This window comes from Ruminococcus sp. HUN007 (assembly GCF_000712055.1).
Classification (GTDB): Bacteria; Bacillota; Clostridia; order Oscillospirales; family Ruminococcaceae; genus HUN007.
Window position 1 is genome coordinate 1,903,164 of sequence record NZ_JOOA01000002.1, and the last position, 115,343, is coordinate 2,018,506.

At 40.4% G+C, this 115,343-nt stretch carries 108 protein-coding genes and 3 tRNA genes (1 of these 111 only partly in view); 58 read left to right on the forward strand and 53 right to left on the reverse strand.

The window, feature by feature from the left end; all coding sequences use genetic code 11:
• The 3 genes in view from CC97_RS12400 to CC97_RS12410 are tightly spaced (each overlapping or abutting the next) and all read left to right on the forward strand, a layout consistent with a single transcriptional unit that may run on beyond the window.
• Positions 1–1,133, forward strand: the 3' portion of a protein-coding gene (locus CC97_RS12400; RefSeq protein WP_044974455.1) for a site-specific integrase. It extends 103 nt beyond the left edge of the window; 1,133 of the gene's 1,236 nt are visible here — the last part of the coding sequence; the start codon falls outside the window, past its left edge; the stop codon is at positions 1,131–1,133.
• Positions 1,126–2,091 (forward strand): tyrosine-type recombinase/integrase, encoded by a 966-nt coding sequence (locus CC97_RS12405; protein WP_044975237.1) that lies wholly within the window; start codon positions 1,126–1,128, stop codon positions 2,089–2,091. Before CC97_RS12400 ends, CC97_RS12405 begins: the two co-directional genes overlap by 8 nt.
• Positions 2,088–3,098, forward strand: a complete 1,011-nt coding sequence (locus CC97_RS12410; RefSeq protein WP_044974458.1) for a site-specific integrase — start codon at positions 2,088–2,090, stop codon at positions 3,096–3,098. Before CC97_RS12405 ends, CC97_RS12410 begins: the two co-directional genes overlap by 4 nt.
• Here the strand turns inward: CC97_RS12410 and CC97_RS12415 are convergent.
• Entirely contained in the window at positions 3,087–3,818 is a 732-nt protein-coding gene (locus tag CC97_RS12415; protein ID WP_242848172.1) for a reverse transcriptase domain-containing protein, read from the reverse strand. The genes CC97_RS12410 and CC97_RS12415 overlap by 12 nt on opposite strands.
• A gap of 883 nt (positions 3,819–4,701) precedes the next feature.
• Here CC97_RS12415 and CC97_RS12420 point away from each other — a divergent pair.
• Both CC97_RS12420 and CC97_RS12425 read left to right on the forward strand, forming a co-directional pair.
• The gene (locus tag CC97_RS12420) at positions 4,702–4,992 is read left to right on the forward strand and encodes a hypothetical protein (protein ID WP_242848173.1); all 291 of its coding nucleotides are present in this window, start codon (positions 4,702–4,704) and stop codon (positions 4,990–4,992) included.
• A 2-nt stretch (positions 4,993–4,994) separates the two neighbouring features.
• Positions 4,995–5,210 carry a DUF3791 domain-containing protein gene (locus tag CC97_RS12425; protein WP_044975238.1) on the forward strand — a complete coding sequence of 72 codons (216 nt, stop codon included), beginning with the start codon at positions 4,995–4,997 and terminating at the stop codon, positions 5,208–5,210.
• Between the two features lie 139 nt (positions 5,211–5,349).
• Here the strand turns inward: CC97_RS12425 and CC97_RS12430 are convergent, their stop codons facing one another.
• A complete protein-coding gene (locus CC97_RS12430; RefSeq protein WP_156036899.1) occupies positions 5,350–7,212 on the reverse strand; it encodes an IS1634 family transposase in 1,863 nt (620 codons plus the stop codon).
• A 118-nt stretch (positions 7,213–7,330) separates the two neighbouring features.
• On the opposite strand from CC97_RS12430, the gene CC97_RS12435 reads away from it, so the two are divergent.
• The 4 genes from CC97_RS12435 to CC97_RS12450 all read left to right on the forward strand — a co-directional run bounded on the left by CC97_RS12435 (position 7,331) and on the right by CC97_RS12450 (position 10,356).
• Complete coding sequence (locus CC97_RS12435) at positions 7,331–7,504, forward strand: DUF3791 domain-containing protein (protein ID WP_242848219.1); 174 nt, start codon at positions 7,331–7,333, stop codon at positions 7,502–7,504.
• An 81-nt stretch (positions 7,505–7,585) separates the two neighbouring features.
• Entirely contained in the window at positions 7,586–7,843 is a 258-nt protein-coding gene (gene secG / locus CC97_RS12440; RefSeq protein WP_044975243.1) for a preprotein translocase subunit SecG, read from the forward strand.
• A 160-nt stretch (positions 7,844–8,003) separates the two neighbouring features.
• On the forward strand, positions 8,004–10,130 hold the full coding sequence (gene rnr, locus CC97_RS12445; protein WP_049962886.1) for a ribonuclease R: 2,127 nt from the start codon (positions 8,004–8,006) through the stop codon (positions 10,128–10,130).
• Positions 10,131–10,280: 150 nt separating this feature from the next.
• Positions 10,281–10,356: transfer RNA gene (locus CC97_RS12450), tRNA-Thr, on the forward strand.
• A gap of 182 nt (positions 10,357–10,538) precedes the next feature.
• Here CC97_RS12450 and CC97_RS12455 read toward each other — a convergent pair.
• The 5 genes from CC97_RS12455 to CC97_RS12475 all read right to left on the reverse strand — a co-directional run bounded on the left by CC97_RS12455 (position 10,539) and on the right by CC97_RS12475 (position 16,012).
• A complete protein-coding gene (locus CC97_RS12455) occupies positions 10,539–10,844 on the reverse strand; it encodes a hypothetical protein (protein WP_044975244.1) in 306 nt (101 codons plus the stop codon).
• A 214-nt stretch (positions 10,845–11,058) separates the two neighbouring features.
• Complete coding sequence (locus tag CC97_RS12460; protein ID WP_044975245.1) at positions 11,059–12,528, reverse strand: DUF4340 domain-containing protein; 1,470 nt, start codon at positions 12,526–12,528, stop codon at positions 11,059–11,061.
• On the reverse strand, positions 12,525–14,108 hold the full coding sequence (locus tag CC97_RS12465) for a GldG family protein (protein WP_044975247.1): 1,584 nt from the start codon (positions 14,106–14,108) through the stop codon (positions 12,525–12,527). Before CC97_RS12465 ends, CC97_RS12460 begins: the two co-directional genes overlap by 4 nt.
• 12 nt (positions 14,109–14,120) lie before the next feature.
• Entirely contained in the window at positions 14,121–14,825 is a 705-nt protein-coding gene (locus CC97_RS12470; protein WP_044975248.1) for an ABC transporter permease, read from the reverse strand.
• Complete coding sequence (locus CC97_RS12475) at positions 14,825–16,012, reverse strand: ABC transporter ATP-binding protein (RefSeq protein ID WP_081850112.1); 1,188 nt, start codon at positions 16,010–16,012, stop codon at positions 14,825–14,827. Before CC97_RS12475 ends, CC97_RS12470 begins: the two co-directional genes overlap by 1 nt.
• A 247-nt stretch (positions 16,013–16,259) precedes the next feature.
• Here CC97_RS12475 and CC97_RS12480 point away from each other — a divergent pair, with 247 nt between their 5' ends.
• Positions 16,260–17,462 (forward strand): hypothetical protein, encoded by a 1,203-nt coding sequence (locus CC97_RS12480; RefSeq protein WP_044975250.1) that lies wholly within the window; start codon positions 16,260–16,262, stop codon positions 17,460–17,462.
• A 68-nt stretch (positions 17,463–17,530) separates the two neighbouring features.
• Here the strand turns inward: CC97_RS12480 and CC97_RS12485 are convergent, their stop codons facing one another.
• From CC97_RS12485 to rimP, 11 genes are all read right to left on the reverse strand, one after another.
• Positions 17,531–19,576 (reverse strand): class I tRNA ligase family protein, encoded by a 2,046-nt coding sequence (locus CC97_RS12485; protein ID WP_044975251.1) that lies wholly within the window; start codon positions 19,574–19,576, stop codon positions 17,531–17,533.
• A 17-nt stretch (positions 19,577–19,593) separates the two neighbouring features.
• Positions 19,594–21,252 carry a glutamate--tRNA ligase gene (gltX, locus tag CC97_RS12490; RefSeq protein ID WP_044975253.1) on the reverse strand — a complete coding sequence of 553 codons (1,659 nt, stop codon included), beginning with the start codon at positions 21,250–21,252 and terminating at the stop codon, positions 19,594–19,596.
• Positions 21,242–22,144 (reverse strand): bifunctional riboflavin kinase/FAD synthetase, encoded by a 903-nt coding sequence (locus tag CC97_RS12495; RefSeq protein WP_044975254.1) that lies wholly within the window; start codon positions 22,142–22,144, stop codon positions 21,242–21,244. The genes gltX and CC97_RS12495 overlap by 11 nt, the downstream gene beginning before the upstream one ends.
• Positions 22,145–22,269: 125 nt before the next feature.
• Positions 22,270–23,163 (reverse strand): tRNA pseudouridine(55) synthase TruB, encoded by an 894-nt coding sequence (truB, locus tag CC97_RS20225; RefSeq protein ID WP_044975255.1) that lies wholly within the window; start codon positions 23,161–23,163, stop codon positions 22,270–22,272.
• Positions 23,164–24,120 (reverse strand): bifunctional oligoribonuclease/PAP phosphatase NrnA, encoded by a 957-nt coding sequence (locus CC97_RS20590; RefSeq protein WP_044975258.1) that lies wholly within the window; start codon positions 24,118–24,120, stop codon positions 23,164–23,166. It lies immediately after the preceding gene.
• 34 nt (positions 24,121–24,154) lie between these two features.
• A complete protein-coding gene (gene rbfA / locus CC97_RS12510; protein ID WP_044975259.1) occupies positions 24,155–24,520 on the reverse strand; it encodes a 30S ribosome-binding factor RbfA in 366 nt (121 codons plus the stop codon).
• Positions 24,521–24,682: 162 nt separating this feature from the next.
• Positions 24,683–27,340, reverse strand: a complete 2,658-nt coding sequence (gene infB, locus CC97_RS12515) for a translation initiation factor IF-2 (RefSeq protein ID WP_044975260.1) — start codon at positions 27,338–27,340, stop codon at positions 24,683–24,685.
• Positions 27,341–27,371: 31 nt separating this feature from the next.
• Positions 27,372–27,701: a ribosomal L7Ae/L30e/S12e/Gadd45 family protein gene (locus tag CC97_RS12520; RefSeq protein ID WP_049962887.1), complete on the reverse strand. Its 330-nt coding sequence runs from the start codon at positions 27,699–27,701 to the stop codon at positions 27,372–27,374.
• Positions 27,676–27,948 carry a YlxR family protein gene (locus tag CC97_RS12525; RefSeq protein ID WP_044975262.1) on the reverse strand — a complete coding sequence of 91 codons (273 nt, stop codon included), beginning with the start codon at positions 27,946–27,948 and terminating at the stop codon, positions 27,676–27,678. The genes CC97_RS12520 and CC97_RS12525 overlap by 26 nt, the downstream gene beginning before the upstream one ends.
• Before the next feature lie 3 nt (positions 27,949–27,951).
• Positions 27,952–29,109: a transcription termination factor NusA gene (nusA, locus tag CC97_RS12530; protein WP_044975264.1), complete on the reverse strand. Its 1,158-nt coding sequence runs from the start codon at positions 29,107–29,109 to the stop codon at positions 27,952–27,954.
• Between the two features lie 26 nt (positions 29,110–29,135).
• Complete coding sequence (gene rimP, locus CC97_RS12535; protein WP_049962888.1) at positions 29,136–29,615, reverse strand: ribosome maturation factor RimP; 480 nt, start codon at positions 29,613–29,615, stop codon at positions 29,136–29,138.
• 249 nt (positions 29,616–29,864) lie between these two features.
• Between rimP and CC97_RS12540 the strand changes: the two genes are divergently transcribed.
• The gene (locus CC97_RS12540) at positions 29,865–31,727 is read left to right on the forward strand and encodes an IS1634 family transposase (RefSeq protein WP_156036899.1); all 1,863 of its coding nucleotides are present in this window, start codon (positions 29,865–29,867) and stop codon (positions 31,725–31,727) included.
• Between the two features lie 434 nt (positions 31,728–32,161).
• On the opposite strand, the gene CC97_RS12545 is transcribed toward CC97_RS12540, so the two are convergent.
• The 9 genes from CC97_RS12545 to CC97_RS12585 all read right to left on the reverse strand — a co-directional run bounded on the left by CC97_RS12545 (position 32,162) and on the right by CC97_RS12585 (position 39,633).
• Complete coding sequence (locus tag CC97_RS12545; protein ID WP_044975267.1) at positions 32,162–32,734, reverse strand: hypothetical protein; 573 nt, start codon at positions 32,732–32,734, stop codon at positions 32,162–32,164.
• 3 nt (positions 32,735–32,737) lie between these two features.
• Positions 32,738–33,559 carry an ImmA/IrrE family metallo-endopeptidase gene (locus CC97_RS12550; protein WP_044975269.1) on the reverse strand — a complete coding sequence of 274 codons (822 nt, stop codon included), beginning with the start codon at positions 33,557–33,559 and terminating at the stop codon, positions 32,738–32,740.
• Positions 33,552–33,896, reverse strand: a complete 345-nt coding sequence (locus tag CC97_RS18980) for a helix-turn-helix transcriptional regulator (RefSeq protein ID WP_049962889.1) — start codon at positions 33,894–33,896, stop codon at positions 33,552–33,554. Before CC97_RS18980 ends, CC97_RS12550 begins: the two co-directional genes overlap by 8 nt.
• Positions 33,897–34,063: 167 nt before the next feature.
• On the reverse strand, positions 34,064–34,321 hold the full coding sequence (locus tag CC97_RS12560) for a hypothetical protein (RefSeq protein WP_049962890.1): 258 nt from the start codon (positions 34,319–34,321) through the stop codon (positions 34,064–34,066).
• A 16-nt stretch (positions 34,322–34,337) separates the two neighbouring features.
• Complete coding sequence (locus CC97_RS12565; RefSeq protein WP_044975273.1) at positions 34,338–34,574, reverse strand: hypothetical protein; 237 nt, start codon at positions 34,572–34,574, stop codon at positions 34,338–34,340.
• Between the two features lie 24 nt (positions 34,575–34,598).
• Complete coding sequence (locus tag CC97_RS12570; RefSeq protein ID WP_044975275.1) at positions 34,599–35,198, reverse strand: hypothetical protein; 600 nt, start codon at positions 35,196–35,198, stop codon at positions 34,599–34,601.
• 83 nt (positions 35,199–35,281) lie between these two features.
• Positions 35,282–35,992 (reverse strand): DUF6273 domain-containing protein, encoded by a 711-nt coding sequence (locus CC97_RS12575; protein ID WP_044975276.1) that lies wholly within the window; start codon positions 35,990–35,992, stop codon positions 35,282–35,284.
• Positions 35,976–37,514, reverse strand: coding sequence for a leucine-rich repeat domain-containing protein (locus CC97_RS12580; RefSeq protein ID WP_044975278.1), 1,539 nt, complete (start codon positions 37,512–37,514; stop codon positions 35,976–35,978). Before CC97_RS12580 ends, CC97_RS12575 begins: the two co-directional genes overlap by 17 nt.
• A gap of 427 nt (positions 37,515–37,941) precedes the next feature.
• Positions 37,942–39,633 carry a GGDEF domain-containing phosphodiesterase gene (locus CC97_RS12585; protein ID WP_049962891.1) on the reverse strand — a complete coding sequence of 564 codons (1,692 nt, stop codon included), beginning with the start codon at positions 39,631–39,633 and terminating at the stop codon, positions 37,942–37,944.
• A 414-nt stretch (positions 39,634–40,047) separates the two neighbouring features.
• Here CC97_RS12585 and CC97_RS12590 point away from each other — a divergent pair, with 414 nt between their 5' ends.
• From CC97_RS12590 to CC97_RS12605, 4 genes are all read left to right on the forward strand, one after another.
• Positions 40,048–40,815: a Fic family protein gene (locus tag CC97_RS12590; protein WP_044975280.1), complete on the forward strand. Its 768-nt coding sequence runs from the start codon at positions 40,048–40,050 to the stop codon at positions 40,813–40,815.
• 313 nt (positions 40,816–41,128) lie between these two features.
• Entirely contained in the window at positions 41,129–42,442 is a 1,314-nt protein-coding gene (locus tag CC97_RS12595) for an ATP-binding protein (protein ID WP_347493659.1), read from the forward strand.
• Between the two features lie 233 nt (positions 42,443–42,675).
• The gene (locus CC97_RS12600; RefSeq protein ID WP_044975284.1) at positions 42,676–45,417 is read left to right on the forward strand and encodes a dockerin type I repeat-containing protein; all 2,742 of its coding nucleotides are present in this window, start codon (positions 42,676–42,678) and stop codon (positions 45,415–45,417) included.
• A 237-nt stretch (positions 45,418–45,654) separates the two neighbouring features.
• On the forward strand, positions 45,655–46,323 hold the full coding sequence (locus CC97_RS12605; RefSeq protein WP_044975285.1) for a hypothetical protein: 669 nt from the start codon (positions 45,655–45,657) through the stop codon (positions 46,321–46,323).
• A 208-nt stretch (positions 46,324–46,531) separates the two neighbouring features.
• Here the strand turns inward: CC97_RS12605 and CC97_RS12610 are convergent, their stop codons facing one another.
• From CC97_RS12610 to CC97_RS12635, 6 genes are all read right to left on the reverse strand, one after another.
• Positions 46,532–47,227, reverse strand: coding sequence for a hypothetical protein (locus CC97_RS12610; protein ID WP_044975286.1), 696 nt, complete (start codon positions 47,225–47,227; stop codon positions 46,532–46,534).
• The gene (locus CC97_RS12615; RefSeq protein WP_044975287.1) at positions 47,224–47,757 is read right to left on the reverse strand and encodes a DUF1629 domain-containing protein; all 534 of its coding nucleotides are present in this window, start codon (positions 47,755–47,757) and stop codon (positions 47,224–47,226) included. The genes CC97_RS12610 and CC97_RS12615 overlap by 4 nt, the downstream gene beginning before the upstream one ends.
• Before the next feature lie 731 nt (positions 47,758–48,488).
• Positions 48,489–48,695: a helix-turn-helix transcriptional regulator gene (locus CC97_RS12620; protein WP_044975288.1), complete on the reverse strand. Its 207-nt coding sequence runs from the start codon at positions 48,693–48,695 to the stop codon at positions 48,489–48,491.
• A gap of 18 nt (positions 48,696–48,713) precedes the next feature.
• Positions 48,714–49,163 (reverse strand): DUF2975 domain-containing protein, encoded by a 450-nt coding sequence (locus CC97_RS12625; RefSeq protein WP_044975290.1) that lies wholly within the window; start codon positions 49,161–49,163, stop codon positions 48,714–48,716.
• 366 nt (positions 49,164–49,529) lie between these two features.
• Complete coding sequence (locus CC97_RS12630; protein ID WP_044975292.1) at positions 49,530–50,693, reverse strand: MalY/PatB family protein; 1,164 nt, start codon at positions 50,691–50,693, stop codon at positions 49,530–49,532.
• Positions 50,694–50,713: 20 nt separating this feature from the next.
• Positions 50,714–52,198, reverse strand: a complete 1,485-nt coding sequence (locus CC97_RS12635) for a DUF4214 domain-containing protein (protein ID WP_044975294.1) — start codon at positions 52,196–52,198, stop codon at positions 50,714–50,716.
• A gap of 644 nt (positions 52,199–52,842) precedes the next feature.
• Here CC97_RS12635 and CC97_RS12645 point away from each other — a divergent pair.
• On the forward strand, positions 52,843–53,166 hold the full coding sequence (locus tag CC97_RS12645; protein WP_044975298.1) for a hypothetical protein: 324 nt from the start codon (positions 52,843–52,845) through the stop codon (positions 53,164–53,166).
• Between the two features lie 112 nt (positions 53,167–53,278).
• On the forward strand, positions 53,279–55,675 hold the full coding sequence (locus CC97_RS12650) for a glycosyl hydrolase family 65 protein (protein ID WP_044975299.1): 2,397 nt from the start codon (positions 53,279–53,281) through the stop codon (positions 55,673–55,675).
• A gap of 107 nt (positions 55,676–55,782) precedes the next feature.
• Here the strand turns inward: CC97_RS12650 and CC97_RS12655 are convergent, their stop codons facing one another.
• The gene (locus CC97_RS12655) at positions 55,783–57,075 is read right to left on the reverse strand and encodes an ATP-binding protein (protein WP_044975301.1); all 1,293 of its coding nucleotides are present in this window, start codon (positions 57,073–57,075) and stop codon (positions 55,783–55,785) included.
• 415 nt (positions 57,076–57,490) lie between these two features.
• Between CC97_RS12655 and thiS the strand changes: the two genes are divergently transcribed.
• The 8 genes from thiS (at position 57,491) to CC97_RS12695 (ending at position 63,472) form a co-directional block, all read left to right on the forward strand.
• On the forward strand, positions 57,491–57,691 hold the full coding sequence (thiS, locus tag CC97_RS12660; protein ID WP_044975303.1) for a sulfur carrier protein ThiS: 201 nt from the start codon (positions 57,491–57,493) through the stop codon (positions 57,689–57,691).
• 157 nt (positions 57,692–57,848) lie between these two features.
• Positions 57,849–58,619, forward strand: coding sequence for a thiazole synthase (locus tag CC97_RS12665; RefSeq protein WP_044975305.1), 771 nt, complete (start codon positions 57,849–57,851; stop codon positions 58,617–58,619).
• 124 nt (positions 58,620–58,743) lie between these two features.
• The gene (locus CC97_RS12670) at positions 58,744–59,814 is read left to right on the forward strand and encodes a hypothetical protein (protein ID WP_044975306.1); all 1,071 of its coding nucleotides are present in this window, start codon (positions 58,744–58,746) and stop codon (positions 59,812–59,814) included.
• Between the two features lie 70 nt (positions 59,815–59,884).
• Positions 59,885–61,039 carry a 2-iminoacetate synthase ThiH gene (thiH, locus tag CC97_RS12675; protein WP_242848174.1) on the forward strand — a complete coding sequence of 385 codons (1,155 nt, stop codon included), beginning with the start codon at positions 59,885–59,887 and terminating at the stop codon, positions 61,037–61,039.
• A gap of 3 nt (positions 61,040–61,042) precedes the next feature.
• The gene (locus CC97_RS12680) at positions 61,043–61,609 is read left to right on the forward strand and encodes a thiamine phosphate synthase (RefSeq protein ID WP_044975307.1); all 567 of its coding nucleotides are present in this window, start codon (positions 61,043–61,045) and stop codon (positions 61,607–61,609) included.
• A 37-nt stretch (positions 61,610–61,646) separates the two neighbouring features.
• Complete coding sequence (locus CC97_RS12685; RefSeq protein ID WP_044975309.1) at positions 61,647–62,093, forward strand: MarR family transcriptional regulator; 447 nt, start codon at positions 61,647–61,649, stop codon at positions 62,091–62,093.
• 13 nt (positions 62,094–62,106) lie between these two features.
• Positions 62,107–62,655: a glutathione peroxidase gene (locus CC97_RS12690; protein ID WP_044975311.1), complete on the forward strand. Its 549-nt coding sequence runs from the start codon at positions 62,107–62,109 to the stop codon at positions 62,653–62,655.
• A 25-nt stretch (positions 62,656–62,680) separates the two neighbouring features.
• Positions 62,681–63,472, forward strand: coding sequence for a nitroreductase family protein (locus tag CC97_RS12695; protein WP_044975312.1), 792 nt, complete (start codon positions 62,681–62,683; stop codon positions 63,470–63,472).
• A 69-nt stretch (positions 63,473–63,541) separates the two neighbouring features.
• On the opposite strand, the gene CC97_RS12700 is transcribed toward CC97_RS12695, so the two are convergent.
• The 6 genes from CC97_RS12700 to CC97_RS12725 all read right to left on the reverse strand — a co-directional run bounded on the left by CC97_RS12700 (position 63,542) and on the right by CC97_RS12725 (position 69,279).
• On the reverse strand, positions 63,542–65,581 hold the full coding sequence (locus CC97_RS12700; protein WP_044975313.1) for an ABC transporter permease: 2,040 nt from the start codon (positions 65,579–65,581) through the stop codon (positions 63,542–63,544).
• On the reverse strand, positions 65,571–66,341 hold the full coding sequence (locus tag CC97_RS12705; RefSeq protein WP_347493663.1) for an ABC transporter ATP-binding protein: 771 nt from the start codon (positions 66,339–66,341) through the stop codon (positions 65,571–65,573). Before CC97_RS12705 ends, CC97_RS12700 begins: the two co-directional genes overlap by 11 nt.
• The gene (locus CC97_RS12710; protein ID WP_044975315.1) at positions 66,341–66,544 is read right to left on the reverse strand and encodes a hypothetical protein; all 204 of its coding nucleotides are present in this window, start codon (positions 66,542–66,544) and stop codon (positions 66,341–66,343) included. Before CC97_RS12710 ends, CC97_RS12705 begins: the two co-directional genes overlap by 1 nt.
• Positions 66,545–66,750: 206 nt before the next feature.
• Positions 66,751–67,746 (reverse strand): sensor histidine kinase, encoded by a 996-nt coding sequence (locus tag CC97_RS12715; RefSeq protein ID WP_044975317.1) that lies wholly within the window; start codon positions 67,744–67,746, stop codon positions 66,751–66,753.
• Positions 67,743–68,408, reverse strand: a complete 666-nt coding sequence (locus CC97_RS12720) for a response regulator transcription factor (protein ID WP_044975319.1) — start codon at positions 68,406–68,408, stop codon at positions 67,743–67,745. The genes CC97_RS12715 and CC97_RS12720 overlap by 4 nt, the downstream gene beginning before the upstream one ends.
• Entirely contained in the window at positions 68,386–69,279 is an 894-nt protein-coding gene (locus tag CC97_RS12725; RefSeq protein ID WP_044975320.1) for a metallophosphoesterase, read from the reverse strand. The genes CC97_RS12720 and CC97_RS12725 overlap by 23 nt, the downstream gene beginning before the upstream one ends.
• Positions 69,280–69,468: 189 nt before the next feature.
• Between CC97_RS12725 and CC97_RS12730 the strand changes: the two genes are divergently transcribed.
• The gene (locus CC97_RS12730) at positions 69,469–69,882 is read left to right on the forward strand and encodes a VOC family protein (protein ID WP_044975321.1); all 414 of its coding nucleotides are present in this window, start codon (positions 69,469–69,471) and stop codon (positions 69,880–69,882) included.
• Between the two features lie 378 nt (positions 69,883–70,260).
• Here the strand turns inward: CC97_RS12730 and CC97_RS12740 are convergent, their stop codons facing one another.
• From CC97_RS12740 to CC97_RS12770, 7 genes are all read right to left on the reverse strand, one after another.
• Positions 70,261–72,522 (reverse strand): dockerin type I repeat-containing protein, encoded by a 2,262-nt coding sequence (locus tag CC97_RS12740; RefSeq protein WP_044975323.1) that lies wholly within the window; start codon positions 72,520–72,522, stop codon positions 70,261–70,263.
• Positions 72,523–72,831: 309 nt separating this feature from the next.
• Entirely contained in the window at positions 72,832–73,218 is a 387-nt protein-coding gene (locus CC97_RS12745) for a hypothetical protein (RefSeq protein ID WP_044975325.1), read from the reverse strand.
• Between the two features lie 503 nt (positions 73,219–73,721).
• A complete protein-coding gene (locus CC97_RS21365; protein ID WP_278245332.1) occupies positions 73,722–73,856 on the reverse strand; it encodes a hypothetical protein in 135 nt (44 codons plus the stop codon).
• A 37-nt stretch (positions 73,857–73,893) separates the two neighbouring features.
• Complete coding sequence (locus CC97_RS12755; RefSeq protein WP_049962892.1) at positions 73,894–74,328, reverse strand: Fic family protein; 435 nt, start codon at positions 74,326–74,328, stop codon at positions 73,894–73,896.
• On the reverse strand, positions 74,328–74,528 hold the full coding sequence (locus tag CC97_RS12760; RefSeq protein WP_044975327.1) for an antitoxin VbhA family protein: 201 nt from the start codon (positions 74,526–74,528) through the stop codon (positions 74,328–74,330). The genes CC97_RS12755 and CC97_RS12760 overlap by 1 nt, the downstream gene beginning before the upstream one ends.
• 733 nt (positions 74,529–75,261) lie before the next feature.
• Positions 75,262–76,539 carry a hypothetical protein gene (locus CC97_RS12765; RefSeq protein WP_044974923.1) on the reverse strand — a complete coding sequence of 426 codons (1,278 nt, stop codon included), beginning with the start codon at positions 76,537–76,539 and terminating at the stop codon, positions 75,262–75,264.
• The gene (locus tag CC97_RS12770) at positions 76,505–76,765 is read right to left on the reverse strand and encodes a hypothetical protein (protein ID WP_044973949.1); all 261 of its coding nucleotides are present in this window, start codon (positions 76,763–76,765) and stop codon (positions 76,505–76,507) included. The genes CC97_RS12765 and CC97_RS12770 overlap by 35 nt, the downstream gene beginning before the upstream one ends.
• A 421-nt stretch (positions 76,766–77,186) precedes the next feature.
• Between CC97_RS12770 and CC97_RS12775 the strand changes: the two genes are divergently transcribed.
• The 15 genes from CC97_RS12775 to CC97_RS12845 all read left to right on the forward strand — a co-directional run bounded on the left by CC97_RS12775 (position 77,187) and on the right by CC97_RS12845 (position 92,892).
• Positions 77,187–79,262, forward strand: coding sequence for a S8/S53 family peptidase (locus tag CC97_RS12775; RefSeq protein WP_044975329.1), 2,076 nt, complete (start codon positions 77,187–77,189; stop codon positions 79,260–79,262).
• A gap of 19 nt (positions 79,263–79,281) precedes the next feature.
• A complete protein-coding gene (locus CC97_RS12780) occupies positions 79,282–80,229 on the forward strand; it encodes a dockerin type I repeat-containing protein (RefSeq protein ID WP_044975331.1) in 948 nt (315 codons plus the stop codon).
• Between the two features lie 276 nt (positions 80,230–80,505).
• The gene (locus CC97_RS12785; protein ID WP_044975334.1) at positions 80,506–81,411 is read left to right on the forward strand and encodes a YafY family protein; all 906 of its coding nucleotides are present in this window, start codon (positions 80,506–80,508) and stop codon (positions 81,409–81,411) included.
• 158 nt (positions 81,412–81,569) lie between these two features.
• Positions 81,570–81,983, forward strand: coding sequence for a VOC family protein (locus tag CC97_RS12790; RefSeq protein ID WP_044975336.1), 414 nt, complete (start codon positions 81,570–81,572; stop codon positions 81,981–81,983).
• Between the two features lie 320 nt (positions 81,984–82,303).
• Positions 82,304–82,543 (forward strand): hypothetical protein, encoded by a 240-nt coding sequence (locus CC97_RS12795; RefSeq protein ID WP_049962893.1) that lies wholly within the window; start codon positions 82,304–82,306, stop codon positions 82,541–82,543.
• Between the two features lie 230 nt (positions 82,544–82,773).
• Positions 82,774–83,334 carry a sigma-70 family RNA polymerase sigma factor gene (locus CC97_RS12800; RefSeq protein ID WP_049962894.1) on the forward strand — a complete coding sequence of 187 codons (561 nt, stop codon included), beginning with the start codon at positions 82,774–82,776 and terminating at the stop codon, positions 83,332–83,334.
• Positions 83,334–84,302 (forward strand): hypothetical protein, encoded by a 969-nt coding sequence (locus CC97_RS12805; protein WP_044975338.1) that lies wholly within the window; start codon positions 83,334–83,336, stop codon positions 84,300–84,302. The genes CC97_RS12800 and CC97_RS12805 overlap by 1 nt, the downstream gene beginning before the upstream one ends.
• Before the next feature lie 96 nt (positions 84,303–84,398).
• A complete protein-coding gene (locus tag CC97_RS12810; RefSeq protein ID WP_044975339.1) occupies positions 84,399–85,697 on the forward strand; it encodes a dockerin type I repeat-containing protein in 1,299 nt (432 codons plus the stop codon).
• A 170-nt stretch (positions 85,698–85,867) separates the two neighbouring features.
• Entirely contained in the window at positions 85,868–87,019 is a 1,152-nt protein-coding gene (locus CC97_RS12815) for a trypsin-like serine protease (protein WP_044975341.1), read from the forward strand.
• A gap of 25 nt (positions 87,020–87,044) precedes the next feature.
• A complete protein-coding gene (locus CC97_RS12820; protein ID WP_044975343.1) occupies positions 87,045–87,773 on the forward strand; it encodes a hypothetical protein in 729 nt (242 codons plus the stop codon).
• A gap of 46 nt (positions 87,774–87,819) precedes the next feature.
• Positions 87,820–88,047 (forward strand): dockerin type I repeat-containing protein, encoded by a 228-nt coding sequence (locus tag CC97_RS12825; protein WP_044975344.1) that lies wholly within the window; start codon positions 87,820–87,822, stop codon positions 88,045–88,047.
• Between the two features lie 170 nt (positions 88,048–88,217).
• Positions 88,218–89,297, forward strand: coding sequence for a trypsin-like peptidase domain-containing protein (locus CC97_RS12830; protein WP_044975346.1), 1,080 nt, complete (start codon positions 88,218–88,220; stop codon positions 89,295–89,297).
• 405 nt (positions 89,298–89,702) lie between these two features.
• Positions 89,703–90,074, forward strand: a complete 372-nt coding sequence (locus CC97_RS12835) for a hypothetical protein (RefSeq protein WP_044973469.1) — start codon at positions 89,703–89,705, stop codon at positions 90,072–90,074.
• Between the two features lie 20 nt (positions 90,075–90,094).
• Complete coding sequence (locus CC97_RS12840; protein ID WP_044975347.1) at positions 90,095–91,852, forward strand: transposase; 1,758 nt, start codon at positions 90,095–90,097, stop codon at positions 91,850–91,852.
• Positions 91,853–92,046: 194 nt separating this feature from the next.
• Positions 92,047–92,892 (forward strand): PD-(D/E)XK nuclease family transposase, encoded by an 846-nt coding sequence (locus CC97_RS12845; protein ID WP_044975348.1) that lies wholly within the window; start codon positions 92,047–92,049, stop codon positions 92,890–92,892.
• A gap of 509 nt (positions 92,893–93,401) precedes the next feature.
• Here CC97_RS12845 and CC97_RS12850 read toward each other — a convergent pair.
• Positions 93,402–94,397 carry an IS5 family transposase gene (locus CC97_RS12850; protein ID WP_044973980.1) on the reverse strand — a complete coding sequence of 332 codons (996 nt, stop codon included), beginning with the start codon at positions 94,395–94,397 and terminating at the stop codon, positions 93,402–93,404.
• Positions 94,398–94,632: 235 nt separating this feature from the next.
• Here CC97_RS12850 and CC97_RS12855 point away from each other — a divergent pair, with 235 nt between their 5' ends.
• The 12 genes from CC97_RS12855 (at position 94,633) to CC97_RS12910 (ending at position 106,111) form a co-directional block, all read left to right on the forward strand.
• Positions 94,633–95,478, forward strand: coding sequence for a PD-(D/E)XK nuclease family transposase (locus tag CC97_RS12855; RefSeq protein ID WP_044975349.1), 846 nt, complete (start codon positions 94,633–94,635; stop codon positions 95,476–95,478).
• Between the two features lie 237 nt (positions 95,479–95,715).
• Positions 95,716–96,276 (forward strand): sigma-70 family RNA polymerase sigma factor, encoded by a 561-nt coding sequence (locus CC97_RS12860; RefSeq protein WP_242848175.1) that lies wholly within the window; start codon positions 95,716–95,718, stop codon positions 96,274–96,276.
• The gene (locus tag CC97_RS12865; protein ID WP_044975351.1) at positions 96,276–97,169 is read left to right on the forward strand and encodes a hypothetical protein; all 894 of its coding nucleotides are present in this window, start codon (positions 96,276–96,278) and stop codon (positions 97,167–97,169) included. Before CC97_RS12860 ends, CC97_RS12865 begins: the two co-directional genes overlap by 1 nt.
• Positions 97,170–97,233: 64 nt before the next feature.
• Complete coding sequence (locus tag CC97_RS12870; RefSeq protein WP_044975352.1) at positions 97,234–97,428, forward strand: hypothetical protein; 195 nt, start codon at positions 97,234–97,236, stop codon at positions 97,426–97,428.
• A gap of 324 nt (positions 97,429–97,752) precedes the next feature.
• A complete protein-coding gene (locus CC97_RS12875) occupies positions 97,753–98,253 on the forward strand; it encodes a DUF6431 domain-containing protein (protein ID WP_197021841.1) in 501 nt (166 codons plus the stop codon).
• Positions 98,254–98,295: 42 nt separating this feature from the next.
• Entirely contained in the window at positions 98,296–99,630 is a 1,335-nt protein-coding gene (locus tag CC97_RS12880; RefSeq protein ID WP_049962895.1) for a DDE-type integrase/transposase/recombinase, read from the forward strand.
• The gene (locus CC97_RS12885; protein WP_044974499.1) at positions 99,623–100,435 is read left to right on the forward strand and encodes an AAA family ATPase; all 813 of its coding nucleotides are present in this window, start codon (positions 99,623–99,625) and stop codon (positions 100,433–100,435) included. The genes CC97_RS12880 and CC97_RS12885 overlap by 8 nt, the downstream gene beginning before the upstream one ends.
• A 382-nt stretch (positions 100,436–100,817) precedes the next feature.
• On the forward strand, positions 100,818–101,333 hold the full coding sequence (locus tag CC97_RS12890) for a dockerin type I repeat-containing protein (RefSeq protein WP_044975354.1): 516 nt from the start codon (positions 100,818–100,820) through the stop codon (positions 101,331–101,333).
• Positions 101,334–101,592: 259 nt separating this feature from the next.
• On the forward strand, positions 101,593–102,012 hold the full coding sequence (locus CC97_RS12895) for a hypothetical protein (protein WP_044975356.1): 420 nt from the start codon (positions 101,593–101,595) through the stop codon (positions 102,010–102,012).
• Complete coding sequence (locus CC97_RS12900) at positions 101,987–102,619, forward strand: dockerin type I repeat-containing protein (RefSeq protein ID WP_044975358.1); 633 nt, start codon at positions 101,987–101,989, stop codon at positions 102,617–102,619. Before CC97_RS12895 ends, CC97_RS12900 begins: the two co-directional genes overlap by 26 nt.
• 440 nt (positions 102,620–103,059) lie before the next feature.
• On the forward strand, positions 103,060–104,616 hold the full coding sequence (locus tag CC97_RS12905; RefSeq protein WP_044973606.1) for a transposase: 1,557 nt from the start codon (positions 103,060–103,062) through the stop codon (positions 104,614–104,616).
• A gap of 163 nt (positions 104,617–104,779) precedes the next feature.
• Positions 104,780–106,111: a leucine-rich repeat protein gene (locus CC97_RS12910; RefSeq protein WP_044975360.1), complete on the forward strand. Its 1,332-nt coding sequence runs from the start codon at positions 104,780–104,782 to the stop codon at positions 106,109–106,111.
• 105 nt (positions 106,112–106,216) lie between these two features.
• On the opposite strand, the gene CC97_RS12915 is transcribed toward CC97_RS12910, so the two are convergent.
• Entirely contained in the window at positions 106,217–107,224 is a 1,008-nt protein-coding gene (locus tag CC97_RS12915) for a hypothetical protein (RefSeq protein WP_044975361.1), read from the reverse strand.
• Between the two features lie 298 nt (positions 107,225–107,522).
• On the opposite strand from CC97_RS12915, the gene CC97_RS12920 reads away from it, so the two are divergent.
• From CC97_RS12920 to CC97_RS12945, 5 genes are all read left to right on the forward strand, one after another.
• Positions 107,523–108,983: a YfjI family protein gene (locus CC97_RS12920; protein ID WP_044975363.1), complete on the forward strand. Its 1,461-nt coding sequence runs from the start codon at positions 107,523–107,525 to the stop codon at positions 108,981–108,983.
• Positions 108,984–109,085: 102 nt separating this feature from the next.
• The gene (locus tag CC97_RS12925) at positions 109,086–109,382 is read left to right on the forward strand and encodes a helix-turn-helix domain-containing protein (protein WP_044975365.1); all 297 of its coding nucleotides are present in this window, start codon (positions 109,086–109,088) and stop codon (positions 109,380–109,382) included.
• Positions 109,383–109,803: 421 nt separating this feature from the next.
• Positions 109,804–110,997: a plasmid recombination protein gene (locus CC97_RS12930; protein WP_044975366.1), complete on the forward strand. Its 1,194-nt coding sequence runs from the start codon at positions 109,804–109,806 to the stop codon at positions 110,995–110,997.
• A 123-nt stretch (positions 110,998–111,120) separates the two neighbouring features.
• Positions 111,121–112,416, forward strand: coding sequence for an ISL3 family transposase (locus tag CC97_RS12935; RefSeq protein ID WP_044974904.1), 1,296 nt, complete (start codon positions 111,121–111,123; stop codon positions 112,414–112,416).
• 308 nt (positions 112,417–112,724) lie between these two features.
• Positions 112,725–113,909 carry a tyrosine-type recombinase/integrase gene (locus tag CC97_RS12945; protein WP_044975369.1) on the forward strand — a complete coding sequence of 395 codons (1,185 nt, stop codon included), beginning with the start codon at positions 112,725–112,727 and terminating at the stop codon, positions 113,907–113,909.
• 116 nt (positions 113,910–114,025) lie between these two features.
• Here CC97_RS12945 and CC97_RS12950 read toward each other — a convergent pair.
• From CC97_RS12950 to CC97_RS12965, 4 genes are all read right to left on the reverse strand, one after another.
• A tRNA-Glu gene (locus CC97_RS12950) sits at positions 114,026–114,100 on the reverse strand.
• Between the two features lie 6 nt (positions 114,101–114,106).
• Positions 114,107–114,180: transfer RNA gene (locus tag CC97_RS12955), tRNA-Met, on the reverse strand.
• A gap of 292 nt (positions 114,181–114,472) precedes the next feature.
• A complete protein-coding gene (locus tag CC97_RS12960; RefSeq protein ID WP_044975370.1) occupies positions 114,473–114,910 on the reverse strand; it encodes a HEPN domain-containing protein in 438 nt (145 codons plus the stop codon).
• Positions 114,894–115,211 carry a hypothetical protein gene (locus CC97_RS12965; protein WP_044975371.1) on the reverse strand — a complete coding sequence of 106 codons (318 nt, stop codon included), beginning with the start codon at positions 115,209–115,211 and terminating at the stop codon, positions 114,894–114,896. The genes CC97_RS12960 and CC97_RS12965 overlap by 17 nt, the downstream gene beginning before the upstream one ends.
• Positions 115,212–115,343: the final 132 nt, after the last annotated feature.

Consider the following 115,343-nt stretch of genomic DNA (forward strand, 5'->3'; position numbering starts at 1 on the left):
AGCAGCTGATAAATTATGCTGAAGAGCATAATGAAGAATACTTTACTGAACAACTTGGAATCGCTTTTCTCAAAGATAAATTTGGAATAGCTCAAGATGATTTTGCCAAAGTACTTCCTCAAAAAGAAACTCAGGAAATACGCGTTATTCGTATGATAGGCGATTTTCAAATACATCATGCGGTACTTCGACGTTACATGAAGCATAAAGAAATCCTTACAGACCCGGTATTTGTTGAAGCCAGAGTGAAATTTAAGGATTTCTGTATTGAAAAAGGCTATTCCAAAGTTACAATCGGACATTACGTTAAGCAGTCAGCATACATGATGGATTACCTGTCTGCAAATGAAATAAGTGATTTTAATGACGTAACTATAGATATCATCTTTGCATATATACGTACTCTTGCGGGATTTACTTACAAAACAATTGAACAGAATATGTGTTCACTAAGAGCTTTCTTCAGATTTCTTTATCAAAATGAAATGATAAACCATGATCTGGCAAGTGAAATGCCAATGATCAAGGCGCGTAAGCAGACAAATATTCCTTCAGTATGGACACATGATGAATTGAAAAAACTTATCGGAGCAATTGATCGTGGAAATCCGAAAGGAAAACGAGATTATGCAATTATTCTTATTGCCTGCCGGCTTGGTTTAAGATGCAAGGACATTAAAGAGCTTCGGTTTGAAAACTTTAACTGGTCAGAAAAAAAGCTCTGTTTTACTCAGTCTAAAACCAAACAGCCAATGGAATTGCCTCTTGTTCCGGATGTCGGATGGGCTGTAATTGATTATCTTAAATATGGAAGGCCTAAGGTGGACAGTCCGTATATTTTTGTGCGTCATCTTGCACCGTTTCTGCCTTTTTCAGATGAAGATCATCTTAATCAGTTAATCAAAACCTATATGATTAAGGCTCATATTTCAACAGCAAACAAGCATAGAGGTATGCATAGTTTAAGGCATACTATGGCAAGTGTACTTCTTGAAAAAGAAACACCTCTTCCGGTGATTTCAGATATCATAGGTCACATAGATACAAATTCTACTGCCGTTTATCTTAAAGTTGATATGAAGCAGCTCTCTGAATGTCCATTGGATTTTGAGGAGGCGATTGATCTTGGCTGAAAATGAATTTTCCGGACCATTTGCTAAAGAAATGAGCGATTTCGTTGAATTAAAGATGGCGCTTGGTTACAAATACACTACCGAAAGAGGCATATTAAAACGTTTCGGAAGCTTTCTTTCATCAGAATACGATGATTTAGATTCATTATCAAAAGAAGCTGTGACGAAGTGGTGCTCAAAAACACTGCATGAAACAGACAACAACCATTGTTCGCGCGCTTCTTTAGTAAGGCAATTTTCAAAGTATTTGAATAGCATTGGTATTAAAGCGTGGGTATTGCCTAATAAATATTATCCTAAAGGCAATAAATACATACCGCATATTTATACTCCTGATGAATTAACACGCTTTTTTTCAGCAACTGATAAATGCACATACTGCTCTGAAGTTCCATATCGTCATTTAATTATGCCGGTTTTCTTCAGGCTTCTTCTTTCCAGTGGATTACGATGTTCCGAAGCTCGAATGCTAACTGTTGATGATGTGGATTTGGATCTTGGCATACTTAAAATATCTGATTCAAAGAACCACAATGACCGATTAGTACCACTTTCAAAAACAATGCTTATCAGACTTCAAAGGTATTCAGAACAGGTTCATTCTTCAGGTTCACATGAATTCTTTTTTCCAGGATACAAAGAAAAACCTATGACGTTAGGAAATGTGTACAAGAATTTTAGACGTTTTCTATGGAAGGCTGGAATATCACATACTGGAGACGGTCCAAGAGTTCATGATTTCCGTCATACGTATTGTGTTTTTAAATTGCGGGAATGGGCTGAACAGGGAAAAGATCTGATGGTATTAATTCCTCTTATGCGAACATATCTCGGTCATCAGACATTCAATGAAACGGCTTACTATCTCAAATGGACTGCTGATGTATTTCCTGATATCAGACTTAAACTTGAAAGATATTGTGAAGGTATCATACCTGAAATGGAGGAATTTCAATGACTCCAACAGATTTCTCTAAACATCTTACCGATTTCTTCTCGAATTACCTTCCACTGCAGAAAAATGTCAGCAAAAACACGATAAAGGCTTACAGAGACACTTTTAAACTTCTCTTATACTTTTGCGAAAGCGAAGAAAAAATCAAACCTGAAAAACTTTCCATGCATCATTTATCATCGGATCTCATAGAGCGATTTTTGCTATGGTTGGAAACAGAAAGAAATTGTTCTGTTTCTACAAGAAATCTAAGATTAGCTGCTCTTCATGCTTTTTTCAGATATGCTCAGTCTGAGTCACCGGAGTCGTTATTTCATTACCAGAAAGTTATTGCTATTCCTGTGAAGAAAAAGAAACAATCTATTGTTGAACACCTTTCTCCTGAAGCGGTTAGATTACTTTTGGAACAACCGGACAGAACAACTACACAAGGAAGACGAGATCTGGCTTTACTCAGTCTTTTGTATGACAGCGGCGCAAGAGTGCAGGAACTTATTGATCTTTCTGTCTCCGATTTTGTTGCCGGTTCTAATCCCATACTTATACTAACAGGAAAAGGAAACAAAATCCGGCGTGTACCGATAATGAACAATACAGCAGTTCTGGTTCAAAAGTATATATCTGAAAACAAGCTTGATTTACCTCATAAATGCAATTATCCTCTTTTCACAAACAAACAGCATAGTAAACTTACAAAAGAAGGCGTTGCATATATTCTCAATAAATATGCAGTAATGGCTCGAGAAAAGACTGATAAAATACCGGTTAAAGTTAAATGTCATATGCTCCGCCATTCAAAAGCTGTTCACCTTTTACAGGCTGGCGTAAACTTGATTTATATCCGCGATTTTTTAGGCCATAGTGACATTAAAACTACTGAAATTTATGCAAGAGCAGATTCCGAACTCAAAAGAAAAGCTCTGGAAAATGCTTATCCCGATTTGGTAGATACTAATTTACCAGACTGGAATGAAAATACTGATCTTATGAACTGGCTTTCAAAACTGTGATTTAAACAGAAGATTATGCAAAGCAACATTCCCATGAATCACGATTTTATTGGTTTTATGCGAATTACTTTGAATAATATTTTTCTTTGCATAAGGTGGATTATGCAAAGCTTCGCATAATCCACCCTGAGGTGTGCCGACACTTGATTCCTCAAATATTTTACCTTTCATGATTCCTGATTTCAGAAATCTGACAATATATCTTAAGAAATTCTTGTCTGCTATATCATTTTCAAGGAATTTCATCAGCCACTTGTGGTCAACATTATCAAAGAATCCTTTAATGTCACAGTCAAGTATGTAATTTACTCTCTTGTACATTATCAATTCATCAACTCTCTTGACTGCATCATGCATTCCTCTGTTTGGTCTGAATCCATAGGAAACATCCAGAAACCTTGGCTCGTATACATCATTCAGTATATCTGCCATTACTCCCTGTACAAGTTTGTCTTCGTAGCTCGGTATACCGAGTGGTCTTGTTTTGCCGTTGGCTTTTGGTATTTCCACTCTTCTGACAGGCTGAGGTCTGTATGAAAACTTCTTCATTCTTTCAACGAGATTTCTGATGTTTTCATCAAGGTTTTCCTCATACTGTTCTTTGGTTACCCTGTCTACTCCGGTTGCCTTTCTGGCGTTCTGTTTTCTGTGTTTCGCTTTCAGCGTTTCACAATTTACACGGTTGATTAACGTTTCCAGTCTGGAATGTTTTTCTGACAATATTCTTATATCTTGTTGTTGTGTTCCCATGCTTTTCTTCTTTACCTCCAGTGTAATCGCATGTTTCCCTTCAAGAAACGTATCCGTGTTTCGGTCCTTGGCTTCATATGTTTTGCATACTTCACAGCTACTATGACCTCATCGGACTTCTTGGCGGCTCTTTTTGCATCCTTGTGGTGTTTGCACTTGTTTGCAATACCTTGTTATCAGGAAGCCGCAAGATCTCCCGGGTACACAGCTGACCCCTTGATTCCTCGCCCATCTTTCAAACGCCGACGGTGTCTCCCTGTTCTCGCATAACGAACAGTTCTTGCTGACTGCTACTCCAATGAAAGTATCGCCCACCGTATTGTCGAGACTAACGACGCTAAATCGACTCAGCTTTCGCTATAGGGCTCTGAATCTTTCCTACCTACGCTTAGTAATCCACCTCACGATGAATCACCCAAGGCTGGATACCGACTCCTTGCTAGGGTTTGTCGGGACAGGAGTTTCACCTGTCTAGGTCAACTGCGCCGAACCGGCGCACCACTGGTATCATCCCCATCCATATAATTACATGATGTGTAAATCATCTTTTCTTTACGTACATTATAGCACTTCCATTTTCTTTTGCAACAAATTTGGCACGAGTTGCAGTTTTCTGGCACGAACGACGTATTTTTTTATTTACTAAGATATCAAAGCCATGAGCAGCAAAAATCCCGAACTTATTTTATTTCATAAGCCCGGGATTTTTCATTAGTTCATATTTATTATGCTGCCTGAAGGCAGCTTATCGATAGCATTTTATATCCGAAGGATATAAAATACCTTTTTTATCTTGAATATGGCCCTCTGACATGGTAAAATATTAATATAGAATCTACACAAGGAGACCGCCATGATACTGTATGATGATGTGATTGCAGAACTCAAAAAGGGGGATCTGGCTATGAATGAAAATCAGTTCAATTCACTGCTTACACTCATCGTACCCCAGATAATCGAACTTATAACCCAGAACAGCAATATTGCTGAAGCTGCTGCAATCGACAAATTCTACAGTTCCAGACTTTACAGTGAGTTGTCAGATGAATCATCGAAGCTCTGGCACTACAGTCCGCGGCTTCTTTATACATTGTTTCAGGATGAACTTCTGACTGGAACCTATGACTATCCGGAGGAGGCATAAATGTGAGCAGAGAAGGCGAATTTCTTGTATATTGCATGGAACGATACCGCTATTACAGGCACCTTACCGGCAAAGAAGTATCTGAACTGTTCAAAAAAAGCGGTGCGAACAACTATATACTAAAATGCTTCGGCGCACTGCATACAGTAGGCGAAGAATATCTTATCAATGACCTGGATGAATACATTGCTCATACGATCCGCGCCAATAATCTTTGAAAAATCTATTGATTTTAATAATTATCCGTGTTATAATAGATCCCGACTTTAACACTTCAAGAAAACAATCGAGGCGTAACTAACGCAAATGCGTTGATTACGCCTCTTTTTTCGTTTTTCAAAAATGTTGTATGAGCAATTATTTGGAAATTAATTTTATTTTTCCATTCAAAGTCTTTGGCAGATAGTATTGTTTGTCTAACTCAAGTCCCGTAATTTCGTTCAAAGCAGTACACACCTGAGAGCAAGTATAATTGGACATGTAGCACATATCCTGGATATTTGAAACGTTCATATTCCGGATTGTTTCAATGATATTGTATACTGAAAAATGATATCCTTTTTCTTCAAGCAGTTTTTCAAGAATACGATAAATCAAAAGCGCAGTATAGCATATCATAAAATGAGCAATAATTCTGTTCAGGGTACTATGGTAAACAGGTCTTGCGTCAAAATTGGTTTTCATGATTCGAAAACAGTCCTCTATTTTGTAGCGGTTCATGCTGATTTCAAGAATAGATTTTGCGTCATCATCAAGATTGGTTGCTACGGCATAAAAGCCATCGTATTTTTCTTCTTTTTCAATTGCTTCTTTGTCAAGAATGTAGGTGTCGGAACCGTTCTCTTCAGCTTTGGACTTAGAGATTCTTTTGATGAATCTGGTAACATCATGCGGCCCCTTTTTGTAAGTTTCAGGATCGATATTTTCAAGCAGCTTTTTCGCTCTTTCAATTTGCCTGTTGCGTATGTAACGCTGATATTCCATCATTTTTCTTGAAAATGAGATAATGATTTTCTGTTTAAGCGTTGCTTTGGATTTAACTTTTTTTACCTTTCCGTTTTTGCAGATTTTTTCTTCGTAAAGTCCTACATCGAACGCTTTATCCGCGTCAATTATTTTGTAGGCATGGTCGTTGTAAAGATTCAGATTATCAGGATCTTTTCTGTCGAATGTCTTCATATCGTTCAGTGAAATATGCTTATTGCTGGAAAGCAGCTTGTAATCACAATCGTTAAAAACCGCCTCCTGTAACATTGAGGAAAGTTTCTTTACGGACTGTGTAACGATAAACGCACGACCACCCATAGAATTGAAATTACGGATATTCAAAGATCCAAGACCTGCATCGGCACAGTATATGAACTTTTTCCCCTGAAGCATTTTAGTAAGTTTCTTTTCCAGCGGAATAGCAGTAGTCTGCTCATTATCAGAACCTGATGAAATACACATGGATAAAGGGATACCTTCTGCATCCATGAACAGTCCCATTTCGCAGATAGGATTTGGACGATGTTCTTTTGAAGGACCATATTTACGAAGCCCTTTGATGAATTCTCCTGTTACTTCATCAACATAGTCTTCGTCTTCACATTCGGTTTCAAAGTAATAATTTGTACAGTCGTAATAGCACACCGATGTATTCCTTTTGATAATACTGCAGCTTTTTTCATACAGGTAGCTGATATATTCGTCGTAATGGTCTTTCATCAGATCCATGGTACGCATTATATGCATGTAATCAAAATCAGGCTGTTCGTAATAGTTACTCATTTTCTGGAAAGAACCGAGTTTTGAATCCGGATCAATAATTCTTGAAAACGTAATAAATCTGTTTACAAGATTAGGGTTGAATTCAATTTTTCTGTCTTCAGTGATGTTTTTGAAAAATGAACTTATTTCAAGTTTTCCGTAGATATACTGAAGAAAGAAATAGCCTATATTTTTGTCTGTGGATAATGAAGTAACAGCATCGGTAGCTTTGATCTTCTCATTAAAGTCGATTTTCAGATCAAGTGCAAGTGTTTTATTTTTCTTATGCTCCTCGTTATATATTCTGACCTGTTCTTTCGCATATGAAAGAGGATCGTCTGTAATCTTAAGAAGTTCTGAATGCTTACCGATACGAGCTACATTTTTGGTTGTTGTCTTTTTACCGTTTCTGATTCCCATCTGGATAAAATAGGTGGGATCTTTGGATTTTTTATCGTAATTAAGCTTCATATTTATATTATACCATATTTGAAATAAAAATACAACACCATACAACGAAAAAATTCAGAAAATTTGACACAAAAAAAGCCGCAATTATGCGGTTTGAATTGGTTATATTGATTTGGAAGTGTTAAAGTGCCGGCACCTTACCGGCAAAGAAGTATCTGAACTGTTCAAAAAAAGCGGTGCGAACAACTATATACTAAAATGCTTCGGCGCACTGCATACAGTAGGCGAAGAATATCTTATCAATGACCTGGATGAATACATTGCTCATACGATCCGCGCCAATAATCTTTGAAAAATCTATTGATTTTAATAATTATCCGTGTTATAATAGATTAGATATTACTAAAAGAATTTATAATAAGGAGGGTATTCCATGTCCATCGCAGAGATCGTTATGGGTGTTATTCTGCTTCTGTGTTGTCTTATACTGATATTTCTTTGTCTCAGTCAGGACACCAAGGCTCAGAACAGTATGACTTCCGCTATAACAGGTGCCTCTTCAGAATCATTCTACGGAAAGAATGAAGGAAGAACAAAGGAAGCTAAACTTATCAAAGCTACAAAGTTTGGTCTTATCGTATTCTTTGTACTCACTCTTGCTATAAACATAGTACCGCTTTTCTTTAACTAAGAAACAATGCGTTTATCCTGCTTATTGGTCAACAGGCTTTTTCCGTTAAAAAAGCTGCCGATATGCAGGGTTATTTTTTTATAGGAACATTGATAAAGCATATCTGTGCGATACCGGAACACCGGTCAGTGTTTCCTCATATATATGAAAGGAGAAAAATATGGCGAACACCAAACATTCAACCAGCTACTACAAGAACAAAATACTGCTCGTACTGAACCAGGCCGGAAAAAAGCCTCTGACACGAAACGATATGATCGCCAAATCAAAGTGCAAGAAAACTGAAAGCGACGTTTTCAAAAAAGCACTTGATGAACTTAAATCCGAAGGACTTATCTGCGACCAGAAAAAAGGCTATGTCCTCTGCTCACGCATGGGATATTTCAAGGCCACTGTAAAGAGAATAAGCAAGACTTTCGGCTTCATAGAAAAGGACGAGGATCAGACTGAAGTTTTCATTCCGGGTAAATTCCTTATGGGTGCAATGCCGGGAGACAAGGTAATCGCAAATCTCATTCCTTCAAGAACGGGAAAGCCGGAGGGTGAGGTTATTTCAATAGTCGAAACCGCTGATGCAACAATAACCGGTGTACTTGATCAGGAATACAGGGAACTGTTCATAATTCCTGATACAATGTCGAAGACTGCTGTAAGAGTAGTCGAAAACGAGTGCGGTGCAAAGCCGGGCGACAAGGTAATCGCACGTATAATTGCAAGGGGTACGAGTCACTCAGCCCACAAGGCTGCGATCGTTTCAACCTTCGGAAGTTCGGAAAAGGCAAGCAGCTGTGCAATGGCACTTCTTAAGGTAAGCGGTATTTCACTCGAATTTCCGGCAGATGCACAGGCTGAAGCGAAGAAGCTTTCCGAAGACGGCATAAGACCGGAAGATCTGAAAAAGCGTCTTGATCTCCGTGACGAGATCATCTTCACGATAGACAGCGCAGAGTCGAAGGACCTTGACGATGCTATTTCCATCACACGCACTGACAGCGGATACCAGCTGGGCGTACATATTGCAGACGTTTCACACTACGTAAAAGGCAATTCACCGCTCGACAAGGAAGCTCTTGTCCGCGGAACCAGTGTTTACTATGCCGACAGAGTTGTTCCTATGCTTCCGAAGGAGCTTTCAAACGGCATCTGCTCACTCAATCCGGACGAAGACAGACTTGCTTTCTCATGTCTTATCGACCTTGACAAGCAGGCAAAAATAAAGGGATACAAGTTCCACAAAACAGTCATCCGCTCCGCGGTAAAAGGCGTTTACAAGGAGATCAACACAATCCTTGACGGCACTGCCACTGACGAGACAAAGCAGAAATACGCCCGCGTAAACGACAATATCTTCATTATGAACGAACTTGCCGACATACTCATGGAAAACCGTGACAAGCGCGGTGCTCCGTCACTTGAAACAAGCGAAAGCAAGCTTATCATCAACGAGAACGACATCTGCGTGGACGTTGTTCCGAGAACGCGCGGCAAGAGCGAAATGATCATCGAGGAATTCATGCTTCTTGCGAACCAGTGTGCCGCAAATCTTGCAAGAACTTCAAAGATACCGTTTGTTTACCGTATCCACGAAGATCCTTCGCTCGAAAAGCTCGCTGACATGAAGGATTTCCTCACACGTATGAACATCGAATTCCCGCATTTTTCAGAAGTCAAGCCGGCTCATTTTGCTGAGATACTCAAAAACAACCGCGACAGCGAAAAGTTCCCGGTCATCAACAACATCCTTCTCCGCTCGATGGCGAAGGCGAAGTACGCTCCGGATCCGGTGGGACATTTCGGTCTTGCCCTGGAGGACTACTCACACTTTACATCTCCTATCAGACGTTACCCGGACCTTGCCATTCACAGAATACTGACCGATCTTGTTTCCGGATGTGACGCTGAATGGCTTACAAAGCGTTACCAGTCGTTCGTTACAAACGCATCCGAGCGCTCGACTTCTACGGAAATAACAGCCGTAAAGATAGAACGCGACTGCGAAGCCTGCTACATGGCGGAATACATGAAGGCACATCTCGGTGAGGAATTTGAAGGTATCATTTCATCTGTTACAGACTTCGGTTTCTACGTTGAGCTTGACAATACCGTTGAAGGACTTGTTCACATCAACACACTTGAAGACGACACATACGAATACGACGGACTGGTTTCACTCAAAGGTGAACGTTCCGGAAAAATTTTCGCCCTCGGCGACAAGGTAAAAGTTCAGTGCACCGCTTCAAACGTAAACAGCGGAAACATTGATTTCAGCATTGTAAAGGAAGCATAACTAAGGATATCGGAAATACGGCTTCGCCGTATTTCCGGAGGGATAGAATGCGGGATTTTTCCCGCCCGCTGCGTGGCAGAAACAGATTTCTGAAAAAAGATCTTCTTGACAAATTCTCTGTTTCGTAGTATAATTGAATAGTTGACGGATGCTGTCTTAGCTCAGCTGGCAGAGCACTTCCTTGGTAAGGAAGAGGTCGGCGGTTCGAGCCCGCTAGACAGCTCCATCAAAACCCTCCGTACTGACCACGGAGGGTTTTTCATCCTTCCCGCACTGTCCGCGGGAGGGATATTTTTATATGCAGATTCTTTTTGCAGCTCCGGATTCACCGGAGCTGCGTTCTGATTTATATGCCAAATAAAAAAAAATTCGCTGTGTGCATCAAACTGCACACAGCGATATTTTTTATTAAGCGCCTTCGCGTTTAGCTCTTTCAAGCCATGCACCTGCAAGGTCAAGTGCCTCATATAATCCGTTCTTCTCGCTCTGTCTCTTTATGGCTTCGATCGGATTGAGTTTATCGTCTGTTGACATAAGATAAACCTTGATCTTATCAGCCACCTCAAGCTTCGGTGTCTTCTGTTTTGATAATATCTGAAGCATTGCAACGTAATCATCTGTCATGCTTCCGTAGTAGAGAACGTCACCGCATCTGACGAGCTGAAGCCCCTTGTAGGTGAAAAATTTGATTTTTTCCTGTGTTGTCTCACTCATTTTATTATTATCCCCCTTTCCTGGTGTGCAAAAAACATACCGCTAACATTATAACATATACCGTTCCGTTTTGCAAGTCAGTTTTTTCCTCTGAATGCTGCACTGTCCGGTACGCACAGATTTCTGATTTGTCAGAAATGCGGGGGCTTTGCAAACAAGCCCCCGCGTATTCTTTTATACATTGATACGAGCAATTCGTATCCGCACATTCCTGTTACCAGGTGGTAATGAATTCGCCGCTGCCTTCAAGTGCGGAAATATTCGGAAGAAGTGATCTTTCTACAAATGATGCATGGCACTTGAATGAAGCTTTACCATTCTTGGTTATTATCATCTTGTTGGTTTCCGCAGTGTCTGCATAGAAGCAGATCTCCTCATCAGGATCACCGTTATTGTACGTGAGTACAAATGAAGCCTTAAGTTCACCTTTTCCCTCATCAGAAGTATAGATTTCTTCTGCAGGAGCTTTGATAACAGCCTGATAGAAAGACTTGTACCTTTCGGTATCCAGATCCTTTCCGTTGAGCATTACCTTGTAGCTGTCAGCGTCATTTCCGGTAAACTCTAATTTTTCAGTCTTATCCCCGGCCTTTACTGTCATGCTCTTAAGGTCATAGATATATGAACCGAACACAAGAGAAGAGGTAATGTCCTCAGGTTTAAGTGTCACCCACGGAACTGCACTCTTATCGAATTTCCAGAGCACATCAGTTCCTTCGAAATAACCCGTATATCCTTTTTCCTCGTCCTCTGTTCCGCCGTATTCAATACCGGTCTTAAGTACATAGGTTTTGCCGTTGTCAGTTTCCATTGTTACCGTACACGACGGTGTTTCAATACCTGCTACAGCAAGTTCTTCCTTTGAAGGAGAAAGGCTGAGCACGTTTTCAGCTGTAAGTCCGAAAAGTCCGTGTGTGTAATCGGCAGATCTGCTGACATCGAGATATGCATCAACAGGCGAGATCATTTTATGAGCTGCCGCTGTTCCGCCGGATTTGTCTTCTCCTGTGTACTGAAGGATTATCGGCTTTTCAAGATCCGGTCTTTCGATGGTTATTTTCTTTACGACCGGCATATCCTTGTCTTCAGGCTTTTCAAGCACTGACTTTGACACGAAGTATTCCTTCTCGTAAAGATATGATTTAGCAAAGCTTGCCGACACAGTGTAAACTGCCGGAGAATCTTTGAGTTTAAGATAGATAGAACCGCCCGGCGAGTCATTGCCTACGAGAAATTCCGTGCTGCCTGCGCTGTCACCGTCAAATGTGATCTTTACTTCAGCCTTCGGTTTGTCAAGTCCGAATATTGAAAGATCAGACGGATTTTCATCGACAGTCATAACCGGTACAAGTTCCTTTGCCTGAGGAGCGAATCCGTCAACAAGGTTTGTATCGAGTGTTACATTTTCAAGGCCGTCGACAGTGAAAACCGCCTGGGCACTGTCAGTCGCTTTTGTCTTTCTTTTAACAGTATATCCGCCGGCATCATTCTTTACTTCGACTGTAACTATATCGTCACTGGATCCTGTATAAAGAGGTTCCTGTGTATTTTCACCGACAGCGGATGACTCTGAATTTTCCGCCTCCTTTTTTGAAGGATCGGTCATATTCATTGCAACTATTCCGCCGACAAGCAGTGCTACTGCTGAAAGGCCGGCGATAAGATATTTTACACTGCTGCTCATCGGTTACGTCTCCTCAGATAAACTGCAAGGCCTGTCAGCGCAATTGCAAGAGGAATGCATACTTCAACAAGAAGCACTACTGTACGCATGCTCTTTTCTGAAATATTCAGCGGTTCGATAACAAGGCTCTTTGAAAGTATTGTAACACCTGTATCCTTGCCTGAGCACTTGTTTACAAGGCTTACAGCAAGTTCCTGGTTGTTGAGTGCATTTGTGCTTGTAATATAGTAGTCAATGAAAAATGCTGAACCGCATGCATAAATACTGCTTGAGATCTTTTCCTCGCCGACAAACTTATGCTTGCTTCCGCGTACGAGAACGTTCTGTTCTGCCTGAGGAAGATCATTCATGTTATCCTGTGTTGTGTTTTCATCAGCTACAAAAGAAGTTTCAGATGTCTTGAGAATAACTTCAGTTTCTCTGCCGTCGCCCTCGCTGAAAGTGAGTTCAAGAGGTCTTGCCATCGGCATTGCAACAGGAAGATCGTTTGACTTTACAAGGCTTTCATTTCCTGAAGTAAGCTTTGCCTGCGGCACTACATAATAGTTCTGAAGGCCGGCAATACCGATCTTGAGAAGTTCAGCACTGTTTACATTGCTTACATAGCCCTTGCCGACTTTGATTCCCCATTCCTCGAGGAATGCATCAAGGTTAGGTGTTTCACGCTGGTCAAAGCTTGCAAAGTAAATAAGGTTTTTGCCGTAGTTTCCGCCGTTTTCAAGATAAGTTCTGATCTTTTCGATAACAGTTTCGGTAAGGTCTGAATAAGGTGCTGCAAGAATAAGAGCTGAATATTCAGGCTTTATATCCTGTGTAAGCGGATCGACTGTCTCAACTGTATATCCGTTGTTTTCAAGAATAGTCGGGAGCTGTGAAACTGATGTCCTGACAGCATCTGACTGCTGGCATGAGAGAACAGCCACTGTCGGCGGATTAGGATCAGCAACGAACATTATTGCTGAAGTCAGCTTTTCCTCCGCTGTAATAGCCTTTATGCTCTGCTCATATGTCTGATAGTTTGTTTCTATTTCATAGAAATCTGACAGCTGAAGGACCTTGATTCTGCCATCGCAGAATACTACTACACTGGCTTTTGAAATATTTTCAGTAGTATAAGCTGAGTACTTTGTAACTATTTCAGGATGCTTTTCAATATCGTAGAAGTTTACCTTGATCCTGTCGCTGTTCTGAGCATACTTTTCAGCAACTTCCTTCTCGAGCTTATAGAACTTGCTGCCTGTATCAAGTTCAGCTTCATCGGCCATTACATCGATAGTAACATCTTCCTGGAGTCCCTTCAGGTAATCGATGGTGGTATCAGAGATCTCAAAAAGCTGTTCCTTTGTTGTATCGATCTTGAGACCGTAACGGTCAGTAAGCTGTGAGGCAAATACATTAAGAAGTACAACTGCTGCGATAAAAACTGCAGTGATAGCTGCTGAAAGCGAACCGTACTTCAGCTTTCTTGTATTAAACGGCTTTTTCTCCTTAGCCGGTTTTTCCTTCTTCGGCTTTTCTGAAGTCACATCAGAACCGGCAGCCGTTTCATTATTCTTTATTTCTTTTTCTTCTTTACTCATTTTAGTACCTCCTTAGCTCCAGCGACGCTTTTCAAAAACTCTTACTGAAAGGAAATTAAATACAACAGCAACGCTCACAAAGAAGATCACGCTTGAAAGGTTAAAGAGGCCTGTTACAAATTCGTTGTATCTTGCGTAGAATGAAAGAGTCTTGAGAATTTTTGAAATGAAATCAACATTTACTGAATCTGCGATAGAATCTATAAGGTAAAGAACCAGAAGTGAAAGGAAACCGAGAATAGCAGAAATGATCTGGTTCTCAGTAAGTGTTGAAACAAAAAGTGATACTGCAATGAATGCTGCGCCTAAGAAAAACAGTGCCACGAAGTTTGAAAGCACGGTAGCCCATACAACGCCGCCGAAAAACTCAATGATAAGAGCGAATAAAAGGAATATTGAAATACCGATAGTATAAAGTGTAAGTGCAGCAAAGTACTTGCCGAGCACCATTTCCGTTATACTGATAGGAGCTGTGAGAAGTCCCTGCTCTGTTCTCTGCCTTTTTTCCTCGGAGAACAGCTTCATGGTCATAAGAGGAATAAGGAAGATCAGGAAAAGGAATACCGATCCGAATGTTCCTGAAAGATCAGTTGTTCCGTATGCAAGTGTTCCGTTTACAAAGAAAAATCCGGCGATTTCAAAAAGTACGCCAAGGAAAATATAAGCAATGGCTGAGCTGAAAAAAGCTCCCATTTCACGTCTGAATATAGCGCCCATTATTCTTCATCTCCTTCTTTTTCTTCTGAGTCGCTTTCTGCTTCTGAATTTTCATCTGTTTCAGAAACTTCAGGGGCTGCTGCGGTTTCTTCTGCAGTGTCTTCTTCAGCTGCAGAAGCTTCCGCTTTCTTCTTGGCTTCAATGCCTTCAAGCACTTCTCTCAGATCTCCAGCGGCTGCATCCACTTTTCCCTTAACATCAACAGCTTTGGCTATATTCTGTTTCTGTTCTTCTGAAAGTGCCTGCTTCATCTCGTGTTCGCCTGTGATTATCTTGAGGAAGACATCTTCAAGTGTAAGGATGTTAGGCTGGAGCATGAGAAGATCCCATCCGCGTTCCCTGATGAGTTTGTTGAGTGCTTTTCTGATGTCGGTACCCGGCTTTGTTTCGATCTCGTAGTCGTAGATGTTTTCGCCGCGTTCCATGTCAGCAGCAACTGAAACAACGTCCGGAAGATTTCTTACAGCTGTGTAGACATCCTTTCTCGGGCCTTCGATCTGAGCGATCATCTTGTGGTCGCCTGACATGTTGTTTGCAAGTTCATCTGCAGTACCGTCGGCAACCAGTGTACCCTTGTTGATGATAACGATACGGTCACAGACTGCCTGGATCTCGGAGAGGATATGTGAGGAAAGAATAACTGTGTGGTTCTTTCCGAGTCTCTTGATAAGTGATCTGATCTCGATGATCTGCTTAGGGTCAAGACCAACTGTAGGCTCGTCGAGGATGAGTACAGGCGGATTGCCGATAAGTGCCTGTGCAAGACCTACACGCTGTTTGTAACCTTTAGAAAGGTTCTTGATTATTCTGTCCTTTACATCTGTTATCTTTACAAGGTCACAGACATCTTTTATATGCTTGCTTCTCGGAAGCTTGCATTTTTTCAGATCGTACACAAAGTTAAGATAAGATCCGACTGTCATATCAACGTAGATAGGCGGAATTTCCGGAAGATAGCCGATAAAGGACTTTGCCTTCTTAGGATTTTCCATGATATCAACGCCGTTGATGATAGCTTCACCTGAAGTCGAGGATATGTATCCTGTGATCATGTTCATGGTCGTGGACTTTCCGGCACCGTTAGGTCCGAGGAAGCCAAGGATCTCGCCGTCTTTTACTTCAAATGAAATATTGTTGACAGCCTTTTTGTCACCGTAGTGCTTGCATAAATTTCTTACTTCAATCACCTTGGTAGAACCTCCTTTAATTATATTTATAAATATATTTTAACATATATATAGCTCCGTCTACTAAAATAAACGGAGCATAAACACTTACGGTATAAATAATATCAGACATTTGTGATAATACAATGATAATTCCGAAAAAAAAATTACCGCCGCGGATTTTTTTACAAAAGCGCCGATAAGAGTTGAAAAGCAATTGACTTTATATACATCTTTTTGTATAATATAATCAAAAGGAGGAATGAGTATGACGTTTACTAAACCAACTGATAAAGCGATAATAAACCGCATGGCCGAAAATTTTCTGAAAATGAAAAAACTTCGTTCCCGGTACGGCACACTGTTCTTCATGAGCATTGTGATCCTCACAGTTCAGTGTATTTTCTTCATTGTCGGCGGCTTTAACGTTTACATGCTCGAAGGCATTGTGATGAACTTTCTTGTTTTTTATTTCGGAACGAAAAAGTTCGACAGTGTCACAGCGCAGTACGTTCTTATGGCTTTAAACATAGTCGCTGCCGCTGCGTTCATAATATGGAATCCGGTTTCGGAACTGCTGCTGCGCCTCGGTATCGTACAGCATTTCTATCTTGCACTGGAATCGTATCTTTTCCTGCGTATAGGCGCACAGAAAAAAGAACTATCCATGGAGCTCGGTTATCCGTACTTTAATGAACTTGCGGCCTACCAGCAGGAGAAAAAGGAGTATGAGCCGGAACAGAGGCCGTCCGAATTCGCTCCGGAAGATCCGGTGTCACCGAAGGAAATTGCCGTTCCGAAAGAAGAAATGCCGTACAAAAGGCAGGATCCCGCTGCACTTTCAATGGATGACCTTGATGTGGACGCAGCGATCGCCGGACAGTCAGCGCAGAAATACGAAAGCTGCTATAATGCCAGCGGACGCTTTTCCGAACAGTACATGCGGAAGCCGAAGATCGTTCCTGAAAAAACGGAATATGACAGAGATCTTTTATATAAAAACGCCGCAAGATTCAAGCGTTTCAGGCTTATACAGACCGGCATCTGGATAATCGATATTTTTATGGCATACATCGCAATTACGGATATTATTTCACTGTTAAGCGGAGATTTTATGGGCTTCTTTAAATTCTTCGATCTTTTCGGTGTCATAGTTGCCACCATTGTAACTGTCACATGTCTTGACAACAAAAACAACATCAAATGCGCACTTTATGCGTTCCTTGCAACGGGTGTTTTCCTTACTGTTGTTCTGCTTGATATTTCATATCTCGCTTATTTCATTGTACTTACACTGCAGATGCTTGTAACTTACAAGCTTTCCGATGAAGACAAATACCTCAGAGCACAGTTCGGCTATCCTTACTTCAAGGAAAATATGATACGCCTCCAGTACGCTGATAACAGCTACCATCCGGAACACGCTGTAAACTTCAGAAGCAGCGGTATGGATGAAATAAAGATCAGATAATACCAGACAAAAAAGCACGTCGCAAAGACGTGCTTTTTTTCTATAGTACGCCGCAGGCGTTCCGAGGATTACTCTTCTTCGCTCTGTGCGAACTGACTTGGATGACGTGTGAAGAAATCCACTCTTGGTTCGAGGAACTTAAGCTTGTGATCCTTGCCGTCGGTGAAATCTGCGATTGTGTCGAAGATTCTGTCCCAGCTCCAGAAACTTTCGTCGAGTCCGAGGTATTCGAGGATCATTTCTGCACCCTTCGGAGCCATCGGATGGAGGAGAACGGCTGCTGTTCTGATCATGTGGAACACGTTGATGAGAGTCTTTCTTCTGAGTTCATCGTCTTCCTTCTTATCAGCATCGCCGAGGTTCTTTGCCATGTACTTGCTTGCTTTTCGGATGTATGTATCAAGAACGTATGTTGTCTGATGGAATTCAAAGCGGTACATAAATCTCTCGTAGTCGAGAACTGCCTTCTTTGCTGCTTCGAGAACATCTGCATCAACTTCGCCCACCGGCATAACACCGTCGTAGTACTTCTGTGTTGTGTAGATACATGTACGGATGATGCGGTTGAATACGTTTGAAAGGAGGAAACCGTCCTTGAGAACCGGATCCGCCTCGTCTTCCTTTGCATCAGGATTGAACGGCTTCGGCATGAAACTTACGCTTCTCTGACCGAGACTTAAACCGAGGTAGTGCATTCTGAGCTGTTCAGCTGTGTAGTAGTTCAGAAGATCATCGGCCATAGGAGGCTTTATCGCACCGCTGCTGCTTGCCTTCTTGTCGAGGAAGAGAATGTGGTTGTTGGCCATGAGGATCGGAAGCTGAAGCTCGCCGTCATCAGGATCGGACTTAAGACCGTCCTTACCCTGTGCAGCGATCGCCATTGCCATTTCAGCAACACCGTAGAAGTAGATGTTGTCGGAACCGATAAACTGGTAAACCTGTGAATCCTTTGAGCACCAGAACTTCTTCCAGTCCTCTCTGTCCTTTCCGATCGATTCAAGATAAGTTTCAGTAAATGAGATCGGAGCCCAGAGCGATTCAGGCCATACCCAGATGGTAAGATCCTTTTCGCCTTCGAGAACAGGTGCAGGAACGCCCCATTCGATGTTACCCGTAAGTCTGAACGGAACAAGTGTCTTGCCTGTTCTGTATCTTACGCCGGCATCGGTAAGAACTCTGCACGCCTCGTCACAGTCGTGAAGCTTTTTGAACACGATAGTGAATGACGGCTTCTTCGGCTCTTCAAGATATTCATGCTCCGGCATGGAAGCCTTAAGGTTCTCGTACTGTTCAAGGAAATCCTTCTTGATGTAGATAACAGGAGGCTTTAAAAACTCATCGATAGTCTTTACTACCAGCGGTCTTACGTTCTTCTGTCTCTTTATCTTTTCAACGTATTCCTTAAGATGATCGTTGAATTCAGGAAGATTGAAGTACCAGTTCACAACATCCTTCATGATAGGTGTGTCACCGGTAAGTGTGCTCTTCGGATCGATGAGGTTTTCAGGCATGTACTGATGTCCGAGGTCACATTCGTCGGCATAAGCCTTTTCAGACTGACATCCTTCAACAGGACATTTACCGATTACCTGACGGCCGTTGAGGAAAACGCCTGCCTTTTCGTCGAAGAACTGTCTTGTTGTTATCTTGGAAAGATGACCGTTCTCATAAAGCTTTCTGATTACCTTATCAGATACTTCGTTGTGTATCTCAGCTGAACGGCCAAGGCCTGAAGCACCGAAAAGATTTGTGCTGATCTCGTAGTCTTCGAGTGTCTTCTTCTGCTTCAGATGGTTTCTTTCAACGTAGTCCCTTATAGTGCCTTCAAATTCACCTGCTTCAACGAGCTTTCTGTAGCCCTCGGCGATAGGTGAACCGTAGCAGTCAGTACCGGAAACGAAGATAACGTTGTCCTTACCTATTCTGTCACGTAAAAATCTTGCAAAAACATCGGCAAATACGAACACACCGCCTATGTGTCCGAAATGGAGTGACTTGTTGCCGTAAGGCATACCGCCTGTTATAACGGCTCTTTTCGGGAATACCGGTCTCTCCTCAGCCTTTTTTCTGAATTCGTTTGCTTTACTGTTATCGTTCTTTTTTTCGTTTTCCATTTGCTTTTTCCTCCGGCTTATCTGCCAAGAAATTCAGACGCCTTGTCGAGACGCTTCATGCAGCTGTCATTTCCGAGGATCTGCATGATAGTCCAGAGATCAGGTGTGTTCTTTCTGCCTGTAACGGCAACACGGATTATTTCAGCTATGTGGCTTACGTTGCCCTTGTACTTGTCAGGTTCAGCCTTGTACGCCTTCATGTCGGAAGCGTATCCGAACTTGTCTGCAACTGCTTTGAGCTTGTTGAACCATGTCTGGTTGTCATCATTCGGATCATATGTATTTTTAAATTCAGCTATTATTTCAGTCATGTTCTCATACTTCCCGAACTCGTACTCAGGTGTGAATATATCGTCGAAGAAGTAGCTTAGGAAATCAAACATCTGGCTGCAGTTGATGAAGTCCTTACGTCTTCTCTTCTGACCGACGCCCATGCAGAGATCCATAATGCGGCCCATCTTGTCCGGGTCACCGAAGTAAACAGGAACTGATTCCGGCTTGTACTGCTTCATCCACTTAAGGAAGTACTCGTAAACTTCCTCGCGGTCCTTTGCTGAAATGATGTTCGAGCTTATGTCGTCGAGCTTCTGGAGGTCGAAGAGGATACCGGAAACGCCCATCTTGTTAAGTGAGAACTTGAATTCCTCAATCGGAACGCCAGGGTTCTTCTGATACCATTCCTCGAAGTTTGAGTTGAGGATAGTAAGGAGATATACTCTTACTGCCTCCGGATGGTAGCCGAGCTCTCTGTAGTAACCGAGTGAAAGTTCAGGGTCCTTTCTCTTGGAAAGCTTTCTCTTCTTTCCGTCCTCGATCTTCATGAGCTGTGCTGTGTGTGCGTACTTCGGTCTTCTGAAGCCGAGTACATTAAAGAGCTCAACGTGGATCGGAACTGAAGGGAGCCATTCGCATCCGCGGATAACCGTAGTTGTTCTCATGAGATGATCGTCAACTGCATGTGCAAAGTGGTAAGTCGGAATACCGTCAGACTTGAGTATTACAACGTCCATGATGTTTTCCGGAAGTGAAACCTCACCCATGATCTCGTCCTTAAACTTAAAGGTATTTCCCGGTATGCCCTGTGAACGGAGACGCATGCTGTACGGCTCGCCGTTCTTTATTCTTTCGGCAGCCTCTTCCATGCTTAAGTTACGGCACTTCGCATACTTTCCGTAGTAACCGATGTCGTTTACCTTTTCCTCGCTCTGTTCGTTTCTTATAGCATTGAGTTCTTCCTCACTGCAGAAGCAAGGGTAAGCAAGACCGCGCTTTACAAGATCCTTAACGTATGTCTGGTAGATCTCGGCACGCTGTCTCTGATAGAAAGGTCCGTAGTTTACCTTTCCTGCCTGTCTGTCAACTTCAGCGCCTTCGTCGAACTGTATATTGAAATAATCGAGTGAAGAGATAACTGATTCAACTGCACCTTCAACCTTACGCTTGTTGTCAGTGTCTTCGATACGGAGATAGAAAACGCCGCCGCTTCTGTGTGCAAGACGTTCGCCAGCCATGGCGCTGTAAAGATTTCCGAGGTGGATAAATCCTGTCGGGCTTGGTCCTATACGTGTTACTTCAGCCTTGTCAGGAAGGTCTCTCTGAGGATACTTTTCCTCATAGTAATCAGGTGTATGCTTTATATCCGGGAACAAAAGCTCCGCAAACTCTTCATTTGTCATTTATATTCCTCCTGTTTTCAATATCCATACAAATCTGTTTTTTAAGCGCATCAAGAGAGTCAAACTTTCTCTCCGGACGCAGAAAATCAGAAAAGCTCACTTCCAGCGTCTTACCGTAAAGATCGCCGGAAAATCCGAGTATATGTGTCTCGGCAAGCGGCTTTGCTTCCTTCTCAACAGTAGGCTTCACTCCGATATTCGTGATGCCGTCATACTGTTTTCCGTCAATGGCCACACTCGTCGCATAGACACCGTATGCCGGTATGAGCTGTCCTTCACCGAACGACTGATTTATCGTGGGAAAATCGATCGTTCTTCCTATATGATTACCGTCGGTGACGGTACCTGTTATACTGTAATTATATCCGAGAAGGCGGTTTGCCTTTTTCACATTCCCGGATGACAAAAGTTCACGTATTTTCGATGACGAAACAGTCTCGCCGTCTATAACTACCGGTTCAACTATACTTACTTCAAAACCGTACTTCTGTCCGTATTCCCTGAGGGATGCAACATCTCCTGCAGCACCCTTTCCGAATCTGAAATCACGTCCGCACACTACACGGACAGCATTCATTCTGCCTGCAAGAACGGACTTTGCAAATTCCTCAGCTTCGTAATCCTTAAGCTCTGAAAAATCAGCACAGCAGATATTCCCGATGCCTGCGTTACGTATCATTTCAAGCTTTACGCTGTTCGGAACGACGTAGCGGTAACTCTGTCCGTGCTTTTTCACAAGACTTTCGGAATCAAAGGTAAACACGGCAGCTTCCGCTCCCTGTTCGCTGAAGCTTTCTGCCCTTTCGAAAACTGCACGGTGGCCGTTGTGTACTCCGTCAAACATACCGAGTGCCACAGCAGTCTTCTTTCCTGAAAAATCTTTTATATCCAAATAAAAAACTCCTCTGTCTGCGCTGTAATATCTGTATCTTCGGGAAAACAGGGTTACACGGACCTGCCGCATAACCCGGAGTTTATTTTCTGATCATCATTCCCGTCTGAAAAAAATACGACAGTTTATAAGGCAAAATTTTTAAATACTCTCAGACAGTCATCCTTTACAAATGCAAGTCCCATGAATTTTCCTTCATCGGAAAACACCCTGTAACGTACATTTTCATCACTGTTACGCAGACCGATCTTCCTTGTAAACAGTTTAACGCCGTTCCTATAAAGTTTCGTGCAGTCCGCATCAAGATGAATGTCAGGATAACTTTCAAAAACACTTTCCACCGGCAGAAGTTTTCCTTCAGCAGCACCTTCGTCCGCAAGGGCCTGTACTTCTTCAAGCGTCAGACAGTCTGAAAGTGTGAAACCGTTTGACTGAGTACGGACAAGCGCTGTCATGACCCCGCCGCAGCCGAGCCTTATACCGATGTCGTGTATGATAGTTCTTATGTATGTTCCCTTTGAACATTCTATGTAAAGTACGCCTTCACCCGTTTCCGCGGAATACTCTTCAAGAATGAGTGAAGATACATTTATCTTTCTTGGCTGACGTTCGACTTCAATACCCTGTCTTGCCAGCTCGTAAAGTCTTTTTCCGTTCACCGAGACCGCAGAGTACATAGGAGGTATCTGCATTATATCTCCGGTGAATTCCGGAATGAGTTTTTCTATGTCACCGGCGCTGCAGGTGACCTCACATTTTTTCAGAACAGTACCGGATGAGTCCTGTGTATCGGTCTGTTCGCCGAGCCTGAATGAAGCTCTGTACGCCTTGGCACTGTCCGGCATTATGTCGCAGGCTTTTGTAGCGTTTCCCACGAAAACCGGAAGCACACCTGTCGCCATGGGATCAAGTGTACCGGCGTGGCCTATTTTCCTTGTTTTGAGTATGCCGCGCAGCTTTGCCACCACGTCAAATGATGTAAAACCCTGCGGTTTGTTTATACACAGTATGCCGTTCATTTATTCACCCATTGCCTTTTCGACAGCTGCTACAAGCTGCTTTTCAGCATCCTCAAGTGATGCCTTCACAAGACAGCCCGACGCGCAGATGTGACCGCCGCCGCCGAATTCCTTACAAACCGCAGAAACATTTACTTTTCCTGCGGAACGCATAGAAACCTTGTACTCGCCCGGCTTCTTTTCCTTGATCGTAACAGCGACTTCAACGCCCTGTATCTGAAGCGAAAGTCCTGCAACTCCGTCGAATTCCTCATCAGGAACACCAAGGTTCTGACGAAGTTCCTCAGTAACTGAAATTACTGCGATACGTTCGCCGCAGTACATGTTCATGTTACCGAGCAGATGCTGTTCAAGCTTTATTCTTGCGCGGCTCTTGATGTCGAACATCTCACGGTTGATTCGGGCAAAGTCAAAATCATATCCGCCGATAAGCTTTCCCGCAGTCTCGTGGGCTTCACGCGATGAATTGCTGAACTTAAAGCATCCGGTGTCAGTCGCAATGCCGGTGTAAAGGCACTTTGCTATCCTGTCATCGAGTTCAAGACCTAGTTCCTCAAAAAGTCGGAACAGTACCTCGCATGCCGCTGAGGCTTTTCCGTTCAAAAGCGTATTTTTTGCATACATGATGTTGGAAATATGATGGTCGATGCAAAGATCCACTCTGTCTGCATAAACGTCTTTAAGATCACCGAGAAGATTCGGGTCAGCTATGTCCACAGCGATAACGCTGTCCGGTTCAAAACTCTCCTGCTCCTCATATCCTTCGCCCAGAAAAGCATAGCGCGGAGTTATGCCGTCCGGCATGATGACCGCTGCTTTTTTGTTCATTTTTTTCAAGGCAAAGTAAAGTGCAAATCCGGAACCGATGGTATCGCCGTCCGGGCTCTGATGAGTGAGTATGTGAACATTGTCACAGGCCTTTATGATCTCTGCCGCCTGTCTGTAATCTATCTGCATAATACACTTTCCTTTTCGGGTTTGTCACTGGTTTTTATTCGGCTTCCTTTGTGTCGTCACTGTGACCGAAGTTTTCGATTATCTTGTTGATCTCGCTTGAACGTTCGATCGAATTGTCAGCAATAAATTTGAGTTCAGGGCTCTTGCGCATCTTAAGACGCGCAAAAAGCTCTCTTTTTATATATCCGGAAGCACTTGTGAGTCCCTTTACAGACTCCTTTGCCTTTTCAATACCTTCGAAGCTTGAAACATAGACCTTGCAGTGTGAAAGGTCGTTTGAAAGATCCACTCTTACAATAGTAAGAAATTCTGCAATTCTAGGATCCTTCAGCTCACGCATGATGGCAGTCAGTTCTCTCTTTATATCTTCACCAAGTCGTCCTGCTTTAAAACTCGCCATTATTAAAGCCTCCTTTATATTATGCTCTCCGGGTCATCCGTGTCAGAGAAGTGTGAACCTCTCTCCGGAGAGCATGTATTATTCTTCATTCCTCTCCCTTCGGAGAGCTGTATTCTCCATCTCCCCCCTCCCTCCGGGAGGGGGGCAGGGGGGTGGGGATAATCAATCCTCTCTGTACTCTTCCATTATGAAGGCTTCGAATATATCGCCTTCCTTGATGTCGTTGAAACGTTCAAGACCGATACCGCATTCAAATCCGGAAGCAACTTCCTTTGCGTCGTCCTTGAAACGCTTGAGGCTGTCGATCTTGTCTTCGGCAATAACGATACCGTCACGTACAACTCTGATCTCGCACTGTCTTGTTACCTTACCGTCAAGCACATATGCACCGGCAATAGTACCAACGTTGGAGATCTTGTATACCTGTCTTACCTCGATACGTCCCATGAGGTTTTCACGGTACTTAGGAGCAAGCATACCCTTCATCGCTGTTTCGATCTCTTCGATTGCATCGTAGATGATCCTGTAGAGACGGATGTCGATGCCGTCCTTCTTTGCATTTTCTGCAATTACAGGATCAGGTCTTACGTTGAATCCGATGATGATAGCGTTTGAAGCATTTGCAAGCATGAGGTCACCTTCAGTTACGGTACCTACACCGCCGTGGATAACTCTTACGCGTACTTCGTCATTTGAAAGCTTTTCAAGTGACTGTGTAACGGCTTCAACTGAACCCTGTACGTCAGCCTTGACGATAAGAGGGAGTTCCTTGATGTCGCCTTCAGCGATCTGGCTGAAGAGGTTGTCGAGTGTGACCTTCTGGTAAGCTTTGAAGTGTTCTTCCTTGGCTTCGTGCTTTCTCTGTTCAACGAGTTCACGTGCAAGTCTTTCGTCTTCAACGGCGTTGAATGTGTCACCTGCGCTCGGTACTTCAGCGAGACCTGTGATCTCAACAGGAACTGAAGGACCTGCAGACTTGACTTCCTTGCCCTTGTCGTTTGTCATAACTCTTACACGGCCGACAGATGTACCTGCGATGATGATGTCGCCCTGATGAAGTGTACCGTTCTGTACGAGAAGTGTTGCGATAGGACCACGACCCTTGTCGAGTCTTGCTTCGATAACAGCACCCTTTGCAAGTCTGTTCGGATTAGCCTTGAGTTCACGGAATTCAGCAACGAGAAGTACGTTTTCGAGGAGTTCCTTGATACCTTCGCCTGTCTTAGCTGATACAGGTACGCAGATGACGTCACCGCCCCATTCTTCGATTACAAGGCCGTGTTCAGTGAGTTCCTGCTTAACCTTGTCAGGGTTTGCGCCTTCCTTGTCCATCTTGTTGATAGCAACGATGATGGAAACGCCTGCAGCCTTTGCATGGTTGATAGCTTCAACTGTCTGCGGCATGATACCGTCATCGGCAGCAACAACGAGAATTGCGATATCTGTTACAGATGCACCTCTTGCACGCATTGCTGTAAATGCTTCGTGGCCAGGTGTATCAAGGAATGTGATATGCTTTTCGCCTACACGAACCTTGTAAGCACCGATGTGCTGTGTGATACCGCCGGCTTCCGTATCAGTTACGTGTGCCTTTCTGATGTTGTCGAGAAGTGAAGTTTTACCGTGGTCAACGTGACCCATTACAACAACGACAGGATCTCTTTCGACCATATCCTCTTCTGAGTCGTTGTCATCGATAAGTCTTTCCTCGATAGTAACGATAACTTCCTTTTCAACCTTTGCGCCGAGTTCCTCAGCGATGAGTGAAGCTGTATCGAAGTCGATCTCTTCATTTATTGAAGCCATTACGCCGAGGCCCATGAGCTTCTTGATAACTTCGGAAACTGTTACCTTGAGACGTGAAGCGAGTTCGCTTACAACGATGCTGTCCGGAATGAGGACCTTGAGCTGCTGCTTTCTTGCTCTTTCGAGTTCAAGACGGCGGAGCTTTTCAGTTTCAGTTTCCTTCTTTGAAAGATGCTTGTTCTTCTGAGCAGACTTCTGGTTGATCTTCTGCTTCTTTGTATAGTTGTCCTTGCTGTGGCTCTTCGGAGCTATCTGTTCGTATCTTTCGTTGTACTTGTCGAGTTCAACATAGCTTCCGCGTGTGTCAACTGTTCTTACAGACTTTTCAGGAACAGAGGATGCCATATTTGCATTGAGACTTGTCTTTTCTCCGCGCTGGTTTGATCCGCTCTTTTCTTCCGGCTTGCGTACCGGCTTCGGCTGCTTCTGCTGAAGCGGTCTTGAAAAGTCCTTATGCTTTTTAGGCTGCTGCTTTGGTGATTCAGTATCTGGTATGCTGTTATTCTTTTGATTCATATTCTCTACCGATTCCTTCTTATCATCAGCTTTGCTTTCTTCCTTAACTGGTTTAACCGTTTCTTCAGTTTTCTTTTCAGTCTTCTCAGCCTTTACAGGTTTTTCGACCGGCTTTTCTGCCTGCTTCGGAGCAGCCTTTTCGACCGGCTTCTCTGCCTGCTTTTCAGCTGGTTTTTCTGCAGTCTTTTCTGCAGGTTTTTCCTGAGCCTTTGGCTTCTTGTTCTCAGGCTTTTTATTTTCTGCAGGAGCACTCTTTTCTTCCTTCTTTTCAGGCGCTTTTGCCTCCTGCTTTTTATTTCTCTGTTCAAAGTAGGCATCCAGGCTGGCTACCTGATTCTCCTGTGTGAAATGTTCAAGAACTAAATTTATCTCTTCTTCAGTAAGAGTAGATGAAGGTTTCTTCTTTACATCAGAAAACTCTCCCATAAGTTCTGCAACATCATTTCCTGATACACCGAGATCCTTTGCCAGATCGCTTATCTTGATTTTTTTTAACATTCTATAAGATACCTCCTGATTTTATATATTTTCAGACGTTATTTTCCTCACGTGCCTGTTCTGCGTATTCCCTGAGCTTACGGGCAAATCCCGCATCGCAGACTGCCATAACGCCTGCCTTTCGTCCGATACTGTTTCCTATGTCCTCCATGGTGAAAGGAAGTTCCACAAGCGGCACACTGCCTTTTTCACACATGAAAGCTGTTTCCTTGAGAGTTTTCGGGGAAACGTCTGACGTTACCATAACGCAGGCTGCCTTTCCTCCGGTAACTGATTCCTTTGAAACGTCGAAACCCTTTGCGAGACTGCCGGACTTTGCACACATGGTGAAAAGATTAAAGAATTTTTCCCTGTAATTCATCTTCAAACTCCTTGTACAGCTCGTCGCTTATCTCACATCCGAAGGATCTTGCTATGCGTCCGGACTTTCTCGCCTTCGCGAGACATTCCTTATCGGGACAGATGTACGCCCCTCTTCCGTTAAGGCGGCCTGTAAAGTCAAGCTTTACTTCGTTTTCAGCAGTCCTTACTATTCTGATAAGTTCTTTCTTGGGTTTCATTGTACTGCATCCGCAGCACATTCTTTCAGGTATTTTCTTTACACCCATTTTTTATTCCTCAGAAGTTTCCTGTTCGCTGTCGAGTTCAGGAAGATCGAGAATTGTTTCTTCCTCTGCGGCAGTGTCTTCTGCTAAATCAAGTTCTTCATTCTTTGCTTCTTCAGCAGCCTTTGCAGCTTCAGAAACAGGCTTGATATCGATCTTGTATCCTGTAAGCTTTGCTGCGAGCTTTGCGTTCTGGCCTCTGTTGCCGATAGCAAGTGAAAGCTGGCTGTCAGGAACGATTACTGTACATGCCTTTGCTTCTTCATCGATCATAACCTTTGTTACTTCAGAAGGAGCAAGTGACTTTGCAATGAATTCCTCAGGATTTTCGCTGTATACTACAATGTCGATCTTTTCGCCGTTAAGTTCATTAACGATGTTTGTGATTCTTGATCTCTTAGGGCCGATACATGCGCCGATAGCATCAACGTCAGGATTCTTTGAACATACTGCGATCTTTGTTCTTGATCCTGCTTCACGGGAAATTGACTTTATTTCAACTGTTCCGTCATATATTTCAGGTACTTCAAGTTCGAAAAGTCTCTTTACAAGATCCTTGTGAGTTCTTGAGATCTTAACGATAGGTTTCTTTTCCTTGCTTACTATGCCTGTGATGTAAACCTTGACTGTCTGGCCTTCCTTAAGTGTTTCGCCAGGGATCTGGTCGTTCTTGAAGAGGTAAAGTTCAGTCTTGTCATAAACGAGAGTAGCTGTTCCGCGGCTTGGTTCGATCTGTGTTACCTTTGCACTGATACATTCATTTTCCTTGCTTTGGAACTGGTTGAGAAGATTTTCACGGTTTATTTCACGGAGATCAGTCTTGATCTGCTGCTTTGCAGCCTGTGCAGCCGCTCTGCCGAACTGAGCTGTATCGATCTTCACAGCAACATTTCCGCCGATCTCAGCAGAAGGATCGATCTTTCTTGCATCGTCAATGAAGATCTCGTTGTCGTCGAGTGGTTCGTCGTCAACTACCTGCTTGATAATGCTTATCTCGAAAACCTTTGTGTCAGGATCGATGTTGATGTTGATGTTTTCGCAGTCAGGATAAGCTTTCTTTACAGCCTTCATAAGCGCTGTCTTTATCTTTTCCGCAAGAACCTCAATGTCAACGCTGTTCTCATCTCCGAGCACCTTAAGTGCGTCAAAAAAACCCTTATTCATTTTTTTAATCTACCTCCGGATAATTATTAATCAAAGTCAAATTCTTCGTAAAGTCTGATATATACAACATCGGCAAGTTTAATGCTCTTTTCTTCTTCGCCGGTGTTAAGTGTTACTGTTTCCTTGTCAAATGCAGTGAGCGTACCGATGATATCCTTGCTGCCGTCCACTGCCATGAAGAGATGCGCCCTTACTTCCATACCCATGCAGGCTTCAAAATGTTCTTCCCTCACAAGCTCCCTTTCAAGTCCGGCTGAACCGACTTCAAAAATGTAGCCTTCCTTAATTGGGTCAAGTTCGTCGAGTTTATCGTTAAGGGGCCTTGTCATCGCTTCGCAGTCGTCGATGTCGATGCCGTCCTCCTTGTCAATGAACACTCTGAGATACCATTCAGCACCTTCCTTGACATACTGAATATCCCAGATGTCGTAGCCGAGTTCATCTGCAATAGGTTTAGCTATGCCAAAGATTTTCTGCTCGGTATTACCGTATTTTTTGATCTTCAAACGCATTTACCTCCATACAAACGAAAGGTCGGAAGTAATTCCGACCTTTCCATCTTATCATACTATGCAATATTATACCACACATTTTCGGATAAATCAATAGCTTATTCTTATAGGCGGCACTTTAACACTTCCAAATCAATATAACCAATTCAAACCGCATAATTGCGGCTTTTTTTGTGTCAAATTTTCTGAATTTTTTCGTTGTATGGTGTTGTATTTTTATTTCAAATATGGTATAATATAAATATGAAGCTTAATTACGATAAAAAATCCAAAGATCCCACCTATTTTATCCAGATGGGAATCAGAAACGGTAAAAAGACAACAACCAAAAATGTAGCTCGTATCGGTAAGCATTCAGAACTTCTTAAGATTACAGACGATCCTCTTTCATATGCGAAAGAACAGGTCAGAATATATAACGAGGAGCATAAGAAAAATAAAACACTTGCACTTGATCTGAAAATCGACTTTAATGAGAAGATCAAAGCTACCGATGCTGTTACTTCATTATCCACAGACAAAAATATAGGCTATTTCTTTCTTCAGTATATCTACGGAAAACTTGAAATAAGTTCATTTTTCAAAAACATCACTGAAGACAGAAAAATTGAATTCAACCCTAATCTTGTAAACAGATTTATTACGTTTTCAAGAATTATTGATCCGGATTCAAAACTCGGTTCTTTCCAGAAAATGAGTAACTATTACGAACAGCCTGATTTTGATTACATGCATATAATGCGTACCATGGATCTGATGAAAGACCATTACGACGAATATATCAGCTACCTGTATGAAAAAAGCTGCAGTATTATCAAAAGGAATACATCGGTGTGCTATTACGACTGTACAAATTATTACTTTGAAACCGAATGTGAAGACGAAGACTATGTTGATGAAGTAACAGGAGAATTCATCAAAGGGCTTCGTAAATATGGTCCTTCAAAAGAACATCGTCCAAATCCTATCTGCGAAATGGGACTGTTCATGGATGCAGAAGGTATCCCTTTATCCATGTGTATTTCATCAGGTTCTGATAATGAGCAGACTACTGCTATTCCGCTGGAAAAGAAACTTACTAAAATGCTTCAGGGGAAAAAGTTCATATACTGTGCCGATGCAGGTCTTGGATCTTTGAATATCCGTAATTTCAATTCTATGGGTGGTCGTGCGTTTATCGTTACACAGTCCGTAAAGAAACTTTCCTCAATGTTACAGGAGGCGGTTTTTAACGATTGTGATTACAAGCTGCTTTCCAGCAATAAGCATATTTCACTGAACGATATGAAGACATTCGACAGAAAAGATCCTGATAATCTGAATCTTTACAACGACCATGCCTACAAAATAATTGACGCGGATAAAGCGTTCGATGTAGGACTTTACGAAGAAAAAATCTGCAAAAACGGAAAGGTAAAAAAAGTTAAATCCAAAGCAACGCTTAAACAGAAAATCATTATCTCATTTTCAAGAAAAATGATGGAATATCAGCGTTACATACGCAACAGGCAAATTGAAAGAGCGAAAAAGCTGCTTGAAAATATCGATCCTGAAACTTACAAAAAGGGGCCGCATGATGTTACCAGATTCATCAAAAGAATCTCTAAGTCCAAAGCTGAAGAGAACGGTTCCGACACCTACATTCTTGACAAAGAAGCAATTGAAAAAGAAGAAAAATACGATGGCTTTTATGCCGTAGCAACCAATCTTGATGATGACGCAAAATCTATTCTTGAAATCAGCATGAACCGCTACAAAATAGAGGACTGTTTTCGAATCATGAAAACCAATTTTGACGCAAGACCTGTTTACCACAGCACCCTGAACAGAATTATTGCTCATTTTATGATATGCTATACTGCGCTTTTGATTTATCGTATTCTTGAAAAACTGCTTGAAGAAAAAGGATATCATTTTTCAGTATACAATATCATTGAAACAATCCGGAATATGAACGTTTCAAATATCCAGGATATGTGCTACATGTCCAATTATACTTGCTCTCAGGTGTGTACTGCTTTGAACGAAATTACGGGACTTGAGTTAGACAAACAATACTATCTGCCAAAGACTTTGAATGGAAAAATAAAATTAATTTCCAAATAATTGCTCATACAACATTTTTGAAAAACGAAAAAAGAGGCGTAATCAACGCATTTGCGTTAGTTACGCCTCGATTGTTTTCTTGAAGTGTTAAAGTCGGGATTATACCACACATTTTCGGATAAATCAATAGCTTATTCTTATAGGTATACCAATTTTACAGACTTTTAATGCCCACATAATGAGTAAATTCCACAACCGGACTGCTATATACGCCTAAAAACAGGTTACTGTTCCGACCGCAGGATCGAATGATACAGAATTTTGAATCGTATCGGCTTTTTACTGTAATTCTCCCTCATTCTGTAAAGATTTTCTTTTAAATCAATCTCCATATCCTAAATCCTCATATCTCTAAATTTCAATATAGCACGCCAAAGTCGTACCTTTTCAAATGGTGGTGCCTACGGCACAATTATAAATATAATCAATATATGTCATTCCATAACAGGCCAGATTTTAAAATCAAATAAGTCATTTGCGTCTTTTCTGCCACTTGCAATTCTCCATAACGCTTTTGCATATTTACGAGATAATGGCATCTTTCCGTTACGACACAATTCTATAATATCAATGATTCGAAGGCAATGAATATCATCTATTCCTGTATTCAATAACTTATCTATAATTGGCTGAAGTGTTTTTTCATCAGTTGCAAATATAGGTATACCTGTTGCTTTGGCATAAGCTAATGAACATGTTTCACCTTTGTTTTTATTAGGTCTGGACGGATCAATCATAACTTCAGATAACATTTTATAAGCCATACGATAAATTATTTTTTCTTGTTTGCTGAGATCTTTCTCAGAAACAATTGAAACAAAATCCTTGTCAACTAACTCTTTTAGTTGCTTTTGAGCACTTTCAGGAATTAATACTTCGCTGAAAGCATGTTCATGCATATATATTTTTTCAGATATCAGAGGCAACACTTCAAATAAAAACCTGTACTTTTCACTGCAACCAAGCTTAATGCAAAGATCTGCATCAACTATAATCTTTTCGTACATACTTTATTCTCCCATGATATCATCAAGTTCATCATCTGAAGGGAGCAAATATTCGTCTTCTTTTTTTATACCAACATCATCCGGAACTAGTTTGCTTTTGGCTAAATAATACTCCAGCCTTTCGTACGAAATCAATCCTTTTTCATATGCCTCAATAGAAAGAGCAGTATGATCAGCAATAGCAATACGATTATCAGCTATCATAGTGCTAATGGAATATCGTTTTCTTTCAATTCCGATTTCTTTTTCTGTGATCTGAAGATATTTATATTCCATTTCAGATGAAATAAGTCCCGTTTCATATAATCGCTTCACCATAGTCTTATATGGAACTTCAAATAATTCAGATAATTTCAGAATGTCTTTCAGCATAACATTCTTCGGATCATTAACATAAGATTTAAATTCTCTTTTAAGTAACGATTCACTAACTAAGAACTCAGCAGCAAATCTATTTGCTTTCAGTTCCGTAAGATCACTTTCAGAATCCGATCCTGTAATTATATCCTCTTTTCTGTCATAACAGATATGATACAGTTCATGCGCTGCTGCAAACACCTGACATTCTACTGATACAGATGAATTTAATACAACAAAAACTTTATCGGAATCATTGGTATTTGTACCTTTTACATCTGTGAATCCCCACGGAGCATCTGCACCCAAGGGATAATAGATTACTTTAGCACAAGTATCTAAAATAAAAAAAATCTGTTTTCCAATTATATCTTTTGTTTTATGAAGTTCTTTCTGCTTTTCAAGCGATTTTTGCTTAATTTCTAATATATCATTTTCCGAAAGAGAGCATATATTTGTTTTAACCATTTAGCAATTCCTCCAGGAAATATATATCATCAATTGCAGAACGGATGAAATCAATATTCTGTTGTTCTGTACTGTCGTTGATTGTACCCATAAAATTTACATTTGACACAGAAACAGAATCATTTTCTGTCGATAAAAGATAATCAGCTGAAACTCCAAGAACGTCAGAAATTTTCGCTAGCTCAGTAACATTAATTGCTTTTATTCCTTTAATGATCTTGTTCATTACTTGCTTTGAAATTCCAAGAGCATCGGCAAGCATCTGCTGAGTCATACCACGGTGTTCAATTTCTTTTTTTATGTTATTTCCAACTTGTTTAAAATCTGTTGTATACATAATAACCCTCCGATAATAACCACATAAGAGCTCTTTCTATAATACTATGTTAGCATAAAGCAAAAGGAAAGTCAATGATTTGTTGACTTTCCTTTAAAACAAAAGTTTAAATTCTTATTTATTTACATAATACATCTGTGAAAATGGTGGTGCCTTCGGCACAATAATTATTCTGTTTTTTCACTCTTCCATTTTCTATATTCGTACACTGCCTGAATCAGACCTATAATCAGTATAACTACTTCCATTAAGAAAAATGCATGATAAGAAAAAGGAAAAGATGGTACATATTTTTGGCTTAAATAAAACATCAACGGAAGAAGAATTAAAACTCCAACAATCGTAATCCAAATTGTCCGTATAAATTTTCTTCTATGACTCAGATTAAAATAAATCAGCTCAAAACCTTTATCAACGTTTTTCATTTTAGTCACCTGTTGTTCACACATTTAATATCAAAATCATTCCAAACCATTTGGAAAAACCAGACCACGCACCACATGATATAAAAAACAATACTGCAGCAAGTATTAAAACACATACTCCACCTACTTTTAGAGGTTTTGATTTACTAAAAAATCCGCCGATTATTAATGCTAATCCTAAAACAAGAAATAGAAAAAATAGTACTTCGGCAGCCACTGCAATAAGTCCGCTAAACGGCGAATCAAAAATCATTTAAATCAGTCCCTTTCAATATTCTCAAGGCATCCCCGTCTTCCACGCAGTAAATTCGCCCGTCCAGTATTTCTTCGGAAGGATAATTACCGAATCGCACTTATCAGGCGCTGCTATTATCGGATAAACGCTGCCGTTGATACAGTTTCCCGGAATGTCCTTGCGAAACACCATTACCGACATGAACTTTACCGGTATTTCTTTATCACCTAAGGTCACCGGAAATTCAAGAGAAGTTCTGTCATATTCAGCCGTTACAATTTCAGCTGCTTTTCTGTACTTTTCCGGTATCTCCTTCGAAGGTTTACCTTTATATGAAAAAATAATGTGCGCAGTATCTTTCAGTATCTCCGGATTTTCCTCACCTATCTCATCTGTAGTATAGATGAAATTAGCCGGATGATCTCCCCTGGCCTTCGGATCAAACAACGCCACATTCGCCTGAAGGAGTACTGCATAATAAATCTTACCGTATTTAAAAAGAGTGTTCTTATCCTTATAAATCTGATAAAGTCCGTCAGTTGTCCGTAACCATGTCGGCATAGGAAGAATTTTGAATCGTATCGGCTTTTTACTGTAATTCTCCCTCATTCTGTAAAGATTTTCTTTTAAATCAATCTCCATATCCTAAATCCTCATATCTCTAAATTTCAATATAGCACGCCGAAGGCGTACCTTTTCAAATGGTGGTGCCTTCGGCACAATAATTAAATTGAAATCCACATAGCAGGGCGAACACCAATACTGCCCCAGTTAACAGCCATTCCAAATCCAAAGACCATTCCATCCGGAAATACTGATGCAGCCATAAGATTTGTTCGGCCAGGAGAACGAAGCCACCAGTGACAGGCGTTTTTTTCTTTTACCAGAAAGCCGCTTTTAATAACAGGTTCTGTAGGAGTACAGATTCTGTCTTTATCATTTTTGAAGTATTTTTTCACATCTTCCTCACTGATACAGAATATTTTATCCTGAGTAGCTTCTCCTCCCGATGTCCCGCATACCGGATTAGGATCATTTTTCAAGGTGCTGAGAATAATACGCTGTTGTTCTTCTTTTGTGAAAGCCTCATTTAAAAATTCATCATTTAGCCATTTTCTAAGATCAGATTTATCCCAGGTAATTTCATCAAGTACAGAATAATATTTTTTATCAGCTATAACATGTTCTGCAATAATAAGCATCTTATCATCCTGCTTTTCAAGAACTCGCCATTCTATTGGTTCTTCGTTATAGTTTCCGAACTGGACCACTTCATACTTTACTGTTTCTTCAGTTTCAGATTTCGGATTTACAGGGCCATTATCAGATGGTTCTGTCTTATCATCATCAACGACACTATTTTCAGGCTGTTCCGTTTTATTCTCCTCAGGCTGAACATCAGAACTAATATCTGTATCTTCAGTTATACCAAGCATTTTTTTTCTGAATATCACAGAGTGTTTGATATACTTCCGCAGTATACGGTGATTCAAACACATTGTTATAACGTTTTGCCTCTTTAACATAATCATCTATTTTTTCCTGCGAAATATATCCGTCCAAATCGGCTATAACTGAAATATAATCAGCTTCTTTGGCATTTATAAATTCATGGATTATTTTATCGATATTTTCCTTAATATACTCGCAAAGTGTATCATCATGTTCTTCATTTCTTGAAAGATAGTCAATAAGCGCCCTGTATTTTGTAGTGACATATTCATTATCAAATTCAGTATCATAAGCTTTATTATACAGCATTTCTCTTACAGGAATAACCTGATTAGGATGGTGCATAAATACAGCTGCAGAAAGCGTAATACCAGATTTTCCGAATGTAATGGTTTCAAGATTTTTATTAAAATCATAAGTATCAAAAGCATCATCATCTACTGTTTCTACACTGTCAGGAATATTAATAGAAACAAGTTGCTTAGATCCTGTAAATGCATATTCACTTATATAAGTTACACCTTCAGGTACTTCTGCATTGATCAGTTCAGCATCTGATCTGTAAAGAATATTATTTACGATAATGAATCCGTTCCCTTTGATTATCATTTTTTCGTACCAGGGATTATCGCATATGAGTCCCAAAATGCCTTTAAGAGGTTTTCCGTTCTTCGGGAATCGAATTTCTTCAACTGAAGGACATATATTAAAAGCACCGGCTACAATCTTTAAATCATCATTATCCGGAAGAGATATGGAACGTAAAGCTTTACACTCGCAAAAAGCATCCCAGCCTATATACTTTACACTGTCAGGAATTACTATTCTTTCAAGACCTGAGCGGAAAAATGCTTTTTCATCAATAGAATCAACACCATCTGGAATTACTACCTCACGAAGTTTTTCACAGCAGTAAAACATTTCATTTTCAATTGATTTAAGCTTTTTTGGGAGATGAATTTTACTTAGATTTATACAACACGTAAATGCACCTTGATAAATTTCAGTTACATCATCCGGTATAAATATTTCTTCAAGGTTGTTGCAGCGATAAAAAGTAGCTCCTCCAATCACGGTAACACTTTCAGGTATATTAACTTCTTTAAGGTTATAACAATTATGGAACACTCCTCCCCAAAGCTTTTCAACCCCATCTGGAATAACTACCTTTTTTAAATTAGCGCACTCATCAAAAAGATCATGCCGTAATTCTTTTAATAATGGCGGAAGAACAACTTCTGTCAGACCTGAGCATTTTCTAAAAGCACACCCGCCTATTTCAGTAATGCTATCAGGAAGTTTTAATTTAATAAGTCCCGAACAATTGCGAAAAGCTGATTCTCCGATAATTGTTACCGTATCTGGAATGACAACTATCTTGATTTCAGAACAGTCTCTAAAAGCATCTTCTCCGATTTCCGTAATGCCTTCCGGTATTACAACAAAAATTATCCCTGGTTCTGATTCATATTTTACTAATTTTTTATCTTCAATTATAAATCCCATATTATTTCCTCAAACTTTTTAAAATTACTATAATAGCACGCCGAAGGCGTTCCGCTTAAAATGGTGGTGCCTTCGGCACAATTATAAACAGCAACTACTCAGCTCTTGTTTCAGCCAGATAGATACCCCATTCCTTAAGCTCCTCCGGTAAATCAAAAACATTCTTACCGTTGTAGTCATATCGTCTTGATTGTCCCGGTGTGTATCCCATGCCGTAATCAAATGATCAGTTTTTTCTATCTCATGAGCTTCAAAGAAATCATTCTTTCTGTTTATTTTCATAATGTATCCCCGTTTTCCTAATAACTATAAGACCGTTTTATAGGCACTATTATACCATATGTCTTTTAAATCATCAAGATGAAAAAACAGAAACAGAACATAAAAATCGCTCTTTATGTCCTGTTTCTCTGAATATTAATAAATTTTAATCAATATCATATCTCTGCATATCAAGTCTCTGCTCAAAATCTTCGATTGGAAGCGGCTTATCAAACAGGTAACCTTGTACCTTATCACAGCCAAAATCGCGGAGAATTTTTACCTGTGCATTTGTTTCAACGCCTTCGATGATACATTCAAGGCCAAGTTCCTTCGCCATAGCTATAACATGCTTGAACATTATGCATCGAGCACTGTCTGTAGCTTCATCATCCAGCGGAACGAAAACTCTGTCAACCTTAAGTACGTTCCACGGAACAACACGAATCAGGTTCAGAGATGAATAGCCCATACCAAAGTCATCGACTGTCGTACAAAGCCCGTGTTCCTGCAGATCTTCAACCACACGTTTCAGATCCCTGAATTCCACATCTGTAGTAGTTTCAGTAAGTTCTATTTCTATGTACTCGTGCGGTACACTGTGCCTGTCAATGATTTCAATGATCTGATCAACAAGGTCCGGATTCGCCATATGCCGGCGCGAAAAATTCACCGATATTCTACCGGCTTTCTTTCCGGCGTCAAGCCATTTACGCAGATGACTGCATACCTGATCAAGCATATGGAAATCGACCTTGCATATCTCGCTTGTTCTCTCAAGGATCGGGATAAACTCCATCGGCGACATAATCTGTCCGTCATGGAACCATCGGCAAAGTGCCTCCGCACCGCATATTTCTCCCGTATTAATGTTGACCTTCGGCTGATAGAACACATGGAATTCATTGTTCTTAAGAGCATCAGGCAGCATTTTACAGATCTTTTTTGCCTTTTCTCTCATAGTCAGCATCATATCCGAATAGAATACGATGTGGCCGTTTTCACCTGCCTGGGCGATCTGATATGCCTGAATGATCTTGCCCATAATATCGTTCGGATTTCCTACTGTATATCCGTCAGGAATCTTGAACACACCGGCAGAAGCTGAAATATTAACAGTTTTTCCATTTGGATTTGCCAGTACAACTGCATCATCGAGATATTCAAGCAGTTCAGGAAGATCAGTCTGTCTGCAGACACAGACAAATGTATCGCCGCCTAGCCTTGAAACCATACACCCTTTTCCGATGAGATTTTCAATATATTTATAATGGTTTTTCAAAACCATGTCGCCGCCTGATCTGCCGTATTCCTCATTTACAAGTGCAAAATGGCGCAGGTTATACTGTATGGCAGCCATCCCGTTAAAATCGCCCGGCTTACTGTTCCACGCAAGGAACCTGAAAAAGCTACGTATATTGCGGAAGCCCATATCATCAAAGAAAGCAAGTTCCTCTGCCATGACCTGAAGTCTGTTTCGGCTGATAAAAGCAAGAGCTGTCCTCATTGTAAGATCTACCTTGAACAGTTCCTCCTCTGTCAGCTGTTCTTCATCTTCCGTCATATAAACAGTCATAGTCGTTATGGCCAATAGCTTTGTAACAAATCGAACCGTATGCACAGGCTTGATGTTTTCAGCCCCGATATCATAACTGATCATAGTTTCGCCAACACCGCGCTGTTCATCACCGGGGTTTTTATAGAAATGTGTCACGCCTTTTGCAAGACGAAACATCGAAGAAATTTCATTCAGAAGTTTTTCAATCTGCCTGGTTTCAGGTTTTTGATTAACTATCTGTGTTAATGAAGCAAGCTGCTCGTAAAGCTTTAAAAAGCAATAATCCCTGTCTTTATCCATAATATACTCCTTCCCGTATCCATCCCGAAGGCGATATTATTTTCATTAAATTTCAAATAAATTATATTTTCCTTAAACCGAAAGGAAAATCGGCTTTTATTCATTATAGCATTTTTGAACATATTTTTCAAGGAAATTGCTCAAAAAACTGTAATTGAGTATATACAAATGTTACTATTCACGGCCTGTTTTTTTCAGTACAAAAGAAAACAACACCACTGGACCGTTTTTTTTGTGCTCGCTTTATTTTACAAACACATTTTTCTATAGCAGTCTTCGGCCCGCAGGGGTGAAGACTACATTTTCTCTGACAAAACCTGAATACAAGTTCTGAAAAATCATTTCATTCTTATTGTTTTCATGTTATAATAAAAACACATCAGACAATACACAAAACCATAAGGATGATCTATCATGCCAGAAAATAAACGAACTCTGCTGCCGCTCCTTGTTTCGGAAAAGAAAAACAAAATCAAAGGCAGCATCTATAACCGTATGCAGGTCGATTTTGCCTTCAATTCAAACCATATCGAAGGCAGCAGGCTGACTCATGAACAGACAAGATACATTTACGAAACGCATACCATTGACGGTGCAGTTCCTGTAAATGACGTATTTGAAACAACCAATCATTTCAGATGCTTTGATCATATAATCGATACAGTCTCTGAACCGGTAACGGAAGAATACATAAAAAATCTTCACCGAATGCTGAAAAACGGTATCATGGTCGATGATGCCGACTATGCCGTGATCGGTGAATACAAGAAATATGCCAATGAAGTCGGAGAGATACAGACTGCTTCACCGGATGATGTATCCGGACTGATTAAAGAACTTATCTCTGACTACAACAGCAAACCGGAACACGATCTTTATGATATCGCAGATTTTCATGCACGGTTTGAAAAGATACATCCTTTCTACGACGGAAACGGACGTGTCGGCAGACTTATCATGCTCAAACAGTGCCTTGAAAATGATATCGTTCCGTTCTATATTGATGATCATATCAAGTATTTCTACTACTTCGGGTTAAAGGAATGGCAGACTTCCGGCATGAAGGAACGCCTTCTGGATGTTTTCCTTTCAAAGCAGGATGACATGAAAGCGATACTTGATTATTTCGGCATTGAATATGACAGAACTGAAGTCAGTGCAAAGGATCTGATAAAAAAATGATGCGCCTTTCGGCGCGGTTAATAAACCGGACTGCACCTGCAGTCCGGTTTTTCTATAGCAGTCTTCGGCCCACAAGGGGTGAAGACTACATTTATACGCAGAAACACCGGCTTATTAACCGGTACAACGGAGTTTCAGAAATCGAGTCTACTTTTCTTTACTGGTACAAGTTGTCAAATCAGGTCAGAAAAAATGCGAAAATGCCATCGATTTAGGTCAGAAAAAATGTGAAAACGCCATCGATTCAGGTCGGAAAAAATGCGAAAAAACTATTGATTCAGGTCAGAAAAAATGTTATGATATAAAATGAGAGGTGATAATTTTGGAAAGGTTTGCAATTAACGATCTTCTGAAATGGAAAGAGAAGAGTAACAGAAAGCCGCTTGTGCTGATGGGAGCGCGTCAGGTAGGCAAGACCTGGCTTATGAAAGAGTTCGGACGTAAATATTATAAACACACTGCATATATTTCATTTTACAACAACAGCAGAATGAAACAGGTGTTTGAGACGGATTATGATATCAAAAGAATAATGGCGGCTGTCAGTATCGAAGCGGGATTCACTGTTGACAAGGATAATACTTTGATCATTTTTGATGAGATCCAGAATGCGCCTAAAGCTTTTGAAGCTCTTAAATATTTTTGTGAAGATGCTCCTGAATATCATATCATTGCGGCCGGTTCTCTTCTTGGTGTAGCATTGCATAAAGATGTATCTTATCCTGTCGGAAAGGTAGATATACTATCTCTTCACCCGCTTTCCTTCAGAGAATTTCTATATGCAGTGGGAGAAAAAGAACTTTCTGATGCACTTAAAACGCTGGATTATACTTTGACAGACAGTTTTCGTGACAAATACATTTTTCATCTGAAAAACTATTATTTTGTGGGAGGAATGCCTGAAGCAGTAGAAGCGTTCCGTAAAAACAATGATTATTATGCAGCACGTGAAATACAAAAAATTATCCTGACCCAGTACAGAGGCGATTTTGGGAAACATGCTGATGAAAGACAAATACCGAGAATCAACATGGTATGGGAATCCATTCCTGTTCAGCTTGCAAAAGAAAACAAAAAGTTTTTCTTTGGAAAAATAAAAAAAGGAGCCCGAAGCGCTGATTTTGAGATTGCAGTTCAGTGGCTTACTGATGCCGGTCTGATTTATAAAGTCTACAGAGTAAATGAACCGCATATTCCGCTTGCAGCATACAAGGAACTTACGGTATATAAGATATTTATGCTTGACATAGGTCTCCTTGGAGCTATGAGCGAGCTGGATTTAAGCGCTCTTCTGGACGGAAACAGCTTGTTTGTTGAGTTTAAAGGAGCACTGACAGAACAGTTCGTTCATCAGCAGATCATATGTGAGACAGACTATACGCCTTATTATTACGGTACTGAAAAGTCAACATTTGAACAGGACTTTCTTTTGCAGATCGGTATGAACGCTGTTCCGATTGAGGTTAAAGCAAATGGAAATATACATTCTCAGAGCCTGAAAGCTTTTTATGACAAGTATAAACCCAATAAATCAGTGCGTCTTTCGCTGCTTGGATACAAAGATCAGGATTGGCTGGTTAATATCCCTCTTTATGCGGCATGTAATTTGAATAATATTTTAAAATAGTGCATTTACTAAACAAATAAAACGAGCAGATTCTGCTCGTTTTTTCTATAGCAGTCTTCGGCCCGCAAGGGGTAAAGACTACCTTCGTCCGTTATAATCACCAATTTTCTATCTCTGTATTTATAAAAGCTTACAATATTTATTTTTCGATGTTAGCTGCGAAGATTTTTATACACTATATTGATAAGAGAATCATTCTAAACCATATCTTTTTTTCAGAAAGGGGTTTTACCATGAAAAAAACTATATCATTTATTCTGTGCCTTTCACTGGCGGCAGCGACAGTCATGCCGGCATATGCCCTTGAACAGGATACTACAGAAACAAATTCTACGGCAACAGACGCACCGGAAACTGACAGTACGAAAATAACAAAAGGCGATATTACAGCAGACGGCATTGTTGACGTTACTGATCTCACCGAGCTTTCCCTTGCACTTATCGGAGACAGAGAACTTTCAGATGAACAGATGAAAGCCGCTGATGTTGATGATACCGGTGAAGTCAATCTTGCTGATCTGGCAAAAATCAGACAGTTCCTGTCAAAGAAGATACCATCACTGGAGAATATTCCGGAAAACGATCCGTCTAAAATGCCGTATGATTTCTTTATTACGTCAGGTAGTTCTTCGGAATACAGAGAACTGAAAGAGGCTCTTGAACTCGACAGCGAAGAATTCAGCAAATATCTGATAAAAACAAACAACGGAATCAGAACCAAAAAACAGGCAGAAGAATTCATAAGTGCAGTAGATAAGGTTTCACTGCTCGGGAATATAAAAGGAAACATATACGCGATAATATATGACAAGGGGATATCTGCAGTTACGCAAAAAGAATATGAAAAGATAAACATCAGTATCAAAACCGATGATGAAAAACGTGTATCCTATGAATTTTTACCTTTCAGTGAACCGTCCGAACTGTATCAGGGATGGGCAGATAAAAGGCCGAATAGCAGCATTTATGAAACACCTCTTCAGAACAATGCAGGTAACTTCAGGGTGTATGCTGTTTCTGAGCCGGAACGCAGTACAGATCCATACATAATTATCGCAGGTATAAACGATATCACTGTAAGAATAATGTATTATACTGATAACGCTGATGATATTAATATTCAGTCATGGCTTGACTGGACTTCTCTTGTAAGTGTCGAAGATTACGACAAACCAAACGAGGATCAGCCTGCCGAATCGGTACCACCGCGTTATTATTATGATCTGCATTTTAACGACTACGAAAATCTTTCCGACAATCTTCTGGCATCTATGTACGAAAAAGAAGATGAAAACAAAGCCATCGGCGCTCATTCCGAAGAATTTGAAAAGTTCTTAGAATTACTGAAAGGAAACGGCTCTGTATGGGTTCCTGCCATAGACGGCGAAGAACCGGAATGGCGTAATAAATCAGGCTTTTACAATATTTCTATGGTTGAAGATCTTTTCGGAAAGCCTTGTCTGTTCTTCAATTTTGCCGATGAGAATTCCAACTCATACATCAAAGTCACAGACGTTTCCGAAGAATTCAAAAAACTCGGAACGAAAAGTACGGTCAGATTCCTGAAAGCAATGGATAAAACACCGGATGACGACTTCTTTGCATATGATCAGAGTGAAACGAAAATCATAGAACTCACTGACGGCACATCAGTCGAAGCGATATTCGGAAAAATCACAAAAACAGAAACCTCATGGGACGGAAGCATAATATCCGATACAAGAACCCGTGTTCACTTCCTGTACAACGGTTTATTTGTCTCAGTCTGCTGCAGGCCGGAAACGCTCGAAGCAGGATTGCTGGAAAAACTCAGTCTGAAATCAATTCCTCTTAACAATTACAAATTCGACAGCACTCCTATTTTCCTTATCAGAAACAAAGAAAAGGTAAATACACAATTCGGTGAAAGAGAGCTTTATTTCAATCACGTATTCACAGCAGACGGTAACAGCTATAACGGCGGCGTACCGCAGTACAAACCTGGTGTGACAATGCCAACATACGAAGAAGAAATCTCAACGTTCATAAATCTTGGAAAAAATGATCGCAAACTTACACTCAAAAATAAAACTCTTCTGAAAAAAGCAACCGAACTTGCAAAAAATGCAGCCTTATATAAAGACTGCGAACTTATCAAAATTAATCCGAAACCATACGATGAATGCGAAACAAGTCTTAAACTGATTTACAGAGATGAAAACGGTGAGCTTAAGCCCCTGACTGTTTATTACAATAACGGAGGATCAGCTTCATGGATTGATAATGCTGAGATTCAGGAATTTATCATACTTATGATAGAACAAGGATATCTTGAAGGAACGAACTTTCTTAAAGCCGTAACTACGGTACCGGATAAAACGCCAGTCGAAACTAACCACCCTGATCCGCCACTTGTTTTCGCAGTAAAAAGCATTTCTGAATATAACGGCTTAAAACAGGCAATGGAACAAAGCGATGAAGAACTAAAACAATACATCGCTTCCATGGAAGGTCACTTCTCACTGAACGACAGAGAATCAGCAGAAAAACTCACAGAACAGATTGATAAACTTTCCTTCCCGAAGATCATTTCAGGCAAAGTATCGGACATTGATCTTACCACAGGAAAATCATTATCCGGAGAAACATACGAATACTGGCATGTCTCTGTTAATTCCGAGAACGGCGAGTGGGTAAGATACGATTACTTCCCTGATACTGCTCCTGATTCCTTCGATTATGATAAGATCGGCGAAGCTAAAAATGCCACTGTAGCAATATGGGGTACTCCGTTACAGAACAACGACGGAAGTATAAAGATCTATGCCGACTACATGATCCCTCATCCATCCGGAACAGGTTATCTGGTTACTATGTACACAGCAATTAACGGAGAAACATTCACGGTCAGCTATTATACTCATGATCCGGACAAAGATTATCTGACAATTCTGAAATCCGCTTCTCTCGTTAATATCGATGGGCTTGATGAATAAAAAAGGATGCGCCTTTCGGCGCAGTTAATAAACCGGACTGCGGCTGCAGTCCGGTTTTTCTATAGCAGTCTTCGGCCCGCAAGGGATGAAGACTACATTTTCCCTGACAGAACCTGAATACAAGTTCTGAAAAAAATCATTTCATTCTCATTGTTTTCATGTTATAATACAAACAGAAACACATTTATCCCATTCTTAGGCTAATGATCACAATAATTATTAGAAAGGAGTTGTGCTATGTATAAGTTTTATTGTATACTTTTATTCTCTGTTCTGCTTCTTTCATCCTGCAGTGGTTCATCGACAAATAAATCTGATACCATTGATTCACTGCCAACCACCAACAGCCCAAACATCAATATTGAATGTGAATCTGATATCTTTACAGATACTGAAAATACAAGTGATTTTATTGTAACCGAAAAGCAAGATACAGATAAATCTTATTCTATTGATCACAATGAATTTTACGAAGAAGATAAAGAGACAATATTAAATATCTGCAATGATATATGCAAAGATTTAAAAGAACTATACAGCTATGACCGCATTATTCAATACGACACTTTAAAGGAATATCTGAAGTATTCAGTTACTAACTCCGCCTTTGATGCTATACCTGATGGTACCGGTCTGTACCTTTCCTTACAATCGCTGACTATAGAAACCAAAAATGCTTTAGTTACAGGACTCCTTAAAGATTCAACCGGTGCATATGGCGAATGCACTATTATATTATCAAATAATGCAGGTGAAATACTTCTGAACGATATAGCTTTAGATACTAAAGGTTCTTCAGATACCATATACCGCCCGGATTTTCTCCATTCACCGTATCCGGATTTCTGGCTTGAATACAGCAATTATTCATGGATTGCAGAACAGACCTTGTCAAATATACAATAAGGAGAAAAAGTGACGTGATGGAAATGTTACACTTGCCGACCTTGCAAGACTTCAGCAGTATCTTTCAAAGAAAATAGAGTCACTCTAAAAAAGTATAAAATGATGCGCCTTACGGCGCAGGTTAATAAACCGGACTGCGGCTGCAGTCCGGTTTTTCTATAGCAGTCTTCGGCCCGCAGGGGTGAAGACTTCCTTTTCGATCGTCAGATCAGTCGTATGATGAAGGAGGATTAAGTTCGTATATATCCGTTGTTTCAAAATGCTTCGGTATCTCGTAATCCAGTCGGTTATGCACTCCTGAAATTATGTACTTCAAAGCAGCAGGTTCATACCATTCCGGCACAGACAGAACAACGCAGCTTATCCAGGTCATGAGTCCGTCATCTGCCACTCTATAGCATTTTTCTTCCAGTACATCAGTTATCACGATATCCACATGCGTCTGATCATGGTAATACATCAGCTGCAGCGGATTCAGCGGCTGTTTTGCATTTTCAAGTGATTTCAAAAGTTCGGCTGCACATTTTACCACAAGTGCCTGCATATCTTTGATTACATTGTATTCCAGGCTCCAGAACGATCTGTCTTTCATATATTCGAGATAAATCGGATATTTCGAACCATCACTGCATTTTACAAATACTGATTCAAGATTGTCAGGCATTTCTGTTCCGAAATATTTCATTGGATGACGGTAGTTTATCTCTATAACATCACGAAGATCATCTTTAAAATCATACAGTGATATTTCATTCATACTGTTGGTGACTATCCCTGGACTCTCCAGTTTTACAGTCATTACTTCTCCGTCATAATCCTCCGGTACGGAAACTTCGCCAAGTGCGTATGTACCTCTTTCGTGTCTTATCGGTATCCTGTATTCCTCGATTATTTCATCACTCATATCTCAAATGCCTCCCTAAACGTCCAGCCTTCTATGTGATTGTCTTCGACGAACTTTTTGAAGGTTTCGTCGGCGAAAGTAAGAGATTTAGGGTAATTAAATTTGAATACAGAATACAATACCGCATCTTCAGATACTACATATGAATCTCTGGAATCAAAATTAAGAACAGATTTTTCTTCATCAAAGCCTTCTGTAAATTTTCTGAAAAACAAAAGATAAAAGTTATTATCCAATTCTGAATCCATTACCTCTATTTCTTTAAAGTCAAAATACTCAGCGTAATATTTTTCAAGAAGTTTCTTTACTTTTTCATCGACAGCAAAACTATCACCGCATCCCCAGAAATGCATGATATTTTTAAGAGGAAGATACTTATTCCGCACTTCGCTGTTTACACTAACATTTATAACTACTGAATCATCAAGCAATTCTCCATTATAATATTGCTTTTTGAATTTTAAAGAACTTGCATTTTCCAGGTAACATGATTTATAATTCAGATTACTTCCTAAAAGATAATATTTCATTCGGATTCCTTCTCAATGACATATAGCTTACTTCTTCAGATTCTATTATAACATTTTTCGCTATAATATATCCACTGACATGAACATTATTTCCTGTTAGTTTTACTGTTCCGTTCGGTGCATATAAATGGTTGCACCTGCGGTGCGATTTTATAAAACGAGCTGCCTTTTCGGGCAGCTCGTTTTTTCTATAGCAGTCTTCGGCCCGCAGGGGTGAAGACTACATTTGATCATCTACTTTATTGAGTTCATTTTATGTTGTTGATGTTATTCTGAAACTGTGCTATAATTGTACTTGCGTTGGACTCCTTCCGCGCGGGAGGAGGTGAATAACGTGAGTTTACTTTCTTTTGTGTTATCTGTCACAAGCAGCATAGTCGCAAATATTCTTTGGGACACCTGCAAGTCTTTTTTTCAGAAAAGGCATGATAAACACGAATAACTGAGTCTGACGCTCAAAAAAGAGAGACACCCCTAAAGCTGGCACTTTAGTAGGGTGTCTCTCTTTGCGTTTATAACGCGAGTTTACTTTCAATAAATAAATTATATCATTACCAATAATGCTTGTCAATACGATGTTTGTATTTTTTTAGGGTGCGCCTTACGGCGCAGTTAATAAACCGGACTGCTGCTGCAGTCCGGTTTTTCTATAGCAGTCTTCGGCCCGAAGGGGTGAAGACTTCCTTTGTATTCATCATTCATTGTTTAGTTCCTCGTTTTGCTGTTTTCTTTTATTCCTTGTTATACTCAAGAATATCACCAGGCTGGCAGTCGAGGGCTTCGCATATCTTTTCCAGTGTGGAAAATCTTATTGCCTTGGCTTTTCCTGTTTTGAGTATCGAAAGATTGGCTGGTGTGATCTCTATCTTTTCAGCAAGATCACCTGATGAGACTTTTCTCTTTGCCATCATAACATCGAGATTTACAATTATAGGCATAGTTCATTCCTCCGTTTCTCAGACTGTAAAGTCATTTTCTTCCTTGAGTGCAACTGCTTCTTCAAATACATTCTTCACTACTCTGAGTATAAGGCCGATAAAGCCTGTTATGAATGCTGCAAGGAAGATAATTTCGAGAAATGTAACAATGCCCCATGCAGCAAGAATTGCTGTAACAGCAAAGCAGCACCATGAAATGAATCTGAGATTTCTGACATTCTCCCTCACGAAGACCTTCTTTTTTGAAATGTTGTTGAGAAGGAAGAAAAGAAATACGAGCAGAGCACATGCAAATGCTATTACTGCAAATCCGAGTATACACGAACCCAGATGACTGAACGGTCTGTAGTAGTAGACCTCAATCATGCCAATGCACTGAGCGAACCATCCTACTGAACTTACCGCCATAATGAGTGTTAAAACGATAAGTCCTTTCGACAATAAAACTGACATTTCCTTATTCCACATAAAAATACCGCCTTTCAAAAAATAGTTTGATACGGAAACACGATCAGTTCAGAATGCCGCTCCGCCGGATTTACGGGGTATGATGTCAGCGGCACCGGTTTCTGAATAAAGCAGTGTCCCGATAAATTGGATCTGTGGAAATTCCCATCACTTGTTCCGTGATTTTATTATAGCATGCTTGCTCTTGTTTGTCAACACTTTTTTATCGTTTTTCAATATATTTTTTATTTGATTTAATAATATCACACTTCCGGAGAAAAATTATTTTCCCGCCGGAAGTACATTTCGGTCATAATAATGTGTCACACAAACTTAAAGAAGCCACCCTGCCGGGCGGCTTCTGACATATCAGATGATCCGTATCTGTCACTTTGAAAGAATGATGTTTACCGCTTTTTTCAGTCTCGCAAGTCCGTCTTCAAGCAGCACCCGCGGGCAGGCGATATTCATGCGGAGGAATCTGTCGCCGTTTCCGAACTGCATTCCGTGTGAAAGATATAGTCCTGTTTTGCTTCTGATCTCACTGGCAAGACGCTTTGAGTCATCGGTTATCTCCGAACAGTCGAGCCAGAGAAGATATGTCGCTTCGGAAGGTACAAGCTTTATCTGCGGAATGTTTTCCTTCAGAAAAGTGCTCACCCTCTGCTTGTTCGCGAAAATATACTCACGGAGTTCATCAAGCCACTGTTCACCCTCACTGAATGCCGCCACCGCCGCCTGTACTGCAAAAGCATTCGGCTCACCGCATTCATCTGTATTGAGCTGTCTCCAGACACGGTGACGAAGCCCCGGATCAGATGCCACAACTGCAGATGTCTGAATTCCTGCAATGTTGAACGTCTTGGTCGGTGCAATGCATGTCACGCTGTTCTTCGCGCATTTTTCCGAAACTGATGCAAAAGGGACATACATCTTTCCCGGATCGGTAATATCGCAGTGGATCTCGTCGGAAACAACGACAACACCGTTTTCATACGCCATTTCACCGATACGCGCGAGCGTTTCCCTGTCCCATATCCGGCCGATCGGATTATGCGGATTGCAGAGAAGCATGAGTGTGGTCTGCGGATCGCGCATAGCCCGTTCAAGTTCACTCCAATCAATGCTGTACCGTCCGTCATGGTAAGCAAGAGGACACTCACTGACCACACGGCCGTTGTTGAGTATACAGTTATAGAAAATATTGTACACCGGAGTCATGATAATGACCTTTTCAGCCGGTGATGTAAGCCGGCGCACACAGCTTGAAATGGTCGGTATAACACCGGTGCTGAAGAAAATATCTTTTCTGTCAAAGTGTATACCGTGTCTTCTGTCCCACCAGTTTATATATGCGTCGTACCACTCATCTGTAACGTCTGAATATCCGAAAATGCCGTGGTTTACCCGTTCCGATAAAACGGATATTATCTCCGGAGCCGTTTTAAAATCCATGTCTGCCACCCACATAGGGAGCACATCTTTTCCGACTGCCCATTTGTAAGAGTTCGTCCCTCTTCTGTCAGTCACTGTGTCGAAATCATATTTCATAAATCAGCGTTTCCTTTGTATCACTTGTATTCCGGTCTCACATAACCGAGAAGAATGTAATCTCCGGCTGCCACCATCTGATCCCAGGTGTAGTTGCTCCACCAGTTAGTGACATCGTAATTCGTCCATGTTCCGTTTATATATATCTGGTTCCAGTAATGATCGCCCGATCCGTGTGTGGCATGGACTACACGACACTGATAACCGGCCTGTTCAAGAAGGATATCCATCTGCGCTGCCATATAGTAACATACGGAATAGTAGTTGTGCATCGCATAGTCGGCAAAGTAGGTCCAGCCCTTCTCCTCGAGTTCCTCAAGAGTCTTCGTCTTTTCCATGTACTTGTAAGCCGAATCTGATATACAGAACTTATATATGTCATCCACCGATGTTCCCTTTTCCTTCAGTACTGACTGACAGCTGTCAAGGAGTTTAAGAAGCACGTCATTCGTAACAGGATAGGTCTTTCCTGACGGTTCAAGATGATACCATGCATCATTTTTTCTGTAGTTGGATCCGATGCGGCGTAGATTTCCGCCGAAGCCCATCGATTCAAAACGGCCGAAGAAACCTTCTGATGCCGCCAGCTTTCTGACTGCATCTGCCCTGCTTCCGCCTTCTGAAAGAAGAGTTTTGTAAATGTTCTTTTCGTCGTCGGACGGAGCACGGTCAAGAAGTCCGGTAAAAAGTGCGTTTACAAACTCATCTTCGCTCATTTCCGCCGAAGTGACATCATCATATTCCGCGACTTCAAATGCTGTTTCCTGGAAAGTTTTCTTTCCGTCCTTTATATTCCCAACAAGTTCATTGAGCTTCGTTCCGTCGGCCGGTTTACCTGTCAGACTTACGATCATCGGAGCGACCGCCCTTGTTATACCGTCGTTTACATCACGCGGTTCTGCAAGAGCTACTTCACCCGGCGCCATGCCTGATTCGGAGCAGAGCTTTTTAAACTCATCTGAAGCAGCAAAACCGTGAAGCACATAGGTACGGCTGAAAAGTTTTATACGTCCGCACCAGTTTTTATAACCCTGCTCATCCGGTTCACGTCCGAGAAGTGCTCTGTACATAAGCGTTACATACTCTTCATCGGAAAACGAGTCCTGATCAAAGTCAGGGCGCTTTGCAAGCTGAAGGAAAAGCCCTGACGCTGAAATATTGCCGCTTTCAAGCTGTTTTGCATAATCCTCCGCTACCGCAGGATCAGGATCCTTCCCAAGCATGTTCCTGTACAGCCCGTAAACAAATTTTCCTGCAGCAGTTTCAGGTTCGGTCACAGGGTTGATAATATTGTACTTGTAACGCATCAGGTCAAGCACATTTATCTCACCGTCACCGTTGACATCACTTCCTTCAGCCGGACTCTGCCAGAGAAGAACAACATCCTTGACTGCATCTGCACTGCTTTTTCCGGAACTTTCGGCAGCGGATGCCGGAACGGCAGCAGAAAGTACAGCGACAGAAGAGATCAGTGCCGCAATACTCATTTTTATACCGTTTTTCATAGATACCCTCCGTTTCAATATGTTTTATCCGAATTATTTCTTTGATTATATCATTTTTCAAGAACTAATACAAGCAGGAAAATGCCGTATTGAAAAATCCGTGCAAATCATGTATAATAAATTATGTATGTATAAACAAAACGTCCCGATCAGCATTTTCCTGATCATTCAAGAGGTGTAAATATTTATTATGAAAAAAAAGCTATATTCTCGCTGTCTGTGCAGTACTGGCTTCCACTGTACTTGCCGGATGCGGTCCTGCTGACGAAAACACAGACGTACTGAAGCCTGATCTCACCGAAGCGGTAACAGAGGCTGAAACTACCGAAGAAACTGCTGCAGAAACTACCGCTGCAGAAACTTCAGAAGCAGTAAGCGAAACAACCACCGCAGAAACCACAGCCGTTTCTGAAACTACGACTGCCGAAGAAACTACTGCCGCAGAGGAAACCAAAGCTGCAGAAACAGAAAAGCAGGAAGAAAAAGCTCCTGATAACAACGGCGGCAGTGAAAACCAGGGCGGAGACAGTCAGCCTTCAGGCGGTGAAACACAGAGCGGAAGCTTTGGTGATGACGACCTTACATTCACATTCGGCGGAAGCTCCGTAACTGTAGGCAAGGATCTTTCAGCATTCAAGGCAGCAGTGGCTCCTTCATCAGAGGACACTGCACCAAGCTGTCTCGGCAACGGAGAGGACAGCATATGCACTTTCGACCATTTCACGATCAACGGATACACTGAAAACGGCCAGTGCATCGCAACAGCCATCGACCTTACCGATTCTGAAGTTTCCACTTCAAAGGGCATAAAGCTCGGTTCATCAAAAGATGACGTTATAAAGGCATACGGAACAGGATATACTGAACGCGGTTCTGAAATAGTCTACGTTTCCGGAAAAAGCGAGCTTGCATTCAGAATAAGCGGCGACGAAGTAAAGGGCATCAGCTATAATTTCAGCATATTATAATAGTACTGGAAGATATTTTGCATTTACCCTTGAAATAATCCCCGCAAAATGTTATTATATTTAATATAGTTTAATTTGCTTTATTTTAATTATTTTAAAGGAGAATTATCCAATGAACTACGGCTACTTTGACCTTGAAAACAAGGAATATGTTATAACAAGACCAGACACTCCGGCTCCGTGGGTAAACTATCTCGGTTCACCTGAATACGGCGCTATCATCTCAAACAACGCAGCAGGATACAGCTTCGTTAAGTCAGGCGCAAACGGAAGAATTTCACGTTTCAGATTCAACTCAATGATGTCTCTTCCGGGCAGATATATCTACTTAAGAGACAACGACTCAAAGGACTACTGGTCAGCTTCATGGCAGCCTGTAGGCAAGTCTCTTGATGAATACAAGACAAAGACAGTTCACGGTACTGCCTACACAGTTATCACATCGGAATACTCAAAGATCACTTCAGAAGTAACATACTACGTTCCGCTCGGCAAGACATACGAAGTGTGGAACACAAAGATCACAAACAATGACACAAAGCCAAGAAATCTTTCAGCTTTCGGTTTCATTGAATTCACAAACGAAAACAACTACGAACAGGATCAGGTAAACCTTCAGTACTCACTGTTCATTTCTAGAACAAGTTTTGAAAAGAACAAGATTCTCCAGCACCTCAACGAAAACGAAAAGAAGGACGCTACAGGTTCAAACCACAAGGAACGTTTCTTCGGCATGGTCGGTGCTCCGATCAGCGGATACTGCGGTAACTTCGACAACTTCATCGGTTCATACAGAACATACTCAAATCCGATAGCAGTTGAAAACGGCAAGTGCGACGGCACAATGAACTTCAACTCAAACTCATGCGGTGCTCTCCAGTCAGACATCACACTCGCTCCTGGTCAGTCTGTTACACTCACATACATTCTCGGTCAGAACGACGACGTAAAGGCATCTGCAATTATCGACAGATACAACGACAGAACACTCGCTGACAAGGAAGTAGCAGAACTTAAGAACTACTGGCACGAAAAGCTCAACAACTTCCAGGTAAAGACACCAAGCGAAGAGTTCAACAACATGATCAACGTATGGAACTCATACCAGTGCTTTATCACATTCATCTGGTCAAGAGCTGCTTCATTCATCTACTGCGGTCTCAGAAACGGTTACGGCTACAGAGATACAGTTCAGGATATTCAGGGTATCATCCACCTCGATCCTGAAATGGCTGCCGAAAAGATCCGTTTCATGATCTCAGCTCAGGTAGACAACGGCGGCGGACTCCCGCTCGTTAAGTTCGACCACAACGCAGGTCACGAAGACACACCTGATGATCCTTCATACGTAAAGGCAACAGGACATCCTTCATACAGAGCAGACGACGCACTCTGGCTCTTCCCTACAATTGAAAAGTACATCGGTGAAAGCGGAAACATCGCATTCCTCGATGAAGTTATCGTATATGCAAACGGCGGCGAAGACACAGTTTACGATCACCTCAAGAGAGCTATCAAGTTCTCAATGGATCACATGGGCGACCACAGCATGCCTGCAGGTCTCCACGCTGACTGGAACGACTGCTTAAGACTCGGTGCAAAGGGCGAAAGCACATTCGTTGCATTCCAGCTCTACTACGCTATCAACGTTCTCAGAAGATACGCTGAAAGAAAGAACGATGCTGAATACATCAAGTACCTCGATAAGATTAAAGCAGATCTCGCAGCTTCACTCGACAAGTGCTGGGATGACGACAGATTCATCAGAGGTATCCGTGAAGACGGAACTATAGTTGGTGCAAAGAAAGACCCTGAAGCAAACATGTGGCTCAATCCGCAGAGCTGGGGTATCATTTCAGGCTTCTCATCAAAGGAAAGAGCTGAAAAGTCAATGCAGACTGTTGAAGAACAGCTCAGCACTCCTTACGGCATCAAGCTTCTCGAACCACCGTATGCTGACCACCACTTCAAGGGCGCTCTCATGCACATCTTCAACGCGGACACAAAGGAAAACGGCGGTATCTTCTCACAGCCGCAGGGATGGGCTATCCTTGCTGAATCACTCATCGGCCACGGCGACAGAGCATTCAGGTACTTCATGAACAGCTCACCTGCTGCAATGAACGACAAGGCTGAGATCCGTGTAATCGAACCTTACGCACACGGTCAGTTCACAGAATCAAAGCGTTCACCATACGAAGGACGTTCACACGTACACTGGCTCACAGGTACAGCTTCAACAGTTATGGTAGGATGCGTTGAAGGTATCTGCGGTATGCGTCCTGACGCTGACGGTCTCCACGTAAATCCTTCTATCCCTTCATCATGGGACGGCTTCGAAATAAAGAAGTTCTTCAGAGGCAAGTGGCTCAACATCACAGTTGACAACAAGGCTCACGTACAGAGCGGCGTAAAGGAAGTTATCATCAACGGCACAAAGGCCGAAGGCGACTTCATCGCAGCTTCTGCACTTAAGGATAATAACGATATTACAGTTGTAATGGGATAATAAATGATGCACCTTACGGTGCGGTTATAAAACGAGCTTCCGAATTCGTTCGGAAGCTTGTTTTTTCTATAGTAGTAATCCGAAGTTTTTGGGGTTACCTATGTTTTTCATAACAGTTCTTTCATACGGTCGGCAAGATAAAGCGGCATGTTTGTGAATGCACCGTCTTTTCTGTATCCGAGTTTTGAAAAACGCACTGCATGTTCAGGATTTTTTTCAGAGATGAATCTTCTGAATGACGGCGCAGAGCGGTCTTCGCCGGCTTTGACTTCAACTGGGATTATTTCTGATCCGTTTTGTATAACAAAATCTATCTCGCTGTTTTTATCAGAATAGTACCGCGGACTTACTTCAAATTGTCTTTTCAGCTGCTGCAGAACATAGTTTTCTGTCAGTGCTCCTTTGAACTGATAATCTGATTTTAAGAGTATAGCACTGTTGTCTATTCCGGCCATATTTTTAAGAAGACCGGTATCGAACATAAACAGCTTGAACTGATCCAGCTTATCAAATGCAGCGAGCGGATGTTCGGCTTTGGCAACGTTGCACACCTTGTTAAGCATTCCTGCGGAAACAAGCCATTCTATAGCTTCCTCAAAGTCCCTTGCACGCGCGCCCTCGCGAACTGCTCCGTACATGAATTTTTCATTTGCTTTTGCGAGCTGTGATACTATACTTCTGAATACCATTAATATGCGGCCGCTGTTTACTTTTCCGCTGTGTTTTGAAAAATCATTTTCATATATTTCTGTAAGTTCACGCTGAATAACGGATATACGTGCCGGATCTTTATATCTGATCCATGAATCAACGCATTCCGGCATACCGCCTATTATAAAATAATTATTACACGCATCAGTAAGACGATCATGAAATATCTCTTCGATCTCCTGATCCTTTTCTATTGAGCAGTAATATGAATACAGCGCCTCATCAGTGGCGCACAGATATTCTGAAAAAGTCATTGGATACAGATCAAGAAGATTTACCTTGCCTACAGGGTATGATTTTGGCTGAGCCAGAAGTGTGCCGAGAAGACTTCCGGCGGCAATGATGTGATACTCTCTGGCTTTTTCCATGAAATATTTCAGGGCACCAAGCGCTGACGGACACTCCTGTACTTCATCGAATATGATAAGAGTTTTTTCCGGAAATATCTTTTTCCCGCTTAAAAGTGACAGCAGTTCAATTATCCGGTGAGGGTCTTTGTTTTTTTCAAAAACAGATTTTATGGATTCTTCTTCATCAAAGTTCAGATAAACATAATCCCCGTAGCAGGTTTTTCCGAATTCTTTCATGAGCCATGTTTTTCCCACCTGTCTGGCACCCTTTATTATAAGCGGTTTCCGTTCAGGGTCTGTTTTCCATCGCATTAATTGTTCTATTGATTTTCTGTTCATACAATCACCTGTTTACGTGGTTTGCAATCAGTCAAACACATTTTTCCGGTTTTTTGAGAGCTGTTTCCACACATTTTTCGACTTTTTCAGAGAGGATTTCACACATTTTTCTGAATGATTTACACTTAGTTTAACACATTTTTCTGAAAAAATCAACTCAAAGTGTACCGGTCAGGAACATCAGACTTTGAACGCGCGCGCGTTCAAATTTGAGCTAACCAATCGCGCGCGTGTTCCATTTTTTTATCATTGACATCAGCACTTTTATGTGCTAAACTATAAGTAATTAAATAACATTAATCTTGCAGCGTCAAAGGGGTGCACCACCACGGGTGCATCCCTTTTTCTGTCTTTTTGACGACGGATCACGACGACTGACGCCTGCGGAAAATGCATTTTTGAAAGGAAGATGAAAATGAAACTGACAATAAACGGCGAAAGCGTGACACTTGACAAGCCGACAACAGTAAGCGAATACCTTGCTGCAAACGGATACAAGCCGGCAAGAATAGCTGTTGAAATAAACGAGGTGATCCTCCCGAAGGATCAGTACGAAACACATAATCTCTGCGAAGGCGACCTTGTGGAAATCGTTACCTTCATGGGAGGCGGCTGATATTTACGTGCAAAGACTGACATCAGTAACACTGAACTGTGTAATCCACTGCAGTTTAAGTACACTGATAAATATCAAAACAAAGCTTCTGCTCCGATCCCATCGCTGATCTTGAACCGATCAGCATTCCAGTAATATTTGTAAAGGACTTGAATATATGAACAACGACAAACTTATAATCGGCGGACACGAATTTACATCCCGTTTCATACTCGGATCAGGAAAGTTTTCTGTAAGAGACACAAAGACCGTTCTCGAAAACGGCGGAGTTGAAATGGCAACACTTTCAGTAAGAAGAGCCAACACCGGCGACAAGGAAAACATACTCGATTACATACCTGAAGGCATCACGCTTCTTCCGAATACAAGCGGTGCAAGAACAGCTGAAGAAGCAGTCCGTATCGCAAGACTGGCAAGGGAAATGGGATGCGGCGACTTCGTAAAGATCGAGATCATCCGCGACTCGAAATATCTCCTTCCGGACAACGAAGAAACAGTAAAGGCAACTGAAATACTTGCAAAGGAAGGCTTCATCGTAATGCCTTACATGATGCCGGACCTTGCAGCCGCAAGAAAACTTGAAGCTGCCGGAGCAGCATCCATCATGCCGCTCGCCGCTCCTATCGGAAGCAACAAGGGACTGTGTACAAAGGATTTCATAAAGATCATATGCGAGGAAACTGACCTTCCGGTCATCGTTGACGCAGGTATAGGCAAGCCGTCACAGGCATGTGAGGCAATGGAACTCGGATGCGCGGCAGTAATGGCAAATACAGCTATTGCAACTGCCGGTGATATTGCACTTATGGCAAAAGCCTTTAAACTCGCAGTCGAAGCCGGACGCCTTGCATATCTCGCAAAAACCGGCCGCGTACTCGAAAACCGCGGCGAGGCATCAAGTCCGCTTACGGGATTTCTTCATGACTGATAAGGGAAAATAGCAAAAATATTTGACAAGGCTGGCGCTAAGCTCTACAAAACATCGGATATATTTTCAAACGCTAAAGTAGTGATTGCCTCCGAAGACGTTTGGAGCAAAGGAGGGCTTACATATGAACCCAAAACTTATCAGAGACAAATTTCGTTCAAGGACACCGTTGTGCATACGTATCAGGGATGGTATATTGTATTTAAATACTCAGATTGAAATAGCTCGATCAGATGGACTGCGTGCTGGCACATATTGTGAGTTTACAAGGCTTAACCTTCCTTTAACACCTTCAGAAATAGGTCTTGCCGCAAAAAACTTGATCTCAACATTCAATTCACTATCAGATTTAACTGAAGAACAATTCATATCTCTAAAGGGGATAAAAGTTGAAGAATACAACGCCATCTCTGATGACATATATCTTAAATCTACAAATGCAAAATCTTTTGATGAGCTAAACGAATATTATGAAGAATGTGTAGTTTTTTATAATATTGATTCGGACATTTATGAATTCAATATTTCAAGTATATGCGAACAAGGCAAACGCAAAATCAAAAAGCTATACAAATCTACAGGAACAGAAGATATCCTCACCTTTGAAACACCACTCATTTTTAAAGACAGTATTACTTCTGAAGCACTTGGAACAATGATACTCGAAGCTTTTGACCGCAGTCATAAAATGTCCCTTAAACTATCAGGTAAATACATTCCTCCTAAAACTATTGAAATTTACAACAACATATCTGTTGAATTTACTCCTCCAAATGATAAGCACTTTACTGATCTTGATGACGGAGGGATAGGTGAAATATATCAGCTTTATTCCTATGTACCTAAAGAAGGAGCAAAAGCTACCGATGCTATTGCTCTGACTTCTGCACCTGAATTATTCAAAGAATTAACTGTTCAGAACATACGTGAAGAATGGATAAGAACATATGGTGAACCGGATGAGATCTGTGTTACGGAAAAACAATACGGTATATTCAAATTCCGTGCAGAAATAAAAAACAAAGATTATTACTGCATATCATATATCACTACGATCGATTGCGGTGAATTTACGCAAAATCTGGAATGTGGTATGCAAATAATTTCACCTGCCAGGAAAAAGAAGCTTTGCGCTTCTCTGGCAGAATCAATTGAGCAGTTCGCTCTTAGCTGTAAAATAAAGTATCAGTCTTGAAAACCGCGGTGAGGCATCAAGTCCGCTTACGGGATTTCTTCATGACTGATAAGGGAAAGGATAAATCAATTTGGAAAACAGAATAGACCACATGAAATATCTCGAAGGAATGGAAGTCATCGACAGCGATATTCCGGACAGAGTAATAAAGGCAATGAATGACTACGCCCCGGAAAGCTTCAAAGCGACCGACGTAACGAATGCGCTGAGAAAGGAAGTACTTAGTCCGGCTGATTTCGCCGCACTTCTTTCCCCTGCTGCTGAACCGTATCTTGAACAGATCGCAGCCCGTGCGAAAGAGGAAACGAGAAAGCATTTCGGCAACTCTGTCATGATGTTCACACCGCTCTACATTGCAAACTACTGCGAAAACCACTGCATCTACTGCGGATTCAACTGCATGAACAAAATACACCGTGCAAAGCTTTCACCGGAGGAGATCGACCACGAGATGAAGCTTATCGCTGAAACGGGACTGGAGGAAGTACTCATTCTCACCGGCGAAAGCAGAAAGATGTCTGACGTAAAGTATATCGGTGAAGCGTGTAAGATAGCTTCGAAATACTTCAGAGTCATCGGACTGGAAATTTATCCGCTCAACGTGGATGAATACCGCTACCTGCAGGAATGCGGAGCTGACTATGTAACCGTATTTCAGGAGACATACGACAGCGACAGATATGAGACCCTTCACCTTGCCGGACACAAGCGCATTTTCCCGTACCGTTTCAATGCGCAGGAAAGAGCGATAATGGGAGGCATGAGAGGTGTGGGATTTGCGGCACTTCTCGGACTTTCCGACTTCAGAAAAGACGCCTTTGCAACAGGAATGCACGCTTATCTCCTGCAGAAAAAATATCCGCACGCCGAGATCGCATTCTCATGCCCGCGTCTGCGACCGACTATCAACCATGACGAAATAAATCCGAAGGACGTACACGAACGTCAGCTTTTCCAGGTAATGTGCGCTTACAGAATATTCATGCCGTTTGCGAGCATGACCATATCAACAAGGGAACGTGCCGGATTCAGGGATCACGTAATAGGCGTTGCAGCTACCAAGATATCTGCCGGAGTAAGCACCGGAATAGGCGGACATTCAGGTGAGGAGGAAAAGGGAGATGCACAGTTCATCATCTCTGATCCGAGAACAGTTGACGAAGTCCGTGACGCCATCAAAGCAATGGGATGCCAGCCGGTATTCAACGACTACGTAAGGGTATAAGCTATGAGAATATGTGTTACAAACAGACTCCTGTGCAGGGGTGACTTTTATGAGACTGTAAGGAAAGCATGCGAGACCGCCGGAATGGTCATACTGCGTGAAAAGGATCTTACAGAAACTGAATACACTGAACTCGCCCGTAAAATCAAAGAAATCTGTGCCGAAACCGGCACAGATTTTTGTATAAACAAATACGCAGGGGCTGCAAGGGCTGTGGGATGTGATGCCCTGCAGCTTTCGTACAGTGATTTTCCCGCGCTTCCGGAAAAATTCTGCCGTACAGGAGTTTCAGTCCACTCAGTGAAAGAAGCTGTAACTGCCGCAGAAAAAGGAGCCGACTTCCTTATCGCCGGACATATTTTTGCCACCGACTGCAAGAAAGGAGTTCCGCCCCGCGGCCTCAGGTTTTTAACAGAGATAATCTCAAATGTTGAAATTCCGGTATACGCAATAGGCGGAATAAATGAGGAAAACGAACATTCCGTACTTGAATGCGGCGCTGCCGGAGTATGTATCATGTCCGGATATATGAATTTTCAGAATTCACTTGACAGATCAGTTTATGTGTGATACAATATAATTGTAAACAACAAAAGGCGGTGATCTTATGGATTATGATTACAAAGAAGCAATGAAACTTGATAACCAGCTCTGCTTTCCGCTTTACGCTGCATCAAGAGTCGTTACAGGAGCATACACTCCGTATCTGAAACCACTGGGTCTGACGTACACGCAGTACATTGTCATGCTCGTGCTGTGGGAACAGGACGGTATCACCGTCGGTGATCTGTGCAGAAGACTTATGCTGGACAGCGGCACTCTTTCCCCGCTCATTAAAAAGATGATCTCTCTCGGCTATGTTACCAAAGAGCACAGCAAAGAAGACGAACGTGTTGTTCTTATACATCTTACCGAACAGGGAAAAGCACTGCAGGAAAAAGCAAAGGACATTCCGCAGCAGGTCGGTAAATGCGTAAAAATAGAACCTGAAAAAGCGAAGCAGCTTTACTTACTGCTTTACGAATTATTAAAATCAAACAACGACGAATTCTGAAAGGAGCATAATTATGAAAACAGTATACGACTTCACAGTTAAGGACCGCAAGGGTAACAACGTTGATCTTGACGAGTATAACGGCAAGGTAATGCTTATCGTCAATACAGCAACAGGCTGCGGATTCACACCGCACTACGAACCTCTTGAAGCAATGTACCGTGATCTTCGCGGCAAAGGCTTTGAAATACTGGATTTCCCGTGCAACCAGTTCGCAAACCAGGCACCGGGCAATGAAGATGAAATACATCAGTTCTGTCAGCTGAAGTTCGGTACTGAATTCCCTCAGTTTGCAAAAATAGATGTAAACGGCGAAAACGCTGATCCGCTGTTTGCCTTCCTTGCATCAGAGAAGCCTTTTGCAGGATTCGGCGGCGGTCTTAAAAACGCTGCGCTCAACAAGTTTGCCGACATGAACAACAAGAAGTTCGGCGACAAGGCATACATCAAGTGGAATTTCACAAAGTTCCTCGTTGACAAAACAGGTAAGGTCGTTGCAAGATTTGAGCCGACAGCAGATATGAAAGACGTAAGAAAAGCTGTGGAAGATCTGCTTGGATAATATCAGTCTTAAAGGAACTTTGCCAATGGATATATCAGAAACAATAAAGACCCGAAGGAGCGTCCGGACTTTTGACGATACTCCGCTTTCCGAAGACCATATCGGACAGCTGAAAAGATTCATACCAACAATAACAAACCCTTATAACATTCCGGTTGAATTCATTCTTCTTGAAAAAGATAAATACGGACTTTCAAGTCCGGTAATATCAGGCGAACACATGTATGTCGCAGCCAAAGTCAGACCTGTTCCTCACAGCGAAGAGGCCTTCGGATATGCGTTTGAACACCTTGTTCTTTTTGCATGGTCACTGGGTATCGGAACTACATGGATAGGCGGCACTTTCAAACGTGAACTGTTCGAAAACGCAGCCGGTCTCGGCACTGATGAACGCATGTACTGCGCCAGCCCGCTTGGCTATCCTGCCAAAAAGATGTCTGTAAAAGAGATCACCATGAGAACCGCCATACAGGCTGACAAACGCAGACCAGTATCAGAACTTTTCTTCGAAAACAGCTTTTCTGAGCCGCTGAAGGAATGTGACAGCGAACTGATGAAAGCCATCGAAGCCGTACGCCTTGCACCTTCGGCAGTAAACAAACAGCCGTGGCGCGTGGTAAAGTGCGAAAATGCTTTTCATTTCTACGTTAAGCACAGCAGAGGATTCATCGGCGAACGCACAGGCGATCTTCAGAAGATAGACGTCGGCATTGCCCTGAATCACTTCATGCTTCTGACAGACGGCAGTCTGACCGTACAGGATCCCGGAATATCCGCTCCGGACGGAACCGAATATGTCGCTACAGTTACTTTATAATTACAAAGAACTATAAAAAAACAGCAGTGGTACGTGGCTTTGACCCGTACCACTGCTGTTTCTCTTTTTTTATTTTCTGTCCCTAATAATTCCCCTGCTGCTGAAGTAGGTAATTAAAAAGTAGCCGCCGTAGATGGCAAGGATGACTGCAGATGTTGAGATAACTGACTGCATGATGTTGTCGGTTCCGAAGGCTGACAGCACGCTGATCGCGAATTTCATTCCGAATACTGAATGAAGTGCGCTGAGGAGGAGAGGCAGAAGGAAGAAGATCCCCGTCTGAACGAAAAGTGACTTTGAGATATCATTTTCCTCGGCACCGATCTTGCGGAGCATTTCGTAACGGCCGATGCTGTCAACGCTTTCGGAAAGTTCCTTAAGCGCAAGGATCGCACCGCAGGCGATGAGGAAAACAAGTCCGATGTAGAGTCCTAGAAATGTTGCGATGGCACCGAGACCGACTGATGCTGCTGCAAGAATAGTTCTTGTGAGGTACATGCAGTATGAAATATTACTGTCTTTTTCTGTTGCCTCTGATACTTCAATGCCTTTTTCAGTGAAGAATGCTTCTGTTGCGTCAAGATCTTCTGCTGCTTCAGCATTGTATTTTCCGAAAAAGCGTTCGCCGGCTGAACAGTTTTCATCAACTGCGCCGTCAGGAACAATGATTATTCCCATGTTGCCGCGCTGTGCTGACATATCAACGAATCCGTCTCTGCATTCGCTGTATTTTGGCTTAAGAGTATGTCCGAAGACGTTTATTTCAGTATTTTTCTGAAGTTCCTTATTGCAGAATTCCACCATTGACTGAAGGTTGCAGATCACGATGTATTCGTCGTCATTAAGTTCTGTTCTGTCTTCGAGGCCGTAGAACTCCATGAGCTTGTTGTAGTCCCCTGATTTTATCAGTTCAATACCGGAATCGAATTCGATATAAGGGAAGATCTCTTTGATTTCAGCGCAGTCTTCACCAAAGAATGATTCGTATGTAAGATCAGGTGATCCGTATGATCCGAGTGTGACCGACTTTTCAAAATAATCGTCAAAGTTCACGCCGTAGTCTGCGTAAACATCTGAAACAGTTCTCTTTTCCTCCGCATCATCTGAATATACGACAACTGCTTCAAAATCGGTCGGGCAGTAGTGGTTGAGATTGTAGTTCATGGAGTTGCGGAGCGAGAATGCTGATGTAAGTGCGCAGATAGTAACGAAAAGCATAAGGCAGATGATAGACAGTGAGAAGACCATTGTATTTATCTTGCTGCTTATCTGTCTGAAAGTGAATGCGTTGAGCCCTCTGTGATAAAGGTTTTTTGATGACATCATCACACGGAGAAGCATGCCGGATACTGACCAGAAGATGAGGAATGTTGCGATACATCCGATGATTATGTACATCATAATATCTGACTGGTTCAGTGTGAAAGTTCTGAATCCGACCTTGAAGTAGCTGAAGCCGAGTGCTGCTGTCGAAACAAGGAATATAAGAACGCAGAGAACAGGGTTCTTGAGCTTTACCTGCTCGGAACGCTTTCCTGAATTCATAAGGTCGATAAGCTTCATCTTTGTGATAGCGCCGCCGTTAAAGAGGACCACTACTCCGTACATTACTGCGAAATAGAGGATAGTCTTTGCAACAGACTCGCCTGAAACAGTGAAGCGGTAGCCGGTCATGTCGGCTTCGAAAAGATTTGCCACAAGAGCACTCATAAGCTGGGAAAGGCCGACGCCGATCAGAAGGCCGCATGCCAGTGAGCCGATGCCGGCAAATAAGGTTTCCATTAAGATGATCGATGATATCTTCCACTTGCTCATACCCAGTGTCATGTAGAGGGCGAACTCTCTGCTTCTGCGTTTCATGAGAAAACGGCTTGCATATACTATAAGGAAACCGAGGATTCCGGATACCAGAACGCTTGTTCCGGAAATGAGCATTTTAAAAAGCTCGATTATCTCTCTTGTGCTTGCGGAGACCTTCATCATGGCAGCCTGTCCGCTGGTTGCATTGAAAACGTAGAAGATTGAAACGCCGATTATAAGTGTGAAAAAGTAAATGGCATAGTCGCGGAGACTTCTGCGCATATTGTTAAATGAAAGTTTAAAGAGCATCGCTCATGTCACCTCCCAGAAGAGTAACCACATCGATTATCTTGTCGAAGAACTGCTTTCTGCTGTCGGAACCGCGGCTTATCTCGTTGAAGATCTTTCCGTCCTTGATGAAGATAACGCGTCCGGCATAGCTTGCTGTGAAGCTGTCGTGTGTTACCATCATAATAGTTGCACCGCATTCCGTGTTGAGATAGCGGAAGCGTTCAAGCAGGAGCTTTGCAGACTTTGAATCGAGTGCACCGGTAGGTTCATCGGCAAGGATGAGCTTCGGGTCGGTCACTATCGCACGGGCGGAAGCAACACGCTGCTTCTGTCCGCCGGACATCTGGTAAGGGTATTTCTGAAGCACTTCGGTAATGCCGAGCTGATCGGCAACCTTTTTAATGGCTTTATCTATTTCAGCAGCAGGCTTTTTCTGAATTGAAAGAGCCAGTGCTATGTTTTCATATGCTGTAAGGGTGTCGAGAAGGTTGAAATCCTGAAAGATAAATCCAAGCTTTTCGCGGCGGAAACGGTTGAGTTCCTTGCCCTTAATTGTTGTAATGTCTGTGTTTTCGAGGAAGATGTGTCCTGAAGTTACACGGTCTATGGTCGAAATGCAGTTGAGAAGTGTTGTCTTTCCGCTTCCGGAAGCACCCATTATTGCTACGAATTCGCCTTCGTTTACTGTAAGTGATATGTCGTCTATAGCCTTTGTGAGAACCGACTTGCTTCCGTAGTATTTTTCAATGTGATCTATTTTCAGTAATTCCATTTTCATTATGCCTCTTCTTTTGTTTTGCTGTAAGCTTCAAGTGATGATGCAAGGATAGTTACGTTTGCTGCAAGTATTGTACCTGTTCCGAATGTGAATCTCTTTGTCTGAACAATTTCGATCACAGAGAATATGAGGAGCAGGATAACTGTTACTGATGAGATAGCGATGCTTGTCTTTAAGCTGTTTGTTTTTGAATTCTTTTTCATACTGATCACCTTTTACCTTTATTTTAAATTTAAGATTTACGATTTTGTATCGGGTTTCCCCTTCGATGATCTTAGTATATCATAAAGGCAGAGCATAGTCGTTCGTTTATCATTACAGAACATTACGATTTTGTAATGTTGGGGGGGCATTTCTGCAAACTTAAAAAGTGTCACACGCAAACCGCGCAGATACGTGGGATACACAGTTACTGCACATCGAGAAAATCATTTTTACCGAACGAGATGATTATTTCAGTATATTCACCCTGCACGGACTTCGCACTTACGGAATGGCCGAGTTTCTGACACAGCATGCTTACGATGTAAAGACCCATGCCGGTTGATCTGGTATGGGTCCTTCCGTTTTCACCGGTGAATGACTTTTCGAAAATATACGGCAGGTCGCTTTCCGGTATTCCGATGCCGTTGTCACGGAAATGCAGTGAGATGCTGTCCGGTGTTTCCTCTGCGGTGACGGTTATTTCAGTAGCTTCATACTTCATACTGTTTCCCATGAGCTGGCTGAATATAAAGCCGAGCCATTTCGCATCGGTCATTATATCCATGTCAAGATTTTCGGTACTTAATGTAATACCACGCTCCTGAAGCTCCTCACGGTAACGGATGGCAGTGTCGATGAAAGCACGTTTAAGTGAGGTCTTCTTTATAATGTAGTCCTTTTCCGCATTGCGGCTGCGCGCGTAGTAGAGGACGTTTTCTATGTAGTCGTCGATACGTTTGAGCTGCTCGCTGTATTTTGAATTGCCGTCATTGTGACACATAAGCTGAAGTCCGCCTACCGGAAGCTTGACCTCGTGCACCCACATTTCGATATATTCACGGAATTCCGCAGCTTCACGACGGTGAAGTGCAACGTTGTCGCACATCGAATGGTCACAGTCTTTAAGCACATCTGCAAGAATACGACCTTCCAGAAAATCCGGCGAAGTTACCATTTCAGATATAAGATATTTCTGATCAAGCTCATTTATGCAGTTCTGAAGCTTGTCGTAGAAAGGCTTTTTTCTGAGATAATCCCAGAAGAACACGGAAAATGCACCTGCGGTAAGAATCACACAAAGTACCGCAAGTGCCTCGGTTATAACGTGGTATGCCCTCAGAAAGATGAGAGAAAGAAGTAAAGAAACCACGAAAATGATAATGGCAGGGAGTCTGTCTTTTAAATAAGCGGAAAATCTCATCGCAGTACGTACCCCTGTTTCTTTCTGGTCTCAATGGCATCTTCAAATCCGAGTTCCGCAAGCTTTCCGCGGAGACGGCTTACGTTTACTGAAAGCGCGTTGTCATTTACGAACTCGTTGTTATCCCACAGCGTGGTCATAAGGTCGTCACGGGTGACGATCTCGCCCCTACGGTCGAGAAGAAGCTGGAAGATTATCATTTCGTTTTTCGTAAGTATCATTTCATTTCCGTTTCGTGTAAGGGTTCCCTTTACGCCGCTTACCTCGGCATCGTGGTACATGACTTTGGCCGAACCGCTGCGTTCAAGACGTTTGAGTACTGCGGAAACACGCAGCAGGAGTATGGTCGGATTGTAAGGTTTGGTTATGTAGTCGTCCGCACCGTAGCTCATGGAAAGAACCTCATCTATCTCGGTGGTCCGGCTTGTGAGCATTATCACCGGCTTGTCACTTGTTTTGCGGAATTCCTGAAGAAGTGTTTCTCCGCTGGTGAACGGAAGGTTTATATCAAGAAGAAAAAGGTCAGCGTCAGATGCACGCATCTGATCAGCCGTCGTTTCAAAGTCCGTTACACGGGAAGCTTCATATCCCGAATTTCTAAGCAGGGTGCAAAGCTCCTCGCTGAGTACGTTATCGTCTTCAATAATGAGTATTTTTTTCATTGGCATCTCCTTTGTCTGATCTGAGTTCGCACAATACCACTTCGAATGTATCGAACGTTCTCAATGATATGCTGCTGTTTCCGCATCCGCGGCTGAGGATCATTTCGCAGTCATTGTAAAAGTATTCGCCTTCAGTGTATTCAGGCAGAAATCCCTGCCCCGGTGCGTAGATGCCGGTTCGGGTAAACGGTATCTGCACAAGACCGCCGTGTGCGTGGCCGCTGAATACCAGCGCATGCTCAAAGCCGTCTTTTTTCGCCGACTCTGCAAGAACACTGAAATCTTCCGGATAGTGATGTATCCAGAGAAGCGGAGCACTTTTGTCAAGTTCCTTTGCCGCTTCTGAAATATCAAAAAGTCCGACCGTATCTGTTGTTCCGGCAAGATACATATGTTCACCGTTTTTTTCAAGATCTGCGATCTCGTTGTTCAGTATGCTGATGCCATATTTTCCGGCTGCTCTGTCGTACTGTTCAAGCCCGCCTTCATTTTTCCTTACCCGCAGTTCATGGTTCCCGTAAACCAGATATCCCGGAGCGATCTCCGAGCATTTTCTGAACAGGCTTTCAGCTTTGTCGATGTCGGTAAAATATGAATCAATAATATCTCCGACGTAGAAAATATAATCCGGCGACTGCTCCTTTATCTTATTTACAAGACGGTCCTCATATGCTCCGCCGTGATTGTGGTAATCCGTAACCACGGCGATCTTCACTCCGTCAAAGCTTTCCGGAATATCCGGATCACGGTACTCAAATTTCTCCACGGCAACGTACCCGTTCGACCAGCTGAGCTGAACTGCAGCGAGCATGATCAGCACGAATATTACAGTAAGTATTTTTTTGGGCTTTTTTGGTTTCGCTGTATTCATTTGTTCTCCTTCCGGTTACATCTGTCTTTATCAGACTTAATTGTACCATATGAAAGAGTTGAACGTCAAGGTTTTAGGCTGTGGAAAAATCATGCTGTATCTGATATAATTATAGTAAGCAAACTGTGGTGAACATAAAAATCTGACCACGTTCACTGTAAATAATAACTCTGAAAAGGAGCAGACACTATGAGACTTGACGGATTTGGCATTTTTGTAAACGACATGGCGAAGATGATACGCTTCTACCGTGATGTGCTCGGCTTTGAAATAAAGGAAGATGAGAACACATCAAATGTGTATCTCAAAAAGGACGGCACACTGTTTCTTCTGTACGGAAGAAAAGACTTCGAAAAAATGACTAACCAGAAATACGGTTACGCCGAAGGCAAAAACGGACATTTCGAGCTCGCACTCTACGTTGATACTTTCGACGAAGTAGACAGGGCTTTCGCCGACGTGATAAGCAAGGGGGCAGAACCGGTAATGGAACCGACCACCGAACCATGGGGACAGCGCACCTGCTATATCGCTGATCCGGAAGGAAACATTATAGAGATCGGCTCATTCGGTAAGCCGTTTGATACAAAAGACAACGAATAAAACAGATACCCCTCTGTCGAAGACATACGGCAGAGGGGCTTTCTGTCAAAGAATAAACCATCATGATTCTGACATGCGTAATGGACAAACAAAGGACAAAACCATTTTCGGACAAAAAAGAAAAGCTCAGAAACAGCGTAAAAGCAGTGTTTCTGAGCTTTTTGATTTAGTGACCCGTACGGGAATTGAAAATCTCGGCGCACTTTTCGTGACTTGTCGTGATATGCAGAAAAGCCCGAAAATACGTCATTTTAGGACAATTAACAAAAGTCCGTTTATCCTGTTTTTCGCTAAGTTTTTGCACTCTTAGCGGACAAATAGCAGACAAGAATATACCGACATACCCTTGTACTTATACATTAAAAGCAATGATGCAGATCATGTGGTTTGAGATGCTTTTTTTGCATCTTCTATACCTGTTCCACTTAAATAAACTCCGTTTTCACCTACAAAGAAATAGATGAATTTTCGATCCTGAATGTAAGTAGTATCAGCGAAATATTTTGTGAACTCAAAGTTAATAATACCACAGTCGCCTACATTATATTTTGAAAAATCAAGACTTGCAGTCACGTGACGGTAAGAATCGTAATCATTATAACGTTCACTAATATTGAATACTTTAATTTCTCCTTTTGAATACTCCATTTGATATTTCGAATTAACATTATTTACATAAAATTTTTCATCGTGAATATCTTTGTAATTCACAGGATCACACACATATATTTCCTGACTATAAATCACACCATTGTTGAAATCTTCGGTACTAAAAGACTCATCGCCCAATGCAATATCAACGTCGAATAACTCATTAGGATTGCTAAAAGAATTACATTTTAATGCGATACGAGGAAGTTTTTCTGTTGATTCTGAATTTGTTTTATCATCGTAACCAATTAACAATATATCTTTAGCATCCACGACATTGGTATTGTCTGGATTTGTTACATCTGAATTAATCTGTTCTGAAAGTTCAAGTTCCTTAAGTCTGAAAGAACTAAGTAATCCGGATTCAATATCTTCCTGTGAACAGCATAAAGTCACAAGATAATCATCATATACAAAAACTGCATAAACATTTGAATCGCCTTTATTACTTCCGAATAATACCTCAGCTGTTCTTCCTTTGATTTCAGTTTTTTCAACTCGTACATCATCGTATAAAGGTAAAAGTTCTTTATCTTCGCATATTGAATTCATTTTTTCGATAAATGCTGATGTATCTACCTGATCAAAATCAATACGTTCATTTTCAACATCTGTAAGTTTAACAGATACATTGTTATCATAATTGAAAATCAGAGCAGGTCTTTCATAAAGATCTTTACTGTTTAATACGATTCCGTCTGAATCGATCAGTTTAAGATCATTGTCTGCAAACTTCGGCACTTTAATATAATTCAGCTCTTCTGCTTTGAACATTAATCTGGAAACATAAGTTGTTACTGCTCTCTCCTGAGTCATTTCCTCTTCCCAGTTTGATAATATTCTGACATAGTTTTCTGACAATATTGAATAATCCATAAATGTCGCAGTATGAAAACCAATATCAGCAGCCTTATTTTTATCTGTTATTTCATTGCCTTTAAACTTCTTGAAATCATCGATTTTCATTAAAGATGAAGACGGATTTAACACATCTTTAAGCTCAGCGTACTGTGCTAAGCTTCCTACCTGAAATACAGTAGTATCAGAATCAATTACAGGAGGTGATACCGGCTCTGGTTCATCAATATCATATTTAGCTAAAGAAAACCTGCTCCAAAACGACTCAGTCAAAACACTCTTATCAGCATAAGTACAAACCAATGCGTCTTCATATTTAAACATAATATATACTTTGCTTTTGCTTTTTAGCTCTGATACCATTGCATCAACTTTTTTACCATTTGCAAGGCAGATTTCAGATTCATATATTTTCTGATATGATTCATATTTTGCGTAATTATCAGGATTTGGTGCATCCGGAGCAATTATTTTCAGAACTTCATAATACGTTTTTGCTGAACTGAGGTCAGGGTTTTCGATAACACCAGGATAGGCAATTCTTACACTAACATCGTTATCGCTCGCCTTGCAATGATACCATATCCACGGTAATTTATACAGATCTGTTGTCATTAATGCGATATTTGATACATCTACATCTTCATCAATGGCAGGAACATAAAGATCAACAGTATTATTCTTAAATGCAGCTATGGTCTTGTCAAATAATTCCCCATTATTATCTGTACCAAATACTTTAGAAGAATCCTGTTCTGTTAATGCTTCATAAAGATCATCGTATGAGTCAAACAAAAAAGTATTAGATGCCGGTGGCTCATCTAGTGACAGTATAACCTTTGAAAGATACTGTCGTAGTCTTGCAAGGTCTGCAAGAGTTATTTCGCCGTCACCGTCCACGTCGGCAGCTTTCTTCTGATCATTGGTAAGTTCGGTATCTCCGATAAGTGCAAGTGATAGTTCTGTAATGTCAGAAACATCAATTGTACCATTACAATCAATATCCCCGCGTTTAACTGATGGTGTTGATTTACTTTGTACTTCTTCAGCATTGATTAATGAAAAATTTCCAATTTGTGAAAACACTATCGATAAACCTGTAATAAAAGCCATTATCTTAGTTGATTTCATGTCAATTCGCCTCCATAGATATCAAAAAGAACTAGTTCAAAATATTCCGTCGTTTTTAATTGGTTGTTCATCCAAATTAATTTTGTTCTCTACTTATTATACACACGAAAGTCTGATTTATCGCACTTGATTTTAAAAAAATCTAAAAGTTTGTATATTGTGTGCGTTTTCACACTCAGTTAATGTTAATTTTGTCAATAATCTTTTGATTGCTTTTATGCTCTTTGAGCGTAATATTCTTCCAGAATTATCGATAAGTGCGTGAATATGCGGCATCTGATTTGTCTAAATTTGGTGTTTTGATTCGGATCAATAATTAGCTAATGTAAACCTGCTCCAAAACGTCTCAGTCAAAACACTCTTATCAGCATAAGTACAAACCAATGCGTCTTCATATTTAAACATAATGTATACTTTACTTTTGTTTTTTAGCTCTGATACCATTGCAGTAACTTTTTTACCATTTGCAAGGCAGATTTCAGATTCATATATTTTCTGATATGATTCATATTTTGCGTAATTATCAGGACTTGGTGCATCCGGAGCAATCAATTTCAGAACTTCATAATACGTTTTTGCTGAGTTGAGTTCATGGTTTTCTATAACACTAGGATAAGCAATTCTTACATCAACATCGTCATCGCTAACTTTGCAATGATACCATATCCAAGGTAAATTATACAGTTCTGTCGTCATTAATGCGATATTTGAAAAACCTTCCTTGTTTCTTAAAGTGCATACATCCTGAAGAAAACAATAAAAGAATTATTAGGAACAACAAAATCGAAATAGCAGTTAATTTTATTCGGTTAGGTAAAAATTCATATGATGAAATAGCAGAAGCAACAGGTCTTACTGTAGAAGAAGTTGAAAAACTTGCAGAAACTCTGAACCACAGTGCATGATGGTTGTTTTATAAAACATAACAATAAAATGCGGAAGTCTCATCATAAAGAGATTTCCGCATTTTCTATATGCTGAAAAGGTATCCGGCAGCACGCTGCCGGATACTATCAATTAGCTGCCTTCGGCAGCTCACCATTTGTGAGCCCCCGGCCTGCGTAGCGGACAACCAACGGATAAATAGCGGACAAACAAAGGACAAACGCATTTTTATGCAAAAAGAAAAGCTCAGAAACAGCGTAAAAGCAGTATTTCTGAGCTTTTTGATTTGGTGACCCGTACAGTTTCAAGTCACTCTATTCTTCAACAACACATTTCACGATGATATCATAAAAAGCCATACTGTCAACAACTGATCTGACAGCAGCATCGATCATCGTATCACGATCAACAAGACTCCAGTCCAGCGAAAAGCCATAGCACAGTGCCATGCATCGTATCAGTTCACGGATACTTCGTCCATTGCCCTCACGAAACGGGTGAATGACATTCAGCTCTGACATAATATAGATAGGACAAATGCTCTATCTGACGTTTTTTATCTGTTTCGTGCAGCATTTTCTCTCTGTGAAGCTTTGCAAACACCTTGTCTAACTCCTGGGATATCAGATGCGGTGGAAAGAACATGGTATCGCCCTTGCTGATCTTCTCACGGCGGATATTTCCTGCAAATGGATAGATATCTTCAAACAGAAAGCGGTGGATATTCATAAGCTGTGTCTTAGTAAATCTACCCTTGATCGGCGATTCCATAAGCATATACTGCTTCAGGGCGGTAATCTCCTCCTCAGCATGTTTTAGTTCGTCTCTGTTTCTGATATTAAGCTTATTTTTGAGTACATCGGAATCAGCATAGCAGTAGAGTGACTGTACCGTGGTGTACACATCATATTTTGAAAACATTATTCTGCCCTCTGATATTTTGCTTTCAGCTCTGCAAGAATCTGCTGATAATTTGCCTGTCCACTGGCATATCTGTCGAGATTTCTTCTGCTTGCTTCACTAAGTGTGAGCCCCTCAATCGCCATTGTTCCGGCAACACTTTGCACGCGCTGTTTATGTATTTTATCTGTAACAGTATTTCTATATACTTGAGATTCCATAATCGTACCTCCTTTGCAGGTTTATGGAATGTTGTTTCTTCATCAAACATCATTATATACTAACTTTAGGCTGACATTCGTAAAACTTCACTTAATATTATATCATAACTATAACGAAAAAACAAAGGTATCCGGCCGCGCGATGCCGGATACTATCAATTATCTGCCGAAGGCAGCTCACCTTTTGTGAGCCCCTGACATGCGTAATGGACAAACAATGGACAAAATCCGGGAAAAAAGAAAAGCTCAGAAACAGCGTAAAAGCAGTGTTTCTGAGCTTTTTGATTTAGTGACCCGTACGGGAATTGAAAATCTCGGCGCACTTTTCGTGACTTGTTGTGATATACAGAAAAGTTCGAAAATACGTCATTTCAGAACAATTTACAAAAGTCCGTTTATCCTGTTTTTCGCTAAGTTTTTGCACCCTTAGCGGACAAATAGCGGACAAGAATATACTGACATACCCTTGTACTTATACGTTAAAAGCAATGATGCAGATCATAACAGCGGACAAAATCATCTTGAAATTCTTTATGTTCTGTCCGTGGATTTGCAGGTATAAGTAGGAGTTTTGTTTATGGCAGATATATATGTCGGTTGTGCAAATATACCAAATGTCAAGCGGATAATTGTGGATTTCAACAAACTTTAATGTCTTTTAAAAAAAATTCGAGCTGTGCGGTTGAATTGGCTGAGGTATAATATTCCAGTGTCAAAAGACATAGCTATTCTGTCAAGCGCACGCTATTAAATTTGGAGTTAACATAGGAATAGAATGATTAAAAAACCATTCATATGCCTGATCGTTATGATATAAAAATTCTATCGCAGCAAGCGAAGAACTACCTTTTGGAGTCCAAGCCATTCCGTTATGCTTCTGACGCTTGGCGACAATAATATCATTTGCTTTTTCTACTGGATTGCTTGAATTTCTGAAATCAAGTTTATCTCTCACTGCATAGCATACAATACATTCTCTTTTTCTTTCAAGATAAGCAATGAGTTCATCCAGCCATTTTTGTTTTTTAACATCGCCCTCAGGAATATTTGAGAGATATGAAATTGCAGATGTAACATCTCCAACCCATAAATAGCGAAGCGTTTTTTCAAGGCAGGAATTTCTTTTATCCTTTCCTTTTATCGACATGCTAAGGTATTCCTGACACCGTTTCTTCAAATGGAACCAATCGAGAACGATGCTATAACTATGAAACGCAAACATTTCATTTATGTTGCTTTTTATGTTTTTAGCACCGTCTGTGAAAAATATGATTTCTTTGCTAAGAAAATCATGTGTTAGCAGAAACGCTAAAAGGATCTTGAAAAGATTACGCATTCCTACGGCTGTGAGTATATATGTTTCATCACCGGTTTGGATATGAGCTACTGTATTTTCGACGTATTTGCCGTCTTTTTCATAGTTTACATCCGACTTGCGTACATCTTTCTGATGTTTCACTCCTACATCATCAACAGATATATAGACACAGTTATCTTTTGATTCCAGGTAAATCTCTTCACTTTTGAACGGTATTTTTTCATCCCTGATATCATTGATTGCATTTATAGTATTTTGTATTTCGCCAAGTCGATTTTCTGCATCTTCATTTGAGTTGTATACCTGAGTAACGCTTTCAGAAAGGGTAACACCTTTTTCGACTAACCCCGTTTCGGCATTAAAACCATACATTTTCAGAACTGATTCTGATTTTCGCATTACTTCGTTTGTGATTTCTTTGCCAATACGAATTGCGTTATCTGATAATGTACGAAGTTTTACAGTTTCATTTTCACTTTTATGATATACGAGATTTAGCATTTCTGCTGCTCTGCGATAACTGAGCTGAGTGCACATTTTAGTTTCTATTATCGTCCAGCCAATGGATTGTATTCGTTCCTTTGGCTGCAACGGAAACAAAACGGAATTTATTATTTGTGCTGAAACTTGACCTAATTCAGTATCAACCTTAGTTAACTTATTTTTGGCGATTTTTTTTATAGGCTTTATCAAGATATTCTTCTGCTATAGCTTCGCCGATTTCATTTCGCGCTGAAAGGAGCGCTTTTTCAAGTTTATCAAAATCCTTGAGAAATCCGGCTTTGGTTTCAAGGTCAAAATCCTCAAGTGACGGCAGCTCGTTGTATGATGTAACTGTTTTTTCGATAACCTGACCGTCAGGATTAACTATACGTGCGATAAATTCTACTTTACTTTTATTTGAAGATGATTCACTCATGGTTGATTCCTACCTTATCTTTTGAAATTATGATATTTATATCATACCATATTTCCGTGACACTTGGTAGATGCTACTGATGAATCAAAAAAAATTCAACCGCACAGCTCGAAAAAATTTCAAAATAAGGTGCGATATTTCTGACTTTCGTGTGTCTAATAAGTAGAAGAGGTTGATGAAGCGAAAGGCGGTCTTTTACAGTGAATTAACTCAAAGAGTTTCCAGAAAACTTATCCTCGTAATATGCTTAATTACAAATCACCTTTGTTCGTTTGCACAAAAACTATTGACTTCGCGCAATATTAGTGGTATTATTAACTCGAAACCAACAATAATATGTTTGATTATTCCCGAGAGGAGGGGGATATCGATATAATTGGTTTAAGATTGGGTATGAAAAATAGAGATTAGGAGGAAAATGATGAAAAAGAATAGGGTTTTATCAGTTATCACAGCAATTACTCTTGCGGCATCGACAGGGACTTTTAATTTTGTTAATGCCATTTCTGTTCCAGTAATCAGTTCTGAAAAGGAAAATAAAATGAGTAAGGAGCTCGAAGAGGTATTAAACACAATCGAAGATTCCGAGCTTATTCCTGTAGAGATAATAATCAAAGATCTTGATCATTCTATTATCAATAAGATGATTGAGAATGAATCAGATTATGATACCTTATTATATAAGGATATAGAAACCTACGATACAATAGTTGCTCCAGAAATAATAAGGGAAGAAGAAGAAAAGTTCGGTTTTGAAAATGCTCATCTTCTCACTTTAAAGGATCCTGATACTGACGAAATCATTTATACCGCAGATAATTATTTTGATTCGTCAACAGTTAAAGGGAAAATGTATTCTGCCTTATCAGCTGATATACGTTCAGAATTCATAGTTTCTAAAGTCTCAGAAGAAGATAAAAAGAAATATGCAAGCGATAATTTCGGCATGTCTAAGATCACCAAAAGAATATCGGATGATATTGACGGGTATATGGCTGTTAGAAGAAGTTGCGTAACAAGAGCGTACGAAGATTATAATTACAATATGATTAAGAACTATCTGAATTCTGACCATATTATATGTAACGCTGGATTTGCTCCATATCTGATAGTTGAAGCGGATAAAAATTCAATAAATCGTATTGCGAATGATGAAAGTGTCGTAAGTATAGATTATTTTGTTGATAAAGAACTGGAACCGAGTCTTGCGACTTCAAATTCACTTACAGGGGTAACAGCAGTTCAGAGTAGTGCGTACAATTCAGGAAGTGGATATACCGGTGCTGGTGTAACTGTAGGTGTAATAGAAGCTGCATCTGGAAAGTATAAATCTACTTATTCGATGCTTAATGGATGTTCAAATCTGCAGTTTATTGTTAATGACGGAATTACTGGAAACGATACGCCGTGGCACGCAACATTAGTTACAAGTATCATCAAAGGAAAATCTGTTTATGAAAATGGTGTATATTATAGAGGTGTCGCACCTGATGCTAATGTTTATCAGACATGTTGTAACTATTTATCAAACGTTCCTTCAACAATTCAGCTACTGGCTTCTTATGGTTGTTCAGTTATAAACCATAGCGCAAATTTAAAAACCTCACTATCATATAGTCATGATGATTGGCTGGTAGATAACGCTATTCGTAATTATGGAATAGTGTTTGTGGTTTCAGCAGGAAATGATACGACTAATGTGCAAAGCCCAGCAAATTCGTACGATTGTATTGCTGTAGGAAATCTGAATGTATATGGAGAATCATTGCCGTATGATGTGTACTCTACATCAGCATATGCAGAATCAATTTACATGACCAATAAACCTGATGTAGTCGCTCCTGGAACTCATATAATTATTCCTGATTATTATGATACCGGAACAAGTTTTTCAGCACCTATGGTTGCAGGAATGGCAGCTCAGATATTACAATGCAAACCTTCATTAAGACTTCCGACAAGTACTTATAATAATGCAACATATTATGACGCTGTTAAGGCATGTATAATAGTAGGCGCTGATCCAACTAAAGTTTCTACAACGGATAACTCAGTAAAAGGAGCAGGCACTTGTGCCTCTCTAATAAGGAATAAAACTGGAGCCGGACTTGTTAACGTAAAGAAAACTATTGATGTTTTAACTAATAACGGGTATTATTACGGATTGAAAAAAATCGATTTAAATCCAAATGGAACATCTCCAGAAGGAATGAACTTTTTTACTGGTTTTGAAACAGGAGATAAAATAAGAGCAGTTCTTTGTTTTTCTAAGCTTGGTGAAAACCAAAACAGCGATTTAGATCTCATACTTTATGATTCGAACATGAATGTTATTGCAACTTCAGTTTCGGCAGTTAATAATGTCGAAATAATAGAATATGACGTCCCAATATACGGAAATTATTTCTTAAGTGTAGAAGTCAATCCTAACGGAGATCCAATAACAACTGGTACATTACCAGGTGCAGTTATATATTCGGAAACGTGGAATGACTAATTTTGAACGGAGTGGTGTTATGAAAGCGAAAAAAATGTTATCGATAGTATCAGCAGTTCTCATTTGTACTTTTTCCTGTGCAACATCATTGGTATCTGCCTATACTCCTACAATAGAACAGGTAAATGATTACGATCCTAAAATGCTCGTTAAACACTACCTTGACTCAGGTATGGACAAAAATGAGATACTCGAACAGTTTGATACAGCAACAAAACTACCTTTAGAATTAACTGTTCAAAACAGCTATGAGCCCGAGATTATTGATTTTTATGTAAAGAATAATCTGCACTCAAAAAAAACAATCGATCCAAAAGATGATTTTGTTACGAAAGCTGATAATCCTGATCTCAGTACATGTAAAATATGGACGACAACAGATGTGTTAAAAGAGATCATGAACCAGGAATGGTATGTTTCTTATGAGTTTTCAGTTTCTAACGTTAAAACTGCTGAAGAGATAAAAACAATACATTTAGATGATTATCGTGGAAACGTAGAAAAAAATAAAACTGATTCGATTCAGATATTTGTAGGTTGGAATAGAGAAATGAGTCCTGAGGAAATACAGGAGCATCTCTCGCCGAACGCAAAGATAATTTTTAAGATGGACGAAAATCCAAATAATATTAAGTATTATCAGCTGGAAATACCAAAGAGTGAGGCTGAATATTATGCTGAATTGTATGAGGACGAGAAAAAAGAATATGCAGTTACTTTTATTTCTTGTGCCTCTTTTACAGAAGAAGATTCATTATCGAATTCAGATGATACCGGTGATGTTTTTTCAGACGGTTCAATTGATGTTACAGACCTTACAGCTCTTTCTCTCACACTTTTAGGCGATATGGACTTAACAGCAGAGCAGCAGAAAGCTGCTGACGTTGACGGTGACGGAGCTGTTACACTCGCTGACCTTGCAAGACTTCAGCAGTATCTTTCAAAGAAGATAGATTCTCTAAGATAAAAGCATATCTTATAATTAGGCAAATGGTGTATAATAAGAGTTAATAATCAAATGCGGAAGTCTCCGATAAAGAGATTTCCGCATTTTCTATATGCTGAAACGGTATCAGGCATCGCGATGCCTGATACTATCAATTAGCTGCCTCCGGCAGCTCACCATTTGACAGCGCATACGGGGTATAGAAATCTGTGGAAAAATCATGCTGTATCTGATATAATTATAGTAAGCGAAAACAACATTCACTGTTAATTACGGTTTAAATAAAGAGGACATCAATTGAAAATAGAACGACTGATAGGAATACTGTCAATTCTCCTGCAGAAGGATAAAGTTACATCGTCGGCGCTGGCAGAGAAGTTTGAGGTGTCACGGCGGACTATTCTCCGTGATATCGATACGCTTAATATTTCGGGGATACCGATAGTATCTGACCGCGGAAACGGCGGCGGTATTTCGATAATGGACGGATACCGCATCGACCGGACACTGCTTTCATCGGATGATATGCAGGCAATACTTTCAGGACTCCGCAGTCTTGACAGCGTAAGCGGAACAGGCAGATACCGCCAGCTTATGGAAAGGATCAAAGCAGATGAGACTGCTGTAAATGCAGGAAATCATATAATAATCGACCTTTCAAACTGGGACAAACGTACTGTTGCCGACAAGATAGAGCTCATTAAAACTGCAATGGAGCAGAGAAAAACCATCTCATTCTGTTACTGCTCTCCGAACGGGGAAAGTAAACGCGAGATTGAACCTTATCACCTCATTTTTCAGTGGGCTTCATGGTACGTATGGGGCTACTGCAGAAAGCGCAGGGATTACCGTATGTTCAAACTCACTCGAATGACCGGACTTACACTGACCGATCAACAGTTCGGCGAAAGGGAGGTACCCGAATATACATGCGATAAGCTACGCCATATAAACGGCGATATCAAAGCGACTGTACGCTTCGATAAATCCCAGAAATGGCGGCTTATCGATGAATTCGGTCCTGATCTGATCCGGTATGACGATGGCGGAAACATCATACTCGATTTTTTCTGGTCAGATGTGCCGGCTCTGTACAGTTACGTTCTGTCATACGGTGACACTGCGGAAATAATCTCACCGGAGGAATACCGTACCGGATTTAAAGATCTTCTGAAAAAGACAGAAAAGAAATACGAAATATGACAGCCTTGTGTCACATTTGATATGATATCATAAGCATACCATAAAAACAGGGAGGTATGCTTTATGCATTACGAGATCATTAGAATACCATGCTGTGGTGAACGTAAAAATCTGACCACGTTCACTGTAAATAATAACTCTGAAAAGGAGCAGACACTATGAGACTTGACGGATTTGGCATTTTTGTAAACGACATGGCGAAGATGATACGCTTCTACCGTGATGTGCTCGGCTTTGAAATAAAGGAAGATGAGAACACATCAAATGTGTATCTCAAAAAGGACGGCACACTGTTTCTTCTGTACGGAAGAAAAGACTTCGAAAAAATGACTAACCAGAAATACGGTTACGCCGAAGGCAAAAACGGACATTTCGAGCTCGCACTCTACGTTGATACTTTCGACGAAGTAGACAGGGCTTTCGCCGACGTGATAAGCAAGGGGGCAGAACCGGTAATGGAACCGACCACCGAACCATGGGGACAGCGCACCTGCTATATCGCTGATCAGGAAGGAAACATTATAGAGATCGGCTCATTCGGTAAGCCGTTTGAAACAAAAGACAACGAATAAAACAGATACCCCTCTGTCGAAGACATACGGCAGAGGGGCTTTCTGTCAAAGGATAAACCATCATGATTCTGACTCTTATCCAGGGGAATTACAGTTATGTCCGAAAAAATCATATAATTTCGTATTTTTATTGACTTAAAAATCATAGAAGTCTGCAATGTTTTTTACCTTGATTTATGGAAATCAATATGGTATAATAATGTCAGAAAACATCAAAGAAAGTAAAATATAAATATATAAACGGAGCGACTGACAAAGATGGAGATACATCCGATCTTGCCAAGCTTGTACATGATTTCAGATGTTCACAGGCAAGCGACATGCTTACCAAACCGCTTGCAGATAAAACAAAAATGCTAAAGGAAACACCGGAAGGAGTTGATACTATGTGTAAGGCTATTGAAGAAAACAATAAAAGAATATTGAAAAACAAAGAAATAGAAATTGCGGTTAATCTTATTCGTACAGGTATGATGTCATATAGTGTCATAGCTGAATGTACAGGTCTTGCTGTAGAAGAAGTTGAAAAGCTTGCAGAAACTCTGAACCACAGCGCCTGATGATACGATTTATTCACGATAACGCATTAATCAGTAAACATTACATACCATAGCAACAAAGCTCTCGGAAAACGCAGCCAGCGTCATCTGAGAGCTTTATTGTTATTATTCACAATTGCTGCGTAGGCTATTTATGAGTTTCTACAAACTTCAAAAAATTTTGTTAGAAATCTCTTCGGGAAGACACTGTATTTATAGAAGGATAAATACGAATGATTTGAGGGAGGTGAATGGTTCTGGAAGACGAGAAGATTATTGATCTTTACTGGGAACGCTCGGAAAGAGCAATATCAGAAACCGATAAAAAATACAGAAGCAGATGCATGTATGTAGCCAGATCAATTCTGGAAGATATTTCAGATGCCGAGGAATGTCTGAACGATACATATCTTACAGCATGGAATCTGATGCCGCCGGAAAGGCCGAAATTTCTTTCAGCTTTTTTATTCAAGATAGTAAGGAATATTTCGTATAACAAATTCCGGTTTCAAAATAACAGCAGGCGAAAACGAGACATAAGCTTTTCAACAGAGGAACTGGAAGAATGCATTGACGGCAGTAATAACGTTGAAGAAAAATTCGACGAGGCACAGGTTGTAAATGCTATAAACGAATTTCTTGGAACGCTTAAGAAAGACAAGCGGTATATTTTCGTCAGAAGATACTGGTATCTTGACAGCATTGCCGATATTGCCGGACACTGTTCGCTTACCGAGGAAAATGTAACGGTCATACTTTCGAGAATAAGAAAACAGCTTAAGGATCATTTAAAAAGAAGGATGGGAGAGTAATGAATGTGGAGCAGCTGAGAAATGCTATCTGGGAAATCGATGAGAAGTTTGTAGCAGAAGCGGAAACATACGAACCGGAAACCAGAAGCAACAAATCAATCTGGATAATAACGTCGGCATCAGCTGCAGTGATAGCTTTATGCACATGTATGCATTTCCACAACGAAGCTGAACAGGCACGTTATCCGGAGATAGATAATAGTATTGTCATGACAACGACTGTATCTGAAACTGAATCGTATGAAACAGATGTCATTAAGACTGAAAACGCAGATCCTGTCAATGAACATACAGAGGTTTCGGAAACGGAAGCTGGATATGAAAGCAGTATTCTGTATGCAGCGACAGTTTCGGCGGAAAAAGAATCGCCTCCGTCACCATCTGACGTCAATGAGCACACAGAAGCATATCCGATAACAGAACCGCATATTATTTCAGAAATACCTGTTACCGAAAAAACACAGCAGGAAGGAATCATAACATTGCAATCAGGGGACCGTGAATGTTTAACGGATTCGGCGAATACACCTGAGCCGTCTTCTTCACCTGTAAGTGAAAAAGAAAAACTGACATTACCATCAGAATCAGATCCTGTATTGTCGGTAAACAGTGAAAATAACACTTTTGATAATGCAAAATTCTTTGGAATGGCATACAGCAAGAGAGGCGTTTATGTTTTTGATGAAAGTCGTCTTAACAATAATACTATGAATGCGGAATTTATAAGTATTGCGGAAAATACAGTATTAATTGCCAAGGTTAAATCAATAAGCGGAATAAGCAGTGAAGAACTGCTCTTAGTGAAATGCGGAAATACGGCAGGTAAATATTATATATTTCTGAATGATGGTCTTTCTGAAGAGGATGTAAACAGGATATTTCAAGCGACAGGAATAACAGAAATACCGACATCTGCTCCAGTGACTTCACCGGAAATAGAACAGTCTGTTCCGACACCCGAAACATAAAAAATAGCGCATGAATGCGTTATTATAAACAGCAATTTAAACCAGAGATTATAGACCCCATCGTTTTACGTGGGAATATGAAAGGGATGTATTTTTATGAAAAGAACAAGAATTTTAGCAGCAATCATGTCAGTAACAATGATGTCATCGTTTATGCTTCCGGCAGTTTATGCGGAAGATGCAGGAGTAGAATCCAGAACACCGGGTATCGGTACATATGAAGATGTACTTCCAAGTGGAATAGTAGAGCGGATCAATGGCAATATTAAAGACGTTGTTGATTCATTCGGAGAAGATGCACTGGTTTTTGAGTATCCTGATTATTACGGAAATCAGGACAAGCACAGTTACTTTGTAATCACCAAAGATCTGAATTGCTATTATTTTTATACTGATAGTAAGTATTCAGCAGTAACGATGCGTGAAGGAACAGAACCGCCTGTTAGTAAGATAACCGGAAAGATTAAAGACAGAAAAGAATATCAGGATATGTTCTACAGAATAGAAGGAACAGATCAGTATTTATTCAACTTTTACAGACAGTTTAATGCTGAGGATGTAGATACTGTTTACGATATTCTGAAAAATGATGAGAATGTTCTTGCTATTGAGGAACGTGAAGATGTAGTAAGTGCAGCAATTGACTGCGATACTATTGTTGTCAGATCAGAAATGTCTGTTGATGATTTTATAAGTCAGTATCCTGAATTTGCACTTGGTTATGCTGAAGATGGTTTTGTTCGTGATAACTATAACTACTGTGTGAAAATTAAGAAGCTGCCCCTGGGAATAAAACGTGATCCTTCTTATTATTCCGGAGTGTATGAAGCCTTAAAGCGTCTTACAGAGAGCGGAACGGAATTTGATTTTAATATTGGTATATTAGAGAATACACCAGATAAGATCGCTACTGATTCAAAGGTGATCTATGAAGCTGACGCGTCACAGATAAAACAGCTTATACAAAACTTTATCGATCAGAACTATAAAGGCGATGCCTGGATAACAGAAGCTTCTAAATCAGATAAAGAAGAATATGGTATTCTATATTATGTGCAATTTCGTAGTCCAAGAACAAACGAACCATGGTTTGATTATGATGCAATAACCAGTGAGTTTGAAAAGTTTTTCAAAGAACATAATATTGATCCTTCAAGTGTTCCTGTTGGTTTTAATGAGGGTAATGCTCCTGTTTCTGAAAAAATAGGGGATGTTGATCTTAACGGAACAATCGATGTTACAGACCTTACAGATATTTCACTTGCACTTTTAGGCGATAAGGAACTTAAAGCTGACCAGCAGAAGGCTGCTGACATTGACGGTGACGGAGCCGTAACTCTTGCTGATCTTGCAAGACTTCAGCAGTATCTTTCAAAGAAGATAGATAAACTGTGATAATGAGTTGATTACGACAAAAACTGACCCAGATATATCAAATATTATTTGGGTCAGTTGATACTTTGAAAATGAAAAGGGGATGATACCAGTGAAGTAAGATAATATTTTATTTGTACGCAAATTTATGAGAAAACAGAAGTTAGAAAAATTAACAGGGGGAATTTATTATGAATATCTTTAAGAAAATAACAACAGGAGTTTTAGCATTGACAATTGGGATGTGTGCGATTCCATCTGCTGTTTCTGCAAGTATGAATGAATCATATCGCAAAGGCGATATTGATGGTGACGGTGATGTTGACAATGTGGATTCAGCTTATCTTTCAAACTTTTTAAGCGGTATTAAAGGGTCAGCAAATAATCAGATGTCTCAAAGACTTGATGTTGATCTAAGCGGGATAATTGACAAACTTGACAAAGAATTACTTTCGAATATGTTGGTCAATGGTGCAAGTCCGATCTATTATTGTTATGAAGATTCAAATGCAGGCGTACCGCCTCAGCAAACTTTGAGTTATCGAAAATACGATGCTCAAACTGGAACGAAAGTAGGAGATAACTATACGCTTTCGCCAGTAAGTAATATTTCAACAACTTCTAAAGTTGAGCCGGAAATCGAAAGAGGCACTGATTATACTAACCCCGGAATAGTAAAAATTAATGCAACTGAACCGGGAGTAACAGGTTGGACTGGAACAGGATTTGTTGTAGGATCAAATAAAATATTAACTGCAGCTCATTGCGTTTATAATACGCATACTAATACACCGTTTTGTAATATCTCTATTGATGTTTATGATGGTCCGGGTTATTCAGCAAATAATTATTCAGCTAACTATTACCACATTCCTGAAAATTATCATTTAGCCCCTGATTACGTGAGTTACTGTGATTATGCAATAATTACAGTTGATCATACATTTAGCAGTGACTATATAATGAATCTCGGCGTTGCTAGAGATAAGCTAAAGAATAATACATCGTCATCAGTTTATTATAACTATAATGATAATGGGGTTAATAGACTAGGCATTTTTTACACCTACTATAACCATTGGGCAGAAATGGGATGCTTGAAGCGTAATGATCCAAATCAATCATTGGGTGTGCTTATGACAGATAACGTATTTTATTGCAGTACATTATGTGCGGGAGGATACAGCGGCTGTCCTGCGTATGCCGAAACAGAGGATGATTTTAAAAGTGTTATAGGAATTTGTAGTGGCAGATTTGATACACCTACGTATTACTATAGCGTTTGTAAAAGAATAGATACTAATATTCTTCAGTTTGCACTGAACAACCCGAATTTGACATAACAGTTAGTAGAGAGGAAGATGCATTATGAAAAGTATAATTGGTGCTTTAATTTCAGGTGCTGTTTTGTTTTCAACGCTTATACCGATTTCTTTTGTCAATGCTGAAGCGACAGAACAGTCAAGCACTCCTGGCATTGAGGAGTGGAAAAATCCATCTGGAGTAATCAGACAAATTGAAGGTATAGACTTTGATGATTTTATTAAATCATTTGGAGAGGATGTATATATATATAGCGATAGTAAAAATGTGGTGTTGGTTGAACCTGATGGCAAAAAACATCATTTTAGTACCACTAATGTATGGAACAGAAAATATTCGGTTGTAAAAATGCAGGCAGGTGTAGAACCACCTGTGAAAGATATAAATGAGAAAATAGGCAACGGGGAACCTTTGAATGTGACTTTTTATAGATATCCCGATACCGATGAATACAGATTTCTGGATTTGAATGAAGAAGAGCATGAAAAAATAATTGAAATTCTGAAGAAAAATCCGGATGTTATCTCAATTGAGAATCGTAGTGAAGTAACTGAAGATGTTTTTCGTTTAGAAAACCTAACAGTTAATGGCAATATAGACCCGGATAAATTTATAAAAGATTATCCGGAACTGGATCTTTCGCAGCAAACAGGTGACAGCGGAGTACCGATTAAAACCGGTGACAGTTTTTCTTTTAAATTTAATGAATATGCTACTTCTCATGAATTGTACGATGCTTTGATTAGACTGAACAAAAGCGGTATAGTTTTATGAGATTGGATCGTTAATTGCCTTATCATCAGGTAGTGTTTGTGCAGAAATGGTTGATGTTCTGTATTCGGCTGATGAATATATTGTAGGCGATGTGAATTCAGACTCTGCAATAGATGTTACTGATATTACGGAACTTTCGCTTAGCCTGATTGGTGATAAAGAATTGACGAACAAGCAAGGAAAAGCTGCTGACGTTGACGGTGATGGAGCTGTTACACTCGCTGACCTTGCAAGACTTCAGCAGTATCTTTCAAAGAAAATTGATAAACTGTGATAATGAGTTGATTACGACAAAAACTGACCCAGATATATCAAATATTATTTGGGTCAGTTGATACTTTGAAAATGAAAAGGGGATGATACCAGTGAAGTAAGATAATATTTTATTTGTACGCAAATTTATGAGAAAACAGAAGTTAGAAAAATTAACAGGGGGAATTTATTATGAATATCTTTAAGAAAATAACTGCTGGTATCGTAGCGGGAGCTATGAGTGTGGGAATGGCTAGTACAACTGTCAGTGCAAACAGTACGAATTATCTCAGAGGAGATATTGATGGTGATGGTACGGTAGCTCTTACAGATCTGGCTTATCTGGCTAATTTCCTTAGTGGAAACAAAGGTTCTGCTGATAACCATATGTCACAGCGCCTTGATGTTGATATGAGTGGAATAATCGATATTCTTGATCAGAATATGCTTTCTCAGATTATTTTAGGTAGCATTACTCCAAATACAATCTATTACGAAAGTACAAACAACGGAATCCCAGCACAGAATACACTTTACTATCAGAAGTTTGATGCTCAGACAGGTGGACAGATAGGAAGTGCTTATCCTTTAAGTCCGGTATCAACAATTCCTAATTATGCTCCTAAAGGAATAATCGGAACCGACGACCGATACATTGATTATTCAAATAGTGGAGTTGTTAGAATTACCAGTTCAATTGGTCAGGGGAGCGGATTTATAGTTGATGATAATCTTATTCTTACAGCGGCACATGTTGTTTATGGTGCTACAAATGTTAGTTATACTTTGTTTAATGCTAACGGAACACCTAAAGCTACATATTCAGCTGCAAGTTATCATGTTCCGTCAAACTATATAAGCGGTAGTGATGTTGATTACGATTATGCATTAATAGTTGTTAATCAGGATCTTTCAGATTACAGAGTAATAAATTTAGGTGTTTCAAGAGATAAACTAAAGAATAATATTACGTCTTCAGTTTATCTTAATTATGCTTCAAAGCTTGGAATATATGTTACGGGTTATGTTTCTAATACAGGATATACTGGAATAGGAAACTTAGCAAATAATTATCTTACAAATACTTTGGTGCAATATAATACGGATACCGTTCCTGGTGAGAGTGGTTCACCTGTATATGTTAAAACTTCCAGTGGCGACATGATAGCCATAGGTGTACACAGAGGAGTTGGCGTTGCTAATTCTTATAATCAGGGTAAGAGAATCGATACAGACGTAATACATTTTATTTATAACAATCCAAATATCTAAAACAGAAAACAGTTGTAAAATTTTAGTGTGTTAGATTTTTTTATCATAAAGTGCGAACTGCTTAACTAAACCCTTAACTTAGTAAGAAAGAACTTAATAACGCAAAGGCGGAAGTCTCCGATAAAGAGATTTCCGCCTTTTCAGCATATAAAAGGTATCAGGCATCGCGATGCCTGATACTATCGAATAGCTGGTTACTATTCACGGCCAAATAATGTAAAATAGAATGAATGATAATAGTGCTGAAAACATTGAAAATGCGATGTTTTCAGCACTGTTTTTTTACGTAAAAAAGCACAAAAAAAACAGTGGTATTTGTTTAAATAGATACCAATAAAACTATTGACATTTTTGTTGGTATGTGATATAATAATAAGTACCAAGTATAGAAAGGAAGCTGAAATCATGTCGATTGTACGCTACACAGATAAGAAAACCGGAAGAGTGGTTCTTTATGAATCAACATCACACTACGACCCTGTAACCAAACAATCAAGACCAATACGCAAGTATCTTGGAGTTGAAGATCCGGTAACGGGAGAACTGATACCGTCTACAGGAAAGCCGGGCCGAAAGGCTAAATCAGAATCAAATAGCAATACTGTTGAAACGAAGGTAACAGCAGAACCGGATTACAAGGAAATCATAAAAAAACTAAAAGAAGAAAGTATACAGAAAGATAAAAGAATCAGCGAACTTGAAAAACAAAATGCTATTCTGAAAAATCACTTACTGAACATAAAGGAATCAGCAGAAAGAGCGCTGGAACAGAAATAAAACAGAACAGGAAGCAAGCTATGAACAGGCAGTTTTTTATCAATACATCATTACAATATGAAAATAAAAGACTTAAATGTCTGGTAAAAGAATTTGAAAATGGTGACAGGTATAAAAAACTGCAGCATAATCATCACCTCATATATCTTGGATATCAGAGGCGGATAAAACAGCTTAGCAGAGAAGTTCAGTCATCAAAAAATACAGTGAAGAAAGTACTGGATATCTGGTACGAACAGCTTGTAATTGAATGTGAAAATCATACAAAAGAGCTTAATGAAAAAATAGATACAATCTGTAAATTAAGACAGGAAAACTATGATTTGTACTGTGAGTATCAAAAAAAGCTTGCTAAGAAGGATGAAGAATATCAAAAAGCACTTGACGAGAAAGACGCTACAATAGAAACACTTAAAGCCGAAATCCGGCATATGAAAGCGGTACAGGACAGAGATGGAACCAATACATCTCTGCCTACATCGCAGACACCAATCGGGAAATCAAAAGCAAGACCAAACAGCAGAGAAGAAACCGATAATTTCAAAGGAGGCCAAACAGGGCATAAAAGATCAGAGCTTGAACCACCTGCAGAAGAAGCAATAACTGATATAGCGGAACATTGTTTAACTGAAGATGACTGTTGCCCGAAATGCAAAAAAGATGAGTTTGAATATACCGGAAAAACAGAAAACCGCTATGAAATAGAAGTAGAAGTTAAAGTAAAGAGAGTGAAGCATAAGTATTACGTCTACAAATGTAAGAATTGCGGGACCCTGGTGATCAGCAGAACGGCACCTGAAAAAAGAACTAAAGTAAGATATGGAGCAAACGTACAGGCAATGATACTTGTTTTGCTGAATATTATGAATTCGTCAATAAATAAGGTTCCTGTATTCTTTCAGGGCATAACAAACGGAGAGATCAGTCCGAGTGAAGGGTATGTAGCTAAAGTACAGGCCAGAGCCGCCAAAGCACTGGCAGTTTTTCATAATGATTTGCGAAGGGAGTTACTTAAAAGACTGCTCATTTACTGGGATGATACCGTGGTTTACGCCGATACTAAAAGAATCTGCCTGAGATTTTACGGAGACGAAAGAATCGCGTTCTTTGTAGCCCATGAAAACAAAGATATGAACGGAATTCTTCTGGATGGAATACTTGAAAATCTTTCTGCTGAAACATCTGTTATGCATGATCATAACAGCATCAATTACAATGAACGTTTTGTGTTCATAAATATTGAGTGTAATGCACATTTGCAGCGCGATCTTCAGAAACTTGCAGATGAAACCAATCATGAAGTACTGCTTGAAATAAAAGCATTGATATCAGCAACGATAAAAGACCGAAAGAATCTGATACAAGCAGGAACAACACGATTTGATGATGGATATCTTGAAAATTTTGAAAGCAAGCTTACAGAACTTCTGCAAAGAGCAGAAACGCTGGCAGAAGCGAATACATCAAAATATTCAGGCGGTCCGGAACGCGCTCTGATACGCAGAATCATAAAATATCGCAGCAATTACTTCGCCTGGGTATATGATTTCAGTCTGCCTACAACAAATAATCTCTCAGAACGAGCACTACGTGGGACGAAAACAAAAATGAAGGTGTCAGGTCAGTTCTCATCTTCAAAAACAGCAAATAACTATGCAATGATTCGTACATACATTGAAACATGCCGAAGAAATGGAATCAACGAATATGATGCATTAACAAGATTATGTGATGGTAACCCATATACTGTCGAAGAAATATTTGCTGAATGTGAATAAGAAAAAATACAGCACCATCAGGCCGGTAATAAAACCGGTCCAGTGGTGTTGTTTTCTTTTGCGCTGGAAAAATTAGGCCGTGAATAGTAACAATAGCTGCCGAAGGCAGCTCACCATTTTGTATTTTACCTTGATTTATGGGAATCAATATGGTATAATAATGTCAGTAAACATCAAAGAAAGTAAAAGCAGTTATGAACAATGATTTATTGGAAAAAGCAGCTTCAGAATCTGAAACTGAAAAACTGGAACATGAAAAGAATCTTCAGATAATCGAGGGTTATCGTCCTATCGATGATTCATTTATGAGGGAACTTTTCAGAGATGACATTCCGCTGACGGAATACGTCCTGCGTATAATCACCGGAATAAAAGACCTGAATATAATAAGATCAGAAACACAGTACGATCTGCATCATATTGCCGGAGCACGTTCCTTAAGACTTGATGTTCTTGGAACAGACAGCAAAGGAAGACAGATCAATCTTGAAGTACAGAGAGCTGATGCGGGCGCTACTTCTTACAGAGCACGTTATCATTCCAGCGCTCTTGATATTGAGTTTATCAAACCAAATGAAGAAGTCACCGTTCTTCCTGAAACATACGTAATTTTCATTACCGAAAATGATGTAAAGGGAAAAGGAAAACTCATCTATCAGTACGAACGTCGTGAAAAGGACGGTTCAGAACTCGGTGACGATACACACATAATTTATGTAAATGGAGCATACGACAAAGATGGAGATACCTCCGATCTTGCCAAGCTTGTACATGATTTCAGATGCTCACAGGCGAAAGATATGCTTACCAAACCTCTTGCAGATAAAACAAGAATGCTAAAGGAAACACCGGAAGGAGTTGATACTATGTGTAAGGCTATTGAAGAAAACAATAAAAGAATTATTAGGAACAACAAAATCGAAATAGCAGTTAATTTTATTCGGTTAGGTAAAAATTCATATGATGAAATAGCAGAAGCAACAGGTCTTACTGTAGAAGAAGTTGAAAAGCTTGCAGAAACTCTGAACCACAGTGCATGATGGTTGTTTTATAAAACATAACAATAAAATGCGGAAGTCTCGGCACAGAGAGATTTCCGCATTTTCTATATGCTGAAAAGGTCTCAGGCATCGCGATGCCTGAGACTATCAATTAGCTGCCGAAGGCAGCTCACCTTTTGTGAGCCCCTGACATGCGTAGCGGACAAACAAAGGACAAAACCCTTTTTCGGACAAAAAAGAAAAGCTCAGAAACAGCGTAAAAGTAGTATTTCTGAGCTTTTTGATTTGGTGACCCGTACGGGAATTGAAAATATCGGCGCACTTTTCGTGACTTATCGGGATATGTGAAAATGTACGAAAATACTAGGTTTCAGAACAATTCACAAAAGTCCGTTTATGCTGTTTTATGCTAAGGAAACGCTGAATAAGTCGTGATATAATAAAATATCCTTGTAATATTGGAATAATATTGAAATGCGAATCGCTATTCGAGCATTTACCTCATTTTTTTATTATTTTTTGCGGAATTAATCCGCATTAGGGTACACTTACCCCTTGCAAAATTCTGCAGTTCTTCCTGCACGAGAACACATCAGCAAATTTGCTGATGCGAATAGAAAATTGAATCTATTCATGTTCTTTTTTATTCCTTTGTATGCTACTTTTGAGTATCCAAATGTATTCTTTACAATGAGGAAAGCATGTTCCACTTTGCATCTTACTGATGACTTATCATGCTCCATCTTTTTATCCCAGTTAATACCGTTATAGTCATCTGAGGTTTTTAAACTTGACGGTCTTTTATTGATTTCAAACTTCATGTTTTTATGATGCTCATCCTGTTTTATGGCATTCTGTGCCGGAACACCAAGATAACCAGAATCGCCGTACATTATTTCATCATCATTGCGAATAAGCTTAGATGCTTCAGTGGAATCATGCACATTTGCCGCTGTTCCGGTTATTGTATGCACATATCCTGTTCCAGCATCTACTCCAGCATGTACCTTCATTCCATGATACCACTGATTGCCTTTCTTAGTCTGATGCATTTCAGGATCACGTTCTCCCTTGGCATTCTTTGTTGAACTTGGTGCTGCAATTATTGTTGCGTCAACAATTGTACCACCATGCATGATAAGTCCTGCCTTTTCAAGTCGATCATTAACGTCCTTGAAAATAGCGTCGCCGATATTATGTTCTTCAAGAAGATGTCGAAACTTCAGTAATGTTGTTGCATCCGGAACTTGTTCATGCATAAAATTTATTTTCATGAATTTTCTCATTGCATAGCTATCATAAATAGCATCTTCGACACCTTCATCTGATAGATTGAACCAATCCTGAAGAAGATACATTCTAAGCATGGTCTCGATACCTTTTACAGGTCTGCCATGATTACCTGACGGATAGTAAGGAGCGATTATCTGAATCCATGAATCCCATGGAATTATCTCTTCCATTCTATTAAGAAACGCTTCTTTTTTTCCCTGACGCTTTCTAAGGGAATATTCCATATCGCTGAAACTTAACTGTCCGTTCATATCAAAATACCTCGCATAATATATTTTATTAACTACATTATATCATATATACGATAATTTGTCAATACTAACGTCGATTAAATCAGCGTTTCCCTAAGTTTTCGTATCATTAGCGGACAAACAGCGGACAAAAAACAATTGACATACCCTTGTGCATATTTGTTTTTTACCTTGATTTATGGAAATCAATATGGTATAATAATGTCAGAAAACATCAAAGAAAGTAATAGCAGTTATGAACAATGATTTATTGAAAAAAGCAGCTTCAGAATCTGAAACTGAAAAACTGGAACATGAAAAGAATCTTCAGATAATCGAGGGTTATCGTCCTATCGATGATTCATTTATGAGGGAACTTTTCAGAGATGACATTCCGCTGACGGAATACGTCCTGCGTATAATCACCGGAATAAAAGACCTGAATATAATAAGATCAGAAACACAGTACGATCTGCATCATATTGCTGGAGCACGTTCCTTAAGACTTGATGTTCTTGGAACAGACAGCAAAGGAAGACAGATCAATCTTGAAGTACAGAGAGCTGATGCGGGCGCTACTTCTTACAGAGCACGTTATCATTCCAGCGCTCTTGATATTGAATTTATCAAACCAAATGAAGAAGTCACCGTTCTTCCTGAAACATACGTAATTTTCATTACCGAAAATGATGTTAAGGGAAAAGGAAAACTGATTTATCAGTACGAACGCCGTGAAAAGGACGGTTCAGAACTCGGTGACGATACACACATAATTTATGTAAATGGAGCATACGACAAAGATGGAGATACATCCGATCTTGCAAAGCTTGTGCATGATTTCAGATGCTCACAGGCGAAAGATATGCTTACCAAACCGCTTGCAGATAAAACAAGAATGCTAAAGGAAACACCGGAAGGAGTTGATACTATGTGTAAGGCTATTGAAGAAAACAATAAAAGAATACTTAAAAACAAAGAAATCGAAATTGCGGTTAATCTTATTCGGCTAGGTAAAAATTCATATGATGAAATAGCAGAAGCAACCGGTCTTACTGTAGAAGAAGTTGAAAAACTTGCAGAAACTCTGAACCACAGTGCCTGATGATATGATTTATTCACGATAACGCATTTACCAGTAAACAAACGATTTACATACCAAAGCAGCAAAGCTCTCGGAAAACGCAGCCAGCGTAATCTGAGAGCTTTATTATTGTCATTATCTACAACTATTTTGCGGATTAATTGTGACATCTTACAAACTTGAATTTGATGAGTCACAAACGGTTCGGAACGTACACTATATTATTAGAAGGCCTTCAACAGAGTCACAGGGAGGTGTATGATTCTGGAAGATGAAAAAATAATTGATCTTTACTGGGAACGATCTGAAAATGCAATTACGGAGACAGATAAAAAATACAGGGAACGATGTTTGCATGTAGCAAGGTCAATCCTGAATGATAATTCAGATGCTGAAGAATGTCTGAATGATACTTATCTTACAGCGTGGAATCTGATTCCACCGGAAAAACCTGAAATACTGTCTGCATTTCTGTTCAGAATCATACGGAATCATTCACTGAACAGACTGAGAACTCTTAACCGGGACAAGAGAAAAAGAGATTTAACCTTTTCTCTTGACGAACTCGGTGAATGCATGGACAGCAGGAGTGTTACTGAAGAAAATTTTGATGAGACCGAGGTCTTAAATGCGATCAATGATTTTCTTCGCACTCTTAATAAAGATAATCGGTTTATTTTAGTCAGAAGATATTGGTTTTTTGACAGCATTGCAGATATTTCAAAGCGTTCTTCAATGACAGAGGAGAATGTAAGAGCCAGACTTTCAAGACTGAGAAAGCGGCTTAAAAAGTATCTGAAAAAGAAGGTGGGGCTATAATGACAACAGAAAAGCTCAGAGATATTTTTGGAAAGATAGATGATGAATTTATAGAAGAAGCGGAAAACTATGTGCCGGAACATAAAATCAGAAAACCGATATATATAATTGCACCGGCGTCGGCTGCAGTCATTGCTTTATGTACCTGTATTTATTATCATAATGAAGCTAATCGTATAAAGCAACCTGAGATAAATAACAGTTATGTTGTGACCACTGATTATACCGAAAAAGTGCAGGAAACAGAAATATCAGATACAGTGCCATGTACAGACGATACAGCAGATACAGCAAATGTAAATACTGAAGTATCTAAAATCGGATACGATGAAGGCACACAATACATCGTAACAATTTCTGAAAAATCAGAGCCACAGTCTGAAAGCGAAGGAAGCTATAGCGAAAGGTCTGTAATAACACCAGAATCATTTGAAAATAATCCGGATTCTTTAGAATCGAATACTGAATTCAATTGTTCAACAGAAGCAGCTGAAAACCTTGAAACCGAAAGCCAGGCAGAAAAAACGGTAATCGCATCTCCGGACAATAATATATTTACCGAAGAAGAAACAATATCTTCTTCACCAGTTACAAGTGAGATTACTGTTCCACAATCATCTGATATATCAAGTACAATTTCCAATAGGTTTGATGTCCGTGATTTTCCTTTTATTTTGAAAGATAATGAAGGGCATAAATATTACAGGCAACAAATAGTGGATAAAAATCAAACTGAAAATTTTATTCAGAATAGAATTTTGTATGATCCAGATGATAATGAATACGAGGTCAGTGAATATTATTTTAAAGATAATGTCGATGAAAATATACTGGTCATATACTTTGAAAAAAAGAATAGTTATGTGGTATATTTGAATGTTAATAATGCGTGACTTCTTGTTCCAGCTTAATTATGGTAAAGAATAGCGATATAACTTTAACAGGAGTGTGATTTATATGAAAAAAGGTCTAAGAATTATTTCAGGAATAGCAGCAACGCTCATGTTTTCTCAGTCATTAACTAACATTGCTTTTGCTGCTAGTGATGCTTTTTCGCAATACAGTTTCATATATGATCTTGTGGATGAACTTACAGATTATATGAAAAACAATATGGGTAAGGTTGATATTATTGTTACCGACCACCCATAATGTCGTCCAATAGGCACTGTATCTTGTCACGCAGGCAACAGTTCTGTCAAGGGAAATGTACAAGATTCTGGAAAGTCAGTCCTGCAACTGCGGCCCAGACACGGAATGCTCACGGGAAAACCAACGCGATAAACCCATCCTTCGGGCACGCGGTAACAAATAATAGAAAACGGCATCGTTCCGATTCGAATTTCGGGATGATGCCGTCTGTGTTTTTATCTATAAAAATGATATAATAATTGTATTAACCTTTAGAAAGGAATAAACGATAGCTGTTTTGATCGTCATAACTCGCAATTATGACACAGCTATCGTCCCTCAACAATGAAAAGTATATCATTTTTTCGTGAAAAAGTCAAGGACGGAATCGTCGAAATTACAGGAACAAATTCACCTGTTTGTCCAATTTGCGGCAAACCAATGAAGTCACACGGAAGGTGCAGACGGTATCTGCGCGTATCCGGCGAAGAGCGAATCACTCTGTCTCTCAGAGTTTTCTACTGCCCGGAATGCGACCGTTATCACCGCGAGCTTCCGGATTACGTTGCTCCTTACAAACATCTCAGTACTGAAATAATAGCTGAAATATATGATGGTCTTGACAACTATGATGTTGATGACAGCACGATAATACGCATCCGAAACTGGGTAAGAAAGTTCCTGAATTTTGGTTCTGCGACTGTCAGAAGACTTAAAATTGAGCATCCTGCACTGGTCGTCAGAAGCAGTTTTGAATCAACATTTGACACGCTCACCTATTTTGTCAGAATAGTCGTAAATTCCAATGAATGGAAGTTCATTAGTTCGCCTGTCATTTCAGTCTGACCTGTACTATGATAGAGATATCAACTACAAGGAGGTACCTCTATGGACATGAAAAATCAGAAACTGGCAAAAGAGATAGCTGAACAGCGTGTGATCATGATAGCGCCACTGCTTGATACCACTCTGTCTCAGGATGAGTATTACGGCAAGCGCCGGGAATTAGCTGATACGTTTGAAGTATCAACAAGAACACTCCAGCGCTATGTGGATGCGTATAACGGAAATGGAATCGACGGATTAAAACCCAAAGGGAAAGTACCGGAACAGAATACCGTGATCACTAAGGAGATCCTGGAAGAGGCAATCCGTCTGCGCCGTGAAGTTCCGTCACGAAGCGTCCCTACCATCATCCAGATACTTGAACTTGAAAACAAGGTCGAAGTTGGCATGCTGAAACGAACGACGCTTCAGCGTGCACTATCAAGGGCGGGTTATTCATCTCAGATGATGAAGACCTATCAGGATCATGGATACGGTTCACAGCGTTTTGCCAGAGTTCATCGCTGTGACTTGTGGCAGGGAGACCTGAAATACGGACCAACGCTGACTATCGACGGAAAGCCGCAGCCAACGTACATGTCGTGTCTGATTGACGATGCAACACGTTACATTGTTCATGCTGAGTTTTATGGAGATATGGAGCAGAGCATTGTTGAGGATACACTGAAGAAAGGCATTCAGAAATTTGGACTTCCCCGTCGTATCTACTTCGACAACGGTTCACAGTATCGTACCCAATGGATGAAGCGTGCATGCAGTCTTCTGAGTATTAAACTGCTGTATGCTAAACCGCGTAATCCTCAGGGTAAAGGAAAACAGGAACGCTTCAACCATACCGTTGACTCGTTCATTGAAGAGGTAAACCTGAACCGTCCTGACAGCATAGAAGAACTGAACAGACTGTTTAACGCCTGGCTCTCTGAATGTTACCACAGTAAAATACACAGTGCACTCGGAATAACCCCGGAACAGGCATTCAAATGCGATTCCATGCCATTACGCTATCCGGATGATGCAATACTCTCAACTGCTTTCCTGCACTGTGAAACCCGTAAAGTTAACAAGTCAGGATGTATCAGCTTCATGGGTAAAGATTATGATGTTGGCGTTCTTTATGCCGGACAGCAGGTGGATGTTGTTTATGATCCTCAGAATATTGCACGTGTAAGGATTGAAGCAAAGAATCATGAACCGTTTTACGCTGAACCGGCTAAGGTAGGTACACACGTTGCTAAAAAACCGAAACGTGCTGAAATTGAAAGTATCCCAGCGGATTCTTCAAGACTTCTTGATGCTGTTACAAAGAGCGCCGGGGAAAAGGAACGTCGAGCTATTATTTCGTATTCACAGGTATTGGAGGGTGCTGAAAATGTTTGAAATGTTTTATGGTATGCAGCATACACCGTTTACGCGCGGTATTCCATCTGATCAGCTGCACAGAACACATCAGAATACTGAAGTTTTCAGTCGTCTGATCATCACTGCACAGAAACAGTCATTCGCACTGCTGATTGGTGAACCAGGTACCGGCAAGACAAGTACACTTCGTCGTTTAAAGGATGAACTTCCTGAATCAGAGTACATGGTTCTGTACGTTTCTGATTCAAAACTGACTCCGCGAAGCTTCTACAACTATCTCCTGAACCAGCTCGGATGCAAATCCGAATTTCATCGCAATGCAGCGAGAAACGCTTTGCATAAGCAGATTGAAATAATGAGGAATATGCAGAAACGTAAAGTGGTCGTGATTCTTGACGAAGCACATCTGTTGCCAAAAGAAATGCTTGAAGAGGCCCGCTTTCTTCTGAATTACAAAATGGATTCCGAAAATCCAATGGCACTAATACTTTCGGGTCAGACTGAACTCTGGGACAAACTCCGTCTTTCCGCATACAGAGCCATTCTTGAAAGAGTAGATGTTGAATGCTTTCTTACTCCTATGGATTTTTCAGAAACCAAGCAGTACATTGAATCACAGCTTCATTATGCCGGACAGGAAAATCCTGTCTTCACTGAAGATGCAATGAAATCTATTTTTACTTTTTCAGGCGGAAATCCACGACTCGTAAACCGTGCCTGCAGTCAGTCACTTATCTATGGTGCACAGATGAAACAGACCTGTATCGACAGCAAATCTGTAGATATTGTACTTGAAAACGAAGTAACCGGAGCCGGTCACTGATTATCTGATGTTGCGGTTCAACTTGATTAACGGGCTTTTGCCCACAATGGAGGATAGGGCAACGCTGGGGAGCGACCTGAGCGCCATGTGGGATTTTGCCGAGAGCATAGCTCTCTAGATTGAAATTGACACCTCCGTGCTGGGGGTGTCAGTTTGTTTTTCCAATTCAGTTGACAAAATACTGTCCCTGCCCTGACAAAATACATTCACTTTTGGATGACAGGATAGGTGGGCGCTAACAATTATATCTGTTGGTGATCAGCTTGATCTTAAAGCACCAGAAAACAGTAAAGTAAAAGTTATTGTCGGTGACGAAGAATCAGCTGAAAAAGTTGAGAAATATGTTTGCGATTTAGGTTATGAGAAGGAAATACTGAATATTGTGATTGATTCTAATTTCAGACCAGTGCCTGATGCTGGGGATAATTCTGAAAAGATCACTTTTAATGATTATGAGTTTGTTTACGAAATATTAAATGTAGTGACCGAACTGATGAATAACAATAAAGACGTTGATATTCGTTCAGCTGGTGATAAACTAGATTTGGAAACACCAGAAAACAGTAAAGTAGAGGTAAGAGTAGGAAGCGTAGAATCGTTACAGACTGTAAAGGAATATGTTATTAATCGTGGATATTCAGAAAATAGCCTAAGTGTTATAGTTGACCCAGCATTTCAGCCGGTGCCTGATGGAAACGCTGTATGTTTCGGGGATTTAAATTCAGATCAAACAATCGATGTAACAGATCTTACAGAACTTTCACTTGCACTTTTAGGTGATAAGGAACTTACAGAAGATCAACAGAAGGCTGCTGACATTGACGGGGATGGATCAGTAACACTCGCCGACCTTGCAAGACTTCAGCAGTTTCTTTCAAAGAAAATTGATAAACTGTGATAACGAGTTGATTACGACAAAAACTGACCCAGATATATCAAATATTATTTGGGTCAGTTGATACTTTGAATATGAAAAGGGGATGATTCCAGTGAAGTAAGATAATATTTTATTTGTACGCAAATTTATGAGAAAACAGAAGTTAGAAAAATTAACAGGGGGAATTTATTATGAATATAGTGTTGGCCAAAGAATAAATACGGATGTATTACATTTTGCGTTTAATAATCCATACTTGTAATAATAGGGAGTGATCAACATGACTAAAAAATTTATTTCTATTCTCTTAACAGTTTCGTTGGTATGTGGCTCAGCATTTTCTGCTGCTGATATATATGCTTCCGAAAGCACTTTAACAGCAGGGATAGAGTCGTGGAAGGAATACAGTGGCACACGAAAAAGGATATCCGGGACAGTAGAGGATGTTATAGGATCTCTAAAATCCGGAACGGTAGTTATAGACTGTCAGGGTGCTTACGGAGATGGCTTCCTCGCATTTACACCGGACGAACGTCACAGTTACTATACTAAAGGCTCAAAATACTCCATAGTAACAATGGCTGAAGGAACGGAACCACCTGTTAAAGAGATCAATGAGAAAATCGGTGCATCAGATAACTACGAAGTTAAGTTCTACAGAATAGATGACAGCGATGAATACGGATTTTTTCGTACTTGATAACGAATATAAAGATACTGTTTATGATCTTTTAAAACATAACAGTAATGTGGTGAAAATAGAGGAATGTCAGAGTATTCTTGAATGTGAATCTGCACTCACAAATTTCTGTATAAAAACCGATCTTTCCATAGATGAGGTTTATGAGGAATATCCTGGACTTTTACTCGAAAATGGACGTAAGCTTCGCGAATCAGATAAAGACTGGTGTGATGCTCCGGAAGACTGGAGTTATGTATTTTCATGCAAGGGAAGAAAAGATACCGAGACATATCCTTCGTTTTACAGTTCAATAAAGAAACTTCATGATAATAACATTCCGTTCGGATATGATGTTCTTATCGCTACAGAATATGGTCGTCAGCAGTCTGCAACAAGTTCAGAACTGATTTATAACGCAGCCAATACTGTTATAGTTGGTGATGTCGATTGTAATACATTGATTGACGTAACTGATCTTACCGATCTTTCTCTTGCCCTTATTGGCGATAAGGAACTTACAGAAGATCAGCAGAAGGCAGCTGACATTGACGGTGACGGATCAGTAACTCTTGCCGACCTTGCAAGACTCCAGCAGTATCTTTCAAAGAAAATTGATAAACTGTGATAATGAGCTAATTACAGCTTTGTTATTGCAGAACACACCTAAATCATTATGCTGAAATGGTGCAGGAACAATACAAAGGTACCAAATGCATTAATTATTACATATTTGAATTAGAAAGTAGTGTGGTTTTATGAATAAAAAAACAAAATCAACTGTAACAGCAGTAATGCTTTCCGTTTTAACTATGCTGCGGATTAATTCGCTTACAGTTTATGCAGAAGAAACGGATACTTTTAATTTATCCGAAGGATTCTTTTCATTATACAATAATCCTGAGTTCCCGGGTTTTTCTTAGTCTACATCACAGGATTGTAGTTACAAGCGCATGATAATTCACGCAGATACGTAATTTATTTGAATATCCACTTGATTTCTGACATGAAAAATGATATAATGTAGATATAATAAATTTAGTCTACATCATTTGCTGTGAGGGAATCATGTATATAAACTATAATATCGTAAACGGTAAAGAATATGGAACAGTGACTGCATCTGTTCGAAAAGGAAAAAGTGTTTCAAAAGGCAAACAAATATATCTCGGAAGAGTAATAGACAAGGAAAATGGTATATTCAAAAATCGTGAAAGAGGGTTGTTTAAATACGATCTTGCAACAGATTCATACAGTTCTGTTTCAGCAGATTTTGAAGAGCCAAAAGACCAGCGAAAAACAAAGTATCAAAAACGTCCAGTTCTGATAGTATCTTTCGGAGATATATATTTACTTGATTCATTCATGAACAAAAGTGGAATTATGTCAGCAGTGAATGCAATCAATTATAAAAATCAGGATACCCTTCATGCGCTGGTTGCTTACTACATATTAACAACATACTCCAACTGTCATGCAGAAGACTGGTGGGAACTTACATATGCCAGATATCTTTATCCTAAAGCACAGATGGCATCTCAGAGAATAAGCGATGCACTCGCTGATATAGGCAGTGAAGATGCTAAGCGCCACTTCTTCAAGGAATACTTTAAGTTTCTTTCCTTAAAAAAAGACGCAGATGAATCAAATGAAATTGATGACGGTATACTTATTGATAGTTCAGGGCTTCCAAATTCTATACATTTTCCATTAACCGCCGTAAGCAATCATAACGGAATAATCAGTGAGGAACTGAGGCTCATTTACGTTGTTCAGCAGCACACTGGAATGCCGTTGTTTTTCAGATATGTTGCAGGTAATGTTATCGATGTAAGTACAATAACAAGAACTATAGCTGAACTAAAAGCGAATGGCATAAATACCAAATTTGCGATTCTTGATGCCGGATATTATACAGGAGTAAATGCCGATGCACTTCTTGATTCAGGAATTTCTTTTATGGCTCGAATGAAAAGTAATTTCAAGGTGTACAAACGAATCGTAAGTGAACATCTTAATAATCTGATGATTAAGGAAAATGCAGTGATATTCAACAAACGACTTATCTATATCAAATGCGTTCCATGTGAAATAGGTCAGAAAGAAAATCGTAAAGCATACGCTTTCCTGTGTAAGGATATGACGGCATACAATGAAGGACAGAAAAATGCTATTGCAAGAGCTGAAGATGAAAGTCTTACAGCATCAGATATTTATGATGATTTACAAAGGCAAGGAGTATTTGTGATTGTATCAACCAGAAAAGTTGCAGTCGAAAAAATACTGCCTCTTTATTATATGCGTGATCAGGTTGAAAAAATATTTGAGCTATGCAAACAGGGAGGTAAAATACTTCCGATTAACGTAGAGTCAGAAGCAACATTACGTGGGCATTTGATGTTGACTTTTATTGCAACTGTTGTACTTAAAATGATGAGTGACAAGCTAAGAAATACTGCCTTGACAACTGAATCTGTGTTTATGAATTTACATGAACAGCATGCCATCGTGTATGACAAGGAATTTGTAACAACAGAACCGATTAAGAAAATGAACGATGCATACAAGGCTTTTAAAATTCAATGTCCTGTTTCTATAAAACGTCTGCTTGATAATGTAGACTAAAAAATTCTCGGGAACTTAGGATAATGAAATAAAACCAGCTGACGTTGATTACAGTCTGTTTGATAAATTTCTCAAGTATAGTTTGCTTGTTTCTGACAAAAATACTCTTTCACCGGAACAACTTAATTTATGTGAAAAGATTTTTACGACAGAACGTACATATATGACTGTAACTTGCAACAACGCACGTGAAACTTTAAAAAAAGGAACTTTACCAAAAAGAATAGATCTGAATAGTTCGAGAATCATCAAATCTCTTGCGGATTTACAGTCTATTCCGTATGAACTCACAATGATTTTTCCAGAGTTTAAATATTACTATTTCCGAGGAGCAGGTGGAGATTATTCCTCTTACAGTGAATATTGGCTTGATGAGAATGGCACTGAGCGTATCATATGTTCATCCGATCTCAGTCAACCTGTATATGAAATAACAGTCAAGAGCAAACTCGATCCTTATAAAGAAGATGAATTACTCGAATACTGTTACAACAGATCGATTGAGCTTCATACGGATGCGATTGAATGCAGTGACGGAAGATATAAATATAGTGGTGTTATTAAATCCACTAACTCTTCCGATAATTCTGATATTAAAGTTTTTACTTCGGGCATCTGGAAATATGAAGTGATGGATGATAATACCGCTATTATTGTTGACTGCGACTTGCCTAAATATGATGCAGCAGAATTGATCAAAGAACCATTTGTTCTTCCGGATAAACTGGATGATCATATAGTTTCCGGCTTATACGCTGGCCTGAAAGGCACTGGAATTACTAAACTCGTTGTTCCGGACAATTACAAATATATAAATGAACTTATAGGTCTTGACAATCTTACAGAACTGGTTATTGATTCTCCTGACCTGGTTTTACATTCGTCTAGTATAGTATCATGCAAAAAGCTGGAGAAGCTTACTCTTAACGTTGATTCAATTGAAGAAAATATGCTTTTAGGTTGTTATGCTTTAAAAACGATTGATATAAAAGGCGCAACAGGTATTTCATGTGACGCTTTCCATAATATTGAATCACTTAGCGAAGTCACCCTTCCTGCAAAAGGACTAAAGTATATCGGACAAGATGCATTTGTAGGAACATCATTAAAAGAACTATATGTTCCAGAGGACGTAGAAATTGCAGGCATGTTAAAGACTCCTTATATGACGTCTGAAGGTAAATTGGTAGATCCTCTTACAGAAGATAATATTAAAATAGTTAATGATGAGTGTGTAATATTATCTTATTACAATACAGAGGGACAGAGTTATGCTGTCGCTAATAAATGCAAATTCTCACCAATGGATAATCTGAATTATGGAGATTTAACCGGTGATGGAGCATACAATAGTATTGATGTCTTAACACTTCAGAAATGGCTGCTTGGAAATCAGAACTCCAAATTATCAAATTGGGAATATGCAGATTTCAGTAAAAACGGAAAACTCGATATTGCTGATTTTTGTTTAATCAAGAGTAATCTCGTTAAATAAAAGCATATTTATGTTTTTGCTATGTTTGAAATTTATAAATCAGGCGGAAGTGTCACAATGAATTTCCGCCTTTTTATTTTTGATGCAACTGAAACAATATTAAGTTTACTCAGCCTCTGCTTCCAGCCCGTACACAAAACTCATAACGTCCTGCTTCATCTTATCATAGAATGCATCAAGTTCCTTGTCAGGCAGCCGATGATCCATTTCGTATTCGGACAGCTTTTCGGTCATAAAAGCAGTAAACACCTTGCGTTGCCGGTCGAACCTCTCTACAAGCAGAGGGTTATCAAGAACTCCTGAAGAAAGTTTGGTCTTCTGCTGTCCGATATAGTTACTGAGTCTTGTGCTGTATATTTTATAGGTACTGTTTTCCCTTGAACGCCTTTTGGCATTTTTAATCTCACGCTGATATACATTCTGACATTCCTCGGCATCACAGCATACGCTGTTTCTGATGCCGAGGAATTTTTGGCTGCAGTATTTACAGTCACATACATACAGCTTCAGCTTATGGATAGCAAAGCTGAAATCATAGAAGAAGTTCACAAGTGCGGTGTCGGCTACGGTGTATATATCGTTACGGTCATTTCCGCGTATGATTATCTTATCAAAACTGAGGCGAAATGCTTTTATATCGCTTTCGGAGTTGAAGTCAAAATTCCAGTCGTCACGCATGACCTCGCGAATATGGTTGAAAACTTCACTGACGTGTTCAGTGGACTTCTTCAGGGCACGGGTATTTAAGAATGCTCCTGCCTTTTCTATGTTCTTTCTCGTTTCAGTGAACAAATCACGAAGTGTATCAGAATAATAGCGTGTAAAGAAGTTGAAGCTGTTCAGCCGGTTATCGTCAAAACGCTCCAGTATCTTACTGTAAACTGCAGCTCTGCCGTTTATAGCTCCGATAAGCTCGTCAGTGAGCTGCTCATAGTCAAGGAACCCATTTCGGAACTCCGTTATGTCTCTGAATATATCATCAAAACTGATAACGCTGTATGCATCTCCGGAAATATTTCTCCATACGCTTTCGTTATCTTCAGTAACAACAAATATCACATTTTTAGCCTGCTCGTCAATGCGATAGAGCAGGATTTTTTTATTTTTACTCATATCATGTTCCTTCCCTGTAACGTAAAAGATAAAATACGTTACGATAATTATATCATTTAAACCTTTAGAAGTCAAGATAATAACGGATAATGCAAGATACGTTACAGCAAAATCAAAGTAATTAACGTAATTTACACGAATTATAACGTGTTATTATAGATTGATAAGATGCCGTTATGGTAAACTTGGATTGTCGGGAGAAAAAGACACCTGATAGTGGAACAGCACACCCTATGCCGACCGAAGCCTTTATAGATGCGTATCTGTAAAATTTGAAAAGAAAGGAAATGATGAATCGTTGACTAATGAAATCAGATGGGTTAAACCCACACCGCTCCGTTCTGACGGAGCAAATCTTTTGAAGTTCCCTGTAAACGCACTTCCGCCTGTTATAGCTGATATGGCAGATGCGGTAGCAGCTACAACATCAACAGATGTAGCAATGGCCGGAACTTCAATTCTTTCAGCAGTGAGCTACTGTTTTTCAGGGGTATATCGTATGGCAGCAAAGCGTGATCATACAGAACCGCTTGTGCTTGATACCCTCACGATTGCAGAACCGAGCTTCAAAAAGTCTCCTGTTATTTCTCTTATAAAGAAACCGTACACTGACTTTACCCGTGACTGGAACAAAAAGCACACACAGGAATACTTCACGGCTCAGTCAAAACGTAAACTGCTGGAAAACAAGCTTGAAGCACTTGAAAAGAAGAATGATGTTACCGCTGAGGAGATCGCTGACCTGCAAATAAAACTCAGTAATATCCCTGCAGGTAACTTACGCAGAATAACAGTGGACGATGTTACTCCGGAATCACTTGTAAAGCTGCTTGAAGAAAACGGAACACTTCTTATGATATCTGATGAAGCTGGTATGCTCGGTAATTTCAGCGGACGGTACAGCAATAACATTCCTAACCTTGATTTGCTTTTAAAGACATGGAACGGTGAGACCTATATCAGTGACAGAGCGACCAGATCAAGCATTATTCTTCCGAAGCCTTACATGAGTATTTGTCTTGCGTGTCAGCCTTATGTTTTTGAAGGTTTGATCAGCAATCCCACTTTCCGTGGCAGCGGTCTTACTGCACGTTTTCTATATTGTTTCCCTGAAAGCAATATCGGTTTTCGCAAGTATGATACCCCGGCTGTTCCTGAAGCTGTATCAGAGAATTACAGGGAGCTGATATGCAAGCTTCTCAGTGTAAAATTCGCTTATCATGATGAAACAGAACAGTATCTGCACTTTGACAGTAAGGCTTACAGTGAGTTCGTTGACTACTACAACAACTTTATCGAACCGCATCTCATTACCGATATGGCGTTCTGCAAAGACTGGGGTGGAAAATATCACGGTGAACTGCTTCGCCTGTGCGGTATCATTCACTGTATCAGGTGTGCTCTGAATAATAGCAATCCTGCTGAAACACCTGTTACGCTTGATACGTTCTGCAATGCTGTCGAGATAGGTGAATACTTCCGTGAACAGGCAATATATGCTTACAGTCTCGGTGACGTTGACCTCGGAACGATAAAAGCAGAGAAAGTACTCGCAAAGATACGTTCCAGACACATTACTAATATCCGGCAGAACGATCTTTACAAGCTGTGCAGATGTACTCTGTTCAGGAACGCTGCTGACTTCGGTGAGACTATGGATATGCTGGAGGAATACAATTATCTCCGCCGTGAAAAAGTTGAAGGAGCAAACGGAAACAACAAAAGCGGAACTATGGTTTTTATAAATCCGCTTATCTGAACAATCAGCATTATCGGCATTTTCGGATTTCGATTGTGCTGAAAATGCTGATAGTTCATGAATTCGCAAACGTAAACAAAAGAAATATGGAGGATGGTCAAAATGAATACTACAGAAAAGAAAGCAATCGTAGACAACATTCTGGAACTGCTTATTCAGCTTACAGAAGATGGTGAAAGCACTGCTACGCAGAACGTCAAAGCACCAGTCGAAAATAAAGTCGAAATGCTGACTATAAAAGAAAGTGCTGCACTCATCAGCGGACTTTCTGAACACACAGTTCGTCAGCTTGTGAGACAAGGCAAGGTCAAGTCAGTAAGAACCGGTGCAGGAAAGAACGGAAAAATACTCGTGAACAAAACTGACCTTGTGGAATATTTTCAGGGAAAGGGTGCGTGATAATAAAGTGATGCGGTTTCTGCAGCTGAAACGGTTATGGTACAACGAAAGCATAACCGCAGATCCGGCGGGCGAAGCCGCCGGAAAAAGCCCCGCAGGGCGACATAGTTCTTCTGATAGACTTTCAAGGCTGTCGGAAGTACTATGGAGTTACAAGCGGCGCGTACGCCCTTTGTAATCGGTGCTTCGCACCGTTCTGAAGCTTGCCTGTGCATGCTGTAATGAGAGCCCGTCAGGGCGATTGATCAGCAAAGGCGATGAGCCTTTTGCGTATGATTTACGCCCGACAGGGCGTTATAAAAATGAATCTGCCCTGTTTCAGGGCGTACCATTCTGCCTCTCGTAAGAGGTGGTGATATTGAAAAATCGGTCACGATTTTTTGTTCATATAAAAAAAAGTATAAAGGAAAGGAATTTCAAAATGAAAGAAAAAAGACTGACTTTTAGCCAGGGCAAGGGTTCGATTTCCCATAACAATCGTGAGTTTGTTGCGAACAATGTTGATCTACTCCGTACTCCGGATAATATAACTTTTATCGCACAGCCTATAGCCGAAGCATATGATCAGCTTTTCAGGGAATCAACTGAAAGATACAATGCAAAACAGACCAGAAACGACCGTAAGATTAGTAATTACTATGAACATCTTTTCGGATGCAAGCCATGCAGTACTATAAAAGTCAATGCACTCGATCAGAAAAGTTTTTACGAAGTTATCGTTCAGGTCGGCAAAAAAGAAGATACAGGTATCGGAACCGGAGACGATAAGATTGCAGCTGAAATTCTGAAAGAATACATGGAAGGTTTTCAGAAACGTAATCCTAACTTCTATGTCTTCAATGCTGTTCTCCATATGGATGAAGCCACGCCACATCTTCATTTCGACTATATTCCCGTCGGTCACTACAAGCGTGGTCAGGACACACAGAACGGTATAGCTCAGGCTTTGAAAGAAATGGGATGGGGCGGCGGTAAAATGGCTATTGCAAGATGGCGTGATTCGGAGACCGAAGTGCTTAACAATATCTGCCGTGAACACGGTATTGAACCTCTCCCTCCTGAAGAATCCAGAGGAACGCTTGAAGTAGAAGAATACAAGGAACAGCGCAGGAAGGCTGATGCACTGGCGGCAGAAAACGTTCAGGTTAGTGCAGAACTTAATGAATCCAAATCTGAACTTGAAAAAATTACAAAGAAGAAAGTAGATATAGAGAAGATTGAGAATATTGAAGTTAAAGAATCTGTGTTTGGCAAGAAAGTTACTCTTTCCAGAGAAAACTACGATAAGCTTAATGATGCTGCAAAAAAGTATGTCGCAATGGAGAAGAACACCAAAAAGCTCAGAAAGGAACGTGACAATGCCGTTCAGGAATGTATTGCTGTAAAGAAGCAGCTTGAAACGGTTTCCTCGGAACTTTCCGTTTATAAAAAGAAAGAAGAGAACAGTCACTGTTTTACCCGTGAAAAACTGAATGCAGAAAGCAGACGAATAAAAAGAGAGGAACAGCTTAATACTGATCTTCAAAAGGCAAAAGCCTTTATTTCAGCCTGCGGACTGGCTGATGAATTTGAACATTATAGAAACAACAGACACAGAAGTTCTGAATTAGAATAAAAAGAGGCTCTTCATTAACATGTGTGGAAATAAAATCGCAGAAAAAGCCGTAAAAAATTGAAAAAGCATATGATATCTGTTATGATTTTTTTGACGAGAAAAAATTAAAACAGGAGATACCATATGCTTTGTAATAATTATATCAAAAAAATCTTAAATGTCAAGTATACAGCGATAGATAAAACTGTATTTGAAGACGACACGTTTATCATTCAGGTCCATGCAACCAAAGGACATCAGTGCAGATGCGGAATCTGCGGCAGGAAATGTAAAGTATATGATGCAGGAAACTATGGAGCAAGAACGTGGCGAGCATGTGACTGGTCAACATACAAAGTGATACTTGTAGCCCCATCATGCAGAGTCAGGTGTCCTGAACACGGAGTAGTTACATGTCAGTTTCCGTGGGCAAGGCATAACTCAGGTTTCACCTATGATTTTGAGCAGATAACAGCCTGGCTGGCTGTTAATTGTTCTAAAGTTGCAGTTTCAGAATTCATGAGAATTTCATGGGGTACCGTTGGAGCAATCGTTAAAAGAGTAAACGATGCACTTGATACTGACCCTGAAAAAAGATTTAATAATCTCTTTAGAATCGGTGTAGATGAAACAAGCTACAAGAAAGGTCATAAATACATAACGACGGTGATAAACCATGATACCGGAAAGGTGATATGGGCATCTGAAGGTCATGGTAAAAGTGTGTTTTCTTCATTCTTTGATCAGCTAACAGAAGAACAGAGAGCAAACATACAACTCGTATCCGGAGACGGAGCTAAATGGATTGATGAATGTATAAAAGAATACTGTCCAAACGCTGAGCGCTGTGTAGATCCTTTTCACGTAATCAGCTGGGCAATGGAAGCACTTGACGATATGCGCGTAGATACATGGCGTTCAATCAAAAAGGAAGTAGCACTATGTAAAAGACCAGCCAAACGTGGTCGTAAGCCCAAGGATACTCCGAAGACGATTGACGTTGCTAAAGAAATAAAGACATCCAAGCTCATATTAGGAAAGTCGATGGAAAAACTCACGTCCAGGCAAGCTGACAAGATTGACTGGATATCGAAAACAGATCCTAAACTATTCAGAGCTTACAAACTTAAAGAAGCGCTTAGATACGTCTTTCATAGTGATACAGCTGAGGAGGCTGAAGAAAAACTTGATGCATGGATTAAGTGGGCAAGACATTGTCGTTTGCCAAAGTTTGTTGAGCTACAAAAGAAAATCAATCGTCATAGAAAATCGATTCTGAACACGATAAAATATCATCTTTCGAACGCAAGAGTTGAAGCAATTAACAACAAGATAAAACTATCTATACGTATGGCCTATGGCTTCAGAAATATCGATAACATGTTAGCTATGATAATGCTGAGATGCTCAGGCATTGATGTTAGACTGCCTTGGAATTAGCGTTCATCCTTCTTCTGCAATTAGAAATTGTAGCATATGTGAATATCAGTATCAAGGGTGCAAGCACCGCTACGCGGAAACCCTTGACACTGATATCCACACACGCTGGTTTCTCTAATAGCAGCAAAAGGATAAAGAACAGAGGCGGAAAAGTTACCACACATATTAACGATGCCTCTAAAAAGAACGAGCAAAAGAAGTTATATGGCATACCCTGTAAAGATATTTCATATCTATTGACAGTTTCCGATTATTGCGCTAAGATTAAAGAAGTACAAGGGTATGTCATAGATTTTGGGAGGTAATCTATGGCAACGATAAAGAAACGCGGCGGCAGCTATCTTATAAGAGTAAGCTGCGGCTATGATGTAAACGGTAAACACATGGAACAGTCCATGACATGGAAACCCGATGAGGGCATGAGCAGGAAGCAGATTGAAAAGGAACTTAACCGTCAGGCGGTCATGTTTGAGGAATCTGTCAGCCACGGCTACAAGGCATCTGCTATGAAGTTTCAGGAGCTTGCTGAGGAGTGGTTCGAGAGTTATGCTAAGAACGCGCTCAGAAGTACTACCTATGAGAGAATGATTCAGCTCACGCATCGTGTCTATCCTGCAATAGGTCATCTGCGTATTGACAAGATCACAGCAAGACAGCTACAGAGTTTTGTAAATTCTCTTGCCAAAGAGGGAGCAAACGAAAAGACCGGCAAGCCTCTTGCTCCGAAAACGATACGTCATAATCTGAGTTTCATCTCGGACGTGTTCAGCTATGCAGTTCGTATGGATCTTGTGGCGGAAAATCCGTGCAGAAAAGTGACAGTCCCTAAAGGTGAAGTCAGGGAGAAGCAGATCTATTCCCAGGAAGAGATAGCGAAGCTCCTTACCGCAATAAACGGTGAAGATACGAAGTACAGAGCTTTCTTCTATCTGATAGCATACAGTGGTTTACGCAGAAGTGAGATGCTCGGTCTGGAATGGAAAGACGTTGATTTTGAGAATAACATTATCAGCGTAAGGAGGACAAGTAATTACACGTCCGGTCGTGGTATCTATACCGATACGACAAAGACAAGACGTTCAAAGCGTGTTCTCAAGATCAGTTCGTACATTATGGATATTCTCAGAGAACTGAAAGCTGAGCATGATGAAGAAGCACTCCGTATCGGAGACAAATGGGTGAACAGTGACAGACTCTTTGTAAAATGGAACGGTGAACCTATGAACAATCAGACCCCTTACGGCTGGCTGAAAGAGTTCTGTGAAAAGAACGAAATGCCTTTCTATGGTATCCACAGCTTCCGTCACTTCGCAGCTTCTGCTCTTATTTCATCAGGGCTGGATGTTGTAACTGTATCCGGTGCGTTAGGGCACTGTAACTCAGGAACGACACTTAATGTTTATGCTCATATGTTCCAGACTGCACAGGCAAGAGTAGCTCAGGCAATGGACGGAGCTTTCAGTTTTTTACCTGTTGAAGATACAGTAAGTTAAAACAATAATGTCCGCTACAAAATCCGAATAGCGGACAAGTAGCGGACAAACGCATTTTTCAGTATAAAAGAAAACCTCGGAAACGGCTATATTGCGGCGTTTCCGAGACTTATGATTGGTGACCCGTACGGGAATTGAACCCATGATTCCGCCGTGAAAGGGCAGCGTCTTAACCTCTTGACCAACGGGCCATATAATAGCGGCAGTGGGATTCGAACCTACGACCAATCGGGTATGAACCGAGTACTCTAGCCAACTGAGCTATGCCGCCATACTTGATGTCGTTTGTCGTTTTGCGTTTCCCACAAGCGACTATTTTATTATACATTGTCCGGACCTAAATGTCAATGCTTTTTTCAGATTTTTTTCAGAAAAATTCATGTTTGTTAATCTTTAATATAAAGTTCACTTTTCTTCCTGCCAGTGTTGGAAAAACAACCATTGATGTAATCTGTGAAAGTAAAAAACAACACCCTTCCGCTATCGTATATAAAGACACACGGAATGCTGATGCATTCTGATATGTCTGCGAAAATATGATAACTCCGGAAGGGTGATATTTTTTATTTTTTACGTCTGTGATAGCTCACAAAATCAAATCTTATCTGTTCAGTTATGAACTCCAGCATATCGGTCATCGAATTCATCAGATTGTCGATGGTCTCGGTGTCGATGTCCAGCGGAATGTCGGCCGGATACCTTGTTTCAATGTAGAAACGGTTGAGCGATGAGCTCTGACCTACCCACTGGTTGAAATGCTCGTCACACATGGCAGCCTGCTTGCACAGCCAGGTCAGGTTGTGTCCGTCATACAGCTTGTGCTTCTTGAACAGCAGATACCCCTTAAGTGCCTTTTCGATGCACTGCTGGCAGTGAAATGCTGCAGAATTGTAGCACCTTGTGTCCTTGATGAGATTCTTGGCAGCGAGAAAGTCAAGATTGGCGTGAAACAGCCAGTCAAAGTACCTTCTGCTGTCGCTATCTCTATAACTTCTCCCCATAAATATAAGCTCCTGTATTATTTATTTTCCATGCAAATGATCCCACGTCATCCTTAAAAGCATCCCATTCCGACTGCTTGTAGAGAACGAGATCATACGGAATTTCACTGTCGATCTGCATGTAAAGGCGGCATTCAAGATCAGCTACGCTTTCATCGCCGTCAGGAACGATGACCACCAGCTTGAAACTTACAAGCTCACCGTCAGTATTTACTTTGTTGCTTACCAGAATAATGCTCTGAGGCTCGCAGAGTCTTCTGACTTCCTCCGCTATTCTGTTTATTGACTGATTATCACTCATATCATAAAATTCCTTTCAGGAATGCTGCAGCAGAAGATTCTGCTGCAAACTTTTTTAATGAAACTCTGATTAAATCGTCAGTCCGGCTTCGCCGGACTGACGGGTGAGGAGATACGGGGCTTCGCCCCGTGC

What these genes read in the sequence shown, in the direction of transcription:
- CC97_RS12410 (WP_044974458.1), top strand. Translation starts at nt 2,088, where the DNA reads ATGACTCCAACAGATTTCTCTAAACATCTTACCGATTTCTTCTCGAAT.
- CC97_RS12420 (WP_242848173.1), top strand. Translation starts at nt 4,702, where the DNA reads ATGATACTGTATGATGATGTGATTGCAGAACTCAAAAAGGGGGATCTG.
- CC97_RS12430 (WP_156036899.1), bottom strand. Translation starts at nt 7,212, where the DNA reads ATGAAGCTTAATTACGATAAAAAATCCAAAGATCCCACCTATTTTATC.
- secG (WP_044975243.1), top strand. Translation starts at nt 7,586, where the DNA reads ATGTCCATCGCAGAGATCGTTATGGGTGTTATTCTGCTTCTGTGTTGT.
- rnr (WP_049962886.1), top strand. Translation starts at nt 8,004, where the DNA reads ATGGCGAACACCAAACATTCAACCAGCTACTACAAGAACAAAATACTG.
- CC97_RS12455 (WP_044975244.1), bottom strand. Translation starts at nt 10,844, where the DNA reads ATGAGTGAGACAACACAGGAAAAAATCAAATTTTTCACCTACAAGGGG.
- CC97_RS12460 (WP_044975245.1), bottom strand. Translation starts at nt 12,528, where the DNA reads ATGAGCAGCAGTGTAAAATATCTTATCGCCGGCCTTTCAGCAGTAGCA.
- CC97_RS12465 (WP_044975247.1), bottom strand. Translation starts at nt 14,108, where the DNA reads ATGAGTAAAGAAGAAAAAGAAATAAAGAATAATGAAACGGCTGCCGGT.
- CC97_RS12470 (WP_044975248.1), bottom strand. Translation starts at nt 14,825, where the DNA reads ATGGGCGCTATATTCAGACGTGAAATGGGAGCTTTTTTCAGCTCAGCC.
- CC97_RS12480 (WP_044975250.1), top strand. Translation starts at nt 16,260, where the DNA reads ATGACGTTTACTAAACCAACTGATAAAGCGATAATAAACCGCATGGCC.
- CC97_RS12485 (WP_044975251.1), bottom strand. Translation starts at nt 19,576, where the DNA reads ATGGAAAACGAAAAAAAGAACGATAACAGTAAAGCAAACGAATTCAGA.
- gltX (WP_044975253.1), bottom strand. Translation starts at nt 21,252, where the DNA reads ATGACAAATGAAGAGTTTGCGGAGCTTTTGTTCCCGGATATAAAGCAT.
- truB (WP_044975255.1), bottom strand. Translation starts at nt 23,163, where the DNA reads ATGAACGGCATACTGTGTATAAACAAACCGCAGGGTTTTACATCATTT.
- CC97_RS20590 (WP_044975258.1), bottom strand. Translation starts at nt 24,120, where the DNA reads ATGCAGATAGATTACAGACAGGCGGCAGAGATCATAAAGGCCTGTGAC.
- rbfA (WP_044975259.1), bottom strand. Translation starts at nt 24,520, where the DNA reads ATGGCGAGTTTTAAAGCAGGACGACTTGGTGAAGATATAAAGAGAGAA.
- infB (WP_044975260.1), bottom strand. Translation starts at nt 27,340, where the DNA reads ATGTTAAAAAAAATCAAGATAAGCGATCTGGCAAAGGATCTCGGTGTA.
- CC97_RS12520 (WP_049962887.1), bottom strand. Translation starts at nt 27,701, where the DNA reads ATGAATTACAGGGAAAAATTCTTTAATCTTTTCACCATGTGTGCAAAG.
- CC97_RS12525 (WP_044975262.1), bottom strand. Translation starts at nt 27,948, where the DNA reads ATGGGTGTAAAGAAAATACCTGAAAGAATGTGCTGCGGATGCAGTACA.
- nusA (WP_044975264.1), bottom strand. Translation starts at nt 29,109, where the DNA reads ATGAATAAGGGTTTTTTTGACGCACTTAAGGTGCTCGGAGATGAGAAC.
- CC97_RS12540 (WP_156036899.1), top strand. Translation starts at nt 29,865, where the DNA reads ATGAAGCTTAATTACGATAAAAAATCCAAAGATCCCACCTATTTTATC.
- CC97_RS12545 (WP_044975267.1), bottom strand. Translation starts at nt 32,734, where the DNA reads ATGTACGAAAAGATTATAGTTGATGCAGATCTTTGCATTAAGCTTGGT.
- CC97_RS12550 (WP_044975269.1), bottom strand. Translation starts at nt 33,559, where the DNA reads ATGGTTAAAACAAATATATGCTCTCTTTCGGAAAATGATATATTAGAA.
- CC97_RS18980 (WP_049962889.1), bottom strand. Translation starts at nt 33,896, where the DNA reads ATGTATACAACAGATTTTAAACAAGTTGGAAATAACATAAAAAAAGAA.
- CC97_RS12560 (WP_049962890.1), bottom strand. Translation starts at nt 34,321, where the DNA reads ATGAAAAACGTTGATAAAGGTTTTGAGCTGATTTATTTTAATCTGAGT.
- CC97_RS12565 (WP_044975273.1), bottom strand. Translation starts at nt 34,574, where the DNA reads ATGATTTTTGATTCGCCGTTTAGCGGACTTATTGCAGTGGCTGCCGAA.
- CC97_RS12570 (WP_044975275.1), bottom strand. Translation starts at nt 35,198, where the DNA reads ATGGAGATTGATTTAAAAGAAAATCTTTACAGAATGAGGGAGAATTAC.
- CC97_RS12575 (WP_044975276.1), bottom strand. Translation starts at nt 35,992, where the DNA reads ATGCTTGGTATAACTGAAGATACAGATATTAGTTCTGATGTTCAGCCT.
- CC97_RS12580 (WP_044975278.1), bottom strand. Translation starts at nt 37,514, where the DNA reads ATGGGATTTATAATTGAAGATAAAAAATTAGTAAAATATGAATCAGAA.
- CC97_RS12585 (WP_049962891.1), bottom strand. Translation starts at nt 39,633, where the DNA reads ATGGATAAAGACAGGGATTATTGCTTTTTAAAGCTTTACGAGCAGCTT.
- CC97_RS12590 (WP_044975280.1), top strand. Translation starts at nt 40,048, where the DNA reads ATGCCAGAAAATAAACGAACTCTGCTGCCGCTCCTTGTTTCGGAAAAG.
- CC97_RS12600 (WP_044975284.1), top strand. Translation starts at nt 42,676, where the DNA reads ATGAAAAAAACTATATCATTTATTCTGTGCCTTTCACTGGCGGCAGCG.
- CC97_RS12605 (WP_044975285.1), top strand. Translation starts at nt 45,655, where the DNA reads ATGTATAAGTTTTATTGTATACTTTTATTCTCTGTTCTGCTTCTTTCA.
- CC97_RS12610 (WP_044975286.1), bottom strand. Translation starts at nt 47,227, where the DNA reads ATGAGTGATGAAATAATCGAGGAATACAGGATACCGATAAGACACGAA.
- CC97_RS12615 (WP_044975287.1), bottom strand. Translation starts at nt 47,757, where the DNA reads ATGAAATATTATCTTTTAGGAAGTAATCTGAATTATAAATCATGTTAC.
- CC97_RS12620 (WP_044975288.1), bottom strand. Translation starts at nt 48,695, where the DNA reads ATGCCTATAATTGTAAATCTCGATGTTATGATGGCAAAGAGAAAAGTC.
- CC97_RS12625 (WP_044975290.1), bottom strand. Translation starts at nt 49,163, where the DNA reads ATGTGGAATAAGGAAATGTCAGTTTTATTGTCGAAAGGACTTATCGTT.
- CC97_RS12630 (WP_044975292.1), bottom strand. Translation starts at nt 50,693, where the DNA reads ATGAAATATGATTTCGACACAGTGACTGACAGAAGAGGGACGAACTCT.
- CC97_RS12635 (WP_044975294.1), bottom strand. Translation starts at nt 52,198, where the DNA reads ATGAAAAACGGTATAAAAATGAGTATTGCGGCACTGATCTCTTCTGTC.
- CC97_RS12650 (WP_044975299.1), top strand. Translation starts at nt 53,279, where the DNA reads ATGAACTACGGCTACTTTGACCTTGAAAACAAGGAATATGTTATAACA.
- CC97_RS12655 (WP_044975301.1), bottom strand. Translation starts at nt 57,075, where the DNA reads ATGAACAGAAAATCAATAGAACAATTAATGCGATGGAAAACAGACCCT.
- thiS (WP_044975303.1), top strand. Translation starts at nt 57,491, where the DNA reads ATGAAACTGACAATAAACGGCGAAAGCGTGACACTTGACAAGCCGACA.
- CC97_RS12665 (WP_044975305.1), top strand. Translation starts at nt 57,849, where the DNA reads ATGAACAACGACAAACTTATAATCGGCGGACACGAATTTACATCCCGT.
- CC97_RS12670 (WP_044975306.1), top strand. Translation starts at nt 58,744, where the DNA reads ATGAACCCAAAACTTATCAGAGACAAATTTCGTTCAAGGACACCGTTG.
- CC97_RS12680 (WP_044975307.1), top strand. Translation starts at nt 61,043, where the DNA reads ATGAGAATATGTGTTACAAACAGACTCCTGTGCAGGGGTGACTTTTAT.
- CC97_RS12685 (WP_044975309.1), top strand. Translation starts at nt 61,647, where the DNA reads ATGGATTATGATTACAAAGAAGCAATGAAACTTGATAACCAGCTCTGC.
- CC97_RS12690 (WP_044975311.1), top strand. Translation starts at nt 62,107, where the DNA reads ATGAAAACAGTATACGACTTCACAGTTAAGGACCGCAAGGGTAACAAC.
- CC97_RS12695 (WP_044975312.1), top strand. Translation starts at nt 62,681, where the DNA reads ATGGATATATCAGAAACAATAAAGACCCGAAGGAGCGTCCGGACTTTT.
- CC97_RS12700 (WP_044975313.1), bottom strand. Translation starts at nt 65,581, where the DNA reads ATGCTCTTTAAACTTTCATTTAACAATATGCGCAGAAGTCTCCGCGAC.
- CC97_RS12705 (WP_347493663.1), bottom strand. Translation starts at nt 66,341, where the DNA reads ATGAAAATGGAATTACTGAAAATAGATCACATTGAAAAATACTACGGA.
- CC97_RS12710 (WP_044975315.1), bottom strand. Translation starts at nt 66,544, where the DNA reads ATGAAAAAGAATTCAAAAACAAACAGCTTAAAGACAAGCATCGCTATC.
- CC97_RS12715 (WP_044975317.1), bottom strand. Translation starts at nt 67,746, where the DNA reads ATGAGATTTTCCGCTTATTTAAAAGACAGACTCCCTGCCATTATCATT.
- CC97_RS12720 (WP_044975319.1), bottom strand. Translation starts at nt 68,408, where the DNA reads ATGAAAAAAATACTCATTATTGAAGACGATAACGTACTCAGCGAGGAG.
- CC97_RS12725 (WP_044975320.1), bottom strand. Translation starts at nt 69,279, where the DNA reads ATGAATACAGCGAAACCAAAAAAGCCCAAAAAAATACTTACTGTAATA.
- CC97_RS12730 (WP_044975321.1), top strand. Translation starts at nt 69,469, where the DNA reads ATGAGACTTGACGGATTTGGCATTTTTGTAAACGACATGGCGAAGATG.
- CC97_RS12740 (WP_044975323.1), bottom strand. Translation starts at nt 72,522, where the DNA reads ATGAAATCAACTAAGATAATGGCTTTTATTACAGGTTTATCGATAGTG.
- CC97_RS12745 (WP_044975325.1), bottom strand. Translation starts at nt 73,218, where the DNA reads ATGACGACAGAACTGTATAATTTACCTTGGATATGGTATCATTGCAAA.
- CC97_RS21365 (WP_278245332.1), bottom strand. Translation starts at nt 73,856, where the DNA reads ATGGCACTGTGCTATGGCTTTTCGCTGGACTGGAGTCTTGTTGATCGT.
- CC97_RS12755 (WP_049962892.1), bottom strand. Translation starts at nt 74,328, where the DNA reads ATGTTTTCAAAATATGATGTGTACACCACGGTACAGTCACTCTACTGC.
- CC97_RS12760 (WP_044975327.1), bottom strand. Translation starts at nt 74,528, where the DNA reads ATGGAATCTCAAGTATATAGAAATACTGTTACAGATAAAATACATAAA.
- CC97_RS12770 (WP_044973949.1), bottom strand. Translation starts at nt 76,765, where the DNA reads ATGAGTGAATCATCTTCAAATAAAAGTAAAGTAGAATTTATCGCACGT.
- CC97_RS12775 (WP_044975329.1), top strand. Translation starts at nt 77,187, where the DNA reads ATGAAAAAGAATAGGGTTTTATCAGTTATCACAGCAATTACTCTTGCG.
- CC97_RS12780 (WP_044975331.1), top strand. Translation starts at nt 79,282, where the DNA reads ATGAAAGCGAAAAAAATGTTATCGATAGTATCAGCAGTTCTCATTTGT.
- CC97_RS12790 (WP_044975336.1), top strand. Translation starts at nt 81,570, where the DNA reads ATGAGACTTGACGGATTTGGCATTTTTGTAAACGACATGGCGAAGATG.
- CC97_RS12795 (WP_049962893.1), top strand. Translation starts at nt 82,304, where the DNA reads ATGCTTACCAAACCGCTTGCAGATAAAACAAAAATGCTAAAGGAAACA.
- CC97_RS12800 (WP_049962894.1), top strand. Translation starts at nt 82,774, where the DNA reads ATGGTTCTGGAAGACGAGAAGATTATTGATCTTTACTGGGAACGCTCG.
- CC97_RS12805 (WP_044975338.1), top strand. Translation starts at nt 83,334, where the DNA reads ATGAATGTGGAGCAGCTGAGAAATGCTATCTGGGAAATCGATGAGAAG.
- CC97_RS12810 (WP_044975339.1), top strand. Translation starts at nt 84,399, where the DNA reads ATGAAAAGAACAAGAATTTTAGCAGCAATCATGTCAGTAACAATGATG.
- CC97_RS12815 (WP_044975341.1), top strand. Translation starts at nt 85,868, where the DNA reads ATGAATATCTTTAAGAAAATAACAACAGGAGTTTTAGCATTGACAATT.
- CC97_RS12820 (WP_044975343.1), top strand. Translation starts at nt 87,045, where the DNA reads ATGAAAAGTATAATTGGTGCTTTAATTTCAGGTGCTGTTTTGTTTTCA.
- CC97_RS12825 (WP_044975344.1), top strand. Translation starts at nt 87,820, where the DNA reads ATGGTTGATGTTCTGTATTCGGCTGATGAATATATTGTAGGCGATGTG.
- CC97_RS12830 (WP_044975346.1), top strand. Translation starts at nt 88,218, where the DNA reads ATGAATATCTTTAAGAAAATAACTGCTGGTATCGTAGCGGGAGCTATG.
- CC97_RS12835 (WP_044973469.1), top strand. Translation starts at nt 89,703, where the DNA reads ATGTCGATTGTACGCTACACAGATAAGAAAACCGGAAGAGTGGTTCTT.
- CC97_RS12840 (WP_044975347.1), top strand. Translation starts at nt 90,095, where the DNA reads ATGAACAGGCAGTTTTTTATCAATACATCATTACAATATGAAAATAAA.
- CC97_RS12845 (WP_044975348.1), top strand. Translation starts at nt 92,047, where the DNA reads ATGAACAATGATTTATTGGAAAAAGCAGCTTCAGAATCTGAAACTGAA.
- CC97_RS12850 (WP_044973980.1), bottom strand. Translation starts at nt 94,397, where the DNA reads ATGAACGGACAGTTAAGTTTCAGCGATATGGAATATTCCCTTAGAAAG.
- CC97_RS12855 (WP_044975349.1), top strand. Translation starts at nt 94,633, where the DNA reads ATGAACAATGATTTATTGAAAAAAGCAGCTTCAGAATCTGAAACTGAA.
- CC97_RS12860 (WP_242848175.1), top strand. Translation starts at nt 95,716, where the DNA reads ATGATTCTGGAAGATGAAAAAATAATTGATCTTTACTGGGAACGATCT.
- CC97_RS12865 (WP_044975351.1), top strand. Translation starts at nt 96,276, where the DNA reads ATGACAACAGAAAAGCTCAGAGATATTTTTGGAAAGATAGATGATGAA.
- CC97_RS12870 (WP_044975352.1), top strand. Translation starts at nt 97,234, where the DNA reads ATGAAAAAAGGTCTAAGAATTATTTCAGGAATAGCAGCAACGCTCATG.
- CC97_RS12875 (WP_197021841.1), top strand. Translation starts at nt 97,753, where the DNA reads ATGAAAAGTATATCATTTTTTCGTGAAAAAGTCAAGGACGGAATCGTC.
- CC97_RS12880 (WP_049962895.1), top strand. Translation starts at nt 98,296, where the DNA reads ATGGACATGAAAAATCAGAAACTGGCAAAAGAGATAGCTGAACAGCGT.
- CC97_RS12885 (WP_044974499.1), top strand. Translation starts at nt 99,623, where the DNA reads ATGTTTGAAATGTTTTATGGTATGCAGCATACACCGTTTACGCGCGGT.
- CC97_RS12895 (WP_044975356.1), top strand. Translation starts at nt 101,593, where the DNA reads ATGACTAAAAAATTTATTTCTATTCTCTTAACAGTTTCGTTGGTATGT.
- CC97_RS12900 (WP_044975358.1), top strand. Translation starts at nt 101,987, where the DNA reads ATGAATACGGATTTTTTCGTACTTGATAACGAATATAAAGATACTGTT.
- CC97_RS12905 (WP_044973606.1), top strand. Translation starts at nt 103,060, where the DNA reads ATGTATATAAACTATAATATCGTAAACGGTAAAGAATATGGAACAGTG.
- CC97_RS12910 (WP_044975360.1), top strand. Translation starts at nt 104,780, where the DNA reads ATGACTGTAACTTGCAACAACGCACGTGAAACTTTAAAAAAAGGAACT.
- CC97_RS12915 (WP_044975361.1), bottom strand. Translation starts at nt 107,224, where the DNA reads ATGAGTAAAAATAAAAAAATCCTGCTCTATCGCATTGACGAGCAGGCT.
- CC97_RS12925 (WP_044975365.1), top strand. Translation starts at nt 109,086, where the DNA reads ATGAATACTACAGAAAAGAAAGCAATCGTAGACAACATTCTGGAACTG.
- CC97_RS12930 (WP_044975366.1), top strand. Translation starts at nt 109,804, where the DNA reads ATGAAAGAAAAAAGACTGACTTTTAGCCAGGGCAAGGGTTCGATTTCC.
- CC97_RS12935 (WP_044974904.1), top strand. Translation starts at nt 111,121, where the DNA reads ATGCTTTGTAATAATTATATCAAAAAAATCTTAAATGTCAAGTATACA.
- CC97_RS12945 (WP_044975369.1), top strand. Translation starts at nt 112,725, where the DNA reads ATGGCAACGATAAAGAAACGCGGCGGCAGCTATCTTATAAGAGTAAGC.
- CC97_RS12960 (WP_044975370.1), bottom strand. Translation starts at nt 114,910, where the DNA reads ATGGGGAGAAGTTATAGAGATAGCGACAGCAGAAGGTACTTTGACTGG.
- CC97_RS12965 (WP_044975371.1), bottom strand. Translation starts at nt 115,211, where the DNA reads ATGAGTGATAATCAGTCAATAAACAGAATAGCGGAGGAAGTCAGAAGA.